The organism is Streptomyces sp. NPDC096013, from assembly GCF_044763565.1.
Lineage (GTDB): Bacteria > Actinomycetota > Actinomycetes > Streptomycetales > Streptomycetaceae > Streptomyces.
The window spans coordinates 57,158-171,613 of sequence record NZ_JBIWGK010000005.1 but is presented as its reverse complement, the minus strand read 5'-3'; the positions used below and the strand labels follow the sequence as shown (position 1 = coordinate 171,613).

Annotated in this window: 106 protein-coding genes and 1 riboswitch (2 of these 107 only partly in view); of the genes, 83 read left to right on the top strand and 23 right to left on the bottom strand. The window is 70.7% G+C overall.

Annotation, left to right across the window (positions count from 1 at the left end):
- Window positions 1–56, bottom strand: the 5' end (the start) of a protein-coding gene (locus tag ACIRB1_RS18850; RefSeq protein ID WP_352180393.1) for a potassium channel family protein. It extends 601 nt beyond the left edge of the window; 56 of the gene's 657 nt are visible here — the first part of the coding sequence; the start codon lies at window positions 54–56; its stop codon lies off the left edge, out of view.
- Between the two features lie 67 nt (window positions 57–123).
- Between ACIRB1_RS18850 and ACIRB1_RS18845 the strand changes: the two genes are divergently transcribed.
- Window positions 124–702: an HIT domain-containing protein gene (locus tag ACIRB1_RS18845; RefSeq protein WP_352180394.1), complete on the top strand. Its 579-nt coding sequence runs from the start codon at window positions 124–126 to the stop codon at window positions 700–702.
- 180 nt (window positions 703–882) lie between these two features.
- Here ACIRB1_RS18845 and ACIRB1_RS18840 read toward each other — a convergent pair whose 3' ends face one another.
- Window positions 883–2,550: a hypothetical protein gene (locus ACIRB1_RS18840; RefSeq protein WP_403466302.1), complete on the bottom strand. Its 1,668-nt coding sequence runs from the start codon at window positions 2,548–2,550 to the stop codon at window positions 883–885.
- Window positions 2,551–2,782: 232 nt separating this feature from the next.
- Entirely contained in the window at window positions 2,783–4,978 is a 2,196-nt protein-coding gene (locus ACIRB1_RS18835) for an elongation factor G-like protein EF-G2 (RefSeq protein WP_403466301.1), read from the bottom strand.
- A gap of 241 nt (window positions 4,979–5,219) precedes the next feature.
- On the opposite strand from ACIRB1_RS18835, the gene pgsA reads away from it, so the two are divergent.
- From pgsA to ACIRB1_RS18760, 15 genes are all read left to right on the top strand, one after another.
- Window positions 5,220–5,954, top strand: coding sequence for a phosphatidylinositol phosphate synthase (gene pgsA, locus ACIRB1_RS18830; protein ID WP_352180397.1), 735 nt, complete (start codon window positions 5,220–5,222; stop codon window positions 5,952–5,954).
- Entirely contained in the window at window positions 5,951–6,862 is a 912-nt protein-coding gene (locus tag ACIRB1_RS18825) for a phosphatidylinositol mannoside acyltransferase (RefSeq protein WP_403466300.1), read from the top strand. Before pgsA ends, ACIRB1_RS18825 begins: the two co-directional genes overlap by 4 nt.
- On the top strand, window positions 6,859–8,019 hold the full coding sequence (locus ACIRB1_RS18820) for a glycosyltransferase family 4 protein (protein WP_403466299.1): 1,161 nt from the start codon (window positions 6,859–6,861) through the stop codon (window positions 8,017–8,019). Before ACIRB1_RS18825 ends, ACIRB1_RS18820 begins: the two co-directional genes overlap by 4 nt.
- A gap of 186 nt (window positions 8,020–8,205) precedes the next feature.
- Window positions 8,206–8,748, top strand: a complete 543-nt coding sequence (locus ACIRB1_RS18815; protein ID WP_352180400.1) for a hypothetical protein — start codon at window positions 8,206–8,208, stop codon at window positions 8,746–8,748.
- A 206-nt stretch (window positions 8,749–8,954) separates the two neighbouring features.
- Complete coding sequence (gene pdxS, locus ACIRB1_RS18810) at window positions 8,955–9,866, top strand: pyridoxal 5'-phosphate synthase lyase subunit PdxS (RefSeq protein WP_401952368.1); 912 nt, start codon at window positions 8,955–8,957, stop codon at window positions 9,864–9,866.
- A gap of 6 nt (window positions 9,867–9,872) precedes the next feature.
- A complete protein-coding gene (gene pdxT, locus ACIRB1_RS18805) occupies window positions 9,873–10,487 on the top strand; it encodes a pyridoxal 5'-phosphate synthase glutaminase subunit PdxT (RefSeq protein WP_266766978.1) in 615 nt (204 codons plus the stop codon).
- Window positions 10,488–10,538: 51 nt separating this feature from the next.
- Entirely contained in the window at window positions 10,539–11,291 is a 753-nt protein-coding gene (locus ACIRB1_RS18800) for a YebC/PmpR family DNA-binding transcriptional regulator (protein WP_352180401.1), read from the top strand.
- A 131-nt stretch (window positions 11,292–11,422) separates the two neighbouring features.
- Complete coding sequence (gene ruvC, locus ACIRB1_RS18795) at window positions 11,423–12,025, top strand: crossover junction endodeoxyribonuclease RuvC (protein ID WP_403466298.1); 603 nt, start codon at window positions 11,423–11,425, stop codon at window positions 12,023–12,025.
- Window positions 12,022–12,627 carry a Holliday junction branch migration protein RuvA gene (ruvA, locus tag ACIRB1_RS18790; protein WP_403466297.1) on the top strand — a complete coding sequence of 202 codons (606 nt, stop codon included), beginning with the start codon at window positions 12,022–12,024 and terminating at the stop codon, window positions 12,625–12,627. The genes ruvC and ruvA overlap by 4 nt, the downstream gene beginning before the upstream one ends.
- Before the next feature lie 10 nt (window positions 12,628–12,637).
- Window positions 12,638–13,708 (top strand): Holliday junction branch migration DNA helicase RuvB, encoded by a 1,071-nt coding sequence (gene ruvB / locus ACIRB1_RS18785; RefSeq protein ID WP_352180403.1) that lies wholly within the window; start codon window positions 12,638–12,640, stop codon window positions 13,706–13,708.
- A gap of 165 nt (window positions 13,709–13,873) precedes the next feature.
- The gene (gene yajC, locus ACIRB1_RS18780) at window positions 13,874–14,380 is read left to right on the top strand and encodes a preprotein translocase subunit YajC (protein WP_403466296.1); all 507 of its coding nucleotides are present in this window, start codon (window positions 13,874–13,876) and stop codon (window positions 14,378–14,380) included.
- 141 nt (window positions 14,381–14,521) lie between these two features.
- Window positions 14,522–16,267 carry a protein translocase subunit SecD gene (gene secD, locus ACIRB1_RS18775; protein WP_403466295.1) on the top strand — a complete coding sequence of 582 codons (1,746 nt, stop codon included), beginning with the start codon at window positions 14,522–14,524 and terminating at the stop codon, window positions 16,265–16,267.
- Window position 16,268: 1 nt separating this feature from the next.
- Window positions 16,269–17,393: a protein translocase subunit SecF gene (gene secF, locus ACIRB1_RS18770; RefSeq protein WP_352180406.1), complete on the top strand. Its 1,125-nt coding sequence runs from the start codon at window positions 16,269–16,271 to the stop codon at window positions 17,391–17,393.
- Complete coding sequence (locus ACIRB1_RS18765; protein WP_403466294.1) at window positions 17,390–17,929, top strand: adenine phosphoribosyltransferase; 540 nt, start codon at window positions 17,390–17,392, stop codon at window positions 17,927–17,929. The genes secF and ACIRB1_RS18765 overlap by 4 nt, the downstream gene beginning before the upstream one ends.
- Before the next feature lie 231 nt (window positions 17,930–18,160).
- Window positions 18,161–20,701, top strand: a complete 2,541-nt coding sequence (locus ACIRB1_RS18760; RefSeq protein WP_352180408.1) for a RelA/SpoT family protein — start codon at window positions 18,161–18,163, stop codon at window positions 20,699–20,701.
- An 88-nt stretch (window positions 20,702–20,789) separates the two neighbouring features.
- Here ACIRB1_RS18760 and ACIRB1_RS18755 read toward each other — a convergent pair whose 3' ends face one another.
- Window positions 20,790–22,019, bottom strand: coding sequence for a DUF349 domain-containing protein (locus ACIRB1_RS18755; protein ID WP_352180409.1), 1,230 nt, complete (start codon window positions 22,017–22,019; stop codon window positions 20,790–20,792).
- A gap of 135 nt (window positions 22,020–22,154) precedes the next feature.
- Window positions 22,155–22,985 carry a peptidylprolyl isomerase gene (locus tag ACIRB1_RS18750; RefSeq protein ID WP_403466293.1) on the bottom strand — a complete coding sequence of 277 codons (831 nt, stop codon included), beginning with the start codon at window positions 22,983–22,985 and terminating at the stop codon, window positions 22,155–22,157.
- Window positions 22,986–23,164: 179 nt separating this feature from the next.
- On the opposite strand from ACIRB1_RS18750, the gene ACIRB1_RS18745 reads away from it, so the two are divergent.
- On the top strand, window positions 23,165–23,884 hold the full coding sequence (locus tag ACIRB1_RS18745) for an MBL fold metallo-hydrolase (protein ID WP_352180411.1): 720 nt from the start codon (window positions 23,165–23,167) through the stop codon (window positions 23,882–23,884).
- A 10-nt stretch (window positions 23,885–23,894) separates the two neighbouring features.
- Window positions 23,895–25,157, top strand: a complete 1,263-nt coding sequence (hisS, locus tag ACIRB1_RS18740) for a histidine--tRNA ligase (protein ID WP_352180412.1) — start codon at window positions 23,895–23,897, stop codon at window positions 25,155–25,157.
- A gap of 225 nt (window positions 25,158–25,382) precedes the next feature.
- On the opposite strand, the gene ACIRB1_RS18735 is transcribed toward hisS, so the two are convergent.
- Genes ACIRB1_RS18735 through ACIRB1_RS18720 form a run of 4 tightly spaced genes read right to left on the bottom strand, consistent with a single transcriptional unit; the run spans window position 25,383 to window position 28,994 of the window.
- Window positions 25,383–26,006, bottom strand: coding sequence for a response regulator transcription factor (locus ACIRB1_RS18735; RefSeq protein ID WP_352180413.1), 624 nt, complete (start codon window positions 26,004–26,006; stop codon window positions 25,383–25,385).
- Complete coding sequence (locus tag ACIRB1_RS18730) at window positions 26,003–27,283, bottom strand: sensor histidine kinase (RefSeq protein WP_403466292.1); 1,281 nt, start codon at window positions 27,281–27,283, stop codon at window positions 26,003–26,005. The genes ACIRB1_RS18735 and ACIRB1_RS18730 overlap by 4 nt, the downstream gene beginning before the upstream one ends.
- Entirely contained in the window at window positions 27,280–28,131 is an 852-nt protein-coding gene (locus tag ACIRB1_RS18725; protein WP_352180415.1) for an ABC transporter permease, read from the bottom strand. Before ACIRB1_RS18725 ends, ACIRB1_RS18730 begins: the two co-directional genes overlap by 4 nt.
- A complete protein-coding gene (locus ACIRB1_RS18720) occupies window positions 28,128–28,994 on the bottom strand; it encodes an ABC transporter ATP-binding protein (RefSeq protein ID WP_352180416.1) in 867 nt (288 codons plus the stop codon). The genes ACIRB1_RS18725 and ACIRB1_RS18720 overlap by 4 nt, the downstream gene beginning before the upstream one ends.
- Window positions 28,995–29,136: 142 nt before the next feature.
- Here ACIRB1_RS18720 and ACIRB1_RS18715 point away from each other — a divergent pair, with 142 nt between their 5' ends.
- The 3 genes from ACIRB1_RS18715 (at window position 29,137) to rpsD (ending at window position 32,137) form a co-directional block, all read left to right on the top strand.
- Complete coding sequence (locus tag ACIRB1_RS18715) at window positions 29,137–29,793, top strand: vitamin K epoxide reductase family protein (RefSeq protein WP_352180417.1); 657 nt, start codon at window positions 29,137–29,139, stop codon at window positions 29,791–29,793.
- A gap of 58 nt (window positions 29,794–29,851) precedes the next feature.
- Complete coding sequence (locus ACIRB1_RS18710) at window positions 29,852–31,207, top strand: replication-associated recombination protein A (protein WP_266766961.1); 1,356 nt, start codon at window positions 29,852–29,854, stop codon at window positions 31,205–31,207.
- Window positions 31,208–31,522: 315 nt separating this feature from the next.
- Window positions 31,523–32,137, top strand: coding sequence for a 30S ribosomal protein S4 (rpsD, locus tag ACIRB1_RS18705; RefSeq protein ID WP_019066381.1), 615 nt, complete (start codon window positions 31,523–31,525; stop codon window positions 32,135–32,137).
- Between the two features lie 30 nt (window positions 32,138–32,167).
- On the opposite strand, the gene ACIRB1_RS18700 is transcribed toward rpsD, so the two are convergent.
- Window positions 32,168–34,336: an ATP-binding protein gene (locus ACIRB1_RS18700; RefSeq protein WP_403466291.1), complete on the bottom strand. Its 2,169-nt coding sequence runs from the start codon at window positions 34,334–34,336 to the stop codon at window positions 32,168–32,170.
- A 206-nt stretch (window positions 34,337–34,542) separates the two neighbouring features.
- On the opposite strand from ACIRB1_RS18700, the gene ACIRB1_RS18695 reads away from it, so the two are divergent.
- From ACIRB1_RS18695 to nusB, 13 genes are all read left to right on the top strand, one after another.
- Window positions 34,543–34,989, top strand: coding sequence for a DUF948 domain-containing protein (locus ACIRB1_RS18695; protein WP_266766959.1), 447 nt, complete (start codon window positions 34,543–34,545; stop codon window positions 34,987–34,989).
- A 7-nt stretch (window positions 34,990–34,996) separates the two neighbouring features.
- Window positions 34,997–35,347, top strand: coding sequence for a hypothetical protein (locus ACIRB1_RS18690; RefSeq protein ID WP_266766958.1), 351 nt, complete (start codon window positions 34,997–34,999; stop codon window positions 35,345–35,347).
- The gene (gene alaS / locus ACIRB1_RS18685) at window positions 35,347–38,019 is read left to right on the top strand and encodes an alanine--tRNA ligase (protein ID WP_403466290.1); all 2,673 of its coding nucleotides are present in this window, start codon (window positions 35,347–35,349) and stop codon (window positions 38,017–38,019) included. Before ACIRB1_RS18690 ends, alaS begins: the two co-directional genes overlap by 1 nt.
- A 15-nt stretch (window positions 38,020–38,034) precedes the next feature.
- Window positions 38,035–38,499 (top strand): Holliday junction resolvase RuvX, encoded by a 465-nt coding sequence (gene ruvX / locus ACIRB1_RS18680; protein WP_352180420.1) that lies wholly within the window; start codon window positions 38,035–38,037, stop codon window positions 38,497–38,499.
- Window positions 38,500–38,621: 122 nt separating this feature from the next.
- A complete protein-coding gene (gene mltG / locus ACIRB1_RS18675) occupies window positions 38,622–40,391 on the top strand; it encodes an endolytic transglycosylase MltG (RefSeq protein WP_403466494.1) in 1,770 nt (589 codons plus the stop codon).
- Entirely contained in the window at window positions 40,372–41,211 is an 840-nt protein-coding gene (locus ACIRB1_RS18670) for a shikimate dehydrogenase (protein WP_403466289.1), read from the top strand. Before mltG ends, ACIRB1_RS18670 begins: the two co-directional genes overlap by 20 nt.
- A gap of 213 nt (window positions 41,212–41,424) precedes the next feature.
- A complete protein-coding gene (aroC, locus tag ACIRB1_RS18665) occupies window positions 41,425–42,609 on the top strand; it encodes a chorismate synthase (RefSeq protein ID WP_352180422.1) in 1,185 nt (394 codons plus the stop codon).
- Window positions 42,606–43,124 (top strand): shikimate kinase, encoded by a 519-nt coding sequence (locus ACIRB1_RS18660; RefSeq protein WP_352180423.1) that lies wholly within the window; start codon window positions 42,606–42,608, stop codon window positions 43,122–43,124. The genes aroC and ACIRB1_RS18660 overlap by 4 nt, the downstream gene beginning before the upstream one ends.
- Complete coding sequence (aroB, locus tag ACIRB1_RS18655) at window positions 43,121–44,212, top strand: 3-dehydroquinate synthase (protein ID WP_352180424.1); 1,092 nt, start codon at window positions 43,121–43,123, stop codon at window positions 44,210–44,212. The genes ACIRB1_RS18660 and aroB overlap by 4 nt, the downstream gene beginning before the upstream one ends.
- A gap of 286 nt (window positions 44,213–44,498) precedes the next feature.
- Window positions 44,499–45,332 carry a Pro-rich N-terminal domain-containing protein gene (locus ACIRB1_RS18650; RefSeq protein ID WP_403466288.1) on the top strand — a complete coding sequence of 278 codons (834 nt, stop codon included), beginning with the start codon at window positions 44,499–44,501 and terminating at the stop codon, window positions 45,330–45,332.
- A gap of 155 nt (window positions 45,333–45,487) precedes the next feature.
- Complete coding sequence (locus ACIRB1_RS18645) at window positions 45,488–46,594, top strand: M24 family metallopeptidase (RefSeq protein WP_352180426.1); 1,107 nt, start codon at window positions 45,488–45,490, stop codon at window positions 46,592–46,594.
- Between the two features lie 60 nt (window positions 46,595–46,654).
- On the top strand, window positions 46,655–47,221 hold the full coding sequence (gene efp, locus ACIRB1_RS18640; RefSeq protein ID WP_266766950.1) for an elongation factor P: 567 nt from the start codon (window positions 46,655–46,657) through the stop codon (window positions 47,219–47,221).
- Between the two features lie 2 nt (window positions 47,222–47,223).
- Window positions 47,224–47,658 (top strand): transcription antitermination factor NusB, encoded by a 435-nt coding sequence (gene nusB, locus ACIRB1_RS18635; RefSeq protein WP_266766949.1) that lies wholly within the window; start codon window positions 47,224–47,226, stop codon window positions 47,656–47,658.
- A gap of 176 nt (window positions 47,659–47,834) precedes the next feature.
- Here nusB and bldD read toward each other — a convergent pair whose 3' ends face one another.
- The gene (gene bldD, locus ACIRB1_RS18630; protein WP_003956405.1) at window positions 47,835–48,335 is read right to left on the bottom strand and encodes a transcriptional regulator BldD; all 501 of its coding nucleotides are present in this window, start codon (window positions 48,333–48,335) and stop codon (window positions 47,835–47,837) included.
- Window positions 48,336–48,587: 252 nt separating this feature from the next.
- Here bldD and pyrR point away from each other — a divergent pair, with 252 nt between their 5' ends.
- From pyrR to metK, 13 genes are all read left to right on the top strand, one after another.
- Window positions 48,588–49,151 (top strand): bifunctional pyr operon transcriptional regulator/uracil phosphoribosyltransferase PyrR, encoded by a 564-nt coding sequence (pyrR, locus tag ACIRB1_RS18625; RefSeq protein ID WP_403466287.1) that lies wholly within the window; start codon window positions 48,588–48,590, stop codon window positions 49,149–49,151.
- Window positions 49,152–49,268: 117 nt separating this feature from the next.
- Window positions 49,269–50,246, top strand: coding sequence for an aspartate carbamoyltransferase catalytic subunit (locus ACIRB1_RS18620; protein WP_266766947.1), 978 nt, complete (start codon window positions 49,269–49,271; stop codon window positions 50,244–50,246).
- 5 nt (window positions 50,247–50,251) lie between these two features.
- Window positions 50,252–51,538 (top strand): dihydroorotase, encoded by a 1,287-nt coding sequence (locus tag ACIRB1_RS18615; protein WP_403466286.1) that lies wholly within the window; start codon window positions 50,252–50,254, stop codon window positions 51,536–51,538.
- Window positions 51,535–52,119 carry a hypothetical protein gene (locus ACIRB1_RS18610; protein ID WP_403466285.1) on the top strand — a complete coding sequence of 195 codons (585 nt, stop codon included), beginning with the start codon at window positions 51,535–51,537 and terminating at the stop codon, window positions 52,117–52,119. Before ACIRB1_RS18615 ends, ACIRB1_RS18610 begins: the two co-directional genes overlap by 4 nt.
- Window positions 52,116–53,258, top strand: coding sequence for a glutamine-hydrolyzing carbamoyl-phosphate synthase small subunit (gene carA / locus ACIRB1_RS18605; protein WP_403466284.1), 1,143 nt, complete (start codon window positions 52,116–52,118; stop codon window positions 53,256–53,258). The genes ACIRB1_RS18610 and carA overlap by 4 nt, the downstream gene beginning before the upstream one ends.
- Window positions 53,251–56,559 carry a carbamoyl-phosphate synthase large subunit gene (gene carB, locus ACIRB1_RS18600; protein ID WP_352180431.1) on the top strand — a complete coding sequence of 1,103 codons (3,309 nt, stop codon included), beginning with the start codon at window positions 53,251–53,253 and terminating at the stop codon, window positions 56,557–56,559. The genes carA and carB overlap by 8 nt, the downstream gene beginning before the upstream one ends.
- 53 nt (window positions 56,560–56,612) lie before the next feature.
- A complete protein-coding gene (locus ACIRB1_RS18595) occupies window positions 56,613–57,719 on the top strand; it encodes a quinone-dependent dihydroorotate dehydrogenase (RefSeq protein WP_403466283.1) in 1,107 nt (368 codons plus the stop codon).
- Complete coding sequence (gene pyrF / locus ACIRB1_RS18590) at window positions 57,716–58,561, top strand: orotidine-5'-phosphate decarboxylase (protein WP_403466282.1); 846 nt, start codon at window positions 57,716–57,718, stop codon at window positions 58,559–58,561. The genes ACIRB1_RS18595 and pyrF overlap by 4 nt, the downstream gene beginning before the upstream one ends.
- A gap of 289 nt (window positions 58,562–58,850) precedes the next feature.
- Window positions 58,851–59,174, top strand: coding sequence for an integration host factor (locus ACIRB1_RS18585; RefSeq protein WP_019059734.1), 324 nt, complete (start codon window positions 58,851–58,853; stop codon window positions 59,172–59,174).
- Between the two features lie 59 nt (window positions 59,175–59,233).
- Entirely contained in the window at window positions 59,234–59,827 is a 594-nt protein-coding gene (gmk, locus tag ACIRB1_RS18580; RefSeq protein WP_266766940.1) for a guanylate kinase, read from the top strand.
- A gap of 40 nt (window positions 59,828–59,867) precedes the next feature.
- Entirely contained in the window at window positions 59,868–60,140 is a 273-nt protein-coding gene (rpoZ, locus tag ACIRB1_RS18575; RefSeq protein WP_019059732.1) for a DNA-directed RNA polymerase subunit omega, read from the top strand.
- A gap of 151 nt (window positions 60,141–60,291) precedes the next feature.
- A complete protein-coding gene (gene coaBC, locus ACIRB1_RS18570; RefSeq protein ID WP_403466281.1) occupies window positions 60,292–61,494 on the top strand; it encodes a bifunctional phosphopantothenoylcysteine decarboxylase/phosphopantothenate--cysteine ligase CoaBC in 1,203 nt (400 codons plus the stop codon).
- Between the two features lie 239 nt (window positions 61,495–61,733).
- Window positions 61,734–62,942, top strand: coding sequence for a methionine adenosyltransferase (gene metK / locus ACIRB1_RS18565; protein ID WP_328832640.1), 1,209 nt, complete (start codon window positions 61,734–61,736; stop codon window positions 62,940–62,942).
- A gap of 111 nt (window positions 62,943–63,053) precedes the next feature.
- On the opposite strand, the gene ACIRB1_RS18560 is transcribed toward metK, so the two are convergent.
- Both ACIRB1_RS18560 and ACIRB1_RS18555 read right to left on the bottom strand, forming a co-directional pair.
- Window positions 63,054–63,815 carry an ABC transporter permease gene (locus tag ACIRB1_RS18560; protein ID WP_403466280.1) on the bottom strand — a complete coding sequence of 254 codons (762 nt, stop codon included), beginning with the start codon at window positions 63,813–63,815 and terminating at the stop codon, window positions 63,054–63,056.
- Window positions 63,805–64,701: an ABC transporter ATP-binding protein gene (locus ACIRB1_RS18555; protein ID WP_403466279.1), complete on the bottom strand. Its 897-nt coding sequence runs from the start codon at window positions 64,699–64,701 to the stop codon at window positions 63,805–63,807. Before ACIRB1_RS18555 ends, ACIRB1_RS18560 begins: the two co-directional genes overlap by 11 nt.
- A 98-nt stretch (window positions 64,702–64,799) precedes the next feature.
- Here ACIRB1_RS18555 and ACIRB1_RS18550 point away from each other — a divergent pair, with 98 nt between their 5' ends.
- On the top strand, window positions 64,800–65,300 hold the full coding sequence (locus tag ACIRB1_RS18550) for a TetR/AcrR family transcriptional regulator (RefSeq protein WP_403466278.1): 501 nt from the start codon (window positions 64,800–64,802) through the stop codon (window positions 65,298–65,300).
- 61 nt (window positions 65,301–65,361) lie between these two features.
- On the top strand, window positions 65,362–67,512 hold the full coding sequence (locus tag ACIRB1_RS18545; RefSeq protein ID WP_403466277.1) for a primosomal protein N': 2,151 nt from the start codon (window positions 65,362–65,364) through the stop codon (window positions 67,510–67,512).
- Between the two features lie 226 nt (window positions 67,513–67,738).
- On the opposite strand, the gene ACIRB1_RS18540 is transcribed toward ACIRB1_RS18545, so the two are convergent.
- A complete protein-coding gene (locus tag ACIRB1_RS18540; protein ID WP_266766933.1) occupies window positions 67,739–68,308 on the bottom strand; it encodes a hypothetical protein in 570 nt (189 codons plus the stop codon).
- A gap of 265 nt (window positions 68,309–68,573) precedes the next feature.
- On the opposite strand from ACIRB1_RS18540, the gene fmt reads away from it, so the two are divergent.
- The 4 genes from fmt (at window position 68,574) to ACIRB1_RS18520 (ending at window position 73,131) form a co-directional block, all read left to right on the top strand.
- Window positions 68,574–69,518 carry a methionyl-tRNA formyltransferase gene (fmt, locus tag ACIRB1_RS18535; protein WP_403466276.1) on the top strand — a complete coding sequence of 315 codons (945 nt, stop codon included), beginning with the start codon at window positions 68,574–68,576 and terminating at the stop codon, window positions 69,516–69,518.
- Between the two features lie 374 nt (window positions 69,519–69,892).
- Complete coding sequence (locus tag ACIRB1_RS18530) at window positions 69,893–70,534, top strand: TetR family transcriptional regulator (protein ID WP_352180440.1); 642 nt, start codon at window positions 69,893–69,895, stop codon at window positions 70,532–70,534.
- Window positions 70,535–70,661: 127 nt separating this feature from the next.
- Window positions 70,662–71,396 carry an NADPH-dependent F420 reductase gene (locus ACIRB1_RS18525; RefSeq protein WP_403466275.1) on the top strand — a complete coding sequence of 245 codons (735 nt, stop codon included), beginning with the start codon at window positions 70,662–70,664 and terminating at the stop codon, window positions 71,394–71,396.
- Between the two features lie 316 nt (window positions 71,397–71,712).
- A complete protein-coding gene (locus ACIRB1_RS18520; protein ID WP_352180442.1) occupies window positions 71,713–73,131 on the top strand; it encodes a transcription antitermination factor NusB in 1,419 nt (472 codons plus the stop codon).
- 8 nt (window positions 73,132–73,139) lie between these two features.
- On the opposite strand, the gene ACIRB1_RS18515 is transcribed toward ACIRB1_RS18520, so the two are convergent.
- Entirely contained in the window at window positions 73,140–74,312 is a 1,173-nt protein-coding gene (locus ACIRB1_RS18515; protein WP_352180443.1) for an alpha-hydroxy-acid oxidizing protein, read from the bottom strand.
- 391 nt (window positions 74,313–74,703) lie between these two features.
- On the opposite strand from ACIRB1_RS18515, the gene rpe reads away from it, so the two are divergent.
- The 5 genes from rpe (at window position 74,704) to ACIRB1_RS18490 (ending at window position 77,894) form a co-directional block, all read left to right on the top strand.
- Window positions 74,704–75,390: a ribulose-phosphate 3-epimerase gene (gene rpe / locus ACIRB1_RS18510; RefSeq protein WP_403466274.1), complete on the top strand. Its 687-nt coding sequence runs from the start codon at window positions 74,704–74,706 to the stop codon at window positions 75,388–75,390.
- A gap of 78 nt (window positions 75,391–75,468) precedes the next feature.
- A complete protein-coding gene (locus tag ACIRB1_RS18505; protein WP_352180445.1) occupies window positions 75,469–76,515 on the top strand; it encodes a sugar-binding domain-containing protein in 1,047 nt (348 codons plus the stop codon).
- Window positions 76,516–76,564: 49 nt separating this feature from the next.
- Complete coding sequence (locus tag ACIRB1_RS18500; RefSeq protein WP_352180446.1) at window positions 76,565–76,930, top strand: ribonuclease domain-containing protein; 366 nt, start codon at window positions 76,565–76,567, stop codon at window positions 76,928–76,930.
- Window positions 76,927–77,244, top strand: coding sequence for a barstar family protein (locus ACIRB1_RS18495; protein WP_403466273.1), 318 nt, complete (start codon window positions 76,927–76,929; stop codon window positions 77,242–77,244). The genes ACIRB1_RS18500 and ACIRB1_RS18495 overlap by 4 nt, the downstream gene beginning before the upstream one ends.
- Window positions 77,245–77,279: 35 nt before the next feature.
- On the top strand, window positions 77,280–77,894 hold the full coding sequence (locus ACIRB1_RS18490) for a hypothetical protein (protein ID WP_352180448.1): 615 nt from the start codon (window positions 77,280–77,282) through the stop codon (window positions 77,892–77,894).
- A 12-nt stretch (window positions 77,895–77,906) separates the two neighbouring features.
- Here ACIRB1_RS18490 and ACIRB1_RS18485 read toward each other — a convergent pair whose 3' ends face one another.
- Entirely contained in the window at window positions 77,907–79,535 is a 1,629-nt protein-coding gene (locus tag ACIRB1_RS18485; RefSeq protein ID WP_352180449.1) for an LPXTG cell wall anchor domain-containing protein, read from the bottom strand.
- 205 nt (window positions 79,536–79,740) lie between these two features.
- Here ACIRB1_RS18485 and ACIRB1_RS18480 point away from each other — a divergent pair, with 205 nt between their 5' ends.
- From ACIRB1_RS18480 to ACIRB1_RS18460, 5 genes are all read left to right on the top strand, one after another.
- Complete coding sequence (locus tag ACIRB1_RS18480) at window positions 79,741–81,183, top strand: GuaB1 family IMP dehydrogenase-related protein (RefSeq protein ID WP_403466493.1); 1,443 nt, start codon at window positions 79,741–79,743, stop codon at window positions 81,181–81,183.
- 247 nt (window positions 81,184–81,430) lie between these two features.
- Complete coding sequence (locus ACIRB1_RS18475; protein ID WP_403466272.1) at window positions 81,431–81,955, top strand: GNAT family N-acetyltransferase; 525 nt, start codon at window positions 81,431–81,433, stop codon at window positions 81,953–81,955.
- A gap of 15 nt (window positions 81,956–81,970) precedes the next feature.
- Entirely contained in the window at window positions 81,971–82,366 is a 396-nt protein-coding gene (locus ACIRB1_RS18470) for a hypothetical protein (protein WP_403466270.1), read from the top strand.
- Between the two features lie 675 nt (window positions 82,367–83,041).
- Window positions 83,042–84,517, top strand: a complete 1,476-nt coding sequence (locus ACIRB1_RS18465; protein ID WP_403466269.1) for an amino acid permease — start codon at window positions 83,042–83,044, stop codon at window positions 84,515–84,517.
- Between the two features lie 10 nt (window positions 84,518–84,527).
- Window positions 84,528–84,980 (top strand): Lrp/AsnC family transcriptional regulator, encoded by a 453-nt coding sequence (locus ACIRB1_RS18460; RefSeq protein ID WP_019059706.1) that lies wholly within the window; start codon window positions 84,528–84,530, stop codon window positions 84,978–84,980.
- Window positions 84,981–85,193: 213 nt separating this feature from the next.
- On the opposite strand, the gene ACIRB1_RS18455 is transcribed toward ACIRB1_RS18460, so the two are convergent.
- A complete protein-coding gene (locus ACIRB1_RS18455) occupies window positions 85,194–85,934 on the bottom strand; it encodes a GntR family transcriptional regulator (protein WP_352180453.1) in 741 nt (246 codons plus the stop codon).
- Between the two features lie 235 nt (window positions 85,935–86,169).
- Here ACIRB1_RS18455 and ACIRB1_RS18450 point away from each other — a divergent pair, with 235 nt between their 5' ends.
- The 7 genes from ACIRB1_RS18450 (at window position 86,170) to ACIRB1_RS18420 (ending at window position 94,428) form a co-directional block, all read left to right on the top strand.
- Window positions 86,170–87,327, top strand: a complete 1,158-nt coding sequence (locus tag ACIRB1_RS18450) for an extracellular solute-binding protein (protein ID WP_352180454.1) — start codon at window positions 86,170–86,172, stop codon at window positions 87,325–87,327.
- The gene (locus tag ACIRB1_RS18445) at window positions 87,324–88,223 is read left to right on the top strand and encodes an ABC transporter permease subunit (protein WP_352180455.1); all 900 of its coding nucleotides are present in this window, start codon (window positions 87,324–87,326) and stop codon (window positions 88,221–88,223) included. The genes ACIRB1_RS18450 and ACIRB1_RS18445 overlap by 4 nt, the downstream gene beginning before the upstream one ends.
- Complete coding sequence (locus ACIRB1_RS18440) at window positions 88,208–89,026, top strand: ABC transporter permease subunit (RefSeq protein ID WP_352180456.1); 819 nt, start codon at window positions 88,208–88,210, stop codon at window positions 89,024–89,026. Before ACIRB1_RS18445 ends, ACIRB1_RS18440 begins: the two co-directional genes overlap by 16 nt.
- Before the next feature lie 3 nt (window positions 89,027–89,029).
- Window positions 89,030–90,109 (top strand): ABC transporter ATP-binding protein, encoded by a 1,080-nt coding sequence (locus tag ACIRB1_RS18435; RefSeq protein ID WP_403466268.1) that lies wholly within the window; start codon window positions 89,030–89,032, stop codon window positions 90,107–90,109.
- A gap of 32 nt (window positions 90,110–90,141) precedes the next feature.
- Window positions 90,142–91,617, top strand: a complete 1,476-nt coding sequence (locus tag ACIRB1_RS18430; protein ID WP_403466267.1) for an HAD-IA family hydrolase — start codon at window positions 90,142–90,144, stop codon at window positions 91,615–91,617.
- A 257-nt stretch (window positions 91,618–91,874) separates the two neighbouring features.
- On the top strand, window positions 91,875–92,663 hold the full coding sequence (locus ACIRB1_RS18425; RefSeq protein WP_403466266.1) for a carbon-nitrogen hydrolase family protein: 789 nt from the start codon (window positions 91,875–91,877) through the stop codon (window positions 92,661–92,663).
- A gap of 52 nt (window positions 92,664–92,715) precedes the next feature.
- Entirely contained in the window at window positions 92,716–94,428 is a 1,713-nt protein-coding gene (locus ACIRB1_RS18420) for an NAD(P)/FAD-dependent oxidoreductase (protein WP_352180460.1), read from the top strand.
- A gap of 36 nt (window positions 94,429–94,464) precedes the next feature.
- On the opposite strand, the gene ACIRB1_RS18415 is transcribed toward ACIRB1_RS18420, so the two are convergent.
- The 3 genes from ACIRB1_RS18415 to ACIRB1_RS18405 form a co-directional block, all read right to left on the bottom strand.
- On the bottom strand, window positions 94,465–95,394 hold the full coding sequence (locus tag ACIRB1_RS18415; protein ID WP_403466265.1) for an LLM class F420-dependent oxidoreductase: 930 nt from the start codon (window positions 95,392–95,394) through the stop codon (window positions 94,465–94,467).
- Between the two features lie 88 nt (window positions 95,395–95,482).
- On the bottom strand, window positions 95,483–96,169 hold the full coding sequence (locus tag ACIRB1_RS18410; RefSeq protein WP_352180462.1) for a DUF5995 family protein: 687 nt from the start codon (window positions 96,167–96,169) through the stop codon (window positions 95,483–95,485).
- A gap of 110 nt (window positions 96,170–96,279) precedes the next feature.
- On the bottom strand, window positions 96,280–97,680 hold the full coding sequence (locus ACIRB1_RS18405; RefSeq protein ID WP_403466264.1) for a uracil-xanthine permease family protein: 1,401 nt from the start codon (window positions 97,678–97,680) through the stop codon (window positions 96,280–96,282).
- 150 nt (window positions 97,681–97,830) lie between these two features.
- Between ACIRB1_RS18405 and ACIRB1_RS18400 the strand changes: the two genes are divergently transcribed.
- Entirely contained in the window at window positions 97,831–99,096 is a 1,266-nt protein-coding gene (locus tag ACIRB1_RS18400) for an alginate lyase family protein (RefSeq protein WP_403466263.1), read from the top strand.
- Window positions 99,097–99,280: 184 nt separating this feature from the next.
- A complete protein-coding gene (locus tag ACIRB1_RS18395; RefSeq protein ID WP_352180465.1) occupies window positions 99,281–99,739 on the top strand; it encodes a thioesterase family protein in 459 nt (152 codons plus the stop codon).
- On the opposite strand, the gene ACIRB1_RS18390 is transcribed toward ACIRB1_RS18395, so the two are convergent.
- On the bottom strand, window positions 99,699–100,910 hold the full coding sequence (locus ACIRB1_RS18390) for an MFS transporter (protein WP_352180466.1): 1,212 nt from the start codon (window positions 100,908–100,910) through the stop codon (window positions 99,699–99,701). The two genes, ACIRB1_RS18395 and ACIRB1_RS18390, sit on opposite strands and share 41 nt — an antisense overlap.
- Window positions 100,911–101,052: 142 nt before the next feature.
- On the opposite strand from ACIRB1_RS18390, the gene ACIRB1_RS18385 reads away from it, so the two are divergent.
- The 10 genes from ACIRB1_RS18385 (at window position 101,053) to ACIRB1_RS18340 (ending at window position 110,600) form a co-directional block, all read left to right on the top strand.
- Window positions 101,053–102,234, top strand: a complete 1,182-nt coding sequence (locus tag ACIRB1_RS18385) for an ROK family transcriptional regulator (protein WP_403466262.1) — start codon at window positions 101,053–101,055, stop codon at window positions 102,232–102,234.
- Window positions 102,235–102,871: 637 nt separating this feature from the next.
- Window positions 102,872–103,002, top strand: a riboswitch (FMN riboswitch).
- 149 nt (window positions 103,003–103,151) lie between these two features.
- Complete coding sequence (locus ACIRB1_RS18380; protein ID WP_352180468.1) at window positions 103,152–103,754, top strand: riboflavin synthase; 603 nt, start codon at window positions 103,152–103,154, stop codon at window positions 103,752–103,754.
- A complete protein-coding gene (locus ACIRB1_RS18375; protein ID WP_352180469.1) occupies window positions 103,751–104,395 on the top strand; it encodes a nicotinamide mononucleotide transporter family protein in 645 nt (214 codons plus the stop codon). Before ACIRB1_RS18380 ends, ACIRB1_RS18375 begins: the two co-directional genes overlap by 4 nt.
- A complete protein-coding gene (locus tag ACIRB1_RS18370) occupies window positions 104,392–105,765 on the top strand; it encodes a bifunctional 3,4-dihydroxy-2-butanone-4-phosphate synthase/GTP cyclohydrolase II (protein WP_403466261.1) in 1,374 nt (457 codons plus the stop codon). Before ACIRB1_RS18375 ends, ACIRB1_RS18370 begins: the two co-directional genes overlap by 4 nt.
- Before the next feature lie 51 nt (window positions 105,766–105,816).
- Entirely contained in the window at window positions 105,817–106,302 is a 486-nt protein-coding gene (gene ribH / locus ACIRB1_RS18365) for a 6,7-dimethyl-8-ribityllumazine synthase (RefSeq protein WP_403466260.1), read from the top strand.
- 34 nt (window positions 106,303–106,336) lie between these two features.
- The gene (locus ACIRB1_RS18360; RefSeq protein WP_018534786.1) at window positions 106,337–106,609 is read left to right on the top strand and encodes a phosphoribosyl-ATP diphosphatase; all 273 of its coding nucleotides are present in this window, start codon (window positions 106,337–106,339) and stop codon (window positions 106,607–106,609) included.
- A 59-nt stretch (window positions 106,610–106,668) separates the two neighbouring features.
- Window positions 106,669–107,526, top strand: a complete 858-nt coding sequence (hisG, locus tag ACIRB1_RS18355) for an ATP phosphoribosyltransferase (RefSeq protein ID WP_352180471.1) — start codon at window positions 106,669–106,671, stop codon at window positions 107,524–107,526.
- A gap of 26 nt (window positions 107,527–107,552) precedes the next feature.
- Entirely contained in the window at window positions 107,553–107,996 is a 444-nt protein-coding gene (locus ACIRB1_RS18350; protein WP_403466259.1) for a PH domain-containing protein, read from the top strand.
- 175 nt (window positions 107,997–108,171) lie between these two features.
- Entirely contained in the window at window positions 108,172–109,506 is a 1,335-nt protein-coding gene (locus tag ACIRB1_RS18345) for a hemolysin family protein (protein WP_403466258.1), read from the top strand.
- A complete protein-coding gene (locus ACIRB1_RS18340; protein WP_403466257.1) occupies window positions 109,503–110,600 on the top strand; it encodes a hemolysin family protein in 1,098 nt (365 codons plus the stop codon). The genes ACIRB1_RS18345 and ACIRB1_RS18340 overlap by 4 nt, the downstream gene beginning before the upstream one ends.
- A 112-nt stretch (window positions 110,601–110,712) precedes the next feature.
- Here ACIRB1_RS18340 and ACIRB1_RS18335 read toward each other — a convergent pair whose 3' ends face one another.
- Complete coding sequence (locus ACIRB1_RS18335) at window positions 110,713–112,572, bottom strand: AAA family ATPase (RefSeq protein ID WP_352180475.1); 1,860 nt, start codon at window positions 112,570–112,572, stop codon at window positions 110,713–110,715.
- 433 nt (window positions 112,573–113,005) lie between these two features.
- Window positions 113,006–113,626 carry a uridine kinase gene (locus tag ACIRB1_RS18330; RefSeq protein WP_403466256.1) on the bottom strand — a complete coding sequence of 207 codons (621 nt, stop codon included), beginning with the start codon at window positions 113,624–113,626 and terminating at the stop codon, window positions 113,006–113,008.
- Window positions 113,627–113,861: 235 nt separating this feature from the next.
- On the opposite strand from ACIRB1_RS18330, the gene ACIRB1_RS18325 reads away from it, so the two are divergent.
- Window positions 113,862–114,456: the start of a peptidase C39 family protein gene (locus ACIRB1_RS18325; protein ID WP_403466255.1), read on the top strand. It continues 773 nt past the right edge of the window; 595 of the gene's 1,368 nt are visible here — the first part of the coding sequence; its start codon is at window positions 113,862–113,864; its stop codon lies beyond the right edge, outside the window.

Sequence of the window (114,456 nt, the reverse complement as noted above, 5' to 3'; positions counted from 1 at the left end):
GCGAGGGGGACCTCGGTGCGCTGTTCCCAGCGGGCCTTGCGGCTGTCGTCGTCCATCGGCCCAGCTTGGCGCGGAAGGGGTTTCGCGCAACCCCGGCGACACGCCGCGAACGGGCGAAGCCATATGCTTCCTTGCATGACGAGTGAGCCGGAGCAGCAGATCGGAGTGGGCACGCCGGACGCGTTCCAACGCCTCTGGACGCCCCACCGGATGGCCTACATCCAGGGCGAGAACAAGCCGACCGGACCCGGTGCGGACGACGGTTGCCCCTTCTGCTCAATTCCGGCCAAATCGGACGAGGACGGGCTCATCGTCAGGCGCGGTGAGCTGGTGTACGGGGTGCTGAATCTGTACCCGTACAACGGCGGCCATCTGATGGTCGTGCCCTACCGTCACGTCGCGGACTACACCGACCTGACGGACGCGGAGACCGTGGAGCTAGCGGCCCTCACCAAGCAGGCGATGACGGCCCTGCGGACCGCCTCCGGCGCGCACGGCTTCAACATCGGCATGAACCAGGGCAGCGTCGCGGGCGCGGGCATCGCCGCCCACCTGCACCAGCACATCGTCCCGCGCTGGGGCGGCGACACGAACTTCATGCCGGTGGTCGGCCACACGAAGGTGCTGCCGCAACTGCTCGCGGACACACGAAAGATGCTGGCCGACGCATGGCCGACACCCTCCACCCCGTCCGGCGTCTGAGAACGAGGCAGGAAGACGCTGGCCGAGGCTGGAAGATGCTCGCCCAGGCACGGCGGCCATCTTCAGCCCGTCCGGCGTTTGAGGACGAGGCCGTTCAGGCCGACAGCGGGGGCCCGGGGGCGCAGCCCCCGGAGGCCGGCCCCGGCACCCCCGCACACGCCCCGCTCAACCGCCGGAGGCCTACGCGTCGTAGAGGTCGGCCTTCCGCGGTGACGCGTCCTGCACGTTGCCGCTGAGGAACGACGAGCGGTTGCCGAACTTCTCCGTGTCCACGCCGTTCTCGTCCAGGACGCGGATCGCCGCGGCGTGGACCACGCGCAGGACCGGGGTCGCGGCGCGCAGCGCGTCGTCGGCCATGAAGCGGTGGCGCCAGGGCTGGTCGGCCCAGGCGTGCCGCAGGCCGAACGGCTCGGGCAGGGATATGGAACCGCCGAGCCAGTTCAGCAGCGGCGGGTACCAGGTGATCGGGGCGCGGACCGCGAGGCGGACCACTTCGTCGGCGGGGACGAGCGGGAGCTTGACGCTGCGGTTCTCCCAGGGCTTGAACGTCTTCTGGACGCTCTTCGTCGGGGCCTCGGGCTTGCTGGTGAACAGTGAGTTCACCGGGCCCAGGGCGTGCCCGGTGATCTCGATGCGCAGGGTCTTGTGCAGCACGGTGACCGTGATCATCATCGTGATGACCAACTGGCCCTCCCAGAGCGTCCATTGGACACCCAGGTAGTGTCGGTCGCCGGCGCCGAACTGCTGCTTGTTGCAGATGTCCTGGATCGCGTGCGTCTTGACCTGGTACGCGTCCACGTCCGTGCCCTCGGGCCGGGACACCGCCTTCGCGCCCTCACCGATCGGCGTGACGACCCAGTGGCGTATGGACGCCTTCGGGAAGCCGCCGGTGTTGATCGTGTTCCGCTCCAGCATGCGCAGGTCGTCGTGGATGTTCCGGATGACGTCCCAGCTGCGGAAGGGGTGGATCTCCCGGTCGGCGTCGCGCGCGATCAGGTCCTCGGCGAGCTGCCAGCTGCCCCAGCGGGTGCCCATGCCGAGGATGCCCTTGGGGCCGGCGTAGAAGATCGAGTTCGACTGCTGCTCGGCGCTGAGCTTGGCCAGGGACTGGCGGAGCTGCTCGGCCTGGGTCTCGCCGGGGCTGGTCGGCACCGCCTCGGGGACCTTCGCGCCGACGCTGCTCCCGGAGAGCAGGCTGCCCCAGCGCTCGCGCAGGTCCCTCGCCGTGCTTTCGCAGACCTGCTTGGCCCACAGCCAGCCGACGACCGGGAGAACGACGCACGCGCGTGCGTACCAGGACCAGAAGCCGTGGAACGGAATCTTGATCAGGACGATCACGGCGACCGCGCCGACGGCCACCAGGAGGGTGGTGGCGACCGCGCCCGCCCCCTTGTTGGTCTGCGTGCGCCTGTCGATCAGGCTGCGCAGCTGGAAGACCAGCAGCCAGACGACGAGTCCGGGCAGGAACAGCACACCGCACAACACCATGATCATGGACAGTCGGTTGTCCCGGGCCCGGCGGATGTTGTTCGCGGCCAGGGCGTGCTCGACGACCGCCTGCGGTTCGGTGCCGAAGGACTGGATCAGCGGTTTGCGGCCGGGGCCGAGCATCCGGGAGACCACGGCTGTGGAGAACGCCTCACCGAGGTTCGGGCGGAAGATCGTCGCCCACTTGCGGCCCGCGTTGACGGCTGTCTGGTGCCATTCGTTGTCGGCCTTCTTGATGTCGGCCACCGGGTTGTCCCGGTAGGCCGCCGAGGCCAGCGCGAAGGTCGCCGTCTGCCCCTCGTCGCCGGTTCGCGGCACCTGTGGTCCGAAGATGTCCGCGTAACCGCTGTCAACGGTCATTCCCGCCCCCGATCGCCGCTGCTCCCGCTTCTGCGGCTTTCCCGACTTCCGTGCTCCGCACACCTGTTGATCAGGTCATCAGCGTATCGGCAGCCACTGACATTCGTCGCCGGACGGCCGAAGCCCCTCTTTTTTTGCTCGTTCACCCCCGGGGCGCTCCCGGCCGGTGCCGAGAGCCCGACCGTGCCCGACCCCCCGGGCCTCAGCGCGCTCGGCCTCTCGGCATCAACTGCTAGGCGTCGCCCGCCTGTTCGCGGATGCGTTCGGCGATCTGCTGGGGCATCGGCTCGTGGCGGGCGTAGGCGCGGTTGAAGCGGGCGGTGCCGTGCGAGAGGGAGCGGAGGTCGACGGCGTAGCGGCCGATCTCTATCTCCGGGACCTCCGCGCGGATCAGGGTGCGCCCGCCGGTCGTCTGCTCGGTGCCGAGGACCCGGCCGCGCCTTCCGGAGAGGTCGCTCATGACCGCGCCCACGTAGTCGTCGCCGACCAGGACGGTCACCTCGGCCACCGGCTCCAGGAGGTGGATCTTCGCGTCGGCCGCCGCCTCCCGCAGAGCCAGCGCCCCGGCCGTCTGGAACGCGGCGTCCGAGGAGTCCACCGAGTGCGCCTTGCCGTCGAGGAGCGTGATCCGTACGTCGAGAAGGGGATGCCCGGCGGCAACTCCCTTGGCGGCCTGGGCCCTTACGCCCTTCTCCACCGACGGGATGAACTGCCGGGGCACCGCGCCCCCGATGACCTTGTCCACGAACTCGATGCCCGTGCCGCCCGGCAGCGGCTCGACCTCGATCTCGCAGATCGCGAACTGCCCGTGCCCGCCGGACTGTTTGACGTGCCGGCCGCGCCCCTGCGCCTTCGCGGCGAACGTCTCCCGCAGGGAGACCTTGTGCGGGACGAGATCGACCTGGACGCCGTAGCGGCTGCGCAGCCGTTCCAGGGCGACGTCCGCGTGGGCCTCGCCGAGGCACCACAGGACGACCTGATGGGTGTCCTGGTTCTGCTCCAGGCGCATGGTGGGGTCCTCGGCGACGAGCCTGCTCAGGCCCTGCGAGAGCTTGTCCTCGTCCGCCTTGCTGTGCGCCTGGATGGCCAGCGGCAGCAGCGGGTCGGGCATCTCCCAGGGCTCCATGAGGAGCGGGTCGTCCTTGGCCGAGAGGGTGTCCCCGGTCTCCGCGCGGCCCAGCTTCGCCACGCACGCGAGGTCACCGGCGATGCAGTGCGTGAGCGCCCGCTGCTGCTTGCCGAAGGGCGCGGAGAGGGCGCCGACGCGTTCGTCGACGTCGTGGTCCTCGTGGCCGCGGTCGGCGAGCCCGTGCCCGGAGACATGGATCGTCTCGTCGGGCCGCAGCGTCCCGGAGAACACGCGCACCAGGGAGACCCGGCCGACGTAGGGGTCGGAGGCGGTCTTCACGACCTCGGCGACCAGCGGACCGTTCGGGTCGCACGGCTTGAGCTCCCGCGCCCTGCCGTCGACCGTGGTGACCCCGGGCGCCGCGCGCTCCAGCGGGGTCGGGAAGCCGCCTGTGATCAGCTCCAGCAGCTCGACCGTGCCCAGACCCTGCCGGGAGCCCTCGGCGGCGGGAGCGGCCGCCAGAACGGGAAAGAAGACCCCGCGCGCCACGGCCCGCTCCAGATCCCCGATGAGCGTCTTGACGTCGATCTCCTCGCCGCCGAGATAGCGGTCCATGAGGGTCTCGTCCTCGCTCTCCGAGATGATCCCCTCGATGAGCCGGTTGCGGGCCTCCTCGATCCCCGGCAGCTGGTCGGGACCCGGCTCCGACTCCTTGCGCTCCCCGGACGCGTAGTCGAACAGCTTCTGCGACAGCAGCCCGACAAGGCCGGTCACGGGCGCGTGCCCGTCGGGTCCCGGCGCGGCGCGCAGCGGGAGGTACAGGGGGAGTACGGCGTCGGGGTCGTCCGCGCCGAAGGCCTCCGCGCAGGTGCGGGTCATGCTCTCGAAGTCCGCGCGGGCGGACTCCAGGTGGGTGATGACGATGGCGCGGGGCATGCCGACCGCCGCGCACTCCTCCCACACCATGCGGGTCGAGCCGTCCACCCCGTCGGAGGCCGAGACGACGAAGAGGGCCGCGTCCGCCGCGCGCAGACCGGCCCTCAGCTCGCCGACGAAATCGGCGTACCCGGGGGTGTCGAGAAGATTGACCTTGTACCCGTCCCAGTCGACGGGCACCAGGGAGAGCTGCACCGAGCGCTGCTGCCGGTGCTCGATCTCGTCGTAGTCGGAGACGGTGCCGCCGTCCTCCACGCGGCCCGCCCGGTTCACCGCCCCCGCCGTCAGCGCGAGGGCCTCCACCAGCGTCGTCTTGCCCGATCCGGAGTGGCCGACCAGCACCACATTCCGTACGGACGCGGGGTGGTCGGCCGCTGTAGCCCTGCCGGCGGCTCCGGGGTGTGCGTTCGCCTTGTCGCCCATGGCCTTGCCTCCCGTACACGGTGAGGTCACTGTGGGCGCGGACACACGCAGCCGCGTGCGGTGGCGGCTCCGATGACGCCCGCGGTCCTTCGAGCTTTCCACTCCCGTCACGGTGCGTCCATACAGCGGACGCGATCCGGCCGCGGGCACCGATGGCATCGAGCCGCCGGCACCGATGGCATCGAGTCGTGACCCGGGCGCACGGGTGCCCGGCCGTCGCCCACGCGCGCGCGTCGCTACGATGGGCCAGCCGGTGGCCAGCAGGGGCCGCGCGGCGAAACCGACCCTCGGGAAGGCCATGCTGAACAAGTACGCGCGTGCATTCTTCACGCGTGTCCTCACGCCGTTCGCCGCGTTTCTGATCCGCCGGGGCGTCAGCCCCGACACGGTCACCCTCCTCGGCACCGCCGGAGTGGTCGCGGGCGCGCTGGTCTTCTACCCCATGGGCGAGTTCTTCTGGGGCACGGTCGTGATCACGCTGTTCGTGTTCTCCGACCTCGTCGACGGCAACATGGCCCGCCAGCTGGGCCGTTCCAGCCGCTGGGGCGCCTTCCTGGACTCCACGCTCGACCGGGTCGCGGACAGCGCGGTCTTCGGCGGTCTGGCCCTCTGGTACGCGGGCGGCGGCGACAACATCGCCCTGTGCGCCGTCTCGATCTTCTGCCTGGCCAGCGGCCAGGTGGTGTCGTACACCAAGGCGCGCGGCGAGGCGATCGGCCTGCCGGTCGCCGTCAACGGCCTGGTCGAGCGCGCCGAGCGGCTCGTCATCTCGCTGGTCGCGTGCGGCCTCGCCGGGCTCCACAAGTTCGGCGTCCCGGGCATCCAGTGGCTGCTGCCGATCGCGCTGTGGATCGTCGCCGTGGGCAGTCTCGTCACGCTGATCCAGCGCGTCGTCACGGTCCGCCGTGAGGCCGCCGAGGCCGACGCCGCGGCCGCTCAGGAGGCCGCGCAGCACAGCAGCGGGGCCACCCCGTGAGCAGTGCCCGGGAGCGGCTGACGGACACGCTCTACGGCGTCGGCTGGAGCACCGTCAAGAAACTCCCCGAGCCGGTCGCCGTCCGGCTCGGCCGCACCATCGCCGACCTCGCCTGGAAGCGCCGCGGCAAGGGCGTCCAGCGGCTGGAGAGCAACTACGCGCGCGTGGTGCCCGACGCGAGCCCCGAGCGGCTCGCCGAGCTCTCGCGCGCGGGCATGCGGTCCTACCTCCGCTACTGGATGGAGTCCTTCCGGCTCCCCGCCTGGAGCGCCGAGCGGATCCGCACGGGCTTCGACCCCAAGGACCTGCACCACCTCACCGACGGCATCGCCTCCGGCCGCGGTGTCGTCCTCGCGCTGCCCCACCTGGCCAACTGGGACCTCGCGGGCGCCTGGGTCACCACCGCCCTGGAGACCCCGTTCACCACGGTGGCCGAACGCCTCAAGCCCGAGACGCTCTACGACCGCTTCGTCGCCTACCGCGAGGGCCTCGGCATGGAGGTCCTCCCGCACAGCGGCGGCACCGCCTTCGGCACCCTCGCCCGGCGGCTGCGGGACGGCGGCCTGGTCTGCCTGGTCGCCGAACGCGACCTGTCCGCCTCCGGGGTCGAGGTGACGTTCTTCGGCGAGGCCACCCGGATGCCCGCGGGACCGGCCCTCCTCGCCCAGCAGACGGGCGCGCTGCTGCTCCCCGTGACGCTCTGGTACGACGACTCACCGGTCATGCAGGGCCGGGTCCATCCGCCGGTCGAGGTGCCCGAGTCAGGCGACCGGGCCGAGAAGACGTCTGTCATGACACAGGCGCTGGCAGACGCCTTCGCCACCGGCATCGCCGACCACCCGGAGGACTGGCACATGCTCCAGCGCTTGTGGCTCGCGGACCTCGATCCCAGCAAGGGGCCCTCGTGAGGATCGGCATCGTCTGCCCCTACTCCTGGGACGTCCCGGGCGGCGTCCAGTTCCACATCAGAGACCTCGCCGAGTACTTCATCCGGCTCGGCCACGAGGTGTCCGTCCTGGCCCCGGCCGACGACGACACCCCGCTGCCGCCGTACGTCGTCTCGGCCGGCCGTGCCGTCCCGGTGCCGTACAACGGCTCGGTGGCCCGTCTGAACTTCGGCTTCCTGTCCGCCGCCCGGGTCCGACGCTGGCTGCACGACGGCGAGTTCGACGTCATCCACATCCACGAACCGACCTCCCCGTCCCTCGGCCTCCTCGCCTGCTGGGCCGCCCAGGGCCCGATCGTCGCCACCTTCCACACCTCCAACCCGCGCTCCCGGGCGATGATCGCCGCGTACGCGATCCTCCAGGCCGCGCTGGAGAAGATCAGCGCCCGGATCGCCGTGAGCGAGTACGCCCGGCGCACCCTCGTCGAACACCTCGGCGGCGACGCGGTCGTCATCCCGAACGGCGTCGACGTCGACTTCTTCGCCCGCGCCGAACCCAAGCCCGAATGGCAGGGCGGGACCATCGGCTTCATCGGCCGCATCGACGAACCCCGCAAGGGCCTTCCGGTCCTCATGAAGGCCCTGCCGAAGATCCTCGGCGCACACCCGCAGGCCAGACTCCTGGTCGCCGGACGGGGCGACGAGGAGGAGGCCGTCGAGTCCCTCCCCGAGGATCTGCGCTCCCGCGTCGAGTTCCTCGGCATGGTCAGCGACGAGGACAAGGCCCGCTTCCTCCGCAGCATCGACCTCTACGTCGCCCCCAACACCGGCGGCGAGAGCTTCGGCATCATCCTCGTGGAGGCCATGTCCGCAGGCGCCCCGGTCCTCGCCTCCGACCTCCCCGCCTTCGCCCAGGTCCTCGACCAGGGCGGCGCCGGCGAACTCTTCACCAACGGCGACGCCGACGCCCTCGCCGAGGCCGCCGTACGCCTCCTGGGCGACCCCGACCGCCTGGCGGACCTGCGGCGCAACGGCAGCACCCACGTACGGCGCTTCGACTGGTCGACGGTCGGCGCGGACATCCTCTCCGTGTACGAGACGGTGACCGCGGGCGCGGCAGCGGTGGCGACGGACGAACGGACGGGACTGCGGGCGAGGTTCGGGTTGGCGCGGGACTGATGGGGCGGGGTTGACGGCTGCGGTTCCCAGCCAAGGCCGGCTATATCCAGCCCGTCCGGCGTTTGAGGACGAGGCCGTCCAGGCCGAAGCGGGGGCGTGGGGGCGGCAGCCCCCACAACGCCCGCACCAACACCCCGCACGAGACCCGGTCAACCCCAGTGGAACGGCCCGGTAGCCTTGCCGCCCGTGACCGCAACCCTGATCTGGATCCTCGTCGCCGTCGTCGCGATCGGCCTGTACCTGAGCTGGACCGCGGGACGGCTCGACCGGCTGCACGCCCGGATCGACGCGGCCCGCGCGGCCCTGGACGCCCAACTGCTGCGCCGCGCCTCGGTGACCCAGGAACTGGCCACCTCCGGCGTCCTCGACCCCGCCGCCTCGATCGTCCTCTACGAAGCCGCGCACGCCGCACGGCAGGCCGAGGAGGAGCAACGGGAGGTCGCCGAGAGCGAGTTGAGCCAGGCGCTGCGTGCCGTCTTCGCGGAGGCCCCCCAGGTGGAGGGCGTGCGCGAGGCTCCCGGGGGAGAGGCGGCGACCCACGAACTCACCGAGGCGGTACGGCGGGTGCCCATGGCCCGGCGCTTCCACAACGACGCCGTACGCGCGGCCCGCGCCCTGCGCCGGCACCGCAAGGTCCGCTGGTTCCGGCTGGCCGGACACGCCCCCTTCCCGATGGCCTTCGAGATGGACGACGAGCCCCCGGCGGCACTGGTGGACCGGGCCGCGTAGCGAAACGGCAGCGCAGCACAGCCGTAGAACAAAGCCACAGAACTCAGCCGCGGAACATGGCCCTGGAAGACAGCCGTGGAACACACCCACACGGCGCGCCGGTTCGAAAACGATCCACCGGCTGTTCATTGGCCCTTGCTGTGGCCTGCACCTCTCACGTTTCCTCGGTACTGCAGAAACCCTCTTTCACCGAGTGAGGTCACCCCGTGTCCAGCACCCCCAGCTCCGCCCAGACTCCCGAGACCGGCACCGCGCGCGTGAAGCGCGGGATGGCCGAGCAGCTCAAGGGCGGGGTGATCATGGACGTGGTCAACGCCGAACAGGCGAAGATCGCCGAGGACGCCGGCGCCGTGGCCGTCATGGCCCTGGAGCGGGTCCCCGCCGACATCCGAAAGGACGGCGGAGTGGCCCGGATGTCCGACCCGACGATGATCGAGGAGATCATCGAGGCGGTCTCCATCCCGGTCATGGCCAAGTCCCGTATCGGCCACTTCGTCGAGGCCCAGGTCCTCCAGTCCCTCGGCGTCGACTACATCGACGAGTCCGAGGTCCTCACCCCGGCCGACGAGGTCAACCACTCCGACAAGTGGGCCTTCACGACCCCCTTCGTCTGCGGTGCCACCAACCTGGGCGAGGCCCTGCGCCGCATCGCCGAGGGCGCCGCGATGATCCGCTCCAAGGGCGAGGCCGGCACCGGCAACGTCGTCGAGGCGGTCCGTCACCTGCGCCAGATCAAGAACGAGATCGCCAAGCTGCGCGGCTTCGACAACAACGAGCTGTACGCCGCCGCCAAGGAGCTGCGCGCGCCGTACGAGATCGTCCGCGAGGTCGCCGAACTGGGCAAGCTCCCGGTCGTGCTGTTCTCCGCCGGCGGCGTCGCCACCCCCGCCGACGCGGCCCTGATGCGCCAGCTCGGCGCCGAGGGCGTCTTCGTCGGCTCCGGCATCTTCAAGTCCGGCGATCCGGCCAAGCGCGCCGCCGCGATCGTGAAGGCGACCACCTTCTACGACGACCCGAAGATCATCGCGGACGCGTCCCGCAACCTCGGCGAGGCCATGGTCGGCATCAACTGCGACACCCTCCCCGAGGCCGAGCGCTACGCCAACCGCGGCTGGTAACCACCCATGGCGGATGTTTCTTCAGCCCCTGTCATCGGCGTCCTCGCTCTCCAGGGCGACGTACGGGAGCACCTGATCGCCCTGGCCGCGGCCGACGCCGTGGCCAGGCAGGTCAGGCGCCCCGAGGAACTCGCCGAGGTGGACGGTCTCGTCATCCCCGGGGGTGAGTCGACCACCATCTCCAAGCTGGCCGTCCTCTTCGGAGTGATGGACCCGCTGCGCACGCGCGTGCGTGCCGGTATGCCCGTCTACGGCACCTGCGCCGGCCTGATCATGCTCGCCGACAAGATCCTCGACCCGCGCTCGGGCCAGGAGACGATCGGCGGCATCGACATGATCGTGCGCCGCAACGCCTTCGGACGGCAGAACGAATCCTTCGAAGCAGCTGTCGACGTCCGGGGCATAGAGGGCGATCCTGTGGAGGGCGTCTTCATCCGCGCCCCCTGGGTCGAGTCCGTCGGTGCCGAGACAGAGGTCCTCGCCGAACACGAGGGCCACATCGTCGCGGTCCGTCAGGGCAACGCGCTCGCCACGTCGTTCCACCCGGAACTGACCGGCGACCACCGCGTGCACTCCCTGTTCGTCGACATGGTGCGCGCGAACCTGGCTCCGGGGTCCTAGTAGGATCTCTGGGGTTCGTAAAGAGTTGGGTTACGCGAAGGAGACAGGCAGATGTCCGGCCACTCTAAATGGGCTACGACGAAGCACAAGAAGGCCGTGATCGACGCCAAGCGCGGCAAGCTCTTCGCGAAGATGATCAAGAACATCGAGGTTGCGGCCCGTACCGGTGGTGCCGATGTGTCCGGCAACCCGACGCTGTTCGACGCCATCCAGAAGGCCAAGAAGAGCTCGGTCCCGAACAAGAACATCGACTCCGCGGTCAAGCGCGGTGCCGGTCTCGAGGCCGGTGGCGCCGACTACGAGACGATCATGTACGAGGGCTACGGCCCGAACGGGGTCGCGGTGCTCATCGAGTGCCTCACCGACAACCGCAACCGCGCCGCCTCCGACGTCCGCGTCGCCATGACCCGCAACGGCGGGAACATGGCCGACCCCGGCTCCGTCTCGTACCTCTTCAACCGCAAGGGTGTCGTCGTCGTCCCCAAGGGCGAGCTGTCCGAGGACGACGTCCTGGGTGCCGTGCTCGACGCGGGCGCCGAGGAGGTCAACGACCTCGGTGAGTCCTTCGAGGTCATCTCCGAGGCCACCGACCTGGTCGCGGTCCGCACCGCGCTCCAGGACGCCGGCATCGACTACGACTCCGCCGACGCCAACTTCGTCCCGACCATGCAGGTCGAGCTCGACGAGGACGGTGCCCGCAAGATCTTCAAGCTGATCGACGCCCTGGAGGACAGCGACGACGTGCAGAACGTCTTCGCCAACTTCGACGTCAGCGACGAGGTCATGGAGAAGGTCGACGCCTGAGCCGCCGACAAACCGAACGGGCCGACGGGACACACCCCGTCGGCCCGTCGCTTTGTCAGTGACACCCGATAGCCTGCACGAACGGGGGATGCCCCCGGCGAAACCGGGGAGATCGAACGAGGGGGGTCGGCGTGCGAGTACTCGGGGTGGACCCCGGACTGACGCGATGCGGTGTCGGTGTCGTCGAAGGAGTCGCGGGCCGGCCGCTCACCATGGTCGGCGTCGGTGTCGTACGGACCCCGGCGGACGCCGAGTTGGGCCTGCGCCTGGTCGCCATCGAGCAGGGCATCGAAGCGTGGCTGGACGAACACCGGCCCGAATTCGTCGCCGTGGAGCGGGTGTTCAGCCAGCACAACGTCCGTACGGTGATGGGCACCGCCCAGGCCAGCGCCGTCGCGATGCTGTGCGCCGCCCGCCGCGGCATCCCGGTCGCCCTGCACACCCCCAGCGAGGTCAAGGCCGCCGTCACCGGCAGCGGTCGCGCCGACAAGGCCCAGGTCGGCGCCATGGTGACCCGGCTGCTCCGGCTCGACGCACCCCCCAAGCCCGCCGACGCGGCCGACGCCCTCGCGCTGGCCATCTGCCACATCTGGCGGGGCCCCGCGACCAACCGCCTCCAGCAGGCGGTCGCCCAGAACCGCCTTCAGCAGGCCATCGCCCAGCACGCGGCCGGCACGCTGAAGACCCCGCAAGCCCCGAACACCCGGCAAGCCCCGAAAGGCCGTACCGCATGATCGCCTTCGTCAGCGGCACGGTCGCCGCACTCGCCCCCGACACCGCGGTGATCGAGGTCGGCGGTGTCGGCATGGCCGTCCAGTGCACGCCGAACACGCTGTCCACGCTCCGCCTCGGCAAGCCCGCCAAGCTCGCCACCTCCCTGGTCGTCCGCGAGGACTCCCTCACCCTGTACGGCTTCGTGGACGACGACGAACGCCAGATCTTCGAGCTGCTCCAGACCGCGACCGGCGTCGGCCCCCGGCTCGCGCAGGCCATGCTCGCCGTGCACACCCCGGACGCGCTGCGCCGGGCCGTCGCCTCCGGGGACGAGAAGGCACTGATGGCCGTGCCGGGCATCGGCAAGAAGGGCGCGCAGAAGCTGCTGCTGGAGTTCAAGGACCGGCTCGGCGCCCCGGTCGGCGCCCCCGCGGTCGGCGCCCCGGTCACCAGCGGCTGGCGCGACCAGCTGCACGCCGCCCTCATCGGCCTCGGGTACGCGACCCGCGAGGCCGACGAGGCCGTGTCCGCCGTAGCACCGCAGGCCGAGGCCGCCGAAGGGGCGCCGCAGGTGGGGCAGTTGCTCAAGGCCGCCCTGCAGACCCTGAACCGCGCCCGCTAGGAGAACGTCAGTGAACTGGGACGACACGACCGACGAGACCGCCGCCGAGCGGCTGGTGGGCTCGGTCGCCGACCGCGAGGACCAGGCCGTCGAGGCCGCCCTGCGCCCCAAGGACCTGGGCGAGTTCATCGGCCAGGAGAAGGTCCGCGAACAGCTCGACCTGGTGCTGCGCGCCGCACGCGCGCGTGGCGCCACCGCCGACCACGTCCTGCTCTCCGGTGCCCCCGGCCTCGGCAAGACCACCCTCTCGATGATCATCGCGGCCGAGATGGGCGCTCCCATCCGCATCACCAGCGGCCCCGCCATCCAGCACGCCGGCGACCTCGCCGCGATCCTCTCCTCCCTCCAGGAGGGCGAGGTCCTCTTCCTCGACGAGATCCACCGCATGTCGCGGCCCGCCGAGGAGATGCTCTACATGGCGATGGAGGACTTCCGCGTCGACGTCATCGTCGGCAAGGGCCCCGGCGCCACCGCGATCCCGCTGGAGCTGCCCCCGTTCACCCTGGTCGGCGCCACCACGCGCGCGGGCCTGCTGCCGCCCCCGCTGCGCGACCGCTTCGGCTTCACCGCGCACATGGAGTTCTACGAACCCGCCGAGCTGGAGCGCGTCATCCACCGCTCCGCGAACCTCCTCGACGTGGAGATCGACCCGGCCGGCGCCGCCGAGATCGCCGGCCGCTCCCGCGGCACGCCCCGCATCGCCAACCGGCTGCTGCGCCGCGTCCGGGACTACGCGCAGGTCAAGGCCGACGGCTTCATCACCCAGGACATCGCGGGGGCCGCCCTCCAGGTCTACGAGGTCGACGGCCGCGGCCTCGACCGGCTCGACCGGGGTGTCCTCGAAGCCCTGCTCAAACTGTTCGGCGGCGGACCGGTCGGCCTGTCCACACTCGCCGTCGCCGTGGGGGAGGAGCGCGAGACCGTCGAGGAGGTCGCCGAACCCTTCCTCGTACGGGAGGGACTGCTGGCCCGCACCCCGCGCGGACGCGTCGCCACCCCGGCCGCGTGGGCACATCTCGGCCTCACCCCGCCCCGCGCGTCAACCGGGGGAAACGGACAAGGGGACCTGTTCGGGGCGTGACGGCGGGGGCACTGGCCGGGGCAGGAACCCCGGTGCCATGCTGAGCGTTGTTCCATCAGCGTGGACTCGCTTAGACTCCGCCGATGCCGCCTTTGTGGGCGGCGCCGACCACCCCCATCCACCAGGCCGCTCACCGCCGCGGTCGTGCGAAGGAAATTCCGTCCCGTGAATATCGTGACCCTCCTCCCCTTCATCGTGCTCATCGGGGCCATGTTCCTGATGACCCGCTCTGCCAAGCGCAAGCAGCAGGCGGCCGCGTCGATGCGTAATGACATGCAGCCCGGCACCGGCGTCCGCACGATCGGGGGCGTGTACGCGACGGTCAAGGAGGTCAACGAGGAGACGGTCCTTCTCGACGCGGGCCCGGGCGTCGAGCTTCTCTTCGCGAAGAACGCGATCGGCGCCGTCCTCACCGACGACGAGTACAACCGCATCGTCCACGGCGTCGAGCACGACCTGAAGGACGACGCCGAGATCGTCCCGGACGACGCCTCCTCCCTCACCGAGACCGACGAGCCCGCCGCCGACTCTTCCGACGACAAGCCCATCGACCTCGGCAAGAAGGACGCGGCCGTCGACCCGGCCGACGCCACCGAGGAGCCGGCCGAGGCCGCAGAGGCGAAGACGGAAGAAGAGCCGAAGAAGACCGACGGCGACTCCGACGCGAAGTAGTGACGTCCCGGGAGCGGGGCGCGACCCGCTCGCGCCCCGCGCACCCGGGTACGTGCGTCGCTCGCACGGGATCCCGACACCATGTCATGGCCGCAGCCGCGCTGACCCGGCGCCGAGCGGCCCGAGAGGGAGTACGAGAAGGTGGCAGCACCTAAGAGGGGCCGTAGCGCGAGCGCCCAGAGCAAGCCGGGGCGCTCGCTGGCCCTCATCCTGATCGCCATCGTGGCGCTCACCGGTGGCATGTTCGCATCCGGGCACAACACTCCGCGTCTCGGCATCGACCTGGCCGGCGGCACGAGCATCACCCTCCGGGCCGTCCCGGAGAAGGGCCAGGAATCCGCGATCAACAAGACCAACATGGACACCGCGGTCGACATCATGAACCGCCGTGTCAATGGTCTTGGTGTCTCGGAGGCCGAGGTCCAGACGCAGGGCAGCAGGAACATCATCGTCAACATCCCCAAGGGCACGAACTCGGAGGAAGCGCGCCAGCAGGTCGGTACCACGGCCAAGCTGTACTTCCGCCCGGTCCTGGCCACGGAGGCGTCCGCGGGCGCCGCGGCGAGCCCCTCGCCGAGCGCGTCCAGCAGCGCGTCCGGCAGCTCTTCGAGCTCGGCCACCCCCAAGGCGACCGGTTCCTCCTCGAGCTCCGCGACCCCCACGGCCACCGCCACCTCTCAGGGCCGCGCCGCCAGCGACGCGCTGAAGGCCGACGCCACCTCCTCCGCTAGCCCCAGCGCCACCCCGTCGCCGAGCGGCTCCAGCGCCGCCAGCGCGGCAGCCGCCAAGCTGGAGGCCCAGTACACCGCGCTCGACTGCTCCAAGAAGGCGGTCCAGAACACCGCGGGCAAGGACGCCACCGCCAAGGAAGCGACCGTGGCCTGCGGCAAGGTCTCCGGCGTCTGGTACAAGTACCTGCTCGGTCCCGCCGCCGTCGACGGCACGGACGTCAAGAAGGCGCAGGCCGTCTACAACACGACGACCGCCGCCGGCTGGCAGGTCACCATGGACTTCACGGGGAAGGGTTCCGACAAGTTCGCCTCGATCACCGGCGAGCTGGCGAAGAACACCACCCCGCAGAACGAGTTCGGCATCGTCCTCGACGGCCAGGTCGTCTCCAGCCCGTACGTCAGCTCGTCCATCACGGGCGGCAACGCGGAGATCTCCGGCAGCTTCACCCAGGAAGAGGCCCAGAGCCTCGCCAACATGCTGTCCTACGGCGCCCTGCCGCTGACCTTCAAGGAGGACAGCGTCACCACGGTGACCGCGGCCCTCGGCGGTGAGCAGCTGCACGCCGGTCTGATCGCGGGCGCGATCGGCCTCGCGCTGGTCGTCATCTACCTGCTGATCTTCTACCGCGGCCTGTCGGTCATCGCGATCCCCTCGCTGCTGGTCTCCGCCATCCTCACCTACGTGATCATGGCGCTGCTCGGCCCGGGTATCGGCTTCGCGCTGAACCTCCCGGCGGTCTGCGGCGCGATCGTCGCGATCGGTATCACCGCGGACTCCTTCATCGTGTTCTTCGAACGCATCCGGGACGAGATCCGCGAGGGCCGCTCGCTGCGTCCCGCCGTCGAGCGGGCCTGGCCGCGCGCCCGGCGCACCATCCTGGTCTCCGACTTCGTGTCGTTCCTCGCCGCCGCGGTGCTGTTCATCGTCACCGTCGGCAAGGTCCAGGGCTTCGCGTTCACCCTCGGCCTGACCACCGTGCTCGACGTGGTCGTCGTCTTCCTCTTCACCAAGCCGCTGATGACGATCCTCGCCCGCCGCAAGTTCTTCTCCAGCGGCCACAAGTACTCCGGCCTGGACCCGAAGGCACTCGGCGCCAAGCCGCCCCTGCGCCGCACCCGCCGCCCCTCCGCCCCCGTCGACCCGAAGGAGGCGTGAGATGTCGAAACTCGGCAACCTCGGCGCCCGACTGCACCGTGGCGAGGTCGGGTACGACTTCGTCGGCAATCGCAAGATCTGGTACGGCATCTCGATCCTGATCACCATCACGGCCATCCTCGGCCTGACGGTGCGCGGTCTGAACATGGGCATCGAGTTCCAGGGCGGCGCCGCCTTCACCACGCCGAAGAACATGAGCGCCTCGGTCAGCCAGGCCGAGAAGTTCGCCCAGGACGCCTCCGGCCACGACGCGGTCGTCCAGAAGCTCGGCGACGGCAGCCTCCGCATCCAGATCGCGGGCATCGACACCGACAAGTCCGACAGCATCAAGTCGAAGCTGGCCAAGGACCTCGGCACCAGCACCGAGAGCATCGCCGCCGACCTGGTCGGCCCCAGCTGGGGTGACCAGGTCGCCAACAAGGCCTGGGAGGGCCTGGCGATCTTCATGGTGCTGGTCGTGATCTATCTGGCGATCGCCTTCGAGTGGCGCATGGCCCTGGCCGCGCTCGTCGCCCTGATCCACGACATCACCATCACCATCGGGATCTACGCCCTCGTCGGCTTCGAGGTCACGCCCGGCACGGTGATCGGTCTGCTGACCATCCTCGGTTACTCGCTCTACGACACGGTCGTCGTCTTCGACAGCCTCAAGGAGCAGACCAAGGACATCACCAAGCAGACCCGCTGGACCTACAGCGACATCGCCAACCGCTCGATCAACGGCACCCTGGTGCGTTCCATCAACACCACGGTCGTCGCGCTGCTCCCGGTCGCGGCCCTGCTGTTCATCGGCGGCGGCTTCCTCGGCGCGGGCGTCCTGAACGACATCTCGCTGTCGCTGTTCGTCGGCCTCGCGGCCGGTGCGTACTCCTCGATCTTCATCGCCACGCCGCTCGTCGCCGACCTCAAGGAGGCCGAGCCGCAGATGAAGGCGCTCAAGAAGCGCGTCCTCGCCAAGCGGGCCCAGGCCGCCGCACAGGGCACTCCGGTCGAGCCCGAGCCCGCCGAGGCGTCGGACGAGGACTACGACGACGAGCACGAGGACGCGGCAGCCGTCGTAGGCCCGCGCACCCAGCCGGCGTCCCGTAACCGCGGCCGCGGCCGTCCCTCGGGGAAGCGCCGATGACCGACATCCAGGAGCTGCTGCTCAGCCGTATCCGCGATGTGGCCGACTACCCGGAGCCGGGTGTGGTGTTCAAGGACATCACCCCGCTCCTGGCGGACCCGGCCGCGTTCACGGCCCTCACGGACGCCCTCGCCGAGGTCGTCGTGAGCACCGGCGCCACCAAGGTCGTCGGTCTGGAGGCCCGTGGGTTCATCCTCGGTGCTCCGGTGGCCGTCCGCGCGGGCGTCGGCTTCATCCCCGTGCGCAAGGCGGGCAAGCTCCCCGGAGCCACCCTCAGCCAGGCGTACGACCTGGAGTACGGCTCCGCCGAGATCGAGGTGCACGCCGAGGACCTGAGCGCCGGTGACCGCGTCCTGGTCGTCGACGACGTCCTGGCCACCGGCGGCACCGCCGAGGCCTCCCTTCAGCTGATCCGCAGGGCGGGCGCCGAGATCGCGGGCGTCGCCGTCCTCATGGAGCTGGGTTTCCTCAACGGCCGGGCCCGGCTGGAGCCGACGCTGCAAGGCGCTCCCGTGGAGGCACTGCTCCAGCTCTGAGCGCCGGCGGAAAAAAGAATCCCGGGACATCCACAGGACGGCCGCAGGAAAGCCCTGGGACACCCGTAGGACACCGCGGAGGCGGGCCCGGAGGAATCCGGTGCCCGCCTCTCGTGTTGGAGCGGTAGACGGCCCTCACATCGGGCTGAAGGCGAGCCCGGAGCCTGGGATCGCTACCATGGGCACTCCGGAGCCTGACCGGGGGACCCGGATCGCGCACGAGGAGTCCTCTTGGCAGACGAGGCCCAGCCCCTGACCGCCGCCAAGCCCGAGCCCACCCCGGGCCCCGCGGCGGAGCCCGCCACGAGCGCGAGCACCGCACCGAGCGAACCGCGCCCGGCGGCGGAGCACGACCGGTCGGCGCCCGCCGACAAGGCGGCCGAGCCCTCGCGCCCCAAGCCCGCCCAGGTCGAGCGCCCGGCGGCCACCCCCGCGCCCCGCCCCACGGCAGGCCAGCCCGCCCGCACCGGCGGTGGCTCCTCCAACCGCGTCCGCGCCCGCCTCGCCCGCCTCGGCGTCCAGCGCTCCAACCCGTACAACCCGGTCCTGGAGCCTTTGCTGCGGATAGTGCGCAGCAACGACCCGAAGATCGAGACGGCCACCCTCCGCCAGGTCGAGAGCGCCTACCAGGTCGCCGAGCGCTGGCACCGCGGCCAGAAGCGCAAGAGCGGCGACCCGTACATCACGCACCCGCTCGCCGTGACCACGATCCTCGCCGAGCTGGGCATGGACCCGGCCACGCTGATGGCGGGCCTGCTGCACGACACCGTCGAGGACACCGAGTACGGCCTCGACCAGCTCCGCCGCGACTTCGGCGACTCCGTCGCGCTGCTCGTGGACGGCGTCACCAAGCTCGACAAGGTCAAGTTCGGCGAGGCCGCGCAGGCCGAGACCGTGCGCAAGATGGTCGTGGCCATGGCCAAGGACCCGCGCGTCCTGGTCATCAAGCTCGCCGACCGCCTGCACAACATGCGCACCATGCGCTACCTCAAGCGCGAGAAGCAGGAGAAGAAGGCGCGCGAGACCCTCGAGATCTACGCGCCGCTCGCCCACCGCCTGGGCATGAACACCATCAAGTGGGAACTGGAGGACCTCGCCTTCGCGATCCTCTACCCCAAGATGTACGACGAGATCGTCCGGCTGGTGGCCGAGCGGGCACCGAAGCGTGACGAATACCTGGCCATAGTGACCGACGAGGTCCAGACCGACCTGCGCGCCGCCCGCATCAAGGCGACCGTCACCGGCCGCCCGAAGCACTACTACAGCGTCTACCAGAAGATGATCGTCCGCGGCCGTGACTTCGCGGAGATCTACGACCTGGTCGGCATCCGCGTCCTCGTGGACACCGTCCGCGACTGCTACGCGGCACTCGGCACCGTGCACGCGCGATGGAACCCGGTCCCCGGCCGGTTCAAGGACTACATCGCGATGCCCAAGTTCAACATGTACCAGTCGCTGCACACGACCGTGATCGGCCCCAACGGCAAGCCCGTCGAGCTTCAGATCCGCACCTTCGACATGCACCGCCGCGCCGAGTACGGCATCGCCGCGCACTGGAAGTACAAGCAGGAGGCCGTCGCCGGCACCTCCAAGGTGCGCTCCGAGACGCCCCGGACCACCGGCAAGGACGACCACCTCAACGACATGGCGTGGCTGCGCCAGTTGCTCGACTGGCAGAAGGAGACCGAGGACCCGGGCGAGTTCCTGGAGTCCCTGCGCTTCGACCTGTCCCGCAACGAGGTCTTCGTCTTCACCCCCAAGGGCGACGTCATAGCGCTGCCGGCGGGCGCCACCCCGGTCGACTTCTCGTACGCGGTGCACACGGAGGTCGGCCACCGGACCATAGGAGCACGGGTCAACGGGCGGCTCGTACCGCTCGAATCCACCCTGGACAACGGCGACCTGGTGGAGGTCTTCACCTCCAAGGCGCCCGGCGCGGGCCCCTCCCGCGACTGGCTCGGCTTTGTGAAGTCGCCGCGCGCCCGCAACAAGATCAGAGCGTGGTTCTCCAAGGAGCGCCGCGACGAGGCGATCGAGCAGGGCAAGGATGCCATCGCCCGCGCGATGCGCAAGCAGAACCTGCCGATCCAGCGCATCCTCACCGGCGACTCCCTCGTCACGCTGGCGCACGAGATGCGCTACCCGGACATCTCCTCGCTGTACGCGGCGATCGGCGAGGGCCATGTCGCCGCGCAGAACGTCGTACAGAAGCTGGTGCAGGCGCTCGGCGGCGAGGAGGCGGCCACCGAGGAGATCGACGAGAGCGTGCCGCCGGCGCACGGCCGCGGGCGCAAGCGCCGGTCGAACGCCGACCCCGGTGTCGTCGTCAAGGGCGTCGACGACGTGTGGGTCAAACTGGCCCGCTGTTGTACGCCCGTCCCCGGCGACCCCATCATCGGATTCGTCACCCGGGGCAGCGGCGTATCGGTTCACCGCAGTGACTGCGTCAACGTGGACTCACTGTCCCGCGAGCCCGAACGCATCCTCGAGGTCGAGTGGGCGCCCACCCAGTCCTCGGTCTTCCTGGTCGCCATCCAGGTCGAGGCCCTGGACCGCTCCCGGCTCCTCTCGGACGTCACCCGCGTCCTGTCCGACCAGCACGTCAACATCCTCTCCGCGGCCGTGCAGACCTCCCGCGACCGCGTCGCCACCTCCCGCTTCACCTTCGAGATGGGCGACCCCAAGCACCTGGGCCACGTCCTCAAGGCGGTCAGGGGAGTGGAGGGCGTCTATGACGTGTACCGGGTGACGTCGGCGCGCAACAAGACGTAGGCATACGGCTTCAACGAAGTGGGCTTCCACGAAGAGGGGCTCCCGTACGTGATGTACGGGAGCCCCTCTTCGTATGCGTGCGGACGGATCAGCCGCCGAACTCCTGCAAGCCCTTCAGCGCCTGCTCCAGCAGGGCCTGCCGGCCATCGAGCTCACGCTGGAGCTTGTCGGCGCGGGAGGTGTTGCCCTGGGCGCGGGCCTGCTCGATCTGGCCCGTGAGCTTGTCCACGGCGGCCTGGAGCTGACCGGTGAGACCCTCGGCACGCGCGCGTGCCTCCGGGTTCGTCCGGCGCCACTCGGCCTCCTCGGACTCCTGCAAAGCCCGCTCGACCGTGTGCATCCGGCCCTCGACCTTCGGGCGGGAGTCACGCGGCACATGGCCGATGGCCTCCCAGCGCTCGTTGATCGAACGGAAGGCCGCACGGGCCGCCTTCAGATCGGTCACCGGCAGGAGCTTCTCGGCCTCCTCGGCCAGCTCCTCCTTGAGCTTCAGATTCTCCGTCTGCTCGGCGTCCCGCTCGGCGAAGACCGAGCTGCGGGCGGCGAAGAAGACGTCCTGGGCGCCGCGGAAGCGGTTCCACAGATCGTCCTCGTGCTCGCGCTGGGCGCGGCCCGCCGCCTTCCAGTCGGCCATCAGCTCGCGGTAGCGCGCGGCCGTGGGGCCCCAGTCCGTCGAGGCCGACAGACCCTCGGCCTCGGCGACCAGCTTCTCCTTGGTCTTGCGGGCCTCCTCGCGCTGCGCGTCCAGCGACGCGAAGTGCGCCTTGCGGCGCTTGGAGAAGGCCGACCGGGCATGCGAGAAGCGGTGCCACAGCTCGTCGTCCGACTTGCGGTCCAGGCGCGGCAGGCCCTTCCAGGTGTCCACCAGCGCCCGCAGCCGCTCACCGGCCGCCCGCCACTGGTCGGACTGCGCCAGCTCCTCCGCCTCGACGACCAGCGCCTCCTTGGCGTGCCGGGCCTCGTCGGACTGCTTGGCGCGCTGCTGCTTGCGCTCCTCGCGGCGCGCCTCGACGGTCTCCACCAGCTTGTCCAGCCGGACGCCCAGCGCCGCCAGGTCGCCCACCGCGTGGTGGGCGTCGACCTGCTCGCGCAGATGGTCGACGGCGGCCTGCGCGTCCTTCGCCGACAGATCGGTGGTCTTCACGCGCTTCTCGAGGAGGCCGATCTCGACAACCAGGCCTTCGTACTTGCGCTCGAAGTAGGCCAGCGCCTCTTCAGGGGAGCCGGCCTGCCAGGAACCGACGACCTGCTCGCCGTCGGCCGTACGCACGTACACGGTCCCCGTCTCGTCGACGCGGCCCCACGGGTCGCTGCTCACAGCGCCTCCTCCACATGATGCCTGCACGGGGCCTCAGCGCCCCCGGGCATCGTCCACAGTTTCGTCACGGCCAACATAGGCGACCGGCGGGCGGCCTGTCCGCATCCCGCACGACCGAAAATTCGCTGTTGACGGTCAGGATTTCGTCACGGTCGCCTTGTTGATCACAACGGTCGCGTTCGGAGCGGTGTTGCCCGTCGTGGGGTCGGCGGCCTGCGCCCCAGCAGCGGCGATCTTGTCGAGGACCTTCATGCCCGCCGCGTCGATCGTGCCGAACGGCGTGTAGCTGGCTGGAAGCTGGCTGTCCTTGTAGACGAGGAAGAACTGGCTGCCGCCGGTGTGCTTCTGACCGGTGTTCGCCATCGCCACCGTGCCCGCCGGGTAGACCCCGCCCTTGAGGCTGGTGTCCTTCAGGTTCTCGTCCGGGATCGTGTACCCGGGGCCGCCGCTGCCCGCGCCCGTCGGGTCGCCGCACTGGAGCACGTAGATGCCGGTGGTGGTGAGCCGGTGGCACTTCGTGTGGTCGAAGTAGCCCTTGGCGGCAAGGAAGTCGAACGAGTTCACGGTGTGCGGCGCGGCCGACGTCTTGAGCGCGATGTCGATGTCGCCGCAGGTCGTCGCGAGCTTCATCGTGTACTTGGCGGACTTGTCGATCGTGACCGCCGGCTCCTTCTTCCAGGTCGCGGTCTTGATCTTGCCGGCGGCCGGCTTCGCGCACGGGTCCGGGGCCTTCTTCGTCGGCGAGGCGCTGGGCGTGACGTCCGCGCTCGCCTTCGACTTGTCGTCCTTGCCCTTGAAGGCGTCGGTCGTGTACAGCAGCACACTGCCGATCACGATCACGCCGAGCACCGACGCGATCACCGAGTTGCGCATACGCGCCTTGCGTCGAGCGGTCGTACGCCGCTGCTGCTGCCGCAAGAACTTCTCCCGCGCGAGCTGCCGCTTCCGCTGTTCCTGGGTGACCACCGGATTCTCTCCTCATGCGTCTCGTACGCCGACTGGGACGCGTGCGTCTCATGAGCCGACCGCCTGCGTGTGCCCCGTACCGTATATGGGTTCGCTGAGGATTCGGCAGCGCCGGTAGGCTCTGACCACTGAGGCAGGGATGCTTATCCCCTCCCGTATCGACACAACGAAGGACGATCGTGCTCATTGCCGGGTTCCCCGCCGGGGCCTGGGGGACGAACTGTTATCTCGTCGCCCCCGCCGCCGGTGAGGAGTGCGTGATCATCGACCCGGGCCATCAGGCCGCCCAGGGAGTCGAGGAAGCGCTCAGGAAGCATCGGCTCAAGCCCGTCGCGGTCGTCCTCACCCATGGCCACATCGACCATGTGGCCTCGGTCGTCCCGGTGTGCGGCGCGCACGACGTGCCCGCCTGGATCCACCCCGAGGACCGGTTCATGATGAGCGACCCCGAGAAGGCGCTCGGCCGCTCGATCGGGATGCCGCTGATGGGCGAGCTGACCGTGGGGGAGCCGGACGACGTCAAGGAGCTGACCGACGGAGCGCGGCTGGAGCTGGCGGGCCTGGAGTTCTCGGTCGCGCACGCGCCGGGCCATACGAAGGGGTCGGTGACCTTCCAGATGCCCGAGACCACGGACATCCCGTCCGTGTTCTTCTCCGGGGATCTGCTCTTCGCCGGCTCCATCGGACGCACCGACCTGCCCGGCGGCTCCCACGCCGAGATCCTCGACTCGCTGGCGCGCGTGTGCCTGCCGCTCGACGACTCGACCGTGGTGCTGTCCGGCCACGGCCCCCAGACGACCATCGGCCAGGAGCGCGCCACCAACCCGTATCTGCGGGAAGTGGCCGCCGTCCGCCCCGAACGCGGCGCTGACGTGAAAGCTCCCCGACGAGGAATGTGACGAGATTTTCGTGAGCACCTTTCAGGCCCCCAAGGGCACGTACGACCTGATTCCGCCGGAGTCGGCCAAGTACCTCGCCGTGCGCGAGGCCATCGCCACTCCGCTGCGGAACTCCGGCTACGGCTACATCGAGACCCCCGGCTTCGAGAACGTCGAGCTGTTCGCGCGCGGTGTGGGTGAGTCCACCGACATCGTGACCAAGGAGATGTACGCCTTCGAGACCAAGGGCGGCGACCGGCTCGCCCTGCGCCCCGAGGGCACGGCCTCCGTCCTGCGCGCGGCCCTTGAGGCCAACCTGCACAAGCTGGGCAACCTCCCCGTCAAGCTCTGGTACTCCGGCTCCTACTACCGCTACGAGCGCCCCCAGAAGGGCCGTTACCGCCACTTCTCCCAGGTCGGCGCCGAGGCGATCGGTGCGGAGGACCCGGCGCTGGACGCCGAGTTGATCATCCTGGCGGACCAGGCGTACCGCTCCCTGGGGCTGCGGAACTTCCGCATCCTGCTCAACAGCCTGGGCGACAAGGAGTGCCGTCCGGTGTACCGGGAGGCGCTCCAGACTTTCCTCCGGGGCCTCGACCTCGACGAGGACACCCTGCGCCGCGCGGACATCAACCCGCTCCGCGTCCTCGACGACAAGCGCCCCGACGTCCAGAAGCAGCTGACGGACGCGCCACTGCTCCGCGACTACCTCTGCGACGCCTGCAAGGCGTACCACGAGGAGGTCCGCGAGCTGATCACGGCCGCGGGCGTCGCCTTCGAGGACGACCCGAAGCTGGTCCGCGGTCTGGACTACTACACCCGTACGACCTTCGAGTTCGTCCACGACGGGCTGGGGTCCCAGTCCGCGGTGGGCGGCGGCGGGCGCTACGACGGCCTCTCCGAGATGATCGGCGGGCCCGCGTTGCCCTCCGTGGGCTGGGCGCTGGGCGTCGACCGTACGGTCCTCGCCCTGGAGGCGGAGGGTGTCGAGCTCCAACTCCCCGCGTCCACCAGCGTGTTCGCCGTCCCCCTCGGTGAGGAGGCCCGCCGGGTCCTCTTCGCCAAGGTCACCGAACTCCGCAAGCTCGGTATCGCGGCGGACTTCTCCTACGGCTCCAAGGGGCTCAAGGGCGCGATGAAGAACGCGAACCGCAGCGGGGCGCGCTACACCATCGTCGCCGGCGAGCGTGACCTCGCCGAGGGCGTCGTCCAGCTCAAGGACATGGAGTCCGGGGAGCAGTCGGCGGTCGGGGTGAACGAGATCGTGGCGGAACTGGAGTCGAAGCTCGGCTGAGGACGGGGGGTTCTTCGCCCCCGCCGCCCCTACCCGTCCCGTCCCTGGGGGCTGCCGCCCCCAGACCCCCGCTTCGGCCTGAACGGCCTCGTCCTCAAACGTCGGACGGGCTGGAAGATCAAGCGCCGACCGGCGACAACTCAGCCCCTCCGGCGTTTGAGGAGTGGGGTCTGGGGCGGAGCCCCAGAAGGATGGGACGGGTAGGGGCGGAGGGGGCGAGAAACCTCAGTCCAGCAAGCCATACCGCATCGCACTCGTCACCGCCGCCGTCCGGTCATCCACCCCCAACTTCCCGAAGACCCGCAGCAGATGAGTCTTCACGGTCGACTCCCCGATGTACAACCGCCGCCCGATCTCCGCATTGGTGCACCCCTCCGCCACCAACCGCAACACCGCGACCTCCCGCACCGACAGCCGAGGCCGCTCAGGCCTGGTCCGCAACTGGTCGACCAGCCGCGCCGCCACGGAAGGCGCCAGCACGGTCTCGCCACGCGCGGCGGCCCGTACCGCGTCGGCGAGTTCACCCCGGGGCAAGTCCTTCAGCAGATAACCCGCCGCCCCCGCCTCCACGGCCCGCAGAATGTCCCGGTCGGTCTCGTACGTCGTGAGGACGATCACCCGGCAGGACAATCCGGCCGCACTCATCCGCACGATGGAGTCGACACCCCCACCACCCGGCATCCGCAGGTCCATCAGCACGATGTCGGGCCGGAGTTCGGCCGCCAGCGCCTCCGCCTGGGGCCCACTGGACGCATCGGCGACGACATCGAGATCCGGCTCGGCACTGAGCATGGCGCGCAGACCCTCCCGTACGACGGGATGGTCGTCGGCCAGGACGATCCGGATCATCGGGGACTCCTCGAAGGCGATGCAGGCGACACTGGCGGTACAGCGGAGACAGGAGGCACAGGCGATACGGCGGACACAGGGGATACGGGCGACGCAGGTGAGACCGGCAACCTGACCGTCACCGTCGTCCCCTCGCCCGCCGCACTCCGCACCACCGCCGTCCCACCCACCTCGGCCGCCCGGGTCCGCAGCCCCGCCAACCCGTAGCCGCCGGACACCGCACCGGGATCGAAGCCGCACCCGTCGTCCCGTACCGACACGGTGAGTTGATCGTCGGAGTACTCCAGTGCGAGGCTCACCGCCACCGAACTCCCCGCGTGCTTGCGGGCGTTGGCCAGAGCCTCCTGGCAGGAGCGCAGGGCCACGACCTCGGGCCCGGCGGGCAACGCGCGTACCGGGCCGACCACTTGAAGGGTCGCGTCGTGGCGGGCGGCGAGCCGGCGCAGTGCGTCGGGGAGAGAGGCGTCCGCGAGGTCGGCCGGGGTGCCGCCGGTGACCAGGGCGCGGGCCTCGGCGAGGTTCTGGCGGGCCGTCTCGTCCATCAGGGCCAAGTGGCGGCGGGCCTGCGGGAGATCGTCGTCCAGCTCCGCCTCGACGGCCTGGACCAGCATCAGCAGGCTGGTGAAGCCCTGGGCGAGGGTGTCGTGGATCTCGCGGGCCATGCGCTCCCGTTCGGCGAGCGCGCCGTGCGCCGAGGAGAGCCGGGAGACCTCGTGGCGGCTGGCGTCCAGTTCGGCTATCAACTCGGCGCGCTCCTGGCTCTGTTCGATGACACGGATGATCCAGGTGCCCAGGGCCATCGAGAAGACGAGGGTGACCACCGCGAAGACCGAGTTGAAGAACACGTCCTGCGCGCCGGGCCACCACAGCAGCGTCCAGCCGATCACGGGCACGATGTTGATGACGGTCACCGCGATCAGCGCCCAGCGCAGCCGCAGCACCATGAAGCAGGGCGGGACGAGCGCGAAGGCCAGCAGCCGGGTCTCGCCGACCAGGACCGCGGAGGGCAGGAACAGCGCCATCTCCGCGACGAGGTAGCCGACGGCCCTGCGTTCGTCCGGTGGGTCGCCCTGGAGGACCGGGCGCCCGATCCGGACGTAGAGCGGGATCAGTGGGACGAGCAGGCCGGCGGCCGTGACGCGCACCGGCCACCCCGGATGGCTCGTGCCGAGCACGAACACCAGGGTGGCCAGCCAGATCAGGGCGAAGTACGTGTCCCAGAGCCGGAAGGAGCGGTCCCAGGTGTACGAGCCCGACGGCCCGTGCGGAGCCTTCATCCGTCGCGCCGGTTCTTCCACCGGAAGGTCAGCAGGCACAGCAGCAATCCTCCGACGCACCACGCCGCGAGCACCAGCGCGATCTTCCCGAACTCCCACCTCCCGGCCTGCTCCAGCACCTGCGCCGACGAGGGCAGGAACACCCCGCGCAGCCCCTGGCACATCCACTTCAGTGGGAACAGGGCGCCGATGTTGAGCATCCAGTCCGGGATGGTGTCGATGGAGATGTACACCCCGGAGATGAACTGCAGGACCAGGAAGGGCAGGACGACCACGGAGGTCGCGCTCTTGCCGGACTTCGGGACCGAGCTGATCGCGATGCCGAGCAGCGCGCACGCCGTCAGACCGAGGACGAAGATCCAGCCGAAGTCCAGCCACTTCGTCGCGGACGAGGGCAGGTCCACGTCGTAGAAAGTGGTGCCGACGAGGAGGAGGATCGCGGTCTCCATCAGGCCCGTGACCAGAACCAGCCAGATCTTGCCGAGGAAGTACGCGGCAGGCGGCATCGGGGTGCCGCGCAGCCGGCGCAGCACCTTCTCGTCGCGTTCGATCGCGATCGAGATGCCGAGGGACTGGAAACTCGTCGACATGATGCCGGCGGCCATCATCGCCGGGACGTAGAGCTGGGAGGCGGTCACGCCCGCGCCCCGGACGTCGTCGCTGAAGATCGACGCGAACAGGAACAGGAAGACGACCGGGAAGGCGAAGGTGAACACCACCTGGTCGCGCTGGCGGAAGAACTGCTTGAGTTCGAGGCCCCCGCGTCGCAGGCCCAGTCCCCAGGCGTTGGGCAGCCGTTGCCCGGAGGTCTTCGTTCCGGTCCGTACGGCGGTCGTGGTCGTGGTCACCGCGCGTCCTCCTGCCCGGTCAGCCGGAGGTAGACGTCCTCCAGGGTGGGCCGGCTCACCAGCAGACCGGGGATCTCGCCGTCGAAGCGGCGCATGAGCTCGGCTACGACCTTGGTAGGAGTCTCCGTGTGCTCCGCGCGCGGGGTGCCGTCCGGCTCGGTCCACTCGACGGTCGCCCCGGTGCCGTGGCGCTCGCGCAGGGCGGTTGGTTCTCCCTCGGCGACCACGCGGCCCTTGGCGACGATCGCGAGGCGGTCGGCGAGGTTCTCGGCCTCCTCCAGGTAGTGCGTGGTGAGGAGGATGGTGGTGCCCTCGTCGGCGAGCTTGCGGATCAGGTCCCAGAACTGGCGCCGGGCCGCCGGGTCGAACCCGGTCGTCGGCTCGTCCAGGAGGAGGAGCTCGGGGCCGCCTATGACGCCGAGGGCCACGTCGAGACGCCTGCGCTGGCCGCCCGACAGCGCCTTGATACGGCTGTCCGCCTTGGCGTCGAGACCGACCAGTCCGATGACCTCCTCCGGGTCGCGCGGACGCGGGTAGTAGCGGGCGAAATGCCGTACGGTCTCGCCGACCGTCAACTCGGCGGGTGCGGATTCGTCCTGCCAGACGATTCCGACCCGCGAACGCCACGCGCGTGTGCCCGTCGCCGGGTCGGAACCGAGCACCGAGACCTCGCCGGCGTCCCGGCCGCGGTTGCCCTGGAGGATCTCGACCGTGGTGCTCTTGCCCGCTCCATTGGGTCCGAGCAGGCCGAACACCTCTCCCGTGCGGATCTCCAGGTCGATTCCGTCGACGGCGGTCACGTCCCCGTACTGCTTGCGCAGCCCCCGCACATCCACTGCGAGTTCGCTCGCCTGTTTTGTCATGTCACGAGCATCGTCCGGAATCGAGCGCTCAGGGACGACCGTGCGGACTTCCTTATGTCCACCGAACGGTGGACACAGGGGTGCGTGCGGCACAATGGCCCTGCCCGAAGAAAGTCCAACTCTCAAGTGACGGATCGGCGTGATGAGCAAGACGACAGTGAAGGACGTCTCCACCGACTCCGAGCCGGAGCACACGGCCGGCGAGCCGCGCACGGTGGGCAGCAGCCGGGCCTTCGCCGTGCTGATGGTGATCACCGGAGCGGCCGGACTGCTCGCCGCCTGGGTCATCACGCTCGACAAGTTCAAGATCCTCGAGGGCAAGGTAGCCGGGAAGACCTTCACCCCGAGTTGCAGCATCAACCCGATCGTCTCCTGCGGCAGCGTCATGGAGAGCAAGCAGGCCGCGGCCTTCGGCTTCCCCAACCCGATGCTCGGCCTCGTCTGCTACGGCATCGTCATCTGCGTCGGCATCAGCCTGCTGACCCGGGTGAAGTTCCCGCGCTGGTACTGGCTGACCTTCAACCTCGGCACCCTCTTCGGGGTGGGCTTCTGCACCTGGCTCCAGTTCCAGTCGCTGTACCGGATCAACGCCCTGTGCCTGTGGTGCTCGCTGGCCTGGGTCGCCACGATCACGATGTTCTGGTACGTCACGTCGTTCAACATCCGCAACGACTTCCTGAAGGCCCCGCGCCCGGTGAAGAACTTCCTGGGCGAGTTCACCTGGGTCCTCCCGGTCACCCACGTCGGCATCATCGCGATGCTGATCCTGACCCGCTGGGGCACCCAGCTCTGGGCCTAGCCAGGCACTGACCCCGGCCCCGACGGGATTGTCAGTGGCGTGACATAGGGTTTTGGACGTGGAGCCCGACCTATTCACCGCCGCCGCGGAAGAACGCCAGGAGAAGGACCCGTCCAGCAGTCCCCTGGCGGTGCGGATGCGCCCGCGCACCCTCGACGAGGTGGTGGGCCAGCAGCACCTGCTGAAGCCGGGCTCGCCCCTGCGCAGACTGGTCGGCGAGGGCGCGGGCGGCCCCGCCGGACCCTCCTCGGTGATCCTCTGGGGCCCGCCCGGCACCGGCAAGACGACCCTCGCGTACGTCGTCTCGAAGGCGACGAACAAGCGGTTCGTGGAGCTGTCCGCGATCACCGCGGGCGTCAAGGAGGTCCGCGCGGTCATCGACGGCGCCCGCCGCGCCACCGGAGGCTTCGGCAAGGAGACCGTCCTCTTCCTGGACGAGATCCACCGCTTCAGCAAGGCCCAGCAGGACTCCCTGCTCCCGGCCGTCGAGAACCGCTGGGTGACCCTGATCGCGGCGACCACGGAGAACCCGTACTTCTCGGTGATCTCCCCGCTCCTGTCCCGCTCCCTCCTCCTCACCCTCGAACCCCTCACGGACGACGACCTGCGCGCCCTGCTCCGCCGCGCCCTGAGCGAGGACCGCGGCCTGAAGAACGCGGTCACCCTCCCCGAGGACAGCGAGAACCACCTGCTGCGCATCGCCGGCGGCGACGCCCGCCGAGCGCTGACCGCCCTGGAGGCCGCCGCCGGGGCCGCCCTCGACAAGGGCGAGCCGGACATCACCCTCCAGACCCTGGAGGAGACCGTCGACCGCGCGGCGGTGAAGTACGACCGCGACGGCGACCAGCACTACGACGTGGCCAGCGCCCTCATCAAGTCCATCCGCGGCTCCGACGTCGACGCCGCCCTGCACTATCTGGCCCGCATGATCGAGGCGGGCGAGGACCCCCGCTTCATCGCCCGCCGCCTGATGATCTCGGCGAGCGAGGACATCGGCCTGGCGGATCCGAACGCGTTGCCGATCGCGGTCGCCGCCGCCCAGGCCGTGGCGATGATCGGCTTCCCGGAGGCCGCGCTCACCCTCAGCCATGCCACCATCGCCCTCGCCCTGGCGCCCAAGTCGAACGCGGCGACCACCGCGATCGGCGCCGCCATGGAGGACGTACGCAAGGGGCACGCGGGCCCGGTGCCGATGCATCTGCGGGACGGGCACTACAAGGGCGCGGCCAAGCTCGGGCACGCGCAGGGGTACGTCTACCCGCACGATCTGCCGGAGGGCATCGCCGAGCAGCAGTACGCCCCGGAGGAGCTGAAGGACCGCGAGTACTACGAGCCCACCCGGCACGGGGCCGAGGCGCGGTACGCGGACGCCGTGGAGTGGACCAGGCAGCACCTTGGTCGTAAGCGGTCCTGAGCACCCTGTAGAATCCGTCGAAGCGCTGTGTCCCGTGCAGTCAGAACGGGACGGTCAGCCGGAGCCAGTCGAAGGACCCAATCCTCGGACCGGCTCCAGGAGCGTCGCGCACCGTTCGAATGGTGTCGCGGGCAGCCCACCACCACCCGTCGCAAGACGGGAAAGGTCGGTGGGCCACTCGCGTGCTGCACGTATGTGCCCAGCTCAGGGGAGCGGCTGCCCACCAGGTCCCGCAAGGGGTCCGGAGGGTTTCCCCGGCTGCGGATGCGACCTCTCTCATCACCCTGACAAGCCGATAACCAGGAAAGAGACACCGTGGCGAACCAGTCCCGCCCCAAGGTCAAGAAGTCGCGTGCCCTCGGCATCGCGCTGACCCCGAAGGCCGTCAAGTACTTCGAGGCCCGTCCCTACCCGCCGGGTGAGCACGGTCGTGGCCGCAAGCAGAACTCGGACTACAAGGTCCGTCTGCTGGAGAAGCAGCGTCTGCGCGCGCAGTACGACGTGTCCGAGCGCCAGCTCGTCCGCGCCTACGAGCGTGCCTCCAAGGTCCAGGGCAAGACCGGTGAGGCCCTGATCATCGAGCTGGAGCGTCGTCTCGACGCGCTGGTCCTGCGTTCGGGCATCGCCCGCACGATCTACCAGGCCCGCCAGATGGTCGTCCACGGCCACATCGAGGTCAACGGCCAGAAGGTCGACAAGCCGTCCTTCCGCGTCAAGCCCGACGACGTCGTCATGGTCCGCGAGCGCAGCCGCAGCAAGACCCTGTTCGAGGTCTCCCGCGCCGGTGGCTTCGCCCCCGACGGCGAGACCCCGCGCTACCTCCAGGTGAACCTCGGCGCCCTGGCGTTCCGCCTGGACCGCGAGCCGAACCGCAAGGAGATCCCGGTGATCTGCGACGAGCAGCTCGTCGTCGAGTACTACGCCCGCTGATCACCTCACGGACGTAGCACCAGCTCCGCGTCAGCCCGTCGTCTCCCCGCCCTTCCAGGTGGGGGAGGCGGCGGGCTTTCGCATGTCCACGATCGCCGCCGTCCGCCGCGGCGGTACGCGCGGTGCCGGCAGCGTGCCGGACGACCGCTCCTGCCCGAGCGCCCGCGCCACGGCCGCCTCCCGGCCGAGTCGCGCCCCTTCCCGTACGCACGCGTCGTAGCGTGCGTCGCCGAGGCGCTCGCGGGCCATCGCCTCGCACAGTTCGTGCGGCGCGTTGTAGTACGCCGAGCCGAACAACGGCAGCCCTACCGAGGGCCACATCCCGGCAGCGGCTCCCTGGAGCAGCGCGGCCTCGGCCGCGTCGCCCTCCGCCACGGTGACGAGGGCCAGCAGTTCCACGGCGAGCACCGAGCCCAGCAGATCGCGGAAGCCGTGGGCGCTGCCCAGACAGTCCGCCAACAGGTCGCGGGCGAGGGCGAGTTCGCCGTCGCTCCAGGCGACGTAGGCCAGGACGTACAGCGCGTAGGCCCGGGTCCAGCGCTCGCCGTGGTCCTCGCAGACCCGGCGGACGTCCTCGCACAGCTTCACCGCGTCCGCCAGGTCGCCCTGGAACGCGCGGGTCATCGCCAGCTCGACCTGGCCCATCAGCACATTGCTGTTCAACTCGCCGATCTGCTGGTAGCGGTTGAGGGCCGAGCGCAGCAGGGTCTCCGCCCGTGCCACGTCATCGGTGACCAGCGCGAGACAGCCGGTGCGGTGCTCGGCGTAGGCCACCGCCGTGGGGTTCGCGGCCTGGTCCGCCTCTTCGCGGCACTCCTGGAGGGCGGCCAGCGCGGGCACGGTGTCGCCCTGGAGGATCGCCACATAGCCGAGCACCCACAGGGCCTTCAGCCGTGACTGGTCGTTGGCGGTGTCCTCCGCGTCCAGCTGCACGGCCTGCTCCAGCCAGTGCCGGCCCTCCGCGAGGCGTCCGCAGCCCGCCCAGTAGAACCACAGGGAGCCCGCGAGGTACTGGCCCAGGTGCGTCTCGTCCGGCTCGGTCAGGCAGTACTCCAGGGCGCCGCGCAGATTCGGCAGCTCCGCCTCGACCCGCGCGGCGACCTCGCCCTGGCGCGGCGAGAACCAGTCCAGCTCGCACCAGGTGGCCAGGCCCAGGTACCAGTCGCGGTGTCTGCGCCGCAGCCGGGGCGCGTCCCCGGTCGCCTCCAGCCAGTCGGCGCCGTAGGCCCGGATCGTGTCGAGCATGCGGTAGCGGACGCCCGTCGGTGTCTCGTCGCGGACCACCACGGACTGGGCGAGGAGTTCGGAGAGCACGTCGAGGACGCCGTCCGAGGTCAGGCCGTCGCCGCCGCACACGTACTCGGCGGCCTCCAGGTCGAAGCGCCCGGCGAACACCGAGAGGCGCGCCCACAGCAGCCGTTCCTCGGGCGTGCACAGCTCATGGCTCCAGCCGATCGCCGTGCGCAGCGTCTGGTGCCGGGGCAGCGCGTCCCGCCGTCCGCCCGCCAGCAGCCGGAACCGGTCGTCGAACCGCGCCAGCAACTCCCCGGGCGTCAGCGCCCGCAGCCGTCCCGCCGCCAGCTCGACCGCGAGGGGAATCCCGTCGAGCCGCCGGCACAGCTCCCGTACGCCCGGCTCGTCCCCGAGGATCACGCCCTGCTGCGCGGCCCGGTCGGCGAACAGCTCCAGCGCCTCGTCCTCGCCGAGCGGAGCCACCGTGACGATCCGTTCACCGGCCAGTTCCAGTGGCCGCCGCCCTACCGCGAGCACCCTCAGCCCCGGCACCCGCCCGAGCAACTCGGCCACGAGCTCGGCGCACACCTCCACCAGGTGCTCGAACCCGTCGAGCACCAACAGGAGTTGACGTTCCGTCAGATGCCCGAGCAGCGCCTCGCGCGGCAGCCGCGCGGTGTGGTCCGTCAGCCCCAGCGCTTCCACGACCGCGAAGTCCACCAGTTCCGGGTCGCGCACCGGTGCCAGCTCGACCCGCCAGACGCCGTCCGGGGGAGCGGACCGGGTCGCCGCGTGGGCCGCGAGCCGCGACTTGCCGACCCCGCCGGGCCCGGTCACCGTGACCAGGCGCGAGGCGTCGAGCGCCCGTGCCAGTTCGGCGAGTTCGGCCGAGCGGCCCACGAACCGGTCGGGTTCCAGGGGCAGATTGCCGTCTGCGGTGGCGCCGGCGCCAGAGGAAGCTCGCATGGAACACGGAGCGTACTGAACCGTATTCAGTCCGTACAATCGCTTCGCTCAACTCCGCTGTGCGCGGGGCGGTAATGCGGTACAGAGCGCGGCCCCCGGCGCGATAGGCTCGGCAGCGGTTATCCACAGGTGTTCACGGGGCGTCGCCTCCGGCGCGATAGGCTCGGGACGAGTCATCAACAGGTGTTTATGAGAGCGGGTGTCAGGTGTCCGGTGGAGAGGTGGCCGGAATCCTGGTGGCCGTCTTCTGGGCGATCCTGGTCTCCTTCCTCGCCGTCGCACTGGTGAGGGTGGCCCAGACGCTCAAGGCGACCACCAAGCTGGTCGCGGACGTGACCGATCAGGCCGTGCCGCTGCTGGCGGACGCCTCCGCGGCGGTGCGCTCCGCGCAGACCCAGATCGACCGGGTCGACGCGATCGCCACCGACGTCCAGGAGGTCACGTCGAACGCCTCCGCACTGTCCACCACCGTCGCCTCCACCTTCGGCGGCCCGCTCGTCAAGGTCGCGGCCTTCGGCTACGGCGTCCGCCGGGCCCTGGGCGGCCGCCGCGAGGACGTCCCCGCACCCGCCGGCACCTCCCGGCGCACGGTGATCGTGGGCCGTACCGTCCCGGCCGGACGGCGGGGCAAGCGCACCCGGAAGAAGGACTGACCGAGCGATGTTCCGCCGTACGTTCTGGTTCGGCACGGGCGTAGCCGCCGGTGTCTGGGCGACCACCAAGGTCAATCGCAAGCTGAAGCAGCTGACCCCCGAGCACCTCGCCGTCTCCGCGGCCAACAAGGCGCTCGAAGCGGGCCACAAGCTCAAGGACAGCGCGGTGCACTTCGCGCTCGACGTCCGCGCGGGCATGGCCCAGCGCGAGGCCGAACTCGGCGACGCGCTGGGGATCAACGCCCCGGTCGACCCCGAACTCCCCGCCGCCCGGCGGTACCCCGCGATCGAGAACCGCACTGACCCGAAGTCCGTCGACAGGACGACGTACTCGTACAACCGGAATGAGGACCACTGATGGAGTCGGCTGAAATCCGCCGCCGCTGGCTGAGCTTCTACGAGGAGCGCGGCCACACCGTCGTCCCCTCGGCGTCGCTCATCGCGGACGACCCGACTCTGCTCCTGGTCCCCGCCGGCATGGTCCCCTTCAAGCCGTACTTCCTCGGCGAGGTCAAGCCGCCGTGGCCGCGCGCCACCAGCGTGCAGAAGTGCGTGCGCACGCCGGACATCGAAGAGGTCGGCAAGACCACCCGCCACGGCACGTTCTTCCAGATGTGCGGCAACTTCTCCTTCGGCGACTACTTCAAGGAAGGCGCCATCACCTACGCCTGGGAGCTGCTGACCTCGCCCCAGGACAAGGGTGGTTACGGCCTCGACCCCGAGCGCCTGTGGATCACGGTCTACCTCGACGACGACGAGGCCGAGACCATCTGGCGCGACAAGATCGGCGTCCCCTCCGAGCGCATCCAGCGCCTCGGCAAGAAGGACAACTACTGGTCGATGGGCGTCCCCGGCCCCTGCGGCCCCTGCTCCGAGATCAACTACGACCGCGGCCCCGAGTTCGGCGTCGAGGGCGGCCCGGCCGTCAACGACGAGCGGTACGTGGAGATCTGGAACCTCGTCTTCATGCAGTACGAGCGGGGCGAGGGCATCGGCAAGGAGGACTTCGAGATCCTCGGCGAGCTGCCCAGCAAGAACATCGACACGGGCCTCGGCCTGGAGCGCCTGGCGATGATTCTCCAGGGCGTGCAGAACATGTACGAGATCGACACCTCCATGGCCGTCATCAAGAAGGCCACCGAGCTGACCGGCGTCGAGTACGGCGACTCGCACGAGTCGGACGTCTCCCTGCGCGTGGTCACCGACCACATGCGCACGTCCGTGATGCTCATCGGCGACGGCGTGACCCCCGGCAACGAGGGCCGCGGTTACGTCCTGCGCCGCATCATGCGCCGCGCCATCCGCAACATGCGCCTGCTCGGTGCCACGGGTCTGGTCGTCAAGGACCTCATTGACACGGTCATCGCGATGATGGGCCAGCAGTACCCCGAGCTGGTCACCGACCGCCAGCGCATCGAGACCGTCGCCCTGGCCGAGGAGGCCGCCTTCGTCAAGACGCTGAAGGCCGGCACCAACATCCTCGACACGGCGATCGCCGACACCAAGCAGTCGGGCGGCAAGGTCCTCGCCGGCGACAAGGCGTTCCTGCTCCACGACACCTGGGGCTTCCCGATCGACCTCACCCTCGAAATGGCCGCCGAACAGGGCCTGTCCGTGGACGAGGACGGCTTCCGGCGCCTGATGAAGCAGCAGCGCGACCAGGCCAAGGCCGACGCGCAGGCCAAGAAGACCGGCCACGCGGGCGTCGGTGCCTACCGCGAGATCGCCGACAAGGCCGGCGAGACCGACTTCATCGGCTACTCGGACACCCAGGGCGAGTCCACCATCGTCGGCATCCTCGTCGACGGTGTCTCCTCCCCGGCCGCGACCGAGGGCGACGAGGTCGAGATCGTCCTCGACCGCACCCCCTTCTACGCCGAGGGCGGCGGCCAGATCGGCGACACCGGCCGCATCAAGGTCGAGTCCGGTGCCGTGATCGAGATCCGCGACTGCCAGAAGCCGGTGCCCGGGGTCTACGTCCACAAGGGCGTCGTCCAGTTCGGCGAGGTCACCGTCGGCGCCAAGGCCGAAGCCTCGATCGACGTCCGCCGCCGTACCGCCATCGCCCGCGCGCACTCCGCCACCCACCTCACGCACCAGGCGCTGCGTGACGCCCTCGGTCCGACGGCCGCGCAGGCCGGTTCCGAGAACCAGCCGGGCCGGTTCCGCTTCGACTTCGGATCGCCCTCCGCGGTTCCCACGGCAGTGATGACCGACGTCGAGCAGAAGATCAACGAAGTGCTCGCCCGCGACCTGGACGTGCACGCCGAGATCCTCAGCCTCGACGAGGCCAAGAAGCAGGGCGCCATCGCCGAGTTCGGCGAGAAGTACGGCGAGCGGGTCCGCGTCGTCACCATCGGCGACTTCTCCAAGGAGCTGTGCGGCGGCACCCACGTCCACAACACCTCCCAGCTCGGCCTGGTCAAGCTGCTCGGCGAGTCGTCGATCGGCTCCGGAGTGCGCCGTATCGAAGCGCTCGTCGGTGTCGACGCCTACAACTTCCTCGCCCGGGAGCACACGGTCGTCGCCCAGCTCCAGGAGCTGATCAAGGGGCGCCCGGAGGAGCTGCCGGAGAAGGTCTCCTCGATGCTCGGCAAGCTGAAGGACGCCGAGAAGGAGATCGAGAAGTTCCGCGCCGAGAAGGTGCTTCAGGCCGCGGCCGGTCTCGTCGAGTCCGCCAAGGACGTCCACGGCATCGCGGTCGTGACCGGTCAGGTCCCGGACGGCACCAGCGCCGACGACCTGCGCAAGCTGGTCCTCGACGTGCGCGGCCGCATCCAGGGCGGACGGGCCGCCGTGGTCGCGCTGTTCACGGTCAACAACGGCAAGCCGCTCACCGTCATCGCCACCAACGAGGCCGCTCGCGAGCGCGGTCTCAAGGCCGGCGACCTGGTGCGCGCCGCCGCCAAGACCCTCGGCGGCGGTGGTGGCGGCAAGCCGGACGTGGCCCAGGGCGGTGGCCAGAACCCGGCCGCCGTCGGCGACGCCGTCGACGCCGTCGAGCGCCTCGTCGCCGACACGGCCAAGTAAGAAACGGCCGCGAATATGCGAAGAGGACGTCGACTCGCGATCGACGTCGGGGACGCCCGGATCGGGGTCGCCTCCTGCGACCCCGACGGGATCCTCGCCACTCCCGTCGAGACCGTCCCCGGCCGCGACATCCCGGCGGCGCACCGCAGGCTGAAGCAACTCGCCGAGGAGTACGAACCGATCGAAGTCGTCGTCGGCCTCCCCCGCTCCCTCAAGGGGGGCGAGGGCCCGGCCGCCGTCAAGGTCAGGGCCTTCGCGCAGGAACTCGCGAAGGGCATCGCACCGGTATCGGTCAGGTTGTTGGACGAACGGATGACCACGGTGACGGCCAGTCAGGGACTGCGCGCCTCAGGGGTGAAGTCCAAGAAGGGCCGATCGGTCATTGATCAAGCGGCAGCTGTCATCATTCTGCAGCAGGCCTTGGAATCCGAACGGGTGTCAGGTAAAGCACCCGGCGAGGGCGTCGAAGTGGTCATCTGATCGCGATACGGTAACGTTCCGCGCGATGCGATGGTGTTCGAACAGCCATGGCACAGCAAGAGGCGGGACGGGAGCCGGAGCCGCAAGCGCCGCGACCGCCGCCTCGCGGCTCTAGGGGATCGATGACTGAGTATGGCCGGGGCCCAGGCTCCGAACCGTGGCATCCGGAGGACCCGTTGTTCGGGGACGTCGGATGGGAAGGACAGCAGGCCCAGGTCGGCCAGCCGTCCTCCTACGGCGGCCAGCCGCAGCACTACCCGGACCAGCCGCAGCAGCCGCAGTACGGCGACTGGGGCCACGGCCAGCAGGCCGACTACGGTCACGCGCAGCAGCAGTACCAGGTCTACGACGAACAGGGCCACCCCCAGCAGTACACCGGCCAGCAACAGTGGGCGGACCAGCAGCAGTACCCCGAGCAGGACCAGCAGCAGTACGCCGATCAGAGCCATCAGCAGTACGCCGGTCAGCAGCAGCAATACCAGCAGGGCGGCTGGGACGGCACCGGCGTGCCCGGCCAGGTTCCGTACGCCGCGGACCCCAACGACCCGTACGCACAGCAGGCCGCCGCCTACGGCGAACAACAGCCCGATTTCTACGGCACGCCCGACGCGTTCCCCCCGCCGGAGCCGCCCGGCAGACGGCGCACCGAGCCGGAACCGGAGAAGACCGACTGGGACCCGGGACTCGATCAGGGCGAGCACGCGTTCTTCGCGGGCGACGATGACGACGACGCCGACGATCCGGACGACGGCCGCGGCCGCGGTGACCGGCGGGGCAAGGGCGGCAAAGGCAAGGACAAAGGCGGCAAGGAGCGGAAGCGCCGCAACGGTTGCGCCTGCCTGGTCGTCGTCCTGGTGTTCGGCGGCGGTCTGGCCGGAGTCGGCTATTTCGGCTGGCACTTCTACCAGAACCGTTTCGGCTCGGCGCCGGACTACGCGGGCGACGGCACCGGTTCGGTGAGTGTCTCCATCCCCAAGGGGGCGGGCGGTTACACCATCGGCCAGGAGCTGAAGAAAAAGGGCGTCGTGAAGAGCGTCGACGCGTTCGTGGCCGCCCAGTCGCAGAATCCCGACGGCAAGAAGATCCAGGCCGGCGTCTTTCTGCTCAGGAAGGAAATGTCCGCCGCGAGCGCCGTCAAGCTGATGCTCGACCCCAAGAGCCAGGACAACCTGATCGTCCCCACGGGCTGGCGGAACTCCAAGATCTACGCGGCGATCGACAAGAAACTCCAGGTTTCCGACGGCACCACCAAGGCCGTCGCGAAGAAGGACTACAAGTCGCTCGGACTGCCCAGCTGGGCGAACAGCAACAAGGAGATCAAGGACCCGCTGGAGGGCTTCCTCTACCCCGGCACCTATGGCGCCGCAAAGGGTATGAAACCCGAGGCGGTCCTCAAGCAGATGGTCTCCCAGGCCACCGACAAATACGGTGCGATCGACCTTGAGGCGAAAGCCAAAGCGCTCAATCTGGAAGACCCGTTGCAGGTCATCACGGTCGCGAGCCTCGTCCAGGCCGAAGGAAAGACGCACGACGACTTCCGCAAGATGGCCGAAGTGGTCTACAACCGTCTCAAGGCCACGAACACCGAGACGAACCGGTATCTACAGTTCGACTCGACCTTCAATTACCTGAAAGGCCAGAGCAACATCCACATCAGCGAGTCCGAGATCAATAGCAACAAGGACCCGTACAACACCTACACGCAAAAGGGCCTTCCGCCCGGCCCCATCGACAATCCAGGCGACGAGGCACTCGCCGCCGCGCTGAATCCGACGCATGACGGCTGGATCTACTTCGTGGCGACCGACGGTGAGAACAAGACCGAATTCGCCAAGACGTACGCCGAATTCCAGTCACTCAAGGAAAAGTTCAATGCCACCTCGGGCAACTGACGCCCGCCGGGCCGCCGTGCTCGGTTCCCCCATCGCCCACTCCCTCTCCCCGGTGCTGCATCGCGCGGCCTACGGGGAGCTGGGGCTGGACGGCTGGTCGTACGACCGCTTCGACGTGGACGAGGCGGCCCTGCCCGGGTTCTTCGCGGACCTGGGCCCGGAGTGGGCGGGTCTGTCGCTGACGATGCCTCTGAAGCGGGCGGTCATACCTCTGCTGGACGAGATCAGCGAGACGGCGTCGTCCGTGGACGCGGTCAACACCGTCGTGTTCACCGAGGACGGCCCCCGCGTCGGCGACAACACCGACATCCCCGGCATGGTCGCCGCCCTGCGCGAACACGGCATCGAACAGGTCGACTCCGCCGCGATCCTCGGCGCCGGCGCCACCGCCTCCTCCGCCCTCGCCGCCCTCGCCCGCATCTGCACCGGCGAGGTCGTCGCCTACGTCCGCAGCGCGGCCCGCGCCGCCGAGATGCGCGAGTGGGGCGAGCGGCTGGACGTGGACGTACGCACCGCGGACTGGGCCGACGCCGCCGAGGGCCTGCGTGCCCCCCTGGTCGTCGCGACCACCCCCGCCGGCGCCACGGACACCCTCTCCGCCGCCGTACCGGAACGCCCCACCACCCTCTTCGACGTCCTCTACGACCCCTGGCCCACCGACCTCGCGGCCCGCTGGTCGGCCTACGGTGGCGCGGTCGTCAGCGGCCTCGACCTGCTGGTCCACCAGGCGGTGCTCCAGGTGGAACAGATGACCGGCTGCCCGTCGGCGCCGGTGGACGCGATGCGGCGGGCGGGGGAGAAGGCCCTGGCGGATCGCTGAGGCAATCCGGTGGGGCAGGACGTCGCCCGACCGCCTGCGCATGCCGGGGTCAGGGGTCCGGCGTCCGTTCCCTGGACCGTCGACCAGGTCCGCGCCCCGGACGTGGGAGGATCGGAGGCGGCGGGCCAGGGCCGCGCACCCGGGTTCGCCGTCGTCGTACGCGAGGACGTGCGTACGCAGGGCAGTACCAGGGCGCGAGCATGAGGAGCACCGTTGAGCAGGTTGCGCTGGCTGACCGCGGGGGAGTCCCACGGTCCCGCACTCGTGGCGACGCTGGAGGGCCTTCCCGCCGGCGTGCCGATCACCACGGACATGGTGGCGGACCACCTGGCCCGGCGCCGGCTCGGCTATGGACGCGGCGCGCGCATGAAGTTCGAGCGCGACGAGGTCACCTTCCTCGGCGGTGTCCGGCACGGCCTCACCCTCGGTTCGCCGGTCGCCATCATGGTGGGCAACACCGAGTGGCCCAAGTGGGAGCAGGTCATGGCCGCCGACCCGGTCGACCCGGAGATCCTGGCCGGGCTCGCCCGCAACGCCCCGCTGACCCGTCCGCGCCCCGGTCACGCCGACCTCGCCGGCATGCAGAAGTACGGCTTCGACGAGGCCCGCCCGATCCTGGAGCGCGCGTCGGCGCGGGAGACCGCGGCCCGGGTCGCGCTCGGTGCCGTCGCCCGGTCGTACCTCAAGGAGACGGCCGGGATCGAGATCGTCTCGCACGTCGTCGAACTGGCTTCCGCGAAGGCCCCGCAGGGCGTGCTGCCCACGCCGGACGACGTCGAGAGGCTGGACGCGGACCCCGTGCGCTGCCTGGACGCGGACGCGTCGAAGGCGATGGTCGCGGAGATCGACCAGGCCCACAAGGACGGCGACACCCTGGGTGGCGTGGTCGAGATCCTGGCCTACGGCGTTCCCGTGGGTCTCGGCTCGCACGTGCACTGGGACCGCAAGCTGGACGCCCGCCTCGCCGGTGCCCTCATGGGCATCCAGGCGATCAAGGGCGTCGAGATCGGCGACGGCTTCGAACTGGCGCGGGTGCCCGGTTCGCAGGCACACGACGAGATCGTCAACACCGACGAGGGCATTCGCCGGGTCTCGGGCCGCTCCGGTGGCACCGAGGGCGGGCTGTCCACCGGTGAACTGCTGCGGGTGCGCGCCGCGATGAAGCCCATCGCGACCGTGCCGCGCGCGCTCCAGACCGTCGACGTGGTCACCGGTGAGGCCACCCAGGCCCACCACCAGCGCTCGGACGTCTCCGCGGTCCCGGCCGCCGGCATCGTCGCCGAGGCGATGGTCGCGCTGGTCCTCGCGGACGCCGTCGCGGAGAAGTTCGGCGGCGACTCGGTGCCCGAGACCCGCCGCAACGTCCGCTCGTACCTCGAGAACCTGGCCATCCGGTGACCGCGACCCCGCTCGTCGTCCTGGTCGGTCCCATGGGCGTCGGCAAGTCCACCGTCGGGCAGCAGCTCGCCGAGCGGCTCGGTGTCGCCTACCGGGACACCGACGACGACATCGTGGCCACCGAGGGCCGCACCATCGCCGAGATCTTCGTCGACGAGGGCGAGCCCGTCTTCCGCGCGATCGAGAAGCGCGCCGTGCACCAGGCACTCGCCGCGCACGACGGCGTCCTCGCGCTCGGCGGCGGCTCGATCCTCGACGAGGACACGCGCGCGCTGCTCGCCGGACACCGGGTCGTCTACCTCTCCATGGACGTGGAGGAGGCGGTCAGGCGCACCGGCCTGAACGCGGCCCGCCCGCTGCTCGCCATCAACCCCCGCAAGCAGTGGCGCGAACTGATGGAAGCCAGGCGGCACTTGTACGCCGAGGTCGCGCAGGCCGTGGTACCCACGGACGGCCGCACCCCCGAGGACGTCACCCAAGCCGTCCTGGACGCACTGGAGTTGAAGGAAGCATGAGCGAGTCAGTGACGCGGATCCAGGTCGGCGGCACGGCGGGCAGCGACCCGTACGAGGTCCTGGTGGGCCGTCAACTCCTGGGCGAACTGGGCGGGTTGATCGGCGACCGGGCCAAGCGGGTCGCCATCATCCACCCCGAGGCGCTGGACGAGACGGGTGAGGCGCTGCGCGCCGACCTGGCCGGGCAGGGCTTCGAGGCCGTCGCCATCCAGGTGCCGAACGCGGAGGAGGCCAAGACCGCCGAGGTCGCCGCCTACTGCTGGAAGGCGCTCGGCCAGTCCGGCTTCACCCGCTCCGACGTCATCGTCGGCGTCGGCGGCGGCTCCACCACCGACCTGGCCGGGTTCGTCGCCGCGACCTGGCTGCGCGGGGTCCGCTGGATCGCCGTACCGACGACCGTGCTCGCCATGGTCGACGCGGCCGTCGGCGGCAAGACCGGCATCAACACCGCCGAGGGCAAGAACCTGGTCGGCTCCTTCCACCCGCCGGCCGGTGTCCTCTGCGACCTCGCCGCGCTGGACTCCCTCCCGGTCAACGACTACGTCTCCGGGCTCGCCGAGATCATCAAGGCCGGCTTCATCGCCGACCCGGTGATCCTCGAACTCATCGAGTCCGACCCGGAGTCCGCCCGCACCCCGGCCGGGCCGCACACCGCCGAGCTCATCGAACGCTCCATCAAGGTCAAGGCCGAGGTCGTCTCCGCCGACCTCAAGGAGTCGGGCCTGCGCGAGATCCTGAACTACGGCCACACCCTCGCGCACGCCATCGAGAAGAACGAGCGGTACAAGTGGCGGCACGGCGCCGCAGTCGCCGTAGGCATGCACTTCGCGGCCGAACTCGGCCGTCTCGCGGGCCGGTTGGACGACGCGACGGCGGACCGGCACCGCACGGTCCTCGCGTCGGTCGGCCTGCCGCTCAGCTACCGGTACGACCAGTGGCCCAAGCTGCTGGAGACCATGAAGGTCGACAAGAAGTCCCGGGGCGACCTGCTCCGGTTCATCGTCCTCGACGGCCTCGCCAAGCCGACGGTGCTGGAGGGCCCCGACCCGGCCGTCCTCCTCGCCGCGTACGGCGAAGTGGGCGAGTAAGTACCCGCACGGCCCTTCCGCCCTGATTGCCTTGTGCGGACGGGCACTTCGGCCCCTCCCCGGCCGTTCACCAAATGGCGGCCGGGGAAGGTACCGTTCGGTAGGGAGCGGGTTCGGGCCCGCTGCCAGCGCCCATTGCCTTCTGCGAGTGAGCCGGAGGGACGCGCCGGCGTCGAGACCGTGATCGCGCGGCGGCCCGCAGGGGCGGGCACGAGCGGGGTCCCGGCACCGGCTTCGGCGCCCCGGAGGCGACCGAGCCGGAAAAGACGAGACGGAGTGGCACCGGATGCAGGACGCAGTGGGGTCTCCGCTGCCGCCGCCCCACCAGCCGGGGCAGGGACCGACCACCGGTTGGTCCCCGGCCGGACAGCAGTCGGGGCCGCCCCATCCGGGCCCGGCCCCCGTGCCGCCCCCGCCAGCCCCGGGCTTCGCGCCCACCCCGCCGCTGCCCCAGGCGGTTCCGCGGCACGCCCCGGACACCACCGGCCACATCCAGCTCCCGCCGGGCGGCCCCGTGCCCATGCCCAGCACGCCACCGGCTCAGGCCGCGGCCGATCCGACCTCCACGACGCTCGCGGTGCTGCTCATCGGCCCCGCAGGCGCGGGCAAGACGAGCGTCGCGAAGTACTGGGCGGACCACCGCCGCGTCCCCACGGCCCACATCAGCCTCGACGACGTCCGCGAATGGGTCCGCTCGGGCTTCGCCGACCCGCAGTCAGGCTGGAACGACCACTCCGAGGCCCAGTACCGCCTGGCCCGCCGCACCTGCGGCTTCGCCGCCCGCAACTTCCTCGCCAACGGCATCTCCTGCATCCTCGACGACGCGGTCTTCCCCGACCGTCCGGTCGTCGGCCTCGGTGGCTGGAAACGACATGTGGGCCCCGGCCTCCTCCCGGTCGTCCTCCTCCCGGGCCTGGAAATCGTCCTGGAACGGAACGCCGAACGCTCCGGCAACCGCCGCCTCACCGATGAGGAGGTCGCCCGCATCCACGGCCGCATGGCCGGCTGGTACGGCTCGGGCCTCCCGATCATCGACAACTCCCACATGGACGTCCCGCAGACGGCCCAGGTCCTGAACGACGTCCTGGCGCGCTCCATAGCGAGCCCCCCGAACTGGTAATCCCAGGGCAGCCCGCCCCACCCAAGGGGCGCGAGGAACCGCGCGACCAGCCCCCACCGGACCCGCACCCGGCAAACCACCGATCCCGCACCCCCTTCCCCCGAACGGCACTCTCCCAACCAGCACAATCCAGCCACCGCTCCTACGCTCATCTCATGTCAGAGGTCTACGCAGCCCGCCGAGCCAGGCTGAGAGAACGAGCGCAAGCCGCAGGCAGCCAGTCCACCCTGGTCACCCGCCCTGCCAACGTGCGCTACCTGGCGGGCCCGGCCCCGCAGGGCACCGTCCTGCTCCTGGGCCGGCGCGAGGACCTCCTCGTCTGCACCGGCGCCCCCGAGGACCGCCCCGCGGAGAGACGTCCCGACGAATCCCTCCGCGTCCACGACCTCGCGGCCCCCGGCGCCGACCCGGCCGTGGCGGCGGCGGACCTCGCGGCGGCCCAGGGCGCGGAATCCATGGCCGTGGAGGAACACCACCTCACCGTGGCCCGCCACAGAGCACTCCTCTCGGTCGCCCCCACACTCCGCCTCACCGATGTCGGCGGCGCGGTCGAACAACTGCGGGTGGTCAAGGACGAGGAGGAGATCTCCTGTCTGAGGATCGGCGCCGAGATCGCCGACCAGGCCCTCGGCGAGCTGCTGGAGTCGATCCTCGTCGGCCGCACCGAACGCCATCTCGCCCTCGAACTGGAGCGACGGCTCGTCGACCACGGCGCCGACGGCCCCGCCTTCGCGACCTCCGTCGCCACCGGCCCGCACGCGGGCAGACGCGGCCACCGGCCGACCGACCGCCGGGTCGAGGAAGGAGATTTCCTCTCCGTCTGCCTCGGCGCGGACTACCGCGGCTACCGCTGCGAGATCGGCCGGACGTTCGTCATCGGGACCTCGCCCGCGGACTGGCAGATCGATCTCTACGACCTCGTCTTCGCCGCCCAGCGCGCCGCGAGGGAGTCCCTGACCCCCGGCGCCGCCTACCGCGATGTCGACCGCGCGGCCCGTCAGGTGCTGGACTCCGCGGGGCATTCCGAGGGTCTCGCACCCCTCACCGGCCACGGTGTCGGACTCGAAATCGACGAGGACCCGCAGTTGGCCCCCGCGGCCATGGGTAAACTGGACGCTTGCGTGCCGGTCACCGTCGAACCGGGGGTCCACCTCCCGGGCCGGGGCGGTGTCCGGATCGATGACACGCTCGTCGTGCGCCCTGAGGCGGACGGCGGACCCGAGCTACTCACCATCACGACCAAGGAGCTGCTCGCGCTCTAGCTTTTCGAGCTGTGCGCGTGTCCCGGGGTCGTCCACGTCAGTCCAGGAGATTCCGCAACCGTGGCTTCCACGAACGACCTCAAGAACGGCCTGGTGCTCAAGCTCGACGGGGGCCAGCTCTGGTCCGTCGTCGAGTTCCAGCACGTCAAGCCCGGCAAGGGCCCTGCCTTCGTGCGCACCAAGCTCAAGAACGTGCTCTCCGGCAAGGTCGTCGACAAGACGTTCAACGCCGGCGTCAAGGTCGAGACGGCCACTGTCGACAAGCGCGACATGCAGTTCTCGTACATGGACGGCGAGTACTTCGTCTTCATGGACATGGAGACCTACGACCAGCTCATGGTCGACCGCAAGGCCGTCGGCGACGCCGCCAACTTCCTGATCGAGGGCTTCACCGCCACGGTCGCCCAGCACGAGGGCGAGGTGCTCTTCGTAGAGCTGCCGGCCGCCGTCGAGCTGGTCGTCCAGGAGACCGAGCCCGGCGTCCAGGGCGACCGCTCCACCGGTGGCACCAAGCCCGCCACCCTGGAGACCGGCCACCAGATCCAGGTCCCGCTCTTCATCACCACCGGTGAGAAGATCAAGGTCGACACCCGCTCCAGCGACTACCTCGGCCGGGTGAACAGCTAACCGTGGCTGCCCGCAATACGGCCCGCAAGCGCGCCTTCCAGATCCTCTTCGAGGGCGACCAGCGCGGTGTCGGCGTCCAGACCGTCCTCGCGGACTGGATCCGGCTCTCCCGGGACGACACCCGGCAGCCGCCCGTCAGCGAGTACACGATGGAGCTGGTCGAGGGGTACGCGCAGCACGCGCGCCGTATCGACGAGCTGATCGCGCAGTACTCGGTCGGCTGGACGCTCGACCGCATGCCCGTGGTGGACCGCAACATCCTGCGCCTCGGCGCCTACGAGCTGATCTGGGCCGACGGGACGCCGGACGCCGTGGTCCTCGACGAGATGGTGCAGTTGGCCAAGGAGTTCTCCACGGACGAGTCGCCCTCGTTCGTCAACGGCCTGCTGGGCCGTTTCAAGGACCTGAAGCCCTCGCTGCGCCGGGACGAGGCGTAGGCAGGACGCGAGTACGCGAGCAAAACGCCGGAGGGCCCGCAGCGACACCGCTGCGGGCCCTCCGGCGTTCCCGTACGCATGAGGCCCCTGAGGCCCGCAGAAAGCCGCCGGGGTGGCCGGAACCGTGAAGTTCCGGCCACCCCGGCGGCACGTTTCTGCTCAAGCAGGAGAAGGGCTCAGCTCTCCTCGTGCGAGACCGCGCGGCGCGCGTCGGCGTCCAGCACGCCCCAGCTGATCAGCTGCTCGGTGAGGACCGAGGGCGACTGGTCGTAGATGACGGCGAGTGTGCGCAGGTCGTCCTGGCGGATCGAGAGCACCTTGCCGTTGTAGTCACCGCGCTGGGACTGGATCGTCGCCGCGTAGCGCTGGAGCGGGCCGGCCTTCTCGGCGGGCACGTGGGCCAGTCGCTCCAGGTCGAGGACCAGCTTCGGCGGCGGCTCGGCGGCCCCGCCCGGCGTGGTGCCCGGCAGCAGCTCCTGCACCGGAACCCCGTAGAAGTCCGCCAGCTCGGCGAGGCGCTGCACGGTGACGGCACGGTCGCCGCGCTCGTACGACCCGACCACGACCGCCTTCCAGCGTCCCTGGGACTTCTCCTCGACACCGTGGAGGGAAAGGCCCTGCTGGGTGCGGATGGCCCGGAGCTTGGCCCCGAGCTGTTTGGCGTATTCGCTGGACATATAGCTCCCGGACACTGTGTCGACGCGGCTGCAGTGTTTCCGCGCCGCGCGGCTGGTAACTCACTGTGAGGTTACGCAGCGTTACGCTTCCGCGTCAAGCCGAATGGTCCGCACCGGCTCTTCCGTGGTAGCCGCGGCCGATTACTCCATAGGGGTGATCAGGGACGTCACCCCGGCCTGCTACCGTGGATGGCGCAAATCCGACGTCCTTTAAGGTCCGTCCCGTGAGGCGGAGAAGGAGGTCCGTTTCTTATGGACACCCAGCAGTACGAGTCCGATGCCCGGCCGGTTCTCGAAGCCCCCGACATCGCGCGGGTCCTGACCCGCATCGCCCACGAGATCGTCGAGCGCGCCAAGGGCGCCGACGACGTGGTGCTCCTCGGCATTCCGACCCGGGGCGTCTTCCTCGCCCAGCGGCTCGCCGTCAAGCTGGAGGAGATCACCGACCGCAAGATCCCGGTCGGCTCCCTCGACATCACCATGTACCGCGACGACCTGCGCATGCACCCGCCGCGCGCGCTGGCCCGCACCGACATCCCCGGTGACGGCATCGACGGCCGCCTGGTCGTCCTCGTCGACGACGTGCTCTTCTCCGGCCGCACCATCCGCGCCGCCCTCGACGCCCTGAACGACATCGGGCGCCCCCGCGCGGTGCAGCTCGCGGTGCTGGTCGACAGAGGCCACCGCGAACTGCCCATCCGCGCCGACTACGTCGGCAAGAACCTCCCCACGTCGCTGCGGGAGACGGTCAAGGTCCAGCTCGCCGAGGAGGACGGTCGCGACACCGTGCTGCTCGGCTCCAAGCAGACCCCGTAGCGGACGGCCGCCGTGCCCCCGCGGCACGCCACGCCTCCGCATGCCCGGCTGTGCTTCCTGGGGGACGCCCCCAGACCCCCGGTCCGTGAACCTGAACTGCCTTACGGAGCCTGACAGATGCAGCGTCATCTCATCTCGGCCGCCGATCTCACCCGCGACGACGCCGTCCTGATCCTCGACACCGCCGAGGAGATGGCCAGGGTCGCCGACCGGCCGATCAAGAAACTGCCGACCCTGCGCGGCCGTACCGTCGTGAACCTCTTCTTCGAGGACTCCACGCGTACGCGTATCTCCTTCGAGGCCGCCGAGAAGCGCCTCTCCGCCGACGTCATCAACTTCACCGCCAAGGGGTCGAGCGTCTCCAAGGGCGAGTCCCTGAAGGACACCGCGCAGACCCTGGAGGCCATGGGCGTCGACGCGGTCGTCATCCGGCACGGGGCCTCCGGGGCGCCGTACCGGCTCGCCACCTCCGGGTGGATCGACGCGGCCGTCATCAACGCCGGAGACGGCACCCACCAGCACCCGACGCAGGCGCTGCTCGACGCGTTCACCATGCGGCGCAGGCTCGTCGGCCGGGACACCGGGATCGGGCGGGACCTGGCCGGCAAGCGCATCACGCTGGTCGGCGACATCCTGCACAGCCGGGTCGCCCGCTCGAACGTCGACCTGCTGCACACCCTCGGCGCCGAGGTCACCCTCGTCGCCCCGCCGACCCTGGTGCCGGTCGGCGTCGAGTCCTGGCCCTGCGAGGTGTCGTACGACCTCGACAGCACGCTCTCCAAGTCCGACGCGGTGATGCTGCTGCGCGTGCAGCGCGAGCGCATGAACGCGGCCTTCTTCCCGACCGAGCGCGAGTACTCGCGGCGCTACGGCCTGGACGGCGAGCGGATGGCGAAGATGCCCGAGCACGCCATCGTGATGCACCCGGGGCCGATGGTCCGGGGCATGGAGATCACCGCCGAGGTCGCCGACTCGGACCGCTGCACCGTCGTCGAGCAGGTCGCAAACGGAGTGTCCATCCGGATGGCCGTGCTCTATCTGCTTCTGGGCGGCAACGAACCCGCCGTCAGCCACGCCCGTATCGAGGAGAAGTAAGTCACATGAGCAAGATCCTGATCCGTGGTGCGAAGATCCTCGGCGGCGAGCCGCAGGACGTGCTGATCGACGGGGACACCATCGCCGAGGTGGGCGCCGGGCTGAGCGCCGAGGGCGCCGAGATCGTCGAGGCGGAGGGGAAGGTCCTCCTCCCCGGTCTCGTCGACCTGCACACCCACCTCCGCGAGCCCGGCCGCGAGGACTCCGAGACCGTCCTGACCGGCACCCGCGCGGCCGCCGCCGGCGGGTACACGGCCGTGTTCGCCATGGCCAACACCTTCCCGGTCGCCGACACCGCGGGTGTCGTCGAGCAGGTCTACCGGCTCGGCCGGGAGCACGGCTACTGCGACGTGCAGCCGATCGGCGCCGTCACCGTCGGCCTGGAGGGCAAGAAGCTCGCCGAGCTGGGCGCCATGCACGAGTCGGCCGCCGGGGTCACCGTCTTCTCCGACGACGGCAAGTGCGTCGACGACGCGGTGATCATGCGCCGCGCCCTGGAGTACGTGAAGGCATTCGGCGGAGTCGTCGCCCAGCACGCGCAGGAGCCCCGCCTCACCGAGGGCGCCCAGATGAACGAGGGCGTCGTCTCGGCCGAGCTGGGGCTCGGGGGCTGGCCCGCGGTGGCCGAGGAGTCGATCATCGCCCGGGACGTCCTGCTCGCCGAGCACGTCGGTTCCCGGGTCCACATCTGCCACCTGTCGACCGCCGGGTCCGTCGAGATCGTCCGCTGGGCCAAATCCCGGGGCATCGACGTGACCGCCGAGGTCACCCCGCACCACCTCCTCCTCACGGATGAGCTGGTGCGCTCCTACAACCCCGTCTTCAAGGTCAACCCGCCGCTGCGCACCGAGCGGGACGTCCTGGCCCTGCGCGAGGCGCTCGCCGACGGCACGATCGACATCGTCGCCACCGACCACGCCCCGCACCCGCACGAGGACAAGGACTGCGAGTGGGCCGCTGCCGCCATGGGGATGGTCGGCCTGGAGACCGCGTTGTCAGTGGTGCAGGAGACCATGGTGGACACCGGGCTCCTCACCTGGGCCGGGGTCGCCGAACGCATGTCCGTCAAGCCCGCGGAGATCGGGCGGGCACACGGGCACGGCCGTCCCGTCTCGGCTGGTGAGCCCGCCAACCTCACGCTCGTCGACACGGAATACCGTGGGTCGGTGGACCCCGCGGGCTTCGCGTCGCGCAGCCGCAACACCCCGTACGAGGGGCGTGAGCTGCCGGGCCGTGTGACGCACACCTGGCTCCGGGGCAAGGCCACGCTCGTCGACGGGAAGCTCACGTGACACCTCTGGAACTGACCCACCTCGCGGCCGGGGAGAAGTCCGCCCCGGTGACCGACTGGGCCGCCCGCATCGGCTGGCTCGTGGGCCTCGCCCTGTTCATCGCGCTCGTCTACTGGCTGATGCGCGAGGGCTGGAAGTGGCGCGGCACCCTCCAGGGAGACCTGCCCGAGCTGCCCACGTCGCCGGAAGAGCCCGGCGAGGCGAAACTGACGATGAGCGGCCGCTACCACGGCTCCACCACCGCCGGGCAGTGGCTCGACCGCATCGTGGCGCACGGCCTGGGCACCCGCAGCCGGGTCGAACTGACCCTGACGGAGGCCGGCCTGGATGTCGTACGACCCGGAGCCACCGACTTCTTCATCCCGGCCGGGGCGCTGCGCGAGGCCCTGCTCGGCAAGGGCATCGCCGGGAAGGTCCTCAGCGAGGGCGGTCTCCTGGTCGTGACGTGGGCGCACGGCGACCGGCTGATCGACTCCGGCTTCCGGTCCGACCATGCGACCGAGCACACGGAGTGGGTCGACACCCTGAACAGCATGATCAACAAGAGTCTCGAAACGACCGACACGGAAGGCGCACGATGACCACCTCCACCAGGGGAGCCGACAAGGTTCCCGCCGTACTCGTCCTGGAGGACGGCCGGATCTTCCGCGGCCGTGCCTACGGGTCCGTGGGGGTGACCTTCGGCGAGGCCGTGTTCTCCACCGGCATGACCGGCTACCAGGAGACCCTGACCGACCCGTCGTACCACCGCCAGGTCGTCGTGATGACCGCCCCGCACGTCGGCAACACCGGTGTCAACGACGAGGACCCGGAGTCGGCCCGCATCTGGGTGGCCGGTTACGTGGTGCGCGACCCCGCGCGCGTGCCGTCCAACTGGCGCTCCCGCCGCTCCCTCGATGAGGAGCTGCGCAACCAGGGCGTCGTCGGGATCTCCGGCATCGACACGCGCGCGTTGACCCGCCATCTGCGCGAGCGCGGCGCGATGCGCGTCGGCATCTTCTCCGGGCCCGCGCTGCCCGACGACGACACCATGCTCGCCGAGGTGCGCGAGGCCCCCGAGATGACGGGCGCCGACCTCTCCGCCGAGGTCGCCACCAAGGAGACGTACGTCGTCCCCGCGATCGGCGAGAAGAAGTACACCGTCGCCGCCGTCGACCTCGGCATCAAGGGCATGACCCCGCACCGCATGGCCGAGCGCGGCATCGAGGTGCACGTGCTCCCGGCCACCGCGACCGTCGAGGACGTGTACGCCGTACAGCCCGACGGGGTGTTCTTCTCGAACGGCCCCGGCGATCCCGCCACCGCCGACCACCCGGTCGCCGTCATGCAGGCCGTGCTGGAGCGCGGCACCCCGCTCTTCGGCATCTGCTTCGGCAACCAGATCCTGGGCCGCGCGCTCGGCTTCGGCACATACAAGCTGAAGTACGGCCACCGGGGCATCAACCAGCCCGTCCAGGACCGTACGACGGGCAAGGTCGAGGTCACCGCGCACAACCACGGCTTCGCCGTGGACGCGCCCCTCGACCAGGTCTCCGAGACCCCCTACGGCCGCGCCGAGGTCTCGCACGTCTGCCTGAACGACCAGGTCGTCGAGGGGCTGCGGCTCCTGGACCGGCCGGCGTTCAGCGTCCAGTACCACCCGGAAGCGGCAGCCGGCCCGCACGACGCCGCCTACCTGTTCGACCGCTTCGTATCTCTGATGGAGGGCCAGCGTGCCTAAGCGCTCCGATATCCAGTCCGTCCTGGTCATCGGCTCGGGTCCGATCGTCATCGGCCAGGCCGCCGAGTTCGACTACTCCGGCACCCAGGCCTGCCGCATCCTGCGCGCCGAGGGCATCCGCGTCATCCTCGTCAACTCCAACCCGGCGACGATCATGACCGACCCGGAGATCGCCGACGCCACCTACGTCGAGCCGATCACCCCGGACTTCGTCGAGAAGATCATCGCCAAGGAGCGGCCGGACGCCCTGCTGCCCACCCTGGGCGGTCAGACGGCGCTCAACACCGCCATCTCGCTGCACGAGGCGGGCACCCTGGAGAAGTACGGCGTCGAGCTGATCGGCGCCAACGTGGAGGCCATCAACAAGGGCGAGGACCGCGACCTCTTCAAGGGCGTCGTCGAGGCCGTCCGCCAGAAGATCGGCCACGGCGAGTCCGCCCGCTCGGTCATCTGCCACTCCATGGAGGACGTGCTCGCCGGCGTGGACACGCTCGGCGGCTACCCGGTGGTCGTCCGCCCCTCCTTCACCATGGGCGGCGCCGGCTCCGGCTTCGCGCACGACGAGGAGGAGCTGCGCCGCATCGCCGGCCAGGGCCTCACCCTCTCGCCGACCACCGAGGTCCTCCTGGAGGAGTCCATCCTCGGCTGGAAGGAGTACGAGCTGGAGCTGATGCGCGACAAACACGACAACGTCGTGGTCGTCTGCTCCATCGAGAACTTCGACCCCATGGGCGTGCACACCGGCGACTCGATCACCGTCGCCCCGGCGATGACGCTGACGGACCGCGAGTACCAGACCCTGCGGGACGTCGGCATCGCGATCATCCGCGAGGTCGGCGTCGACACCGGCGGCTGCAACATCCAGTTCGCGATCGACCCGGTCGACGGCCGCGTCATCGTCATCGAGATGAACCCGCGCGTGTCGCGCTCCTCGGCCCTCGCCTCCAAGGCGACCGGCTTCCCGATCGCCAAGATCGCCGCCAAACTGGCCGTCGGCTACACGCTCGACGAGATCCCGAACGACATCACGCGCGAGACCCCCGCCTCCTTCGAGCCGACCCTCGACTACGTCGTCGTGAAGGCCCCCCGGTTCGCCTTCGAGAAGTTCCCGAGCGCCGACTCCACCCTCACCACCACCATGAAGTCGGTCGGCGAGGCCATGGCCATCGGCCGCAACTTCACCGAGGCCTTCCAGAAGGCGCTGCGCTCCCTGGAGAAGAAGGGCAGCCAGTTCACCTTCGTCGGCGACCCCGGCGACAAGATCCAGCTCCTGGAGGCGGCCGTACGGCCCACCGACGGGCGGATCAACACCGTCATGCAGGCCATCCGCGCGGGCGCCACCCAGGAGGAGGTCTTCGCGTACACGAAGATCGACCCCTGGTTCGTCGACCAGCTCTTCCTCATCAAGGAGATCGCCGACGAGCTGGCCGCCGCCGACAAGCTGGACCCGGAACTGCTCGCCGAGGCCAAGCGGCACGGCTTCTCCGACCAGCAGGTCGGCGAGATCCGCGGCCTGCGCGAGGACGTCGTCCGCGAGGTCCGGCACGCGCTCGGCATCCGCCCGGTCTACAAGACGGTCGACACCTGCGCCGCCGAGTTCGCCGCGAAGACGCCGTACTTCTACTCGTCCTACGACGAGGAGAGCGAGGTCGCCCCGCGCGAGAAGCCCGCGGTCATCATCCTGGGGTCGGGTCCCAACCGCATCGGCCAGGGCATCGAGTTCGACTACTCCTGCGTCCACGCCTCCTTCGCGCTCAGCGACGCGGGCTACGAGACCGTGATGGTCAACTGCAACCCCGAGACCGTCTCCACGGACTACGACACCTCCGACCGCCTGTACTTCGAGCCGCTCACGCTCGAAGACGTCCTGGAGATCGTCCACGCCGAACAGCAGGCGGGCCCCGTCGCGGGCGTCATCGTCCAGCTCGGCGGCCAGACCCCGCTGGGTCTCGCGCAGGCCCTCAAGGACAACGGCGTCCCGGTCGTCGGCACGTCCCCGGAGGCGATCCACGCCGCCGAGGACCGCGGCGCCTTCGGCCAGGTCCTCGCCGAGGCGGGCCTCCCGGCCCCCAAGCACGGCACCGCCACCACCTTCGTCGGCGCCAAGGCCATCGCCGACGAGATCGGCTACCCGGTCCTCGTCCGCCCGTCCTACGTCCTCGGCGGACGCGGCATGGAGATCGTCTACGACGAGACCCGCCTGGAGTCGTACATCGCCGAGTCCACCGAGATCAGCCCCTCGCGGCCGGTCCTGGTCGACCGCTTCCTGGACGACGCCATCGAGATCGACGTCGACGCGCTCTACGACGGCCACGAGCTGTACCTCGGCGGCGTCATGGAGCACATCGAGGAGGCCGGCATCCACTCCGGCGACTCGGCGTGCGCCCTGCCGCCGATCACCCTGGGCGGCTTCGACATCAAGCGCCTGCGCACCTCGACCGAGGCCATCGCCAAGGGCGTCGGCGTCCGCGGCCTGATCAACATCCAGTTCGCGATGGCCGGCGACATCCTCTACGTCCTGGAGGCCAACCCGCGCGCGTCCCGCACGGTCCCCTTCACCTCGAAGGCGACCGCGGTGCCGCTCGCGAAGGCCGCCGCCCGCATCTCGCTGGGCGCGACCGTCGCCGAACTCCGCGCCGAGGGGCTGCTCCCGGCCCACGGCGACGGCGGCGAACTCCCGCTCGACGCGCCGATCTCCGTCAAGGAGGCCGTCATGCCGTGGTCGCGCTTCCGCGACATCCACGGGCGCGGCGTCGACACGGTGCTGGGCCCGGAGATGCGCTCCACCGGCGAGGTCATGGGCATCGACTCCGTCTTCGGCACGGCGTACGCCAAGTCCCAGGCGGGTGCCTACGGCCCGCTGCCCACCAAGGGCCGCGCGTTCATCTCGGTCGCCAACCGCGACAAGCGCTCGATGATCTTCCCGGCGCGTGAACTGGTCGCCCACGGCTTCGAGCTGCTCGCCACCTCCGGCACCGCCGAGGTCCTCAAGCGCAACGGCCTGAACGCGACGGTCGTCCGCAAGCAGTCCGAGGGCGTCGGCCCGAACGGCGAGAAGACCATCGTCCAGCTCATCCACGACGGCGAGGTCGACCTCATCGTCAACACCCCCTACGGCACCGGCGGCCGCCTCGACGGCTACGAGATCCGTACGGCGGCCGTGGCGCGGTCCGTGCCGTGCCTGACGACGGTCCAGGCGCTCGCCGCCGCCGTCCAGGGCATCGACGCCCTCAACCACGGTGACGTGGGCGTGCGTTCCCTCCAGGAACACGCCGAACACCTGACCGCGGCCCGCGACTAGCAGCCGGAGAGGGGGGCACCGGAAACGGTGTCCCCCTCCTCCATGAGGACACCATGTACAAGATCTTCTTCAACCTCGTCTTCCAACGGATGGACCCCGAGCAGGCCCACCACCTCGCCTTCCGCTGGATCCGCCTCGCGGCCCGCGTCCCCGTGCTGCGGACGTTCGTCGCGGCGGCCCTCGCGCCCCGGTACGAGGAGCTGCGCACGGAGGCTTTCGGACTGCGCATGCACGGCCCCTTCGGGCTCGCGGCGGGCTTCGACAAGAACGCGGTCGCGATCGACGGCATGTCGATGCTCGGCTTCGACCACGTCGAGATCGGCACGGTCACCGGGGAGCCGCAGCCCGGCAACCCCAAGAAGCGGCTGTTCCGCCTCGTGCCGGACCGGGCGCTGATCAACCGCATGGGCTTCAACAACGAGGGCTCCGCGGCCGTGGCGGCCCGCCTGGAGGCCCGTGAGGCGGTCTTCAGGACCGTCGTCGGCGTCAACATCGGCAAGACCAAGGTCGTCCCCGAGGAGGAGGCCGTCGCCGACTACGTGAAGTCGACCGAGCGGCTCGCCCGGCACGCCGACTACCTCGTCGTCAACGTGTCGTCGCCCAACACGCCCGGACTGCGCAACCTCCAGGCGACCGAGGCCCTGCGCCCGCTGCTCACCGCCGTCCGCGAGGCCGCCGACCGCGCGGTGACCGACCGCCGCGTGCCGCTCCTGGTGAAGATCGCGCCCGACCTCGCCGACGAGGACGTGGACGCGGTCGCCGACCTCGCCGTCGAACTCGGCCTGGGCGGCATCATCGCCACGAACACCACCATCGCGCGCGAGGGCCTCGGCCTGACCTCCGAGCCCGGACTCGTCAAGGAGACCGGCGGACTGTCGGGAGCGCCCCTGAAGGCCCGCTCCCTGGAGGTACTGCGCCGCCTCTACGCGCGCGTGGGCGACCGCATCACCCTCGTGGGCGTCGGCGGCATCGAGAACGCCGAGGACGCCTGGCAGCGCGTCCTCGCCGGCGCCACCCTGGTGCAGGGATACAGCGCCTTCGTCTACGAAGGCCCCTTCTGGGGCCGCGCCATCCACAAGGGCCTCGCCGCACGCCTGCGCACGAGCCCGTACGCCACCCTCGCCGACGCGGTCGGCGCCGACGTGAGGAAGCCGGTATGAGCCCCCTGGAACCCTTCGGCGCCCGCCTGCGCCGGGCCATGGACGAGCGCGGCCCGCTCTGCGTCGGCATCGACCCGCACGCCTCGCTGCTCACCGAGTGGGGCCTGAACGACGACGTCGCCGGTCTTGAGCGGTTCAGCCGCACGGTCGTCGAGGCGCTCGCCGGCCGGGTCGCCGTCCTCAAGCCGCAGAGCGCCTTCTTCGAACGCTTCGGCTCCCGCGGCATCGCCGTCCTGGAGAAGTCCGTCGAGGAGGCGCGGGCGGCCGGCGCGCTGGTGGTGATGGACGCCAAGCGCGGCGACATCGGCTCCACCATGGCCGCCTACGCCGAGTCCTTCCTCCGGAAGGACTCCCCGCTCTTCTCCGACGCCCTGACCGTCTCCCCGTACCTCGGCTACGGCTCGCTCGCCCCGGCGATCGACATGGCGCGGGAGAGCGGCGCCGGGCTCTTCGTGCTCGCGCTGACCTCCAACCCGGAGGGCGGCGAGGTGCAGCACGCGGTCCGCGCGGACGGCCGGAACATCGGAGCGACCATGCTGGCCCACCTGGCCGCCGAGAACGCGGGGGAGACCCCGCTCGGCTCCTTCGGGGCCGTCGTCGGCGCGACCCTGGGGGACCTTTCGTCGTACGACCTCGCCGTGAACGGTCCGATCCTCGCGCCCGGCATCGGGGCGCAGGGGGCCACGCCGACCGATCTTCCCGGGGTCTTCGGGCCGGTGCTGCGCAATGTCGTCCCCAACGTGAGCCGGGGTGTTCTACGTCACGGTCCCGATGCCGGAGCGCTCCAGGAGGCCTCGGACCGCTTCGCGGAGGAGATCCGCGTCGCCTTTGCGACCGTCTGAGGTGTTCGAACGGGTCGATCGAGTCCTCCGATGAGTGGCCCGACGACCGGCTCCGGAGCGACTTGAGTCTGAATACATCCTCAAATCGGGGGCGTTATGTCAGAAATGTCCGGCCTGGCGCAGGCTGACCAGGACTTTTCCTCTGTTCTCGCTGACTCTGGCGTCCCTGGCCGCTAGTCTCCGAGCAGAGTGAACGGGCAAGCGTGTTGCTCGTAGCTCCCCAGGTGTGGGGCGACTAGGTTCCTCACCGGTCCGTATCCGACAGTTCGACATCCGAGGTGACGTAGGCGTGGCTCTTCCGCCCCTTACCCCTGAACAGCGCGCAGCCGCGCTCGAAAAGGCCGCCGCGGCTCGCCGGGAGCGGGCCGAGGTCAAGAATCGACTCAAGCACTCCGGCGCCTCCCTGCATGACGTTATCAAGCAGGGCCAGGAGAACGACGTCATCGGCAAGATGAAGGTCTCCGCCCTGCTTGAGTCCCTGCCCGGCGTGGGCAAGGTCCGCGCCAAGCAGATCATGGAGCGACTCGGCATCTCCGAGAGCCGCCGTGTCCGTGGCCTTGGTTCCAACCAGATCGCCTCCCTGGAGCGTGAGTTCGGCAGCACTGGTTCCTGAGTCCGGGTACTCCGGACCGGGAGTCCCGGGCACACCGGGATTGCTGGAATAATCGCTGCATGGCTGCAACATTCCGGGGGACGACCCCCGAGCCCCCGGACGTACGTCCGCGGCTGACCGTGCTCTCCGGCCCCTCCGGGGTCGGCAAGAGCACGGTCGTCGCCCATATGCGCAAGGAACACCCCGAGGTGTGGCTCTCGGTGTCGGCGACGACCCGTAAGCCACGCCCCGGCGAGAAGCACGGCGTCCACTACTTCTTCGTCTCCGACGAGGAGATGGACAAGCTGATCGCCAACGGCGAGCTGCTCGAATGGGCCGAGTTCGCCGGCAACCGCTACGGCACACCGCGTACGGCCGTGCTCGAACATCTGGAGTCCGGCGTACCGGTCCTCCTGGAGATCGACCTCCAGGGCGCCCGGCAGGTCCGCGAGTCCATGGCCGAGGCGCACTCGGTGTTCCTGGCTCCCCCCTCGTGGGAGGAGCTGGTGCGCAGGCTCACCGGACGGGGCACCGAGCCGCCCGAGGTGATCGAGCGCCGCCTGGACGCGGCGAAGATCGAGCTGGCGGCCGAGCCCGAGTTCGACGCGACCCTGGTCAACACCTCCGTCGAGGACGTAGCGCGCGAGCTGCTAGCCTTGATGGAAGTTGTGTGATCGTTTTTCCGATCTCATCCCATCTTTCGGAAGGCAGAGCGTGTCCTCTTCCATCACCGCTCCCGAGGGCATCATCAACCCTCCGATCGACGAGCTCCTCGAGGCCACCGACTCGAAGTACAGCCTCGTGATCTACGCCGCCAAGCGCGCCCGTCAGATCAACGCGTACTACTCGCAGCTCGGCGAGGGCCTCCTCGAGTACGTCGGTCCGCTCGTCGACACGCACGTCCACGAGAAGCCGCTCTCCATCGCCCTGCGCGAGATCAACGCGGGTCTGCTGACCTCCGAGGCCGTCGAGGGCCCCGCGACCTGACGCATTGCGCGGAGTGTGCGGATAGTCATATCCGCAGACCGCAGCAGCTTTATCCACAGGCCCGGCAGCGCGACTGCCGGGCCTGTGGTGTGTCATGGAGTCGTACGGGTCGCACGAGTCGCACGCATGTTTCCGAACTCGGGGAGAGACGGTGGACAAGCCCAAGGTCGTTCTGGGGGTCAGCGGTGGCATCGCCGCGTACAAGGCCTGTGAGCTGCTGCGCAGACTGACGGAGTCGGGCCATGACGTCCGCGTCGTCCCCACCGCGTCCGCCCTGCACTTCGTCGGCGCGGCCACCTGGTCCGCCCTCTCCGGGCACCCCGTCTCGACGGAGGTGTGGGACGACGTCCACGAGGTCCCGCACGTGCGCATCGGCCAGAGCGCCGACCTGGTGATCGTGGCCCCCGCGACGGCGGACATGCTCGCCAAGGCGGCCCACGGCCTCGCCGACGACCTCCTCACCAACACCCTCCTCACCGCACGCTGCCCGGTCGTCTTCGCGCCCGCCATGCACACCGAGATGTGGGAACACCCGGCCACCCAGGAAAATGTGGCGACACTGCGCCGCCGCGGCGCCGTCGTGATCGAGCCCGCCGTCGGCCGGCTGACCGGCGTCGACACCGGCAAGGGGCGGCTGCCCGACCCGACCGAGATCTTCGAGGTCTGCCGCCGGGTGCTCGCGCGGGGCGTCAGCGAGCCCGACCTCACGGGCCGGCACGTCGTCGTCAGCGCGGGCGGCACCCGCGAGCCCCTCGACCCGGTCCGCTTCCTCGGCAACCGCTCCTCCGGCAAGCAGGGCTACGCCCTCGCGCGCACCGCCGCCGCCCGGGGCGCCCGGGTCACCCTGATCGCGGCGAACACGGGACTGCCGGACCCGGCGGGCGTCGACGTCGTCCCGGTCGGGACCGCCGTACAGCTGCGGGAGGCGGTGCTGAAGGCCGCCGCGGACGCGGACGCGGTCGTCATGGCGGCGGCGGTCGCGGACTTCCGCCCGGCGGAGTACGCGGCGGGGAAGATCAAGAAGAAGGACGACAAGGAACCCGACCCCATCGTCCTGGTGCGGAATCCGGACATCCTCGCGGAGATCTCCGCCGACCGCGCCCGCGCCGGACAGATCGTCGTCGGATTCGCCGCGGAGACGGACGACGTCCTCGCCAACGGCCGTACGAAACTGGCACGCAAGGGGTGCGATCTCCTCGTGGTGAACGAGGTGGGCGAGCGCAAGACGTTCGGTTCCGAGGAGAACGAGGCGGTGGTGCTGGGTGCCGACGGCAGTGAGACCGCCGTCCCCCACGGTCCGAAGGAAGCCCTGGCCGAGACGGTGTGGGACCTGGTGGCACACCGTCTCGTCTGAATTGTTTCAGCCGGCTGTCGATTCGCCGAAACCTGACATTCGTGCGTGGCGGCTCTGGCCAACGGCACGCGCCATTCGGCAAAATGCGCGTGCCGCAGGTCACAGCGCTTCCCGAGAGGCGAGACAGGGGGACCGTCTGTCGACCGCGACCGATAAACTGTTCTCGGACGACGTCGGGCGCAGCTCCCGTCCCGTCCGCCAATGATCAGCCAGCAGCCGCTGCAACCTCAGGGAGCGTTGTGTCCCGTCGCCTGTTCACCTCGGAGTCCGTGACCGAAGGTCACCCCGACAAGATCGCTGACCAGATCAGCGACACCATTCTCGATGCGCTTCTGCGGGAGGACCCGAGTTCCCGGGTCGCCGTCGAGACGCTGATCACGACCGGCCTGGTGCACGTGGCCGGCGAGGTCACCACCAAGACCTACGCGCCCATCGCGCAGCTCGTCCGCGACAAGATCCTGGAGATCGGCTACGACTCCTCGAAGAAGGGCTTCGATGGCGCCTCCTGTGGCGTCTCGGTGTCCATCGGCGCGCAGTCCCCGGACATCGCGCAGGGTGTCGACACGGCGTACGAGAAGCGCGTCGAGGGCGACGAGGACGAGCTCGACAAGCAGGGCGCGGGCGACCAGGGCCTGATGTTCGGCTACGCGACGGACGAGACGCCGACGCTGATGCCCCTCCCGATCTTCCTGGCGCACCGCCTGTCGAAGCGCCTCTCCGAGGTCCGCAAGAACGGCACCATCCCGTACCTGCGTCCCGACGGCAAGACCCAGGTCACCATCGAGTACGACGGCGACAAGGCCGTCCGTCTCGACACGGTCGTCGTCTCCTCGCAGCACGCGTCCGACATCGACCTGGAGTCGCTGCTCGCTCCCGACATCCGGGAGTTCGTGGTCGAGGCCGAGCTGAAGGCGCTGGTGGAAGAGGGCATCAAGCTCGACACCGACGGCTACCGTCTGCTGGTCAACCCGACCGGCCGCTTCGAGATCGGCGGCCCGATGGGTGACGCGGGCCTGACCGGCCGCAAGATCATCATCGACACGTACGGCGGGATGGCCCGCCACGGCGGCGGCGCGTTCTCGGGCAAGGACCCCTCCAAGGTGGACCGTTCGGCGGCGTACGCGATGCGCTGGGTCGCCAAGAACGTCGTCGCCGCGGGCCTCGCCTCGCGCTGCGAGGTGCAGGTGGCGTACGCGATCGGCAAGGCCGAGCCGGTGGGCCTGTTCGTCGAGACGTTCGGCACGGCCAAGGTCGACACGGACCGGATCGAGAAGGCCATCGACGAGGTCTTCGACCTGCGCCCGGCCGCCATCATCCGCGACCTGGACCTGCTGCGCCCGATCTACGCCCAGACCGCCGCGTACGGCCACTTCGGCCGTGAGATCCCCGACTTCACGTGGGAGCGCACCGACCGCGTGGACGCACTGCGGAAGGCCGCGGGGCTGTAGTTCCACGCCGCACTCAGGCTTCGCGAGGCCCGGTTTCCCTTGGGGGAGCCGGGCCTCGGTGTTGCCATGGGCGGGCCCAAGTCGGTTGCTGGTGACCCCTGTTGAGGTGGGTCAGCGGTGGATGTGGCGGGCCGAGATGAGGAGCGCCGCTGTGGTGATCGCTGTGATGACGGCCGTCGCGTGGGTGTAGGCGTCGGTGTTGGCGGTGACCGCTGCCTGGAAGCCTTGGAGGGCCCAGTAGCCCGGGGTCGCGGGGGCCACCGTGGAGACCCAGTGGGGGAGGACGGTGAGGGGGACCAGGCAGCCGCTGAGGCAGGTGATCGTGAGGGCGCCGATGTCGGAGGCGGCGGCCAACTGGCCCTGGCTGCGGGCGTGGACGCCGAGTGCCAGGCCGCAGGCGGTGACGCAGGTCGCCCAGAGAGCGGCCATCAGGGGGAGGCGCCAGGTGCCTGCGGCGAGAGGGAAGCCGAAGGCGGCGGTCGCGAAGAGGAACAGGACAGCTTGCTGGGTCAGGAACAGCGCGATCAGCGGCAGGGCCTTGCCGGCGAGGATCGTCGAGGGGGACGCCGGGCCCGAGCGCAGGCGGTCCCAGGTGTTCCAGGTGCGTTCGGAGAGCACGAGTTGTCCGGCCACGTCCAGGGCGAGCAGGGTGAACATCACCGCGATGCCCGGAGCGGCCTGCACGATGCCCGGGGTGCCGGGGGTCGCCAGGCGGTCGTGGACCGGGTGGAGCACGCTCAGCAGCACCAGGGACATGACGGTGTACGCGAGCGGGGTTCCCGGATCGCGGACGAGCAGGACGAGGGTGTGGCGGGTCATGACCCAGGTGAGGCGGGCCGGGGTGGGCCCGGCTGTTGCCGGTTCAGGCCGCATCGTGGGTCTCCGCGAGGCTGCGGTAGAGGTCGTCGAGGGACGGTTCGCGGATCGCCGCCGTGCGGACCTTGGCCGTGTCGGGGCCGAGGTCGCGGAGGAGCCGGGCGAGTGCCTGTGCCGGGTCGGCGGCGCTGAAACGCAGTTCCCCCGGGGGAGCCGACGGCTGTGCCAGGTGTTCGGGTACGGCGCCGGTGAACGTCACGGTGACCTCGCCGGGGAGGCCGTCCAGGAGGTCGGCGCGGTTGCCGCGGGCGATCACCCGGCCGGACGCGGCGACCGCGAGGGTGGCGTCCAGGTGCTCCAACTCCGGTAGGTAGTGCGTGGTGTAGCAGATCGCGGCGCCCTCGTCGGCGCGGGTCATGACGAGTCGTAGCAGCGCTTCGCGGGTCGCGGGGTCGGCGCCGACGGTGGGTTCGTCGAGGAGCAGGACGCGGGGGCGGGGGAGGAGGACCGTGGCCGCCTGGGCGCGGCGCTGCTGGCCGCCGGAGAGTGTCGCGATCGGGCGGTCGAGTACGCCGGTGAGGGCCAACGCCTCGGTCACGGCGGCCAGTTCGGCGTGGAGTGCGGTGTGGCGGAGGCCGGCGAGGCCGCCGTAGAGGCGCAGGTTCTCGCGGAGGGTGGCGGTCGGGTAGAGGGCCAGTTCCTGGGGAGCCAGGCCGATCAGGCGGCGGGCGGAGCGTGGGGCGGTGGTGAGGTTCGCTCCGGCTGCCACGACCGTGCCCGCGTCGGGGCGTTCCAGGCCCGCGGCTATGCGGGCGAAGGTGGTTTTGCCCGCGCCGTTGTGGCCGATCAGGCCGCAGATCTCGCCGGGTTCGATCCGCAGGTCGAAGCCGTCGAGGGCCTGGACGGGACCCCATCGTTTGCGCAGGCCGGTGACGGTCAGCATGGCCGCTCCCTCGATATATACAACGTATACGTATACCGTGTATACGTAGCTTCGAGGGAGGATGTCAAGTGACGCCACGGCGGATCACTCGTGATCAAGTGCTCGACGTGACATGGGAGTTGGCGACCCGGAAGGGGCTGTCGGCCGTCACGATGCGGGCCGTCGCGCAGGAACTCGACGTGAACCCGATGACCCTCTACCGGCACGTCGGCGACAAACAAGGACTCCTCGACGGCCTCGTGGAGCGGCTGCTGCTGGAGATCGAGGTGCCCGAACCCTCCGCCGACTGGCGCGAGCAACTGAGCCTGCTCGCCCGCAGCATGCGCGCCATGGCCCGCCGTCACCCCGACCTGTTCCTGCTGCTCTTCCAGCGCCCGGCGGTCACCCCGGAGGCCGTCGGACCTCGCAACGCGGTCTACGACGCCCTGCGCGCCGCCGGTCTCCCGGAGGAGCGGATTCCGCGGGCGGAGCGGCTGCTGTCCACGTTCATGCTCGGGTTCGCCGCGTCGGAGGCCGGGGGACGGTTCCGGGACGGCGATCCGGACGGGGACATGGCCTTCGCGGAGGAACTCATCGTCCAGGTCCTCGCCGGCGCCTAGGAGATCGGGTGCGGGCGGCGGGCTTCGGGCGTTGTCAGTCGGGTTTGGTAAGAATGCAAGGGTGAGCAGCGCTGATGGGGAACGGGACGGTGGGGCGGAGGGTGCGCCGCCCGAGCAGCTTGCGCTGATTCGGGAGAGTGTGCGGCAGGCGAAGCGGCCCAAGGCCAAGCCGCGGACGTGGCGGGGGGCCGCGCTGGCCGGGGAGCTGCCGGTCGCGCGGGTGCTCGTCGACAAAGGGGTGCTGCATCTCGACCGGTACTTCGACTACGCCGTGCCCGAGGAGCTCGACGCCGACGCGCAGCCCGGGGTGCGGGTGCGGGTCAGGTTCGGGGCCGGGCGGCATCGGGTGCGGGACGGACGGCGCGAGGGCGGGGGGCTGATCGACGGGTTTCTCGTCGAGCGGCTGGCCGAGTCCGACTACTCGGGGCCACTTGCCGCGCTGGCTCAGGTGGTATCGCCCGAGCCTGTGCTGAGCGCGGAGTTGCTGGGGCTGGCGCGGGCCGTCGCCGATCGGTACGCCGGAAGTCTCGCCGACGTACTCCAGCTCGCCGTGCCGCCGCGCAGCGCGCGGGCCGAGCAGAAGGCGTCGCCTGCGCCGTTGCCGCCGCCCGAGGCGCCCGAGGCGGGGTCCTGGGCACGGTACGAGCGGGGGGCCGGGTTTCTGGAGGCGCTCGCCTCGGGGGGTGCGCCTCGGGCTGTGTGGAATACCTTGCCCGGGCCCGAGTGGAGCGAGGAGATCGCCCGGGCCGTCGCCGCGACGCTCGCCTCGGGGCGGGGGGCGCTCGTCGTCGTACCCGACGGGCGGGCCGCCGGGAGGGTCGATGCCGCGCTGACCGCTCTGTTGGGGGAGGGACGGCATGCGGTGCTCACCGCCGACGCCGGGCCCGAGAAGCGGTATCGGCAGTGGCTTGCCGTGCGGCGGGGGGCCGTGCGGGCGGTCGTCGGGACTCGGGCCGCGATGTTCGCCCCGGTCCAGGATCTGGGGCTCGTCGTGATCTGGGACGACGGGGACGGCAGTCACAGCGAACCGCACGCACCGCAGCCGCATGCGCGGGAGGTGCTGCTGCTGCGGGCCGCTCAGGACAAGTGCGGGTTTCTGTTGGGGAGTTGGAGCTGCACCGTCGAGGCGGCGCAGCTCGTGGAGAGCGGGTGGGCCCGGCCGTTGGTCGCGTCGCGGGACCAGGTGCGGTCGGCCGCGCCGCTCGTACGGACCGTGGGGGACGGGGACTTGGCGCGGGACGAGGCCGCGCGGGCCGCGCGGTTGCCCACGCTGGCCTGGCAGGCGGTGCGGGAGGGGCTGAAGCACGGGCCTGTGCTGGTGCAGGTGCCTCGGCGGGGGTATGTGCCGCGGATGGCGTGCGCCCAGTGCCGGGCCGCCGCGCGCTGTCGGCACTGTGCCGGGCCGTTGGAGGGGCAGGACGCGGGCGTGCTGCGCTGCGGGTGGTGCGGGGTCGAGGAGAACTCCTGGCACTGTCCCGAGTGCGGTGGGTTCCGGCTGCGGGCGCAGATCGTGGGGGCGCGGCGGACCGCGGAGGAGCTGGGGCGGGCGTTTCCCGCGGTGCCGGTGCGGACGTCCGGGCGGGAACAGGTGCTGGACACCGTGCCGGGGACGCCCGCGCTGGTGGTGAGTACGCCGGGGGCCGAGCCGGTGGCCGACGGGGGGTATGCGGCGGCGTTGCTGCTGGACGGGTGGGCGATGCTCGGGCGGCCTGATCTGCGGGCCGGGGAGGATGCGTTGCGGCGGTGGATCGCGGCGGGGGCGCTGGTGCGGCCCCAGGGGGTCGGGGGCACTGTGGTCGTGGTGGCGGAACCCACCCTGCGGCCTGTGCAGGCGCTCGTGCGGTGGGATCCCGTGGGGCATGCGGTGCGGGAGCTTGCCGAGCGGGGGGAGTTGGGGTTTCCGCCGGTGTCCCGGATGGCCGCGGTGGCGGGGGTGGCGGAGGCGGTGGCGGAGTTTCTCGCTGCTGTGGAACTGCCCGCTGACGCTGAGGTGTTGGGGCCGGTGCCGATGCCTGTGCCGGTTGCGGGGGGTGGGGCTCGGCGGGTGGGGGGGCCTCCGGCGGGGGAGCGGTGGGAGCGGGCGTTGATTCGGGTGCGGCCGGGGAGCGGGGGGGCGTTGGCCGCGGCGTTGAAGGCGGCGCAGGCGGCTCGGATGGCTCGGGGTGGGGGGGATGTGGTGCGGGTGCGAGTTGATCCGCCGGATATCGGGTAGCTCCCTCGGCCTTCGGCCTCGGGGTGTCTCCCACCCGCGCACCGCCCGTTCAGCCTTTGTTGAGAGGTGAGCGTTTGCCGTCGGGGTTCTCGCCGTTGGCGGCCGGCCGTTCGCCGTTGGTTCAGAAGGCCTTCGGCCTAGGAGCTCTCGGTGCCTTGTGGTCGCATGGCGCTGCCTCCCGGGTTTTGGCCGGGAGGCAGGTGGAGTTTGGGTGAGGTGGGTGGGGTCAGCCGTTTCGGGGGCCCGGGAAAGCCGTGGGCCTGGCCTCGTCGCGGAGGGTGGGGCTGCCCGCTGTGGGCTGGGTCGGCATCGAGCGGGCCGCGGGGACCGTGGGAAGCGTCGGCATGGTCGGCAGCGCGGGCATGGTGGGGAGGCCGGTGTTGACGCCCACCGGGCGGGTCGTCGCCGCCTCCGTCGTGCGCTCGGCGTCGGCCGCGGCCTGGGTCGCGGCGCGGCGGGCGCCGTAGCGACGGTGTACGGCCTGCTTGGTGACTCCGAGGGCGGAGCCCACCGCGTCCCACGAGAAGCCGAGTGAGCGGTCGAAGTCCACGGCGGCCGTGACCAGGGTCTCGACACTGTCCCGCAACTCCTGCGCGAGACGGACCGTCGGGGCGGGAGCGCGTCCGTAGACGACGAAGCCCGTGGAGGGGCCCGAGCGGCGCGGGCGGTAGACGTTGCCCAGCTGGGCGGTGAGCGTGCGCAGTGCGTCCACCTGCCGGCGGACCCGCTCGATGTCCCGCACCAGCAAGTGCAGGCTGGCCCGAGCCTGGGCGTCGTGGGTTGCGTGGTCGGCCATGAACAAGCCTCTCGAACCGGCGTTGAAAAGGATCGGGCCGCGCGAATGCGGCCCATAGAGGTCAACTCTTTCTTGACCAACGCCTGTACGCTCCGCTGGTCACGCACCGGGGGCGTAGGGGCATATGCGTACGCCCCCGCTGGACCGATGTGCGCTGCGGGTGTCGCCGAGTTGACGGATGTGAGCCGCCGGGCGCGGGTGCCGGGGCGCGCCATAGACTGGTGCGCTGCCCGCCCACCTCCGCCCGAGAGGCCCGAACCCTCCCATGAAGCTCGTCTTCGCCGGTACCCCCGAGGTCGCCGTTCCCGCCCTGGACGCCCTGATCGCCTCCGAGCGGCACGAGGTGGCCGCCGTCGTCACGCGGCCCGACGCGCCGGCCGGACGTGGGCGCAGGCTGGTGGCGAGTCCCGTCGCCGAACGGGCCGAGGAGGCGGGCATCGAGGTGCTGAAGCCCGGCAGGCCGCGCGATCCGGAGTTCCTGGAGCGGCTGCGGGAGATCGCCCCCGACTGCTGTCCCGTCGTCGCCTACGGCGCCCTGCTGCCCCGGGTCGCCCTCGACATCCCCGCGCACGGCTGGGTCAACCTGCACTTCTCGCTGCTGCCCGCCTGGCGCGGCGCCGCCCCCGTGCAGCACTCCATCCTGTCCGGCGACGAGATCACCGGCGCCTCCACCTTCCTCATCGAGGAGGGCCTCGACTCCGGGCCGGTCTACGGCACCGTCACCGAGGAGATCCGCCCCACCGACACCAGCGGCGACCTGCTCACCCGGCTCGCGTTCGCCGGCTCGGGCCTGCTCGCCGCGACCATGGACGGCATCGAGGACGGCACCCTGAAGGCCGTACCGCAGCCGAACGACGGCATCACCCTCGCCCCGAAGATCAACGTCGAGGACGCGCAGGTGGACTGGACGGCCCCTGCCCTCCGGGTGGACCGGGTGGTGCGCGCGTGCACCCCGGCCCCCGGCGCGTGGACCGTGTTCCGCGGCGAGCGCCTCAAGCTCATCCAGGCCGCACCCGTGCCCGAGCGGACCGACCTCGCACCCGGTGAACTGGCCGTCGGCAAGAACAATGTTCACGTGGGCACCGGTTCGTACGCCGTCGAGCTGCTGTGGGTCCAGGCCCAGGGCAAGAAGCCGATGCGCGCGGCGGACTGGGCGCGGGGGGCGCGGATCGGGGCGGGGGAGAGCGTGGGGGCGCTCGGGGCTTCTTAGCCGCCAGCTTTAACCAGCCGCCTGCTTGGGATACGACGAGGAAGGGCGCCCTGAACATTCAGGGCGCCCTTCCTCGTCTTGGTCTTCGGGCCGTCGGGCTGCGTCCAAGGCCATCGAACGCGTCGATGGCCTCGCGCAGGGGCTGTGGCTTGTTGCCGCCGGGGGTGACGGTGGCCAGTTCGACGATGGGGAGGTTCGCGGTCCCCCGTTCTTTTCTACCGCCCCGCTGCTGGGCTGGCGTCCCGCTGATGAGCTGACCCCTTGGCCCTCGGGACGGTGGGAGTGCTGATTCCTCTTGTGGTACGGAGTCTATAAATGCAACGTTAACTCAACTTGGTACTCCGTTCCATGTTGGGCCTGTGTACACTCGTGGCATGGCCGACTCCGCGAAGACTTCATCCGACCCCGCGCCTGCCAAGCGCGCCTCCCTGCGAGAGCGGACGCGTGCCGCGATGCGTGCGGAGGTCAGCGACGTCGCCTTCCGGCTCTTCGCCGAGCAGGGCTTCGAGAGCACGACCGTGGAGCAGATCGCCGCCGCGGCCGGGCTGTCGCGCACCACGTTCTTCCGGTACTTCGGCACCAAGGAGGAAGTCGTGCTCGGCCGGGTCGGTGAGTACGGCCGTCAGGTCGCCGATGCCCTCGCCGCCCGCCCCGCCGGGGAAACCCCCTGGTACGCGTTGCGCCGCGCCTTCGATGTGATCACCGAGGCCGGGCCCGGTGGACCCGGATCACCCGCGGACATGATGCGGCTGCTCAGCCAGGCGTGCTTGCTGATGACGCGCCACTGGGAGAAGACCCAGGGCTGGCAGAGCGTGATCGCCCCGGAGGTCTCCCGCCGGCTCGGCGGGCCCGACCCGGTGACCGACATGCGGGCGAACGCGCTCACCGCGGCGGCGATCGCCTGTCTGGACGCGGCCACCGACGCCTGGATCGCCACCGGCGGGACCGCGTCCCTGCCCGACCTCGCGGATCAGGCGATGGGCTGCCTGCACGAAACGGGCGACACTCCCGGATAGCCGCTCGGGGCGCCGCCCGCACCTTCCCACCCACGACCCTTCCCACCCATGACTCCGGCGCGGGCCGCTCGCCCCGCCGTCACCCCGTGCTGCCCTGGGGGCAGTGCGACCAGACAGAGGACAAATCATGAAAATAACCGTTATCGGCGCTGGAGCGATCGGGGGCAACCTGACCCGCAAGCTCAGCGCGGCCGGCCATGACGTGCAGGTCGCCGACGCGCGGGGTCCCGAGGCCGTACGGGCCGAGGTGCTGGAGACCGGCGCCCGCGCCGTGGCCCTGGACGCCGCCGTGCGGGACCGGGACGTCATCATCCTGTCCATCCCCTACGACCGGGTCCCGGAACTGGCCGGCCCGCTCGCCAACGCCGGTGCGGAGACGGTGGTCATCGACACCACCAACTACTACCCCCACCTCAACGGCCGCATCGAGGCCGTCGAGAACGGCCAGGTGGAGAGCGTGCGCAACGCCGAACTGCTGGGCCGTCCCGTGGTCAAGACGTGGAACGCCGCCCTGGCGGAGACCCAGCGCACCATGGGCACGCCCGCCGGCACCCCGGGCCGTATCGCCCTCCCTGTCGCCGCCGACTCCGACCGGGCACGACGGGTGGCCATGCGGCTGGTCGACGACACCGGCTTCGACCCCTACGACGCCGGCCCCCTCGCCGACTCCTGGCGCCAGCAGCCCATGGGCCCGGCCTACTGCACCGAGCTGACCCTCGACGAGCTGCCCGCGGCCCTCGCGGCGGCCGACCCGGAGAAGGACGCCCGCGTCCGTGACAGCATGCTGGAACGCTTCGCCGCCCTCGGGGACGCGCCCACCCGGGAGGACGTCGTCGAGATGAACCGCGCCGCCCACCGCTGAGCGGAACCCAGCCCGCCCACCCTTCGCAGTCCTCGCCCACCCGGCTCAGGCGGGCGGGACGGGACCCACCCGCCGCAGCCGGGTACCCCCGCCCCGGTGACCTCGGCCGCCTGGAGGCCACCGTCAACACCCGGGCCCACATCCTCAAGCGGCCGCGCATCCTCGGTTCGTTCCCGGCAAGGCACCAAACAGGATCTCGCCGATCTCTACGACCCCATGCGCACCGGGGAACTCGACCCGCCGCTCGACCGCGCCACACCCCAGGTCGACGTACCCTGAACCCACATCTCAGCCAGAAATCCGGAGCACCTTTTTCGTGAGTGAGCAGTCCCCGCGACCCCGTAAGCCCGGCAGGCCCTACCGGCGGCCGCAGAAGGATCCCGTTCGTTTTCTCGCCTTCGAGGCGTTGAGGGCCGTGGACGAGCGGGACGCGTACGCCAACCTCGTGTTGCCGCCGCTGTTGCGGAAGGCGCGGGAGAAGGGTGACTTCGACGCCCGGGACGCGGCGCTGGCCACCGAGCTGGTCTACGGGACGCTGCGGCGGCAGGGGACGTACGACGCGATCATCGCCGCCTGCGTCGACCGGCCGTTGCGCGAGGTCGACCCGCCGGTGCTGGACGTACTGAGCCTCGGGGTGCACCAGTTGCTCGGGACGCGGATCCCGACGCACGCCGCGGTGTCGGCGTCCGTCGAGCTCGCCCGGGTCGTGCTCGGCGACGGGCGGGCCAAGTTCGTCAACGCCGTGCTGCGGAAGGTCGCCCACGACGACCTCGACACCTGGATCGAGAAGGTCGCGCCGCCCTACGACGACGACCCCGAGGACAATCTCGCCATCGTGCACTCGCACCCGCGCTGGGTCGTCTCCGCGCTGTGGGACTCGCTCGGCGGCGGGCGTGCCGGTATCGAGGACCTGTTGGAGGCCGACAACGAACGGCCCGAGGTGACCCTGGTCGCCCGGCCCGGCCGGTCCACCACCGAGGAACTGCTCCGCGAGGAGGCAGCGGTGCCGGGGCGCTGGTCGCCGTACGCCGTGCGGCTCAGCGAGGGCGGCGAGCCCGGGGCCGTGGCAGCCGTGAAGGAGGGGCGGGCCGGGGTGCAGGACGAGGGCAGCCAGCTGGTCGCCCTCGCGCTGGCCAACGCGCCGCTGGACGGGAGTGACACGTACTGGCTCGACGGGTGCGCCGGGCCCGGTGGCAAGGCCGCGCTGCTCGCCGCCGTGGCCGCCGAACGCGGGGCCGTGCTCCTCGCCTCCGAGAAGCAGCCGCACCGGGCGGGGCTGGTGGCCAGGGCGCTCGCGGGGAACCCGGGGCCGTACCAGGTCATCGCCGCCGACGGGACCCGGCCGCCGTGGCGGCCCGGCACCTTCGACCGGGTGCTGATGGACGTGCCCTGCACCGGACTCGGTGCGCTGCGCCGCCGGCCCGAGGCCCGCTGGCGTCGTAGGCCGGAGGATCTCGAAGGGTTCGCTCCGTTGCAGCGCGATCTGCTCCGCACCGCCCTTGAGTCCGTGCGCGTCGGCGGGGTCGTCGGCTACGCGACCTGCTCGCCGCATCTCGCCGAGACCCGGGCCGTCGTGGACGACGTGCTCAAGCAGTTCCCGCAGACCGAACTGATCGACGCCCGCCCGCTGCTGCCCGACGTCCCGGCACTCGGCGAGGGTCCCGACGTACAGCTGTGGCCGCATCTGCACGGGACCGACGCGATGTACCTCGCGCTCATCCGCCGGACCGGGTGACCCGCGGGTCAGGCGACGCGCCTGAGCGCTTCCCGGGTGAGGTCGGCCAGGGCCGGGTAGCCGTCCACGGCCATGATCAGGTCGGTCTCCGCGAGGAGTGAGCGGAGCACGTGGACGATGCCGTCCGTGCCGCCGAGGGCGAGGCCGTAGGCGTACGGGCGGCCGATTCCCACGGCGGTGGCGCCCAGGGCGATCGCCTTGACGATGTCGGCGCCGCTGCGGACGCCCGAGTCGAACAGGACCGGCAGACCGTCCGCCGCGTCGACCACGGCCGGGAGCGCGTCCAGGGCGGGGAGGCCGCCGTTGGCCTGGCGTCCGCCGTGGTTGGAGCAGTAGACGCCGTCCACGCCTCCGTCCTTCGCGCGGCGGACGTCCTCCGGGTGGCAGATGCCCTTCACGATCAGCGGGAGGTCGGTGAGGGACCGTAGCCAGGGGAGGTCGTCCCAGGTGAGGGGGTTGCCGAAGAGCTGGGTCCAGAGCAGGACCGCGGACTGCGGGTCCTCCTCAGGGGTGCGTGCGAGGCGGGCGCGGAAGACCGGGTCGCTGGTGTAGTTGGCGAGGCAGTGGCCGCGCAGCTGAGGGAAGTTGGCGGTGGAGAGGTCGCGCGGGCGCCAGCCGGTGACCCAGGTGTCCAGGGTGACCACGATGCCCTTGTAGCCCGCCTGTTCCGCGCGGTGGACGAGGCTCGCGGCGAGGTCCCTGTCGGTGGGGGTGTAGAGCTGGAAGAGGCCCGGAGTCTCTCCGAACTCGCCGGCCACCTCCTCCAGCGGGTCGACCGTCAGCGTGGAGGCCACCATCGGGACGCCGGTGCGCGCGGCGGCCCGTGCGGTCGCCAGGTCGCCGTGGCCGTCCTGGGCGCACAGGCCGATGACGCCGATCGGGGCCATGAACACGGGGGAGGGCAGCCGCATCCCGAACAGGTCGACGGACAGGTCGCGTTCGGCCGCGCCGACGAACATGCGGGGGACCAGGCCCCAGTGGTCGAAGGCGGTGACGTTGGCCCGCTGGGTGCGTTCGTCACCGGCTCCGCCCGCGACGTACGACCACACGGAGGGCGGCAGCGCGGAACTCGCCCGGTCCTCCAGCTCCGCGAAGGCCATGGGGTAGGACGGCACGATGCCGCCGAGCCCGTTCAGGTAGATCTCGTTCTGGTAGGAGCCGAACGGCTGTGCCGTGCCCATTGCCCTCTCCCTCTCCGCTGAGGTGTCCTGCCCGCTGCCGAAAGCCGGTGAACCGCAGGATTCTCGCACCCCGGGTCAGACGGAGGGCGGTGCGGGGGTGAGTCGGACGGGCAGGTCCTCGCCGACTTGGGAGGGGTGCCTGCGGTGCGTCAGCGCGATGACCCGGTGATGGCGGAGATACGGCAGCAGGGCGGTCCACTCACCGGAACGGCACGGTTCTCACCCCGCCCGGGGAAGGGCCCTGGAAAGGGGCGCGGGGAACTGCGCGCCCAGCCACAGCGGACCCGCACCTGAAAGGTCACCCATCCACAGCGGACCCGCACTCGAAAAGGAACCCCACCCACAACGGACCGATGCGGCCAACCCCCGGAGGGCATGGCAGGCTTGGGGCATGGCCGTCCAGATCAACCCCAGCATCCTGTCCGCAGACTTCGCCCGCCTCGCCGACGAAGCCGACGCAGTGTCCGGCGCGGACTGGCTCCACGTCGACGTCATGGACAACCACTTCGTCCCGAACCTGACCCTCGGCGTACCGGTCGTAGAGTCACTGGCGCGGGCGACGGACACCCCGCTGGACTGCCATCTGATGATCGAGGACGCCGATCGCTGGGCCCCGCAGTACGTCGAGGCGGGTGCCTCCTCCGTCACCTTCCACGTCGAGGCGGCCGGTGCGCCGGTGCGGCTGGCCCGTGAGATTCGGGCCAAGGGAGCGCGCGCGTCCATGGCACTGAAGCCCGCGACGCCGATCGAGCCGTACGAGGATCTGCTGCCCGAACTCGACATGCTGCTGATCATGACCGTGGAGCCCGGCTTCGGTGGCCAGTCGTTCCTCGACATCATGCTGCCGAAGATCCGCCGCACCCGTGAGCTGATCAAGAAGCACGGACTGGAGATGTGGCTTCAGGTCGACGGGGGAGTTTCGGCCTCGACGATCGAGCGCTGCGCGGACGCGGGAGCCGATGTGTTCGTCGCCGGTTCGGCGGTCTACGGGGCATCCGACCCGGCCGCGGCGGTACGTGCATTGCGCACGCAGGCGGAGGGGGCCACCGGCAAGGCATCCTGGGCGTGCGACCACTGAGCGGCAGGTATGTGAACGGCGGCCATCAAGGCTGATCAAGTGCGCCGGATCTGCAAGGATGAACGGCGAATCCAGAGTGTGAACAGCAGTGAGGAGATCGCCGTGTCGGGTATGTCGGCGGGCCGGTCAGCCATGCGGATGGGACCCGCAGAGCTGGTGCAGGCGGCGGCCATGGCCCGCCGCTTCTACCTTGAGGGCAAGTCCAAGATCCAGATCGCGGAGGAGTTCGGCGTCAGCCGCTTCAAGGTGGCCCGGGTCCTGGAGACCGCTCTCGAACGGGATCTCGTACGCATCGAGATCCGAGTACCGGCCGAACTGGACGCGGAGCGCTCGGACGCGCTGCGTGCCCGGTACGGCCTGAGGCACGCCGTCGTGGTCGAGTCCCCGGCCGAGGTCAGCGAGGAGTCGCCCGACCCCGAGAACCTCGGGGAGGTCGCGGCCGACCTGCTCGGCGAGCTGGTCACCGAGGGCGATGTGCTCGGCCTGGCCTGGGGCCGGTCCACCATCCACATGGCGGCGGCCCTCGACCGGCTGCCGCCCTGCACGGTGGTCCAGCTGACGGGCGTGTACGACGCCGGGACCGCCGAGCGCGGCTCGGTCGAGGCGGTACGGCGGGCCGCGCAGGTGTCGGGCGGCGACGCCCACCCCATCTACGCCCCGATGCTGCTGCCGGACGCGGCCACCGCCGAGGCGCTGCGTCACCAGACGGGGATCGCCCGGGCCTTCGAGTACTTCGACAAGGTCACGGTCGCCTGCGTCTCCATCGGTTCCTGGGAGCCGGGCATCTCGACGGTCTACGACATGCTCAGCGACCAGGAGCGGGCGCACTACTCGTCCCTCGGTGTCGCCGCCGAGACGTCCGCGCACCTCTTCGACGCCGAGGGCCGCCGGGTCGGCCGGGACCTGGGCGAGCGGTGCATCACCGTCAAGGCGGACCAGCTGCGCCGTATCCCCGAGGTCGTCGCGATCGCGGGCGGACAGCGGAAGGCCGCGGCGATCGACGCCGTACTGCGGTCCGGGCTCGTCACCAGCCTGGTGACGGACACGGCCGCGGCGGACTACCTGATGACGGCCGGGTCGCCGCCGAAGTCGGCGCTCAGCCGGACGGACCCCGACGGGATCTGACGGGCCGCGACACCACGTCGTACGGGGACGGCCGTGACAGCATCGGCGCATGCTGCTGCGGTTCGTCTCCCGGGTGCTTCTCGTCTTTCTGGCCGTACTGCTGCCGGTCGGCTGTTCCTCCACGGCCACGACCGGTGACACCGCCACCGTCAAACTCTCCCAGCTCCCCGCCGAGGCACGGCGGACCGTCGCCCTCATCGACCGGGGCGGACCGTTCCCGTACGCCAAGGACGGGGTCGTCTTCGGGAACTACGAGAAGCTGCTGCCCCGGCAGAAGCGCGGTTACTACCACGAGTACACCGTCAGGACGCCGGGCTCGCGGGACCGCGGGGCCCGGCGCATTGTCACCGGGCAGGACGGCGAGATCTACTACACCGATGATCACTACAAGTCGTTCAGGACGGTACTGAGATGACGGAGTTCGCGGTCACGCTGGACCTCGACGGGGTCACGGACAAGGCCGGCCTGATGGACCGCTGCGTCCAGGCACTCCAGCTGCCCGACTGGTTCGGCCGGAACTGGGACGCCCTCGCGGACAGCCTCGGCGACCAGACCGTGTGGCCCGGGGAGGCGGTCGAGCGGGGACTGCTGGTCGTCGTACGGAACTGGCGGTCGTACGCCACGGCACGGCCCGACGAGTGGGCGACCGCCGTCGACGTCTTCGGGGACGCGGTCGACGCGACACCGGCGCTGTCCGTGGTGCTCGAGCTCGGCGGAGGCGGGCGCTAGCCCGATTGTCCGAGGCGGCTGGCAGAGTGTCCGGTATGGAGCAACAGGAGCAGCGCACGTCGGTCCGGCTCGTGGTCGTGGACCCGGACCTCGAAGCGCAGTGCGACCGGGTGGAAGAGCACTTGCTGGCGCCCCTGGCCGAGTCCGTGGGCGGAGCGGGCGGTGACCACGCGCTCTTCGCGGACGGGCTCATGGCCTTCCGGCGGGTGCGGGAGACGCTCGCCGAGGCGGTGGCCCGGGGCCCCAAGGTGTGGACACCGAACGGCCGTTGGGAGCACGAGGGCCTGCGCATCGTCGAACTGCCCACCGGGGACACGGACTTGCTGTACGCGCTGCTGCGCGAGCTGTCCGGCCTCCTCGTGGCCCCGCCGGACCTGCCCGACCCCTCGGGTGTCGTCGCCACCGTCCGCACCACCGTCCTGACCCCCGAGAAGACCGCCGTCGGCCTGGTCGGCGCGCTGGCGCGGGTGCTGTCCCTGGTGGACCTCACGCCCGACGCAGACACGGCCACGCTCTTCGCGGCGATCGAGGCGGGCGGCGGCGAGGACGTGAGGCTCAGCTACGGGCAGGACGAGGCGTGGCAGCGCCTCGCCCACCGGCTCACGATGCTGCTGACCGAGTCGGCTCCCCTGCATCGTTTCCTGTACTGAACTGCCTCTGCGTCAGAGGGAGTTGCGCCTGCGGCGGGCGACGAGCAGGGTCGCCGAGCCCAGCACCACGGCTCCGGCCGCCGCGGTGGCGACGAGTGCCATGGGGCCCGTGCCCGTGTGCGGCAGTGTGCCGCCGGGCGTGGTCGTCGCGGTCGGTGTGGCCGACGTACCGCCCGACGCACCCGGGGTGGGGGACGCGCTCGACGCGGGCGAGGACGCGGACGGGCTCGACGTCGGTGACGCGGTCGAGGCGGTGAAGGTGAACGTGGCGCGGTCGTTGGCGGAGTCCGGGTCGTGCAGCGGGATGCCGGCCGGGCCGGGGAGCACGGTGGCTGTGCCCTTCTCGCCGGTGTAGTCCCTGGCCGCCTTCACCCACAGCACGAACAGCTGACTCCTCCCGGCGGCGACACCGCGCGGCACCGGGCACACGTAGTGCCGGTGCCCCGCCGCGAAGGGCGCCGTTTTGCCGTTGCCCACCCAGAGGAAGCACTCGCCGTAGGGCGTGTCCTCCCCCTCCTCGAAGGCGTTGCCGGTCGCGACCGTGCCCTGGGGGAGGACGACGTCGACGAGGGCGACGGCCTTGTTGCCGACGCCGTACGCGGAGGCCGGGCCGTGGTTCACGGCGTTGAGGGTCAGCGTCCACCCGCCGCCCGTACGGCGGGGTGTCACCGCGGCGGTGGCGGCGAGGTCGGCCGAGCTGTCCGCCGAGACCCGGAACTGGCCGGTGGCACCGCTCTCGAAGCCGTTCCCCGAACCGGACGCGGGCACCAGGGTCAGCTCCGGTCCGGTCCCCGGGGTGATGCCGCCGCCGGGTTGCACGCCGGGCTTCAGCAGTTCGGCCGAGTAGTCGGTGACGGCGGTCAGGACGTGGGCGCCGACCGTGGCGGTCAGGGGGCTGCTCAGCTCGACGGTGGCCCCCGCGGCCACCGGGGCGGTGAAGACGCAGGTCACGGACGCCTGGCTGCCGGGTTCGACGGGGTCGTCGCCGTCGCCGTAGGTGCAGTTGGAGAACTTCCGGTCGAAGACCAGCCCGCCCACCTCCTCCCAGCGCAGCATGATGCGGCGGTCGGTGGCGAGGTCGCCGGTGTTGCGCAGCCGGAGCGGAAGCTCGACGCGGGACCCGATCCTGGCGTGCGTCACGTCCGGCACCTTGCCGACGGTCAGCTCCGGGACGCCTACGACCACCTTCGCGTGCGCGGTGGTGCCGGTGCCGTGCTCGGCGGAGACGGTGTACGTCAGCGTGCCGGTCGCGCCGAGGGCGGCGCCCGGGGCCGCCCGCACGGTGAAGTCGACGTACGGCGGCTGGGACTCCTCCTCGTCGACGCAGGTGACGACCTGCCCGGCGGCCGTGCACCTCGGGTCGTCCGCGGTGACGGCCGCGACGCCCGCCAGCTCGCGGGCGTCGATGACCAGCGTCTGGTGCGTGGGCACGGGAACGTTCGCGCCGTCGTCGTAGAACTGCCAGCCCACGTGGACCGGCTGCGCGGCCCGGCCCACGTTCAGCTGCGCGTCCGCCTCGATCACGGCGTGCGCCTGCGTCGGCGAGGGGGAGGGACTGGCGGCCAGGGCGGCGGAGCCGGGCGCGAGGGCGAGCACCACGGCGGTGAGCGCCGCCCCGAGCACCGTGCGGAGGGAAGTCATGACCGTTCGATGCGCGAGGTGTCCCGAAGGTTGCCCACACGTGAATCACGGGTTCGTTCGGACATTCCTCCAGGGGCGCCCTCGACCTGCCTGGACGATGATCCGAGGCATGGCATTCCGCCCGACATGGGACAATGAAGTACGTGCTCTTCCCCCTGGCTGACCTGTCCGGGGACCACCTCTGATCGACTGGGATGTGCAGCACGTGCGTTTCCTCAACGACATCCAGCCCCCGTACGACCTGACGTACGACGACGTCTTCATGGTGCCGCGCCGCAGCGCGGTCGGATCGCGTCAGGGCGTGGACCTCAGCTCCCCGGACGGCACGGGCACCACCATCCCGCTGGTCGTCGCCAACATGACCGCCATCGCCGGCCGCCGCATGGCCGAGACCGTGGCCCGGCGCGGCGGGATCGTGGTCATCCCGCAGGACATCCCGATCGAGGTCGTCACCGACGTCGTGTCCTGGGTGAAGAGCCGCCACCTCGTCCTGGACACCCCGATCCGGCTCGCCCCGCACCAGACCGTCGCCGACGCGCTGGCCCTGCTGCCCAAGCGCGCGCACAACGCCGGTGTCGTGGTGGACGGGGCCCAGCGCCCCGTCGGTGTCGTCACCGACGCCGACCTCACCGGTGTGGACCGCTTCACCCAGCTCGGCGAGGTCATGTCCCGTGACCTGCTGCTGCTCGACGCGGACATCGACCCCCGCGAGGCGTTCAACAAGCTGGACGGCGCCAACCGGCGTTACGCGCCCGCCGTCGACAAGGACGGCAAGCTCGCCGGCATCCTCACCCGCAAGGGCGCCCTGCGCGCCACGCTGTACACGCCGGCCGTCGACGCGGACGGCAAGCTGCGCATCGCGGCGGCCGTCGGCATCAACGGCGACTTCGTGCAGAAGGCCAAGCAACTGCTCGACGCGGGCGTGGACACCCTCGTCATCGACACCGCGCACGGTCACCAGGAGTCGATGATCAGCGCGATCCGGCAGGTCCGTGCCCTCGACCCGCAGGTGCCGATCGTGGCCGGCAACATCGTCGCCGCCGAGGGCGTCAAGGACCTCATCGAGGCGGGCGCCGACATCATCAAGGTCGGCGTGGGCCCCGGCGCGATGTGCACCACCCGCATGATGACCGGCGTCGGCCGGCCGCAGTTCTCGGCCGTCATGGAGTGCGCCGCCGAGGCGAAGAAGTACGGCAAGCACGTGTGGGCCGACGGGGGTGTCCGCCACCCGCGCGATGTTGCGATGGCGCTCGCCGCCGGTGCGTCGAACGTGATGATCGGCTCGTGGTTCGCGGGCACGTACGAGTCGCCGGGCGACCTCCAGCAGGACGCCAACGGCCGCCTCTACAAGGAGTCGTTCGGCATGGCGTCCGCCCGCGCGGTCCGCAACCGCACGTCGGACGAGTCGGCCTACGACCGCGCCCGCAAGGCGCTGTTCGAGGAGGGCATCTCCACCTCCCGCATGTTCCTCGACCCGGCCCGCCCGGGCGTCGAGGACCTGATCGACTCGATCATCGCGGGCGTCCGCTCCTCCTGCACCTACGCCGGCGCCGGCTCCCTGGAGGAGTTCGCCGACCGCGCGATCGTCGGCATCCAGAGCGCGGCAGGCTACGCAGAGGGCAAGCCGCTGCACGCCAGCTGGAGCTGACGCGACTCGATTTGCTGCGGCCCCTGTTGTCACGGCCCCTGTTGTCCTGGTGGACGGGATGTTCAGGGGTCGTTGGCGTGCGGTGGGATGTTCAGGGGTCGTTGGCGTGCGGCGGCGGTGGGCGGGTGTGGGTCACGTCGTCGTATGTGGGCTCGGGTTGGCCAACTTGCTTTGCTGCGGCCCCTGTTGTTCTGGCGCCCGGGATATTCGGGGGCCGTCGGCGTGCCCGGAAGATACCGTCGACTGCATGGAGATCGCCGTGTGCCGGGCCGCCGACGTGGCGCTGCTCGACGAGTGGATCGGCTCGCCGGGGGCCGACTCGTCCCACGCTCGGCGGTTCGCGCGTCAGGAGGCGGGCGGCGGTACGTATCTCGTCGCCTGGCTGGACGGCCGGCCCGTGGGGCACGCGGAGGTGATCTGGGGCGGCTGCGCGAACCTGGAGGTCCGGGCCGCCCTGCCCGACTGCCCGGAACTGAACGGTCTCGGCGTGTGGCCCCCGGAGCTGCGCTCGCGCGGGATCGGCGGCGCGCTGATCCGCCGTGCCGAGGAACTGGCCCGGGAGCGCGGCCGTACGGCGCTCGGTCTGGGCGTCGCGGCCGACAACCCGCGGGCCGCCGACCTGTACGCGCGGCTCGGCTACCGGCCCCTGACGGACTACGTGGACCGCTGGTCGTACGTGGACCACGACGGGGTCACCCGCGAGTGCGTCGACCCCTGCACCTTCCTCACCAAGGAACTCCCGTCAGGCCCTCTTGACGTCAAGCCGTCCTGACGCGACGCTGCACCCATGACGACCCCGCAGAGCATCGAACCCGAGCACACCCTCCTCACCGCGGTCGCCCGCCTGGACGCCCTCCGCACCCGCGAGTCCCTCGCCGGCTTCGGCAGCGACGCCGAGGCCCTCGACCGCACCGAGACGCTCGAACTGCTCGCCCTGAGCGAGGTCGTCGCCCGCAAGGCCGCGTACGGCCGCCAGCTCACCGTCCGCGCGGCCCGCGAGGCCGGCGCCTCCTGGACCCAGATCGGCGCCGCCCTCGGCATGACCAAGCAGGCCGCCTGGGAGGCTCACACCCGCTGGATCGACGCCCAGGCAGAGGTCTTCGGCCAGCCCGGCCGCATCGGCTTCGACGAGGACGACCTGGCGGCAGCACGCGAGCTGGCGGGGGAGCCGGACGAGGCTTGACGGGCGGGCTGGGTGAGGGCTGGCGGGCGGGCTGGGCGAGGGCTGGTGGGGGAGCCGGGCGAGGCTTGACGGGCGGGCTGGACGAGGGCTGACGGGGGGCTGGGCGCGGGCTAACGGGGGGTGCGCCGCTCGACACCCCGCCGCCGAGCCGCTCAACACCTGCCCCGCGCCGCTCCACACACTGCCCCCCGCGCCGCTCGGCGTTTCGCTCCGTGCCGCTCGACAGCCTGCCCCCCCGCCGCCCGGCGTTTCGCTCCGCGCCCCTCGACACCCGACCCGCGCCGCCTGGCGTTTCGCCCGCGCCCTCGGCTCCGCCCCGCGCCGCCCGGAACTCACCCCGCACGCCGCGACACCCCGCCACCCACCACACGCACTCCGCACCACCCGCACTCCGCGCCGCCCGGCACCCACCCCCCCTCAGCCGCCCGGCACCCCCCTCCGCCCCCTCGGCCCCCACCTGCCTCCCCCCACCCCCACCACGCAACGAATCCGCACCCCCGCCCCACCAACGCAACGATCTTGCGGCGGCGCGCAAGGATGCCGCATTACGGTCGGGACGCGTGGCCTCGTAAGGTCGAGCGCTGTACCCAGCGCGCGGCAGGACCTCCGCTCGGCGGCCTCCTTTGTGCCGTCGGTCCCTGTCGCCGTGACCGGCAGCGACAAGGAGCCATCCGCGTGCTCGACCAAGGCGCACCCCCGCACGACCATCGTCACACCGCCGAGCCGTCCCCAGGGCTCGGCGCGCGTCTGATGCGCCGCAAGCCCGTGGAACGCCTGGTCGCCGAGGGCGGCCAGGGCGAGGGCGGCTCGCTCCGCCGCTCCCTCGGGCTCTGGCAGCTGACGATGATCAGCATCGGCGCCACCCTCGGCACCGGCATCTTCGTCGTCCTCGGCGAAGCAGTCCCCAAGGCCGGCCCCGCCGTCACCCTCTCCTTCGTGATCGCCGGCCTCACCGCCCTCTTCTCGGCCCTCTCGTACGCGGAACTCGCCGGCACCATCCCGGTCGCCGGTTCCTCGTACTCGTACGCCTACGCCACGCTCGGCGAGCTGATCGCCTGGGTCTGCGGCTGGTGTCTGATCCTGGAGTACGGCGTCTCGGTCGCCGCCGTCGCCGTCGGCTGGGGCGAGTACCTGAACGAACTCCTCGACGGGACGATCGGGGTCACCATCCCGAACGCGCTGTCCGCCCCGCCGGGCGACGGCGGCGTCTTCAACCTCCCGGCGCTGATCGTCGTACTCCTCGCCATGGCGTTCCTGCTCGGCGGCGCCAAGGAGTCCGCGCGCGCGAACACGGTCATGGTGTGTGTGAAGATCGCCGCGCTGGTGCTGTTCTGCGCGATCGGCATCCAGGGCTTCAAGTCCGGCAACTACGAGCACTTCATGCCGCTCGGCATGGCCGGTGTCAGCGCGGCCGGGGCGACGCTCTTCTTCTCGTACATCGGCTTCGACGCCGCCTCCACCGCCGGCGAGGAGGCGAAGAACGCGCAGCGCGACCTGCCCCGCGCGATCATGCTCTCCCTCGTCATCGTGACCGCGCTCTACGTCCTCGTCGCGGCCGTCGCCGTCGGCGCGAAGCCCTGGCGCCGCTTCAACGACTCGGAGGCCGCCCTCGCCCAGATCATGCGCGACGTCACCGGCCAGTCCTTCTGGGGCACCCTCCTCGCCGCCTGCGCGGTCATCGCCATCGCGAGCGTCGTCCTGACCGTGCTCTACGGCCAGACCCGCATCCTCTTCGCGATGTCCCGGGACGGCCTCGTGCCCAAGGTGTTCGGCAGGGTCCACCCGAAGACCGGGGCGCCCCGCGCCAACACCGTCATCGTGTCCCTGTTCTGCGGAGTCCTCGCCGCCGCCATCCCGCTCGGCCAGCTCGCGGACGCGACCAGCATCGGCACGCTCTTCGCCTTCGCGCTGGTCAACGTCGCCGTCGTGGTGCTGCGCCGGACCCGCCCCGACATGTCCCGCACCTTCCGCGTACCGCTGTCCCCGGTCCTGCCCGCCGTGGGCTTCGCGCTGTGCGTGTGGATGATGGGCAGCCTCTCGGCCGTCACCTGGGTGGTCTTCGGGGTCTGGATGGCCGTCGGGCTCGTGTTCTACTTCGTATACGGCCACCGCCGTTCCCGACTGGCAACACCCGCACCGCCCGAGAAGTGATCGATCCACCGTGCTGAACGAACTCGACGAACGCATCGTGCACGCCCTCGCCGAGGACGCCCGCCGCTCCTTCGCGGACATCGGGCAGCTCGTCGGCCTGTCCGCGCCCGCGGTGAAGCGGCGCGTGGACCGGCTGCGGGCCACCGGCGCCATCACCGGCTTCACCGTACGGGTGGACCCGTCGGCGCTCGGCTGGGAGACCGAGGGGTTCGTCGAGATCTACTGCCGCCACAACACCTCTCCGGACACCATCCGGCGCGGCCTGGAGCGCTACCAGGAGGTCGTCGCCGCGTCCACCGTCACCGGCGACGCGGACGCGGTCGTCCAGGTCTTCGCCGCCGACATGCGCCACTTCGAACGGGTCCTGGAGCGCATCGCGGGGGAGCCCTTCGTGGAGCGCACCAAGTCCGTGCTCGTCCTCTCCCCGCTGCTCCGCCGCTTCTCGTCCGGCTCGCCGACCTAGGGGCCTAAGGGCGACTGCCGGTGCGGGGCGGCCGGAGGAGCGGTGGGCGGGGATCGGAGCGGAGGCCGCGCGGCTCGTTCAGGCGGGTGGCGCGGTGGCCGGGTGGTCGGGGGCCAGGTGGTCGGGTGCTCGCGGCGTTCGGCGGACACCCTGCCGTGATGGCCGGTCCGGCGGGCGACTAGTTCCGCATGGCGGCCAGTCGACCCCGCGCACTCACTCCGCCGTCTTCCGCGCCAGCGCGTTGTTCCCTATCGAGTTGTGCACACTGAAGCTCACCGCGTCCGACCGATAACGGTCGTCGGACCACTCGACAGGACGCCCCTCGCGGGTGGTCGTCACCCGGCGGACCCGGAGCAGCGGACTCGTGCGGCGGATGCCCAGCAGCTCCGCGTCCTGCGCCCCGGCCGCGACCGCGTCGATGACATGCTCGCCGTAGGCGAAGACCAACCCCGTGTCGTCGTACAGGCGTTGGGTCACCGACGGGCACTCCGGCTCGATCGCCTCGACGGCGGGGGAGATCCAGTCGGCGTACACCGTCCGCTCCAGGAGGACCGGCTCGCCGTCCAGGCCGCGCACCCGCAGGACGTGCAACACCGGCGTGCCCGCCGCGAGTTGGAGGCGTACGGCGTCCTCGGCGGTGGCCGGCCGGTACTCCTGCGCGACCACGTGCCCGGTCGCCTCGCGCTCCATCGCGCGGGCCCACTCGGCGAAGCTGCGGAGTTCCGCGAAGCTCTGGCTGCGCCGGCTGGCCAGCACCACCCGGCGGGCGCCCTGCCGGGAGCCGATCAGCCCCTCGGCGGTGAGGGTCGCGACGGCCTGGCGCACCGTGCCGCGCGAGACGCCGTACTGCGCGGCGAGGTCCGTCTCCGCGGGCAGCAGGCTGCCGACTGTGTACTCCTCGCGGTCGATGGCCTTCCGCAGCTCGTCGGCGATCTCCTCGTGTCGCGCCGTCATGCTTCCCCTCTGAGTCGGCAGCTGTGCACAGCGTGAGCAGCGTAGTCCAGTTCCCCCGGTGATTCGTGTCAGCCAGGAGTGTGCAGGGAATGAGGGGTCACGGTTTCGCCAATGTTTACGAACAAGACACCATCACCGGGCGTACTGAGGCCAACTTGTTCAGACAAGTTCTGCCGACAAGTTCCCCGCTTTTCTCCGTTCTGCTCAAACCCTCGTGCGCACCCCTGGAGAGACCGTGACCGTGTCCCCGCCGAGAAACGCCGTCCTGGGTGGTTCCCTCGCCGTCGTCGCCGCGCTGGCCCTCAGCGCCTGCGGCGCCGCTCCCGACAACGCGTCGTCGACCGCCGACGGCAAGAACGCCGCCACCGCCGCCTCCGCCGCGGACTTCGGTGGCATGGACGCCCTGGTGAAGGCGGCCAAGAAGGAGGGCACGCTGCACGCCATCGCGCTGCCCCGCGACTGGGCCAACTACGGTGCCCTCATCGACGGTTTCACGAAGAAGTACGGCATCAAGATCACGGATGAGAACCCGGACGGTTCCAGCCAGGACGAGATCAACGCCGTCACCTCCCGCAAGGGCCAGGACCGTGCGCCCGACGTCCTCGACCTCGGCTCCTCCTTCGCGCTGAGCGCCGCCCAGCAGGGCCTGCTCGCGCCGTACAAGGTCGCCTCGTTCGACCAGATCCCCGAGGGCCAGAAGGACCCGAAGGGCCAGTGGTTCAACGACTACGGCGGCTACATCTCCATCGGCTGCGACGCCAAGCGCGTGAAGGCCTGTCCGACCACCTTCGCGGACCTGCTGAAGCCGCAGTACAAGGGCCAGGTCGCCCTCAACGGCAACCCCACCAAGTCGGGTTCGGCCTTCGGCGGCGTGTACGCGGCGGCACTCGCCAACAAGGGTTCCTTCGACGACATCCAGCCCGGCCTGGACTTCTTCGCCAAGCTGAAGAAGAACGGCAACTACACGCCCGTCGAGTCGACCCCGGCCACCGTGGAGAAGGGCGAGACGCCCATCTCCATCGACTGGGACTACCTCAACGCCGGTTACGCCGACGAGTTCAAGTCCAAGGGCGTCGACTGGAAGGTCTCCATCCCCAGCGACGGCCAGTACGCGCAGTACTACTCGCAGGCCATCAACAAGGACGCCCCGCACCCGGCGGCCGCCCGCCTGTGGCAGGAGTACCTGTACAGCGCCGAGGGCCAGAACCTGTGGCTCAAGGGCTACGCCCGTCCGGCGCTGATGAGCTCCATGGAGTCGGCTGGCACGCTCGACAAGACCGCCGCCGCCAAGCTCCCCAAGGTCACCGGCACGCCGTCCTTCCCGACCGAGGCCCAGCAGGGCAAGGCCAAGACGGTCATCGCGCAGGGCTGGGCGAAGGCCGTCTCCGGATGACGGCCACGCTCACGCGGGCCGACGTGGGCGCCGCCGCTTCCGTGAAGCGGCGGCGTCGCGTTCCCGGCTGGATCGCCGTGGTCCCGCTGCTCGTGTTCGTCGCGGTCGCCTTCGGGGTGCCCGCCGTCGCGATGCTGAACGGCGCCTTCACCGTCAAGAACCAGGCGACGGGCGCCACTTCGTACAGCACCGCCAACCTCACGGAGTCCCTGAAGGGCGCCTACCTCACCGCGCTGGTCGGCAGCGTCAAGCTGTCCGCGCTCTCGGCCGCCCTCGGCACCCTGCTCGGGCTGCCGCTCGCGCAGGTCGTCGTCACCTCCCGCTTCCGCGCGCTGCGCGAGGCCGTGCTCACCGCCTCCGGCGTCCTCGCCAACTTCGGCGGGGTGCCGCTGGCCTTCGCGTTCGTCGCCACGCTCGGCAACGCCGGTGTGCTGACGACCCACTTGGGCCTCAAGGACAAGGGCTGGGACCTCTACAGCTTCTCCGGTCTGGTCCTCGTCTACCTCTACTTCCTCATCCCGCTGATGGTCCTCACCATCACCCCCGCCCTGGAGGGCCTGCGCACCCAGTGGCGCGAGGCCGCGCAGAACAACGGCGCCACCGGCGTGCAGTACTGGCGGCACGTCGCCCTGCCGGTGCTGCTGCCCTCGCTGCTCGGCGGGTTCGTCCTCCTCTTCGGCAGCGCCTTCGCCGCCTACGCCACCGCCGCGGCCATGGTGGGCAGTTCGATCCCGCTGGTCACCCTCCAGATCGCCGACGCCATCTCCGGCAATGTGCTGGTCGGTCAGGAGAACGTGGCCCTCGCCCTCAGCCTCGACATGGTCCTGGTCGCGGGCGTGGTCATGGCCGTGTACCTGCCCCTGCAACGACGGAGCGCGCGATGGCTGGACGCCTGAACCTCTGGCGGTGGGTCGTCCTCGGCCTCGCCGCCCTGTACTTCCTGGTCCCGCTCGCCGCGTCCGTGGTCTTCACCGTCGACGTGCCCGGCGAGGGCGTCACCTTCGACGCCTACACCCAGATCGTCTCCACCGCCGGCTTCACCTCCAGCCTGGTCCTCTCGCTGGAACTCGCCGCCGCCACCATCGCCGTCGTGCTGCTCCTGATGGTCCCGGCCATGGTCGCGCTACGGCTCGGAGCGCCCCGGCTGCGCCCGGTCGTCGAGGTGATCTGCTCGCTGCCGCTGGTGGTGCCGCCGATCGCGTTCGTCGCCGGGATCGCCACCGTCCTCAAGTGGGGCCCCGACTACCTCTCGCGCACCCCGCTGTTCGAGACCTTCGTCGCCATCCAGAACCCGGACTTCCCGTTCGTCCTCGTCCTCGCCTACGTCGTGATGGCGCTGCCGTTCGTGTACCGGGCGCTGGACTCGGGGCTGCGCGCCATCGACGTGAAGACCCTCGTCGAGGCCGCCCGCAGCTGCGGCGCGAACTGGCCGCAGGCCCTCGTGCGGACCGTACTGCCCAATCTGCGGGGCGCGTTGCTCAACGCCTCCTTCCTCACGCTGGCCTTGGTCCTGGGTGAGTTCACCGTGGCCCAGCTCCTGGGCTTCCAGCCCTTCGCCGTGTGGATCTACAGCGTCGGCGGGTCCAACGCCCAGCTCTCCGTCGCCGTCTCCGTGCTCAGCCTGGTCGTCACCTGGGCACTCCTCCTCACGCTCGCCGGTGTCGGCGGGCGCGACAAAACCGCTTCGTCCCGGGGATGAACCATGACCGCCACCACGCTTGAGAAGACCACCACGGACCAGGCCGCCACCGTCGAATTCCGGGGCCTGCGCCGGGAGTTCGGCGCCACGGTCGCCCTCGACGGACTCGACCTGACCGTCCGCCCCGGCGAGTTCCTGGCCCTGCTCGGCCCCTCCGGCTGCGGCAAGACCACCGCCCTGCGCATGCTCGCCGGCTTCGAACACCCCACCTCCGGCGAGGTGCTGGTCGACGGCAAGGACGTCACCGACGTGCCCGCGCACCGCCGCGACGCCGGGATGGTCTTCCAGTCGTACAGCCTCTTCCCGCATCTCAACGCGCTCGACAACGTCGCCTTCGGCCTGCGCATGCGCAAGGTCCGTACGGCCGAACGGCGTTCCCGTGCGGCCGAGTTGCTCGACCTCGTCGGGCTCGGCGACAAGGGCGAGCGCTTCCCGCACCAGCTCTCCGGCGGCCAGCAGCAGCGCGTCGCCCTGGCCCGCGCGCTCGCCCTGCGCCCGCGCGTGCTGCTCCTGGACGAGCCGCTGTCGGCGCTCGACGCCAAGGTGCGGCTGTCCCTGCGCGAGGAGATCCGCCGCCTCCAGCAGGAACTCGGCATCACCACCCTCTTCGTGACGCACGATCAGGAGGAAGCCCTCTCCATGGCCGACCGGGTCGCCGTCATGCGCGCCGGACGGCTCGAACAGTGCGCCGCCCCGGCCGAGTTGTACGGCCGGCCCGCGACCCCGTTCGTCGCCGAGTTCGTCGGCACGATGAGCCGCATCCCGGGCCGGCTCACCGACGGCACGGTCGAGGTCCTCGGCCAGCGGCTGCCGGTCGACGGCGAGGCACCGGCGGGACCCGAGGTGGACGTGCTCGTACGCCCCGAGGCGATCGACGTCCGCGCGGACGAGACCGGCGGCGCGCGTGTCGTCGCAACCGCCTTCCTGGGCGCGGTCGTTCGCGTCACCGTACGGCTCGGCGACGACACCGAGGTCAAGGCCGACCTGCCCACGCACGAGGCGACCGCCCTGGGCGCCGGAGTCGCCGTACGCGTGTCGCTGCCCAAGCGACCGGTCCTCGTGGCGGACCGCATCAACCCGTAGGGCTTCAAGCGCCCGTAGTGAAAGAGAGAAACGTGACCCCCCACACCCAACTCCCGCTCCAGGCCGTTCTGTTCGACATGGACGGCACGCTCGTCGACACCGAGCGGCTGTGGTGGGAGGCGGTGGAGCAGGTCGCGGGCAGGACCCTGACGGACACGGACCAGCCGGAGGTGCTCGGCCGTCCGGTCGAGCACACCGCCGACTGGCTCGCCCGGGCCACGGGCGCCCCGGCGGCGGACCTCGCGACCGCGCTGCACCGGGAGTTCGCCGCCCGTGTCCGCACCGGCATCGTGCCCCGCCCCGGCGCGCTCGACCTGCTCGACGCCCTCGCCCGTGACGGCGTCCCCACGGCGCTCGTCACCGCCTCCCCCCGCGCGGTCGCCGACACCGTCCTCGACGCCCTCGGCGCCGGCCGCTTCGCGGTCTCCGTCACCGCCGACGACACCGGGCCCACCAAGCCCGCACCCGACCCCTACCTCGCCGCCTGCCGCGCCCTCGGCGTCGACCCGGCGGCCTGTGTGGCCGTGGAGGACACCCAGACCGGCGTCAGCTCCGCCGAGGCGGCCGGCTGCGCGGTCCTCGCGGTGCCGTCGCTCGCCCCGATAGACGCGGCGCCCGGCCGGACCGTACGCGACAGTCTCGTCGGGGTCACCCCGGCCGCCCTGCGCGCGCTGGTGACGCCCCAACCGCCGTACGAGCTAAGCGTGTTGAGCTGGAATCTCTGGCTCGGCGGCAGCAAGGTCGACGACCACCGCACCAAGCAGCTGAAGGCCATCGCGGAGACCGGCGCGGACGTGGTCGGCCTCCAGGAGACCGGCGGCACGGCGGCGGAGGAACTCGCCGAGGCGCTCGGCTGGCACCACCACCGGGCGGGCGAGAATCTCGGCGTCATCAGCCGCCACCCGATCACGGCCCGCTTCGGTGACCCGGACGTCGGCTTCTACGGCGCGGCCGGGGTGCGGATCGCCGTGGGGGAGGGCCGGGAGGTCGACGTGTGGACCTGCCACCTCGACTACACGCCCTACGGCCCCTACGAGTCCGCGTTCGACGGGCTTCCGGCCGAGGATCTGATCGCCCACGAGGGCGTTCGGCTCGCCCAGATGCGGGATGCCCTCCGGCGGATCGCGGAGGTGGGCGACGACTCGGTGCCTGTCGTGCTGGTCGGGGACTTCAACTGCCCCTCGCATCTCGACTGGCCGGATGTGGAGTGGCCGGTGACCAAGGCGGCGGCGGACGCGGGGCTGCGGGACTCGTACCGGGAGGCGCATCCGGACCCGGTCGCATCGCCGGGGCACACCTGGTCGCCGATCCACCCTGTGCACGAGGACGGCAGTGGGCGCGCCGAGCCGCAGGACCGTATCGACTACGTCCTGTATCGGGGGCTGACCGTGCGGGAGTCCCGTACGGTCGTGGTCGGTACGCCCAACCCGTGGCCGGATGTGTCCGGCAATTGCTGGCCGTCCGACCACGCGGCCGTCCTCACGGTGTTCGCGGTGCCCGAGCGTTAGGCGGGCCGCGGAAGGGTCGTGCGTCGGCCGCGGGTCCGTTGTGGTCGGGCGCGCAGTTCCCCGCGCCCCTTTGGGGCGCTGTGGGCGGCCATGCTCACCGGGCGCGAAACGAATCGCCGCCCCACCCCACCCGCACGCAACAAACAGCTCACCGGCGCGCAACGGCTCCTTCTTGTCCGGCCCAGCCCCCGGCCGTACCGTCTAGGTGGGCCCCGAAAGGTGGCTCTTCAGCCTTTTCGTACCGGTGAGGGACATACATGCGCACCGCCCTGCTCCAGAGCTCCGGCCGCCCCGGCTCCGTCGTCGAGAACCTCAAGGTCCTCGACGAGGCGGCGGGCCGGGCCGGGGCCGACGGTGCCGGGCTGCTCGCCGCGCCGGAGATGTTCCTCACCGGATACGCGATCGGCGACGACATCGACCGGCTCGCCGAGCCCGCCGACGGCGACTCCGCCGACACCGTCGCCGAGATCGCCGGCCGCCACGGACTCGCGATCGCCTACGGCTACCCCGAGCGCGACGGCGCGTCCGTGTACAACTCGGCCCAGCTCATCTCCGCCGACGGCACCCGCCTCGCCAACTACCGCAAGACCCACCTCTTCGGCGACTTCGAGCGCGCCCACTTCACCCCGGGCGAACAGCCGGTCGTCCAGGCCGAGTTGGAAGGCCTGACCGTCGGCCTGATGATCTGCTACGACGTCGAGTTCCCGGAGCCGGTCCGCGCCCACGCAATCGCAGGCACCGACCTGCTCCTCGTCCCGACGGCGAACATGCACCCGTTCGAGTTCGTCGCCGAGTCCCTGGTCCCGGTGCGGGCCTGGGAGAACCAGATGTACGTGGCGTACGTCAACCGCAGCGGCCAGGAAGGGGAGTTCGAGTTCTTCGGCCTCTCCACGCTCGCCGGACCCGACGGAGTCGCCCGCACCCGCGCGGGCCGCGGCGAGGAACTCCTCCTCGCCGACCTGGACCCCGGGTTCCTGGCCGACTCCCGTGCGCTGAACCCGTATCTGACGGACCGTCGCCCCGGCCTCTACGGGTCCCTGTCCTGAATCCCCCCGCCTTCCCTGTAGTTGTTCCAGTTCCGCTAGGAGTCCGTACCCCATGACGTCCACGGTGCCCAACGCCGTCCAGCACGCCGACGAGCGACAGCCGCCGATCACCATGTTCGGGCCGGACTTCCCGTACGCGTACGACGACTTCCTCGCCCACCCGGCGGGCCTCGGCCAGATACCCGCGACCGAGCACGGCACCGAAGTCGCGGTGATCGGCGGCGGGTTGTCCGGCATCGTGGCCGCCTACGAGCTGATGAAGATGGGCCTCAAGCCCGTCGTCTACGAGGCCGACCGGATCGGCGGCCGACTGCGGACCGTCGGCTTCGACGGATGCGACCCCTCGCTCACCGCCGAGATGGGCGCGATGCGCTTCCCGCCCTCCTCGACCGCCCTCCAGCACTACATCGACCTGGTCGGACTCGAGACCCGGCCGTTCCCCAACCCCCTTGCGGAGGCGACCCCTTCGACCGTCGTCGACCTCAAGGGCGAATCCCACTACGCGACCACCGTCGACGACCTTCCGCAGGTCTACCGCGATGTGATGCACGCGTGGAACGCCTGCCTCGAAGAGGGCGCCGACTTCTCCGACATGAACCGCGCCATGCGCGAACGCGACGTCCCGCGCATCCGCGAGATCTGGTCGAAGCTCGTCGAGAAACTCGACAACCAGACCTTCTACGGCTTCCTCTGCGACTCCGAGTCCTTCAAGTCCTTCCGGCACCGCGAGATCTTCGGCCAGGTCGGCTTCGGCACCGGCGGCTGGGACACCGACTTCCCGAACTCCATCCTGGAGATCCTGCGCGTCGTCTACACCGAGGCCGACGACCACCACCGCGGCATCGTCGGCGGCTCCCAGCAACTCCCGCTGCGCCTCTGGGACCGCGAGCCGCAGAAGATCGTCCACTGGCCCTACGGCACCTCGCTCGCCTCCCTGCACGTCAACGGCGAACCCCGCCCGGCCGTGACCCGGCTGCACCGCACCGCGGGCAACGGCATCACGGTGACGGACGCGAACGGCGACATCCGCACCTACCGGGCGGCGATCTTCACCGCCCAGTCCTGGATGCTGCTCTCGAAGATCGCCTGTGACGACTCGCTCTTCCCGATCGACCACTGGACCGCGATCGAGCGCACCCACTACATGGAGTCCAGCAAGCTCTTCGTCCCGGTCGACCGGCCGTTCTGGCTGGACGAGGCCGTCGACGACAAGGGGAATCCGACCGGCCGGGACGTCATGTCGATGACCCTCACCGACCGTATGACGCGCGGGACCTACCTCCTCGACGACGGCCCGGACAAGCCCGCCGTCATCTGCCTCTCGTACACGTGGTGCGACGACAGCCTCAAGTGGCTGCCGCTGTCGGCCAACGAGCGGATGGAGGTCATGCTGAAGTCGCTCGGCGAGATCTACCCGAAGGTCGACATCAGGAAGCACATCATCGGCAGCCCGGTGACCGTGTCCTGGGAGAACGAGCCTTATTTCATGGGCGCGTTCAAGGCCAACCTGCCCGGCCACTACCGCTACCAGCGGCGCCTGTTCACCCACTTCATGCAGGACCGGCTGCCCGCGGACAAGCGGGGCGTCTTCCTCGCGGGCGACGACATCTCCTGGACGGCCGGCTGGGCCGAGGGTGCCGTCCAGACCGCGCTGAACGCGGTCTGGGGCGTCATGCACCAGTTGGGCGGCGCGACCGACCCGACGAACCCCGGCCCCGGGGACGTCTACGACGAGATCGCGCCGGTCGAACTCCCCGAGGACTGAGGGAAGTCCGGCCGGCTGGAGGGGTGCGGCCGGAGGTCAGACGCCGGCCGCGCGTGCCGCCGTGTACAGCTCGGCGGCCAGGTCCTTGAGCTCCTCGGCGTCCCGCGGGGCGGCGTTGAAGTCGACGAAGTACTCGTCGAGACCGACCTCGGCATGTGCCACGAGGTCGGCCACGATCTGGTCCATATTGCCGTGGAACGGCGGCCGGTCCGCGCCCTCGAAGGCCTTGGCCGTGTACCGCAGGTTGATCCGGGCCGCCGACTGGAGGGGCTCGGTACGGCCGCGCTCGGCGGCCAGCTCCTGCAACGTCCGCCATTCGGTGGCCAGTTGCTCGGCGCCCATCGCCACCGGCTGCCAGCCGTCGGCGCGGTCGACGAGACGGGTCAGCGCCTTCTTGCTGAGCGCGGGCAGCAGCACGGGGATCGGCCGGGCGGGCTTCGGACCGACCACCGAGGAGTTGATGGTCGTCAGCGTGCCCTCGTAGGCCACCGGGTCGGGCCCCCACACCGCGCGGCACACGTCCAGCACCTCGTCGAGCGATTTGCCGCGGTCCTTGAACGGGGCTATCCCGGCCGCCGCGTACTCGTCGAGGGACCAGCCGGTGCCGAGGCCGGCCACCACCCGGCCGCCGCTCGCCGCGTCCAACGTGCCGAGCGTCCGCGCCAGTTGGAACGGGCCGTGCAGCGGGGCCACCAGCACGCTGGTGCCGAGCCGGGCCCGCCGGGTGGCCGGGACGGCCAGCGTCAGCGTCACCAGGGGTTCGGCGACCGAGCGGTAGGAGTCGGGCCACGGGACGCCCTCCATGCCGTAGAGCCCCTGGGTCGCGGGCTCGGGGTAGAGGGCGCGTTCGAAGACCCACAGGCTTTCGTAGCCGATCTCCTCGGCCGCGCGGGCCACGTCGGGAACGTCCTTGCCGATGTCGTACTGATGCGTCTGAGGAAGACTGAGACCCAACCTGGTGGTCATGCTCGTGCTCCTTCGCAACAGGCATTTGAACCGTCAACGTAACGCTCCCGACGGCGTCCGGCGGGTCCCGCTCCCCGGTGTGGCCGGATCAGTCCGGCAGTGGCGTGAGCAGCATGCGTCCCGCGAGTCCCACCGCCGCGTCCAGCCGTTCGGTGAACTCCTCGGCGACCTCGGGCAGTCCACGTAGAGCCCACAGGGCCCGCGCCGCCGTCCAGGTCGCCTCCCGGGCGCGCTCCAGGCTCCATGAGCCGAGCAGATGCGTGAGCGGATCGGCGATCTGGAACAGATCGGGCCCGGGCATCAGCTCCTCGCGGATGCGCTCCTCCAGCGACACGAGGAGATCGCCCACGCGGTCGAACTCGTCCTCCAGTTCGGCCGGTTCACAGTCCAGCGTGCGACAGGCGTCCACGACGGCGAGCGCGAGATCGTGACCGATGTGCGCGTTGATACCCGACAGCGCGAACTGAAGCGGCCGTACGCCCGGATGGCGGCGGAGCTGGAACAGCGGGCGCCAACAGGCGGGCGTACGGCGCCCGTTGGCCGCCGCGTCCACGGCCGCGAGGTACCGCTCCGCGAACCGTACGTCCAGCGCGACCGCGGCCCGCGCGTCGGCGAACCGCCCGGCATCGACGCTCCGGTCGACCGCCTCCGTGACGGCGAGATAGACACGGTTGAACACCGCGACCCCGTCCCGCGCGGGCAGTTCCCCGTCGAGCGCGCGCAGCCGGGAGAGGACGATGTCCACGGGTGTGGTGATGTGTGCCAATTGCCCCATGAGGGCAGCGTCCCAGCCCCGGGCCGGCCCAGGTACCGCCGGGCCCGACACTTCCCCAGAACGGGGGAACGGGTCCGGGGCGAGGCCGGTCCCTCCGCGGTGTCGTACGCCTACGACTCGGCGCGCCGGCCCGGGCCGTCGGGGGAGTCGTACGACGACGTCCCCTCGTCCAACAGGGGTTGCTCCGCCTTGAGATGGGCGGGCGCGAGGTAGCGCAGGGCGTGGTAGCCGGTGATGACGACGAGCGTGCCGAGCGCGATGCCGCTGAGGGTGAAGTTGTCGCTGAACTTGATCGAGACACCGCCGACTCCGATGATGATCCCCGCCGCGGCCGGTACCAGGTTCAGCGGATTGCGCAGGTCCACGCCGGAGTTGAGCCAGATCTGCGCGCCGAGCAGGCCGATCATGCCGTAGAGGATGACGGTGATCCCGCCGAGGACGCCGCCCGGGATCGCGGCCACGATCGCGCCGAACTTGGGGCAGAGGCCGAAGAGGAGGGCGAAGCAGGCGGCGGCCCAGTAGGCGGCGGTGGAGTAGACGCGGGTCGCGGCCATCACGCCGATGTTCTCCGAGTAGGTGGTGTTGGGCGGGCCGCCGACGGCGGTCGACAGCATCGAGGCGACGCCGTCCGCCGAGATCGCGGTGCCGAGCTTGTCGTCGAGCGGGTCGCCGGTCATCTCGCCGACCGCCTTGACGTGTCCGGCGTTCTCGGCGACCAGCGCGATCACGACCGGCAGCGCGACCAGGATCGCCGACCACTGGAACGTCGGCCCGTGGAAGGACGGCAGCCCGACCCAGTCGGCCTTGCCGACACCGGAGAGGTCCAGGCGCCAGTGGTCGGTGACCTCGCCGCTCGCGCTCATCGAGTGGATGCGGCCGAAGATCCGGTCGAAGGCCCAGGAGATGCCGTAGCCGAAGACGAGGCCCAGGAAGATCGCGACGCGGGACCAGAAACCACGCAGACAGACGACGGCCAGACCGGTGAACGCCATGACCAGCAGGGCCGTCCACTGGTCCTGCGGCCAGTACGTGGCGGCGGTGACCGGGGCGAGGTTGAAGCCGATCAGCATCACCACCGCGCCGGTGACGATCGGCGGCATCGCGGCGTGGATGATCCGCGCCCCGAACCGCTGCACGGCGACCCCGACCAGGAACAGCACGACGCCGACGACGAACACCGCCCCGGTGACCGTCGCGCTGGTCCCGCCCTGCGCCCGGATCACCGCGGCCACGCCCACGAAGGAGAGCGAGCAGCCGAGGTAGCTGGGCACCCGGCCCCTGGTCGCGAGCAGGAAGATCACGGTCGCGACGCCGGACATCATGATCGCGAGGTTGGGGTCGAGGCCCATGAGCACCGGGGCCACGAAGGACGCGCCGAACATCGCCACCACGTGCTGGGCGCCGAGCCCGATCGTGCGCGGCCAGGACAGCCGTTCGTCGGGGCGGACGACCGCTCCGGGCGCGGGCGTCCGCCCGTCACCGTGCAGCTTCCAGCGCACGCCGAGGTCCATGGTGGGGTTCGCTTTCTCTGTAGCGGAATTCGCTAGCTGAATTCTGTCTATCTGAAGACGGTCCGGACCATTGTCACGGGTACCTCGGGGTTCTACGCTCGCACGGTTCCACTCATGAACTGCGTTCATATATCTGATCGGAGTTGATCGGTGAGTAGAAGACCCCGCCTGAGTGTTCTGCTGGTGGCCGCGGCAACGCTGACAGCCCTGTTCGCCCCCTCCGCCTCCGCGCACACGGAGCCGGCCGCCCCCAGGACCGCCGTCCTCGACGGCACCCGCCTTCAGCAGACCAAACTCCGCCTTGACCGCGGGGACCCCCAACTCCGCCGCGCGCTCAAGCAGTTGACGGCCCGCGCCGACAACTGGCTTGGCCAGGGCCCCTGGACGGTCGTCGACAAGCCGAAACCCGCCCCCGGAGGGGACGTTCACGAGTATCTGAGCCAGGCCCCGTACTGGTGGCCCACGACCACCCCGACCGCCGACAACCCCTGGGGCTGCCCGTACGTCCAGCGTGACGGACAGCGCAACCCCGAGGTCGACACCGGGACCGACCGCCAGGACGTGGAGAAGGTCTTCGACTCGACGTACGACCTCGCGCTCGCCTGGTACTACACCGGTGACCAGCGCTACGCCCACAAGGCCGACCAGGTCCTGCGCACCTGGTTCCTCGACCCGGCCACGAAGATGAACCCCGACCTGGACCACGCCCAGTTCATCCCCTGCAAGTACGACGGCCGCGCCATCGGCATCATCGACTTCTCCCAGTCGTACACCAGCGTCGTCGACGCCCTCGCGATCCTCGGCACCGGCGCCCCCGGCTGGACGCGCAACGACCGTACGGGGATGGCCCGTTGGAACGCCGATTTCCTCGGCTGGCTCAAGAACAGCGCCTTCGGCAAGGAGGAGGGCGCCGCCGCCAACAACCACGGCACCTTCTACGACATGGAGCTGGCCGCCCTCGCCTACGCGACCGGCGACACGGCGCTGGCCCGGCGGACCGTACTGGACGCGCGGGCCAAGCGCATCGACCCGCAGATCGCGGGCGACGGCAGCCAGCCGCAGGAGCTCGCCCGGACCCGGAGCTGGCACTACTCGACCTTCGACCTGGTCGCGTACACCCGGCTCGCCGCCATCGGCCGGCATGTCGGCGTGAACCTGTGGACCTATCAAGGCCCGGACGGACAGGGCCTGTTGAAGGCGGTCGACTATCTGCTGCCCGCCGCGACCGGGGCCGCCGCGTGGCCGCACCCGGAGCTGGAGTTCCACCGGTACGCGGCGAGCGACGTCGTCCACGCGGCGGCCGACGCGGGCGACGCCCGGGCGAAGGCGGCCGTACCGAAGCTGGAGGCGCCGCCCGGGGGTGACCTGTGGGCGCTGCGCCCGGCGGCCGAGCAGCTGGACTCGATCGCCGGCTGACCCGCCGCCGCAGGCCCACTCCGAAGATCCACCCCGAAGATCCACCGCGCGTAGGCCCGTCGATCCACCGCGCGTAGGCCCGTCCGACCAGGGCCTTCCCGACAGGGGCTCCTGAGCGGTCGCTTAGAATGGGGCGGTCCCCACAGTCTCCACCGCCCCACCAGCACCGCTCGGGAGTCCCGCCGTGACCGTCGAAAGCCCGCCCGCCACCGCCGTGTCCCACGGCAGGCTCGTCCCGGTCACCGTCCACTTCGACGACCTCGACGCACTCGGCATGCTGCACAACGCCCGCTACCCGCTCCTCGTCGAGCGCGCCTGGACCGAGCTGTGGCAGGAGCACGGGGTCCGCTTCGACGGCGACTGGGCGGCCGCCGGCGACGCCTGCAACGTGGTGAAGGAACTGCTGATCAGCTACGAGGCGCCGGTCACCAGACCGGGCCCGTACGCCGTGCACCTCTGGCTGGACCGGCTCGGCACCACCGGGCTGACGTACGGCTTCCGGTTCTGCTCGGCGGACGGGACGACGACGTATGCCACCGGGACCCGGGTGCTGGTCCGGCTGGACGCGGGCACGCTGCGTCCCGCGCCCTGGAGCGAGGCGTTCAGGACCGTGGGCCGGACACTGCTGCGCTCGGCGGACTGATCTTCGGGCGGTCCCGGTCCCCGGCGCGCAGCACGCCCGCGAAGACCGCGAGGCCGCCCGCCAACACCGTGACCAGGCAGAACGACACGACCAGGCTCGTGGCCTGCGCCACCCCGCCGATCAGACTGGGCGCGACCAGCCCCGAGGTGTAGGTGATCGTCGCGACGCCCGCGATGGCCTGGCTCGGGTTGGGGCCGCTGCGCCCCGCCGCCGCGAAGCAGAGCGGGACGACCACGGCGATGCCGAGGCCGAGCAGCGCGAAGCCGCCCATGGCCAGCGCCGGGCTGTCCGCGAGGACGATCAGCAGCCCGCCGCCCACGGCCAGCAACCCGCTCGCACGGACCGTACGCACCGAGCCGAAGCGGTTCACCACCGCGTCGCCCACCAGCCGGGCCACCGCCATCGTCAGCATGAAACCCGTCGTCGAGGCCGCCGCGAGACCGGCCGACGTGCCCAGCTGGTCCTGGAGGAACACCGCCGACCAGTCCAGGCTCGCCCCCTCCGCGAACACCGCGCAGAAGCCCACCGCGCCGATGAGCAGCGCGGACTTCGGCGGCAGCGTGAACCGGGGCGGGGCCTCCTCGGCGACGCCCGGGGGGATGTCCAGCACCCAGTGGCAGGCGCCCACACCGAGCGCGGTGAGGATCAGGGCCGCGATGAGGTGGTGCACGCGCGCGTCCGAGCCGAGATGCGCGGCGAGCGTGCCGCCCGCCGAACCGATCAGGGCACCCGCGCTCCACATGCCGTGCAGGCTCGACATGATCGACTTGTCGAGGAGGCGCTCGACCTCGACGCCGAGCGCGTTCATGGCGACATCGGCCATGCCCGCGCTCGCGCCGTACGTGAACATCGCCAGGCACAGGGTCACCAGGTTCGGCGCGAGCGACGGCAGCACCAGGGACATGGTCCACAGGGCGATCAGCCCGCGCAGCGCCGCGCGGCTGCCGAAGCGGTGGGTGATCCAGCCGGCCAGCGGCATCGCGCAGGACGCGCCGAACGCCCCGAAGGCGAGGGCGAATCCGAGCCAGCCCGCGGCGACCTGCGCGTGGTCCTGGATCCACGGCACCCGGGTCGCGAACGAGCCGGTGACCGCGCCGTGCACGGCGAAGACGGCCGCGACGGCGTACCGGGCACGCTTCGCCCCGTGTCGGTCGTAGACCACTTCGCTCATCGTCCGGCCCCTCCAGCTGGTCGTGTCCCGCTCGACTGTTCTGATCCCCACTCGCGCCGCGTAAACTATCAGGAAGCCTGCCTGATAGATAGAGAGTTACCGGACGCCCGTCGCACCGCCTCGATCTGGGAGGATTCCCGGCATGCCCGCATCCCCGAGCACCGCCCGGGCCATCAACGACCGGCTCGCCCTGCGGCTGCTCCAGCAGGAAGGCCCGCTGACGGCGGCGCAGTTGAAGCAGCTGACCGGACTGTCCCGGCCCACCGTCGCCGACCTCGTCGAACGCCTCACCGCCTCCGGACTGATCGAGATGGCCGGCGAGTCCGGCGAGCAACGGCGCGGTCCGAACGCCCGGTTGTACGGCATCGTCGCCGACCGCGCGTACCTCGCCGCGCTCGATGTCCGCCTCGAAGGCGTCTCGGTGCTCGTCTCCGACCTGGTCGGGCGGGTGCTCGCGGAGGCGTCCGTACCGATCGACGGCACGTCGGGCACGGGCCCCGCTGTCGAGCAGGCCGTGGCACTGGTGGGGCGCGCCGCGAAGGAGGCGGGCGCGGAACACCTCCACACGGTGGGCGTCGGCGCCCCCGGCCTCATCGACCCGGCCACGGGCGAACTCCGCGACACCACCGGCCTGCCCGCCTGGCACCGCCGCCTGGTCGCCGCCCTCCACGAGCGCCTGCCCGGCACCCGCATCGTCGTCGAGAACGAGACCAACCTCGCGGCCCTCGCCGAACAGCGCGACGGCGCGGCCCACGACCGCGGCACGTTCGTGCTGCTCTGGCTGGGGATGGGCATCGGCGCGGCGGTGGTCCTGGACGGGGCGTTGCGCCGGGGCGCGTCGGGCGGTGCGGGGGAGATCGGCTTCCTTCCGGTGCCGGGGACGCGGGGGCTCCCTTCGGCGACGGACTGCGAGGGCGGTTTCCACTCGCTGGCGGGGGCGGCGGCCGTACTCGAACTCGCGCGGGAGTGCGGGGTGTTGGGCTCGGCCGGGGAGTCTGCCGGGGCGGCCGGGGTGGTTCGGTGGGCTGTGGGAGAGGTGGGTGGGGGCGCCGGCTCCGCCGCCCGCTTCCTCGACGCCCTGGCCGACCGGCTCGCCCTCGGTGTCGCCTCCGTCGTCGCGCTGCTGGACCCCGGGTGCGTGGTGCTGGGCGGCGAGGTCGGCCAGGCCGGGGGCGACGACCTCGCCGGACGCGTGGCCGAACGGATCACCCGCATGTCCCCGCTGCCCGCGGAGGTCCGCCCGAGCGTCCTGGGCGGCGCCGCCGTCCTGCGCGGCGCCCTGCTGACCGCCCAGGACGGCGCCCAGGACGAGTTGTTCGGCTAGCCCGTCAACGCCCGCGCCCGACACGCCTGTTGCCGGTCACCCGCGTCTGGCCGTACAGGACGGCTTTCAGAGGCGATTGCCCGCCGACTCATCAACTTCCGCGCCCGCTCCGCCCTTTGCCGGTCACCCCGAATCCGACCCTCAAGGTCCGCACCCCGCCCGCGACTTGACCTTTTTAGGTCCGATTAGGCCCGCAACGTCCCATCCCGGCCAGGTGCCCCCACCCAGGGGCGCGGGGAACTGCGCGACCAGCCACGAACTCACCCGCACTCGGCATACTCGCTCACCACCCAGTCCGCGAAGCCGAGCATGCGCCAGGCCAGGCCAGGCTTGGTCGAGCGGCCGCGCACGGTGGCAGAGAACGCGTCGGTGAACGTCATGGGCTCAGCCCGACGGAGCCGCCCCAGAGCCGCCGGACGGCACGCGCGCTGAGTGGCCCGGCGGTGGGCAAGGGCCGTCGTCACCACCGCCGGACCGGTCCAGGGGTGTCCCCTCGGAGATCCGAAAAGGACTAGACCATATGATCCAGCAGGTGGGGGCCGGTTGAGAAGTCCAGCGACACTGTCTGTGAGCCAGCCCACACCCTTCACCTGTATGGACCCTTGCCCGGCGTGGCACACTGGCCGTGTACCAGAAGCAGCGCACTCCGGGGTCGGTGAAAGTCCGAACCGGCGGTTACAGTCCGCGACCCGTCCGCTTCCAGCGGCCGGTTGACCAGGTGAAATTCCTGGACCGACGGTTAAAGTCCGGATGGGAGGCAGTGCGCGGCGGGCGGGCATTCGTGCGCGCCGTCGTATCGGCTCGTCCTGTGTGGACGGGGTCTGTCCGGCGTCGTTCCCGGTGTTCTCGTCCGTTTCATTCTGTCGTCCTCGACAGGCCCCGGAGTCCGTGCCCCATGAGGCAGGAGGACCCGGGAAGTGTTCACCGGAATCGTCGAAGAGCTGGGTGAGGTCACCGCCGTCGAGAAACTCGACGACGCCTCCCGCTTTCGTCTGCGCGGCCCCATCGTCACCGAGGGCGCGAAGCACGGCGACTCCATCGCCGTGAACGGCGTCTGTCTCACCGTCGTGGAGTTCGAGGGTGACGAGTTCACCGCCGACGTCATGGCCGAGACCCTGAACCGCTCCAGCCTCGGCGTCCTCGCCGTCGGCTCCCGCGTCAACCTCGAACGCCCCATGGCCCTCGGCGCCCGCCTCGGCGGTCACATCGTGCAGGGGCACGTCGACGGCACCGGCGAGATCATCGAGCGCAAGCCGTCCGAGAACTGGGAGATCGTCAAGATCTCGCTCCCGGCCGACCTCACGCGCTACGTCGTCGAGAAGGGCTCCATCACCGTCGACGGCATCAGCCTCACCGTCGTCGACGCGGGCCCGGACTACTTCACCGTCAGCCTCATCCCCACCACCCTCGGCCTGACCACGCTGGGCCACAAGCAGCCCGGCGACCCAGTCAACCTCGAGGTCGACGTCATCGCCAAGTATGTGGAGCGGCTGATGGGTTCACGCGAGGTGACCCCGTGAACTGGCTCAACTCCGAGGCCTTCGTCCTGTTCGGCCAGCACATCAAGTGGTCGGACATGATCGGCAACGTCATCGGTCTGATAGGCCTCGCCTTCGGCTGGCGGCGGTCCATATGGAGCTGGCCCACCCAGTTCCTCTCCGGCCTGATCCTCTTCGCCGCGTTCGCCACCGCGCACCTCTCCGGCAGCGCGGGCAAGCAGATCGTCGTCATGGTCGTCGCGGGCTACGGCTGGTGGCAGTGGAACCGCGGCAAGGGCGGCTCCGCCGACGGCCACATCACCCCCCGCTTCGCCACCTGGCGCGAGCGCGCGATCCTGGCCGGCTCCGCCGCCGTCGGGACCGTGGCCGTGGCCGCCCTCTTCAAGGCGTACCCGTCCCTCTCCTGGGACCCGTGGCCCGACGCCTACATCTTCGTCGGCACCGTCGTCGCGATGTACGCCCAGGCCCGCGGCATGGTCGAGTTCTGGTTCGCCTGGCTCCTCGTCGACCTCGTCGGCGTCCCCCTCAACTTCGCCAACGGCTTCGCGTTCTCCGGCTTCGTCTACGTCATCTACGGCGCACTCGTCCTGTGGGGCATGCGCGACTGGTGGCTGCGCTCCCGCAAGGCCCCGCAGCCCGTCCTGGAAGGAGCGCCGGCATGACAGCCCGCCCGACACCCACCACCGCCCCGAACGAGACTCCCCCAGAGCCGAAAGCCTGGGGGGACCCCCATCGCGTCACCCCTTCCGTCCCGCCGATCCTGTACAGCACCGACGGTTTCGAGGACTTCTCGCTCGACCCGGTCGAGCAGGCCATCGCCGACATCGCGGCGGGCCGCCCCGTCGTGGTCGTGGACGACGAGGACCGCGAGAACGAGGGCGACCTCGTCATCGCCGCCGAGAAGGCCACCCCCGAGATCGTCGCGTTCATGATGAGCGAGTGCCGGGGCCTGATCTGCGCGCCCATGGAGGGCGACGAGCTGGACCGGCTCCGGCTCCCGCAGATGGTCGAGGACAACACCGAGTCCATGAAAACCGCGTTCACAGTCTCCGTGGACGCCTCGCCTGTTCACGGTGTGACCACCGGTATCTCGGCCGCCGACCGCGCGACCACGCTTCAGCTCCTCGCGAGCGGCAGCGCCCAGGCCGACGACCTCGTCCGCCCCGGCCACATCTTCCCGCTGCGCGCCCGCACCGGCGGCGTGCTGGTCCGCAACGGCCACACCGAGGCCGCCGTGGACCTCGCCCGCCTCGCGGGCCTGCGGCCGGCCGGCGCGATCGTCGAGATCGCGGGCGAGGACGGCCGTATGCTCCGCCTCCCCGAACTGATCCCCTTCGCCCGCAAGCACGGCCTGACGATCATCTCCATCGAGGACCTGATCGCCTACCGGCAGACCGCCGAACCCACCGTGCGCCGCGAGGCCGAGGTCCAACTCCCCACCCGTCACGGCGAGTTCACCGCCTACGGCTACCGCTCCACCGTCGACGGCGTCGAGCACGTCGCCCTCGTCCACGGCGAGATCGGCGACGGCGAGGACGTCCTGGTCCGCATGCACTCCGAGTGCCTCACCGGTGACGTCTTCCACTCCCTGCGCTGCGACTGCGGCCCCCAGCTGGAGGCCTCCCTGGAGCGCATCCAGGAGGAGGGCAGGGGAGTGGTGGTCTACCTCCGCGGCCACGAGGGACGCGGCATCGGCCTCCTCTCCAAGCTCCGCGCCTACGAGCTCCAGGAGCGCGGCCGGGACACCCTCGACGCCAACCTGGAACTCGGCCTGCCCGCCGACGCCCGTGACTACGGCGCCGGCGCGCAGATCCTGGAGGACCTCGGGGTGCGCAGCCTGCGCCTGATGACCAACAACCCCGACAAGACCGACGCGCTCGTCCGGCACGGCCTCAAGGTCACCGGCCGGGAGCCGATGCCCGTCACCGCGGGCGAGCACAACCTCCGCTACCTGCGCACCAAGCGGGACCGGATGGGGCACGACCTCCCCTGGCTGGACGCGGCCCCCGTGTCCACCTGCGGCAACCAGTAATCGCGCGATCGCACTTCTGCGCGGCAACGCACTTCTAGGAGACAAGAGAACGTGAGCGGCAAGGGCGCACCCGAACTGTCCGTACGCAACGTCGGAGACCTGCGGGTCGCCGTCGTCGCGGCGCAGTGGCACGAAAAGGTGATGGACGGTCTCGTGGACGGCGCCCTGCGCGCCCTGCACGACCTGGGGATCGACGAGCCGACCCTCCTCAGGGTCCCCGGCAGCTGGGAACTCCCGGTCGTGGCCAAGGTGTTGGCGGGCCGGGGCTACGACGCGATCGTCGCCCTCGGCGTCGTGATCCGCGGCGGCACCCCGCACTTCGAGTACGTGTGCCAGGGCGTGGTCCAGGGCCTCACCCAGGTCTCGGTGGAGACCGGCGTCCCGGTCGGCATGGGCGTGCTGACCTGCGACACCGAGGAGCAGGCCCTGGACCGGGCCGGCCTGGATGGCTCGAACGAGGACAAGGGGCACGAGGCGGTGACGGCCGCGGTGGCGACGGCGGCCACGCTCCGCTCAGTATCTGAACCGTGGCGTTAAGCCCACGATTGTTTGCAATAGGGTGGGCAGCACCATGTCCAATAAGACGTTCGAGGAGCTCTTCACCGAGCTCCAGCAGAAGGCCGCCACCGGCGACCCCGCCACTTCCCGCACCGCAGAGCTGGTCGGCAAGGGCGTCCATGCCATCGGCAAGAAGGTCGTCGAAGAGGCCGCAGAGGTCTGGATGGCCGCAGAGTACGAGGGCAAGGAGGCGGCCGCCGAGGAGATCTCGCAGCTGCTCTACCACGTCCAGGTGATGATGGTCGCCCGCGGAATCTCGCTGGACGACGTCTACGCCCACCTGTAAAAACCCCTGAGAACCGTTTCAGGCAGTTCACCCCTTTTCACGCGAAGGAAGCCGACCTCATGCTGCGCATCGCCGTCCCCAACAAGGGTTCCCTGTCAGGACCTGCGGCGGACATGCTGCATGAGGCCGGCTACCAGCAGCGCCGGGAGTCCAAGGAACTGCGGATCGTCGACCCGGTCAACGAGGTCGAGTTCTTCTACCTCCGCCCCCGCGACATCGCGATCTACGTCTCCTCCGGCCGCCTCGACATCGGCATCACCGGCCGTGACCTGCTGATCGACTCGGCCGCGAGCGCCGAGGAGATCCTCCCGCTCGGCTTCGCCCGCTCCACGTTCCGCTTCGCCTCCAAGCCCGGCGCCGCGAGCAGCATGGCGGACCTCAAGGGCAAGACGGTCGCCACCTCGTACGAGGGCATCGTCGCCAAGCACCTCGCGGACAGCGGCATCGACGCCTCCGTCGTCCACCTCGACGGAGCCGTGGAGACCGCCATCGAGCTGGGCGTCGCCGAGGTCATCGCGGACGTCGTCGAGACCGGCACCAGCCTGCGCAACGCGGGCCTAGAGGTCTTCGGCGACCCGATCATGAAGTCCGAGGCGGTCGTCATCCGCCGCAAGGACGCGCCGACGGACGACACCGCCGAGCCCAAGGTCCAGCAGTTCCTGCGCCGCCTCCAGGGCGTCCTGGTCGCCCGGACGTACGTGATGATGGACTACGACTGCCGCGTCGAGCAGTTGGAGAAGGCCGTCGCGCTCACCCCCGGCCTGGAGTCCCCGACCGTCTCCCCGCTGCACAACGAGGGCTGGGTGGCCGTCCGCGCGATGGTCCCCGCCAAGGAGGCGCAGCGGATCATGGACGACCTGTACGACATCGGCGCCCGGGCCATCCTGACGACGGCCATCCACGCCTGCCGTCTCTGAGGAACACGCCGAGGATCACGCCGACCATGTCCGAACTCCCCACCCTGCCGGTCACGTTCCGGCCGGGCCGCACCCGTGCCGTGCTGCTCACCGCGGGCCTCGCGATCTTCGTCGTCATCACGACCGTCGCGATGCTCCTGGAGCAGCTCACCCCGGGGGAGAAGCTCAGCTTCGTCCTCACCGGCGCCCTTCTCTTCGCCGTGCTGGCCCTGCTCGCCCGGGTGAAGGTCGTCGCCGACGAGACCGGTGTCACCGTCGTGAACATCGTCAGCAGGCGCCGGCTCGCCTGGGCCGAGATCCTCCAGGTGAATCTGCGCCCCGGCGATCCCTGGGTCTTCCTCAACCTCAGCGACGGCACCAGCCTGCCCGTTCTCGGGATTCAGCCCGGTATCGCCAAGGCGCGGGCCATCGCCGACGCGCGCACTCTGCGGGCCCTCGCCGAGGACCGGTCGCTGAGGGATCTGCCGTAGATGGCCATGTCTTGATTAATCTGTTGTCGGTGGCGTTTTCCTCGCGCCTCCGCCACCGGCATTCCCCCCTGTTTCCCCGAGGCCCCCTGCTACCCGAGGAGTGACTCCCTCCAGCGATGGACGGATCGTCCTGTAGTACCTGCGCCGCCCCCTCCCGACCTCTTGAGGCGGCGGCATGACCATCCCCTTGTTGCTCCTCGGAGCGGCGATCCTGCTGATTCTCGCCAACGGCTTCTTCGTGGCGGCCGAGTTCGGGCTCGTCACCGTGGAGCGTCCCGAGGCCGAGAAGGCCGCCGCCGAGGGCGACCGACGGGCCGCCACGGTCGTCGAGTCGCTCAAGGAGCTGTCCTTCCAGCTCTCCGGCACCCAGCTCGGCATCACCATCACCTCCCTGGTCGTCGGCATGCTCGCCGAACCGGCCCTCGCGGAGCTGCTGCACGGCCCGTTCAGCGCGATCGGCGTCCCCGAGGGCGCCGTCTCCGGCGTCGCCGTGGTCGTCGGCATGCTGCTGGCCTCGGCCGTGCAGATGGTGATCGGCGAACTCGTGCCCAAGAACTGGGCGGTGTCCCGGCCGCTCCAGGTCGCGCGTTTCGTCGCCGCCCCGCAGCACGCCTTCGCGAAGCTGTTCCGCCCGGTGATCTCCGCCCTGAACACCGTCGCCAACAAGCTCGTCCGCGCGCTCGGCGTCGAGCCCGCCGAGGAGCTGGCCTCGGCCCGCACCCCCGGCGAACTCGTCTCCCTGGCCCGGCACTCGGCACAGGCCGGCACGCTGGAGCAGGACACCGCCGATCTCTTCGTACGGACCCTGTCGCTGGGCGAGTTGACCGCGCAGCACGTCATGACCCCGCGCGTGAAGGTCAGCGCGTTGCAGTCGTCGGCGACGGCCGAGGACGTGGTCAACCTGACCCGCGCCACCGGTCTGTCCCGCTTCCCCGTCTACCGCGAGAAGATCGACGAGATCGTCGGCATGGTCCACCTCAAGGACGCGCTGGCCGTGCCCGCGCACGACCGGCTGCGCACCTCCGTCACCACCATCGCCAAGTCCCCGCTGCTGGTCCCCGAGACCCTGCCCGTCCAGCCCCTGCTGGGCCGGCTGCGCAGCGAACAGCCGATCGCCGTCGTCGTCGACGAGTACGGCGGTACGGCCGGGGTGGTCACCCTGGAGGACATCGTCGAGGAACTCGTCGGCGAGGTCCGCGACGAGCACGACGGCCTGGACGTCCCCGAACTCGCCGCGGCCCCGCCCGAGGACGGCAAGCCCGCCTGGGACGCCGACGGCAGCTGCCGGGTCGACATCCTCCAGCGCATAGGCCTCGACGTGCCCGAGGGCCCGTACGAGACGGTCGCCGGCCTGGTCGCCGACCTCCTCGGCCGCATCCCGGCCCCCGGCGACAAGGCCGAACTCCCCGGCTGGCGCCTGTCGGTCCGCCAGGTGGGCCACTACCGCGCCGAACGCGTCCGCCTCGTCCGCACGGTGCCCGCGGTCAACGTCATGGAGGCGGCCCGATGACCGTCCTCCAACTCCTCTTCGCCGTCCTGCTGGTGCTCGCCAACGGCTTCTTCGTCGGCGCCGAGTTCGCCCTCGTCTCCGTCCGCCGCAGCCAGATCGAACCCCTCGGCACGGCCCGCGCCCGCCAGGTCCTCTACGGCCTGGAGCGGCTGCCGCAGATGATGGCGGCGGCCCAATTCGGCATCACCGTCTGCTCGTTGACGCTCGGCGCGGTCGCCGAGCCGACGGTCGCGCATGTGCTGGAGCCGGTCTTCGAGTGGATGCACCTGCCCGAGGGCATGATCCACCCCCTCGGCTACATCCTCGCGCTGGCGGCCGTGGTCTTCTTCCACCTCGTCATCGGCGAGATGGTCCCGAAGAACCTCGCGATGGCGGCGCCGGAGAAGGCCGCGATGTGGCTCAGCCCCGGCCTGGTCGCCTTCGCCCGCGTCTGCAAGCCGATCACCGTGGCCCTCGGCGCCGTCGCCCAGGGCATCCTGCGGCTCTTCCACGTCGAGCCCAAGGACGAGGTCGAGGCCGTCTTCACCAGCGAACAGCTCAATCGCCTGGTGGAGGACTCGGGGCAGGCCGGTCTCCTCGACCCCGAGGAGCAGGAACGCCTGGAAGACGCCCTGGAGCTGGGCTCCCGCCCGGTCACGGACGTCCTCCTGCGCCGCGAGGGCCTGGTGACGGTCAGCCCCTCGGTCACGCCCGGCGAGATCGTCGCCCTCACCGCCCGCACCGGCTACTCCCGCTTCCCCGTCGCCACGGAGACCGGTGCCTTCATGGGCTACCTCCACGTCAAGGACGTCCTGGACCTGGAGGAGTCCGAGCGGGCGGTCCCGCAGCAGATCTGGCACCCCATGACGACCCTGCGGGCCGAACTCCCCCTGGACGACGCCCTCACGGTCATGCGCCGGGCAGCCACCCACCTGGCCCAGGTCGCCGACGCCTCCGGCAAGGTACTGGGCCTGGTGGCGATGGAAGACGTCCTGGAACTCCTGGTGGGCGAGGTCAACGACCCGGCCCACCGGGACATACCGGCACAGCCGAGAGCGACGGAAGCAAAGCAGGTGCTGGCGAGTCACGACCTGAAGCCAACGGTTCGTGCCTGACGCACGGCTCCCCGCGCCCCCCCGCTTTTCAGGGGCGCGGGGAACTGCGCGACCAGCCACGACGGCGCCGCGGCCGCGAGACAACAGATCCACCCCACCCGGTGCGTACCGCTCAGCCGCCGGTGGGCCCTCGCCCCGACAACACCTCGCCGTACGCCTGCATCAGATCCGGCAACCGCAGCGTCGACAGGTCGTCCCGAGACAGCATCCCGGGATACACCGACAGCCGCAGATCCCGGTACGCGCAGCTCTTCTCGTACAGCGTGCGCAAAAACCGCCCGTTCCCGAGCTCGTCGATCCACCCCTGATCCACGACATGCCCGGCGATCGACCGCAACTCGTCGAGCGCCTCCTCGTCCCAGATGTCCCCGTTCTCCGCCGCCAACACCTCACCGATGGAGGTGAGTTCAAGCGGCCGGTACGAGGGAAAGTCGACCCGCGTGGTGAACCGGGACGACAGCCCGGGGTTCGCGGCGAGCAGCCGGTCCATCCCCTCGGGATACCCGGCGAGGATCACCACGAGGTGATCGCGGTTGTCCTCGGCCCGCTTCAACAGCACTTGCAGGGCCTCGTCGCCGTACGCGTCGCCCTTGCCGTAGCCGGAGTTGGAGAGCGAGTAGGCCTCGTCGACGAAGAGGACGCCACCGATCGCGGAATCGATCAACTCGTTGGCCTTCACGGCCGTTTGACCGAGGTACTCACCGACCAGGTCGGCCCGCTGAGCCTCGACGAGATGATCTCCGCCGAGCAGCCCGAGGGCGTAGAAGACCCGCCCCAGAATGCGCGCCACGGTCGTCTTGCCGGTACCCGACGGCCCGGAGAAGACGAAGTGCCGTTTCGGCGGCTGGACCGGCAGCCCCTGCCCCGCGCGCAGCCGCGCCATGTTCAACTGGGCCGACAGCGCCTTGACTTGGCGCTTCACCGGCTCCAGCCCCACCATGCGCTCCAGTTCGTTGAGCGCCTCCTCCAGCAGGACGGGATCGGTGGGACCGGTCGGCAGCGGCGGCACCGGCACCGAGGTCTTCTCGCGCACCGAGTCGCCCGCGGAGGCCAGCGGTCCGGTCGGCGGGGGACCGGGCTCCGACAGCTTCAGCTCCCGCCCCTCCGCGCCGAACAGCGGATCGAGCCCGTCCGGCCCCTCCAGCGCGTCCTGCCCACCGGACAGCGTGATCGCCGCGAGGTCGGTCACGTCCTCGGAGCCGTCGTACCCGTCGGAGTCGGTGATCGCGGCGAGCCGCGCCGAGGTGTCCATGAACGCCGGGTCGACGCGGTGCACCGCCCGGTACAGGGGGAGCGCGGCGGCGCTGCGCCCGGTGCCCTCGTGGGCCCGTGCCAGCCAGTACCGCAGCTCCTTGCGCTGCGGCTGTTCGCTGCGGCAGCGCATCAGCGCGGAGGAGAGCAGCGGTTCGGCCTGGCCGTACATCTCCAGCCGGACCCGGGCCATCCCGCCGAACAACCCGGCCTCGATGCCCAGGAGTTGGTCGTTGATCAGCGGGTCGGTGTGCCGGACCAGCTGCTCCCAGTCCTTGACCAGATAGGCGCGGCACGCGTGCAGGAAGCGGACCTGGTGGTCGGTGTCCACGGGCGGCAGTCCGGCCAACGCCCGGTCCAGCTCCGGCACATGGCGGCCGTCCAGCCAGTGCGAGGCGTGCGCGAGCAGCAGATCACGCGGGCTCTCCAGCACGGGCTGGACCCACCAGCCCAGCCAGTACCAGGAGTTGAGCGTACGGCGGTGCCTGGTGCGCTGTTCCCCGAAGCGTTCCCGGTGCCGGTACATCCGCAGCAGCGCGGTCGTCGTGTCGACGCGCAGCGCGTGCAGTCCCAGCCAGCCGTCGGCCATCCCGGGGTCCATCCGGACCGCGGTGCGGAACTCCTCCTCCGCCTGCGGATAAGCGCCCATCGTGTAGGCGTCCACGCCTCGCAGCCACGCGAGGTCGGCCGGGGCCTCGGGGCCCTGCGTGCCGAAGTCCATCACGTCCCCCCACAAACCGTGCCCCCGTTGGTTCGCCGCCGGGCCGGCGCCCGTCGGCAGTCTGGGTCGAACCGCTGTGCCGTGGACGGGAGTTGCCGTGGTGCGCGAAGCAGCCGTCCGATGGTCGCACCCTGGGCATCGTACCTGCGGGGCAGTCGCCCATCTAAGGGTGCCGCACAGGCCGTTTGACGAGGTGGGAGCAGATGGGGCGCACTCAGGACGGTGACCCAGGGTGAGCAAATCACGGCTCGTGGCGGCCGGAAAACGCGCTGGGAGCAGAACGAAGCCCCCGATCACGGGGGAACAACCGGGGGCTTCGCGACTCTGGGCGGCTTCGAACGGCCGCACATTCAGAACGTAAGACCTGTACGGCCCCTGGGTCAAGCCGAGTTGAGGCACTCGGACAAGTTCGGCCGGAAGGGTCTTCACAAGTTCAGCACACTGCGGGCGGTCCGTCACCGTGGGTCACCTCGCGGTCCGGTCCAACCGTCCCGGAAGGCCCCTTGAGCACCTCGTACCCCTTGCTCAACTGCCGTACCAGGAAGTCCGCATGGGGGCGCGAAGGGTCTTTGGCGAAGTGTTCGCGCTCCGCCCGGACCCACCCGTCCCAGAAGTCCCGCTGCTCCGCCCCGTCCCGCGCCCGCCCCCGCGTCCAGGCCTCCTCGCGGGGCAGCTCCATCCACAGCAGCCCCGCGAGGAACGGGCGCACCGCGCGGCGTCCGGCGCCGACGCCCTCGACGAGGACCACCGGCGCGGGCGGCAGCGCGCGAGGCGTCGTGAAGCGGCGGGCGTGCCAGTCGTAGGGGGCGTAGTACGCGGTCTCGCCGCGGCCGAGCGGGGTGATCACCTGGCTCAGCAGTCGGCCGGTCCAGTCGAACAGTTCGTCGTGGGTGGCGAGGTCGTCCAGGTGCAGGACGGGGGCGCCGCCCAGGGCCTCGGCGAGCCGTCCGGCGAAGGTGGACTTCCCGGACCCCGCGTGTCCGTCGACGCCGACGAGCCGGACCGGGCCGCAGGACGGGGGCAGGAGGCCCAGGCGATGGGCGAGGTCGTGCATGACTGGTCCCGGGAGGTCGTGGGGCGGGTGATGCCGCAGGTCGCCGGGCCAGTCTAGAGAGAGGCGGCTCCCGTCCCAGGTCATGCCACTGGTCGATACCAATATTGCTTGGTGTGGCGAGGTTCGAAGTGCTGGCAGCGGGGTGCCCTGTGTGTCCATAGTGGGCGCACAGTCGTCCATCGGAACTGTCCCGATGGATCAGTCCCGACTCGGAACACCCGGGGGTCTTCCGCCCATGAGCAGAGCCGAACAGCCGTCCCGCAGAACCGTCCTGGCCGCCGCGGTCGCCGCCGCCGTGGTGAGCGGGGCGGGCCCGGCGGTCGCCGCGACCGCGCGCGTCAACGACGCCGCCGACTCCGACGGCGTGCCGTCGCGTCTGGTCGACAACCACGCCTGGACCTCCTACGCCGACTGGCGCGCCGGCACCGCCCGGGGCACCCGCGCCGTCGCGGGCTCCCGCCCGGGTCTCGCCATCGCCGCCGCCCTCGGCAGCGTCGACTACACGGACCCGCACACCCAGAAGACGGCGGCCTGGGAGTACGCGACCTGGACGTCCCCCGTCCACAGGCTCTCCGTCCCGGCGACGGAGACCATCGCGTCCTGGAACGCGCACACCCCGGCCGGCACCTGGATCCAGGTCGAGCTGCACGGCACGTACTCGGACGGCACGGAGACGCCCTGGTACGTGATGGGCCGCTGGGCGGCCGGCGACGAGGACATCAAGCGGACCTCCGTCGACGGGCAGACGGACGGCAAGTCCACGATCTGGACGGACACCTTCGCGATCGACGACGCGACGACGGGCCTGCGCCTCGCGTCGTACCAGCTCC

What these genes read in the sequence shown, in the direction of transcription:
- pyrR (WP_403466287.1), top strand. Translation starts at nt 48,588, where the DNA reads ATGGACACCCAGCAGTACGAGTCCGATGCCCGGCCGGTTCTCGAAGCC.
- ACIRB1_RS18495 (WP_403466273.1), top strand. Translation starts at nt 76,927, where the DNA reads ATGACGGAGTTCGCGGTCACGCTGGACCTCGACGGGGTCACGGACAAG.
- ACIRB1_RS18540 (WP_266766933.1), bottom strand. Translation starts at nt 68,308, where the DNA reads ATGGCCGACCACGCAACCCACGACGCCCAGGCTCGGGCCAGCCTGCAC.
- ACIRB1_RS18440 (WP_352180456.1), top strand. Translation starts at nt 88,208, where the DNA reads ATGGCTGGACGCCTGAACCTCTGGCGGTGGGTCGTCCTCGGCCTCGCC.
- ACIRB1_RS18410 (WP_352180462.1), bottom strand. Translation starts at nt 96,169, where the DNA reads ATGGGGCAATTGGCACACATCACCACACCCGTGGACATCGTCCTCTCC.
- ACIRB1_RS18515 (WP_352180443.1), bottom strand. Translation starts at nt 74,312, where the DNA reads ATGGGCACGGCACAGCCGTTCGGCTCCTACCAGAACGAGATCTACCTG.
- ACIRB1_RS18455 (WP_352180453.1), bottom strand. Translation starts at nt 85,934, where the DNA reads ATGACGGCGCGACACGAGGAGATCGCCGACGAGCTGCGGAAGGCCATC.
- ruvX (WP_352180420.1), top strand. Translation starts at nt 38,035, where the DNA reads ATGCGAAGAGGACGTCGACTCGCGATCGACGTCGGGGACGCCCGGATC.
- ACIRB1_RS18490 (WP_352180448.1), top strand. Translation starts at nt 77,280, where the DNA reads ATGGAGCAACAGGAGCAGCGCACGTCGGTCCGGCTCGTGGTCGTGGAC.
- gmk (WP_266766940.1), top strand. Translation starts at nt 59,234, where the DNA reads ATGGCTGCAACATTCCGGGGGACGACCCCCGAGCCCCCGGACGTACGT.
- ACIRB1_RS18690 (WP_266766958.1), top strand. Translation starts at nt 34,997, where the DNA reads ATGTTCCGCCGTACGTTCTGGTTCGGCACGGGCGTAGCCGCCGGTGTC.
- ACIRB1_RS18720 (WP_352180416.1), bottom strand. Translation starts at nt 28,994, where the DNA reads ATGACAAAACAGGCGAGCGAACTCGCAGTGGATGTGCGGGGGCTGCGC.
- ACIRB1_RS18415 (WP_403466265.1), bottom strand. Translation starts at nt 95,394, where the DNA reads ATGACCACCAGGTTGGGTCTCAGTCTTCCTCAGACGCATCAGTACGAC.
- alaS (WP_403466290.1), top strand. Translation starts at nt 35,347, where the DNA reads ATGGAGTCGGCTGAAATCCGCCGCCGCTGGCTGAGCTTCTACGAGGAG.
- secF (WP_352180406.1), top strand. Translation starts at nt 16,269, where the DNA reads ATGTCGAAACTCGGCAACCTCGGCGCCCGACTGCACCGTGGCGAGGTC.
- ACIRB1_RS18470 (WP_403466270.1), top strand. Translation starts at nt 81,971, where the DNA reads ATGACGACCCCGCAGAGCATCGAACCCGAGCACACCCTCCTCACCGCG.
- ACIRB1_RS18615 (WP_403466286.1), top strand. Translation starts at nt 50,252, where the DNA reads ATGAGCAAGATCCTGATCCGTGGTGCGAAGATCCTCGGCGGCGAGCCG.
- ACIRB1_RS18765 (WP_403466294.1), top strand. Translation starts at nt 17,390, where the DNA reads ATGACCGACATCCAGGAGCTGCTGCTCAGCCGTATCCGCGATGTGGCC.
- pgsA (WP_352180397.1), top strand. Translation starts at nt 5,220, where the DNA reads ATGGGCCAGCCGGTGGCCAGCAGGGGCCGCGCGGCGAAACCGACCCTC.
- ACIRB1_RS18800 (WP_352180401.1), top strand. Translation starts at nt 10,539, where the DNA reads ATGTCCGGCCACTCTAAATGGGCTACGACGAAGCACAAGAAGGCCGTG.
- ACIRB1_RS18475 (WP_403466272.1), top strand. Translation starts at nt 81,431, where the DNA reads ATGGAGATCGCCGTGTGCCGGGCCGCCGACGTGGCGCTGCTCGACGAG.
- ACIRB1_RS18620 (WP_266766947.1), top strand. Translation starts at nt 49,269, where the DNA reads ATGCAGCGTCATCTCATCTCGGCCGCCGATCTCACCCGCGACGACGCC.
- ACIRB1_RS18390 (WP_352180466.1), bottom strand. Translation starts at nt 100,910, where the DNA reads ATGAGCGAAGTGGTCTACGACCGACACGGGGCGAAGCGTGCCCGGTAC.
- carA (WP_403466284.1), top strand. Translation starts at nt 52,116, where the DNA reads ATGACCACCTCCACCAGGGGAGCCGACAAGGTTCCCGCCGTACTCGTC.
- ACIRB1_RS18595 (WP_403466283.1), top strand. Translation starts at nt 56,613, where the DNA reads ATGTACAAGATCTTCTTCAACCTCGTCTTCCAACGGATGGACCCCGAG.
- ACIRB1_RS18560 (WP_403466280.1), bottom strand. Translation starts at nt 63,815, where the DNA reads ATGCGGCCTGAACCGGCAACAGCCGGGCCCACCCCGGCCCGCCTCACC.
- ACIRB1_RS18335 (WP_352180475.1), bottom strand. Translation starts at nt 112,572, where the DNA reads ATGGACTTCGGCACGCAGGGCCCCGAGGCCCCGGCCGACCTCGCGTGG.
- ACIRB1_RS18735 (WP_352180413.1), bottom strand. Translation starts at nt 26,006, where the DNA reads ATGATCCGGATCGTCCTGGCCGACGACCATCCCGTCGTACGGGAGGGT.
- ACIRB1_RS18420 (WP_352180460.1), top strand. Translation starts at nt 92,716, where the DNA reads ATGACGTCCACGGTGCCCAACGCCGTCCAGCACGCCGACGAGCGACAG.
- pdxT (WP_266766978.1), top strand. Translation starts at nt 9,873, where the DNA reads ATGGCGGATGTTTCTTCAGCCCCTGTCATCGGCGTCCTCGCTCTCCAG.
- ACIRB1_RS18350 (WP_403466259.1), top strand. Translation starts at nt 107,553, where the DNA reads ATGTCCGAACTCCCCACCCTGCCGGTCACGTTCCGGCCGGGCCGCACC.
- ACIRB1_RS18700 (WP_403466291.1), bottom strand. Translation starts at nt 34,336, where the DNA reads ATGCGAGCTTCCTCTGGCGCCGGCGCCACCGCAGACGGCAATCTGCCC.
- rpe (WP_403466274.1), top strand. Translation starts at nt 74,704, where the DNA reads ATGGCCGTCCAGATCAACCCCAGCATCCTGTCCGCAGACTTCGCCCGC.
- ACIRB1_RS18405 (WP_403466264.1), bottom strand. Translation starts at nt 97,680, where the DNA reads ATGGACCTCGGCGTGCGCTGGAAGCTGCACGGTGACGGGCGGACGCCC.
- ACIRB1_RS18645 (WP_352180426.1), top strand. Translation starts at nt 45,488, where the DNA reads ATGTCAGAGGTCTACGCAGCCCGCCGAGCCAGGCTGAGAGAACGAGCG.
- mltG (WP_403466494.1), top strand. Translation starts at nt 38,622, where the DNA reads ATGACTGAGTATGGCCGGGGCCCAGGCTCCGAACCGTGGCATCCGGAG.
- ACIRB1_RS18425 (WP_403466266.1), top strand. Translation starts at nt 91,875, where the DNA reads ATGCGCACCGCCCTGCTCCAGAGCTCCGGCCGCCCCGGCTCCGTCGTC.
- ACIRB1_RS18370 (WP_403466261.1), top strand. Translation starts at nt 104,392, where the DNA reads ATGACAGCCCGCCCGACACCCACCACCGCCCCGAACGAGACTCCCCCA.
- ACIRB1_RS18845 (WP_352180394.1), top strand. Translation starts at nt 124, where the DNA reads ATGCTTCCTTGCATGACGAGTGAGCCGGAGCAGCAGATCGGAGTGGGC.
- bldD (WP_003956405.1), bottom strand. Translation starts at nt 48,335, where the DNA reads ATGTCCAGCGAATACGCCAAACAGCTCGGGGCCAAGCTCCGGGCCATC.
- ruvA (WP_403466297.1), top strand. Translation starts at nt 12,022, where the DNA reads ATGATCGCCTTCGTCAGCGGCACGGTCGCCGCACTCGCCCCCGACACC.
- ACIRB1_RS18650 (WP_403466288.1), top strand. Translation starts at nt 44,499, where the DNA reads ATGCAGGACGCAGTGGGGTCTCCGCTGCCGCCGCCCCACCAGCCGGGG.
- ACIRB1_RS18500 (WP_352180446.1), top strand. Translation starts at nt 76,565, where the DNA reads ATGCTGCTGCGGTTCGTCTCCCGGGTGCTTCTCGTCTTTCTGGCCGTA.
- ACIRB1_RS18330 (WP_403466256.1), bottom strand. Translation starts at nt 113,626, where the DNA reads ATGCACGACCTCGCCCATCGCCTGGGCCTCCTGCCCCCGTCCTGCGGC.
- pyrF (WP_403466282.1), top strand. Translation starts at nt 57,716, where the DNA reads ATGAGCCCCCTGGAACCCTTCGGCGCCCGCCTGCGCCGGGCCATGGAC.
- ACIRB1_RS18485 (WP_352180449.1), bottom strand. Translation starts at nt 79,535, where the DNA reads ATGACTTCCCTCCGCACGGTGCTCGGGGCGGCGCTCACCGCCGTGGTG.
- ACIRB1_RS18385 (WP_403466262.1), top strand. Translation starts at nt 101,053, where the DNA reads ATGCCCGCATCCCCGAGCACCGCCCGGGCCATCAACGACCGGCTCGCC.
- ACIRB1_RS18840 (WP_403466302.1), bottom strand. Translation starts at nt 2,550, where the DNA reads ATGACCGTTGACAGCGGTTACGCGGACATCTTCGGACCACAGGTGCCG.
- hisG (WP_352180471.1), top strand. Translation starts at nt 106,669, where the DNA reads ATGCTGCGCATCGCCGTCCCCAACAAGGGTTCCCTGTCAGGACCTGCG.
- ACIRB1_RS18345 (WP_403466258.1), top strand. Translation starts at nt 108,172, where the DNA reads ATGACCATCCCCTTGTTGCTCCTCGGAGCGGCGATCCTGCTGATTCTC.
- ACIRB1_RS18360 (WP_018534786.1), top strand. Translation starts at nt 106,337, where the DNA reads ATGTCCAATAAGACGTTCGAGGAGCTCTTCACCGAGCTCCAGCAGAAG.
- ACIRB1_RS18525 (WP_403466275.1), top strand. Translation starts at nt 70,662, where the DNA reads ATGAAAATAACCGTTATCGGCGCTGGAGCGATCGGGGGCAACCTGACC.
- ACIRB1_RS18835 (WP_403466301.1), bottom strand. Translation starts at nt 4,978, where the DNA reads ATGGGCGACAAGGCGAACGCACACCCCGGAGCCGCCGGCAGGGCTACA.
- ACIRB1_RS18530 (WP_352180440.1), top strand. Translation starts at nt 69,893, where the DNA reads ATGGCCGACTCCGCGAAGACTTCATCCGACCCCGCGCCTGCCAAGCGC.
- ACIRB1_RS18340 (WP_403466257.1), top strand. Translation starts at nt 109,503, where the DNA reads ATGACCGTCCTCCAACTCCTCTTCGCCGTCCTGCTGGTGCTCGCCAAC.
- ACIRB1_RS18435 (WP_403466268.1), top strand. Translation starts at nt 89,030, where the DNA reads ATGACCGCCACCACGCTTGAGAAGACCACCACGGACCAGGCCGCCACC.
- ACIRB1_RS18715 (WP_352180417.1), top strand. Translation starts at nt 29,137, where the DNA reads ATGAGCAAGACGACAGTGAAGGACGTCTCCACCGACTCCGAGCCGGAG.
- ACIRB1_RS18730 (WP_403466292.1), bottom strand. Translation starts at nt 27,283, where the DNA reads ATGAAGGCTCCGCACGGGCCGTCGGGCTCGTACACCTGGGACCGCTCC.
- aroB (WP_352180424.1), top strand. Translation starts at nt 43,121, where the DNA reads ATGAGCGAGTCAGTGACGCGGATCCAGGTCGGCGGCACGGCGGGCAGC.
- ACIRB1_RS18445 (WP_352180455.1), top strand. Translation starts at nt 87,324, where the DNA reads ATGACGGCCACGCTCACGCGGGCCGACGTGGGCGCCGCCGCTTCCGTG.
- ACIRB1_RS18555 (WP_403466279.1), bottom strand. Translation starts at nt 64,701, where the DNA reads ATGCTGACCGTCACCGGCCTGCGCAAACGATGGGGTCCCGTCCAGGCC.
- ACIRB1_RS18670 (WP_403466289.1), top strand. Translation starts at nt 40,372, where the DNA reads ATGCCACCTCGGGCAACTGACGCCCGCCGGGCCGCCGTGCTCGGTTCC.
- fmt (WP_403466276.1), top strand. Translation starts at nt 68,574, where the DNA reads ATGAAGCTCGTCTTCGCCGGTACCCCCGAGGTCGCCGTTCCCGCCCTG.